This window comes from Pseudomonas sp. MCal1, from assembly GCF_026341415.1.
Lineage (GTDB): Bacteria > Pseudomonadota > Gammaproteobacteria > Pseudomonadales > Pseudomonadaceae > Aquipseudomonas.
This window is the reverse complement of the sequence record NZ_JAKUMP010000003.1, coordinates 340796-451616: the sequence shown is the minus strand read 5'-3', so window position 1 is coordinate 451616 and position 110821 is coordinate 340796. Positions and strand designations below refer to the sequence as shown.

Below are 110821 nucleotides of genomic sequence, written 5' to 3'. Positions count from 1 at the left end.
AATCATTACCGGCTCGACGAGCTGGAAGGGTTTACCCACCTGTTGGGCATGATCTGCCAGGAAGCCGAAGCCAGCGACCCGTTGCTGCGGGTGCAGGAGCATTACGCGCAGATCGTCGGCAGCAAACTGATTTCGCTGATGAACACCAACGTCAGCCGTGAATGCCTGAGTTCGCCGAGCGTCAGTTTCGAGCGGATCCTCGACTACATCGAACGCAACCTGAAGCGGGATCTGCCCGCCGAACACCTGGCGGCCCAGGCGAACATGAGCCCGCGTTCCCTGTACGCGCTGTTCGAACGCCAGCTCGGCGTGACCCCGATGCAATACATCCGCCAGCGCAAGCTGGCACGCATTCATGCCTGCCTAAGCGACCCGAGCTGTCCGGTGCGCAACCTCACCGAACTGGCGCTGGACTACGGCTTCCTGCACCTCGGCCGGTTCTCCGAAAGCTATCGCCAACAGTTCGGCGAATTGCCGTCCGTGACCTTCAAACGCCGTCACTGAATCCCCGCCCCGAAACAATCTGAAGCACCTGCCGCGCCGTCCTGCACAAAACGGATAGCGCTCTGCAGGATTCGGATATTGCCGCCCGCGTTGCCTCCCTAATCTGGCCTGGCCTGAACAATAACAATGGAGGCCCCGGCCATGTCCCTGGGAATCGACTACCTCAATGCCATGCTTGAAGAGGACCCCGAGAAGGGTGCCTACCGCTGCAAACGGGAAATGTTCACCGATCCGCGGCTGTTTGAACTGGAGATGGCGCACATCTTCGAAGGCAACTGGATCTACCTCGCCCACGAAAGCCAGATCCCCAACGCCAACGATTTTCTGACCACCACCATGGGTCGCCAACCCGTGTTCATCGCCCGCAACAAGGCCGGTGAGCTGAATGCCTTTCTCAATGCGTGCAGCCATCGCGGCGCTATGTTGTGCCGGCACAAGTCCGGCAACCGTTCCAGCTATACCTGCCCGTTCCACGGCTGGACGTTCAACAACAGCGGCAAACTGCTCAAGGTCAAGGACCCAAGCGAAGCCGGCTATCCCGAAGGCTTCAACTGCGAAGGCTCTCACGACCTGACCAAAGTCGCACGTTTCGAATCCTATCGCGGCTTTTTGTTCGGCAGCCTGAATGCCAATGTGAAGTCGCTTGCCGAGCATCTGGGCGAGTCGGCCAAGATCATCGACATGATCGTCGATCAGTCCCCCGAGGGCCTGGAAGTGCTGCGCGGTTCCAGTTCCTACATCTACGAAGGCAACTGGAAACTCACCGCCGAAAATGGCGCCGATGGCTATCACGTCAGCTCCGTGCACTGGAACTACGCCGCTACTCAGAACCAGCGTCAGCAGCGCGACGCCGGTGAAGAAATCAAGACCATGAGCGCCGGCAGCTGGGCGAAGAGGGGCGGCGGTTTCTACTCGTTCGACCACGGCCATCTGCTGCTCTGGACCCGCTGGGCCAACCCCGAAGACCGTCCGGCCTACGAGCGCCGTGATGAGCTGGCGCGGGACTTCGGCCAGGCCCGTGCCGACTGGATGATCGAGAACTCGCGCAACCTGTGCCTGTACCCCAACGTGTACCTGATGGATCAGTTCAGCTCGCAGATCCGCATCGCCCGGCCGATCTCTGTCGACAAGACCGAGATCACAATCTACTGCATCGCCCCCAAAGGCGAGAGCGCAGAGGCCCGAGCCAAACGCATCCGCCAGTACGAAGACTTCTTCAACGTCAGCGGCATGGCCACCCCGGATGACCTCGAAGAGTTCCGCTCGTGTCAGACCGGCTACGGCGCCGGGCGCGGCTGGAACGATATGTCCCGTGGTGCGACGCATTGGGTCGAAGGCGCGGACGCGGCGGCCGAGGAAATCGACCTCAAGCCCTTGCTGTCCGGCATGCGCACCGAGGACGAAGGCCTGTTCGTGCTGCAACACAAGTACTGGCAGGAAACCATGCTCAAGGCTGCTTCGACCGAGCCGGATCTGATTCCCGTGGAGGCTGTGTGATGAGCAATCTCTACGACACCGTGCGCGATTTCCTCTACCGCGAGGCGCGCTATCTGGACGACGGCCAGTGGGACCAGTGGCTGGAACTCTACGCCGCCGACGCCAGTTTCTGGATGCCGGCCTGGGACGACCACGACACCCTGACCGAAGACCCGCAAAGCGAAATCTCGCTGATCTGGTACGGCAACCGTGGCGGCCTCGAAGACCGGGTATTCCGGATCAAGACCGAGCGCTCCAGCGCAACGATTCCCGACACCCGCACCTCGCACAACCTCAGCAACATCGAGATCGTCGAGCAGGGCGAAGGCCAATGTCAGGTGCGCTTCAACTGGCACACCCTGAGCTTTCGCTATCAGGTCACCGACAGTTACTTCGGCACCAGCTTCTACACCCTCGACCTGCGCGGCGAACAGCCGTTGATCAAGGCCAAGAAAGTCGTGCTGAAGAACGATTACGTCCGTCAGGTCATCGACATCTATCACATCTGATCGAGACGGCGGCGAGCCGGGCTCGACGCTGTGAGCGAGGTGCACCATGAGTTTCCAGATCGCACTGAATTTCGAAGACGGGATCACCCGTTTCATCGAGGCCACGGGCCACGAAACCGTTGCCGACGCGGCCTACCGCCAGGGCATCAACATTCCGCTGGACTGCCGCGACGGCGCCTGCGGCACCTGCAAGTGTTTCGCCGAGGCCGGGCGATACGACATGGGCGACAACTTCATCGAAGACGCCTTGAGTGAAGACGAACTGGCCCAGGGTTACGTCCTGACTTGCCAGATGCGCGCCGAAAGCGATTGCGTGGTGCGGGTGCCGGTGGGCTCGCAGGTCTGCAAGACCGGGCAGGCGAGTTATCAGGCGGCGATCAGCGATGTTCGTCAGCTCTCCGAAAGCACCATCGCGCTGTCGCTCAAGGGTGAGTCCCTGAGCAAACTGGCATTCCTGCCGGGGCAATACGTCAACCTGCAAGTGCCGGGCAGTGAGCAATCGCGCGCCTATTCCTTCAGCTCGTTGCAGAAGAACGGCGAGGTCAGTTTCCTGATCCGCAATGTCCCCGGCGGCTTGATGAGCAGTTTCCTGACCGGGCTGGCCAAGGCTGGCGACAGCCTGAATCTGGCCGGGCCGCTGGGCAGTTTCTACCTGCGCGAGATCAAGCGGCCGCTGTTGCTGTTGGCCGGCGGCACCGGGCTGGCGCCATTCACGGCGATGTTGGAGAAGATCGCCGAGCAGGGCAGCGAGCACCCGGTTCACCTGATCTACGGCGTGACCAACGATTTCGATCTGGTGGAACTCGACCGCCTCGAAGCCTTCGCTGCGCGGATTCCGAATTTCAGCTTCGGCGCCTGCGTGGCCAATCCGCAGAGCCAGCACCCGCTCAAGGGCTACGTCACCCAGCACATCGAGCCGCGCCACCTCAACGAAGGCGATGTCGACGTGTACCTGTGCGGCCCGCCGCCCATGGTCGAGGCGGTCAGCCAGTACATCCGCGAGCAGGGCATCACGCCGGCGAACTTCTACTACGAGAAATTCGCGGCAGCCTGAGTCTTCTTTCTGAATTGCGAGGTTGTCATGAACAACAGATTCGCCAACAAGGTCGCGCTGGTCACCGGCGCGGCGCAGGGCATCGGTCGCCGGGTGTGCGAGCGCTTGCTGGAGGAGGGCGCGCAGGTCATCGCCGTCGACCGCTCCGGGCTGGTTCACGAACTGCAGGGCGAGGGCGTGCTGTCGCTGACCGCCGATCTTGAGCAATACGCCGATTGCGCCCGGGTGATGAACGCCGCCATCGATGCGTTCGGGCGTCTGGATGTGCTGGTCAATAACGTCGGCGGCACCATTTGGGCCAAGCCGTTCGAGCATTACGAAGTCGAGCAGATCGAGGCCGAAGTGCGCCGCTCGTTGTTCCCGACGCTGTGGTGCTGCCACGCCGCGTTGCCATACATGCTCAAGCAGGGACGCGGCGCGATCGTCAATGTGTCGTCGATTGCTACCCGCAGCCTGAACCGCGTTCCGTATGGCGCGGCCAAAGGTGGGATCAATGCACTGACTGCCTGCCTGGCCTTTGAAAACGCCGAGCGCGGGATCCGGGTCAACGCCACCGCGCCCGGCGGCACCGAAGCGCCGCCCCGGCGCATTCCGCGCAACACCGCCGAACAGTCCGCGCAGGAACAGGCCTGGTACCAGGAAATCGTCGCGCAAACCCTCGATAGCAGCCTGATGAAACGCTACGGAACCATTGATGAACAGGTCGGCGCGATCCTGTTTCTCGCCTCGGACGACGCCTCCTACATCACCGGCGTGACCCTGCCGGTCGGCGGCGGTGACCTTGGTTGATCACGCTTGATTGGACACTGAAATGAACCGGATCCTGATTGAAAACCTGTCGGCGATCATCGTCGACCTGCCAACCATCCGCCCGCACAAACTGGCGATGCACACGATGCAGAACCAGACGCTGGTGATCCTGCGCCTGCGTTGCAGCGACGGTATCGAAGGCATCGGCGAGGCCACCACCATCGGCGGCCTGGCCTACGGCTACGAAAGCCCGGAAAGCATCAAGGCCAACATCGACGCGCACCTGGCGCCGGCGCTGATCGGCATGGACGCAGACAACATCAACGCCGCGATGCAGAAACTCGACAAGATCGCCAAGGGCAACACCTTCGCCAAGTCCGGCATCGAGAGCGCTTTGCTCGACGCCCAAGGCAAACGCCTCGGCCTGCCCGTAAGCGAACTGCTCGGTGGCCGGGTCCGCGACAGCCTCGAAGTGGCCTGGACCCTGGCCAGCGGCGACACCGTCCGCGATATCGCCGAAGCCGAACAAATGCTGGAAGCGCGGCGGCACCGGATCTTCAAGTTGAAGATCGGCGCCAACCCGCTGGAGCAGGATCTCAAACACGTCGTGGCGATCAAAAAAGCCCTGGGCGAACGCGCCAGTGTGCGGGTCGACGTCAACCAGTACTGGGACGAGTCGCAGGCGATTCGTGGCTGTCAGATGCTCGGCGACAACGGCATCGACCTGATCGAACAGCCGATCTCGCGGGTCAACCGCTCCGGGCAGATTCGCCTGAACCAGCGCAGCCCGGCGCCGATCATGGCCGACGAATCGATTGAAAGCGTCGAGGACGCGTTCAGCCTCGCCGCCGACGGCGCCGCCAGCGTATTCGCCCTGAAAATTGCCAAGAACGGTGGCCCGGGCGCCGTGTTGCGCACCGCGCAAATCGCCGAAGCCGCCGGCATCGCTTTGTACGGCGGCACGATGCTTGAGGGTTCCGTCGGCACTTTGGCCTCGGCCCACGCTTTCCTCACCCTCAGGCAACTGACCTGGGACACCGAGCTGTTCGGCCCGCTGTTGCTGACCGAAGACATCGTCACCGAGCGCCCGCAATACCGCGACTTCCACCTGCACATTCCACGCACCCCGGGCCTGGGCCTCGCGCTGGATGAAGAGCGTCTGGCGCGTTTTCGCCGGCATTGATTCCCCAAGGAGAACGCCATGCTGTTCCACGTAAAAATGACCGTGAAGTTGCCCGCCGACATGGACCCGGCCGTTGCCACCCGGCTCAAGGCCGACGAGAAGGAACTCGCCCAGCGCCTGCAACGCGAAGGCCAGTGGCGCCACCTCTGGCGCATCGCCGGGCACTACGCCAATTACAGCGTGTTCGACGTTCCGAGCGTCGAAGCCTTGCACAACACCCTGATGCTGCTGCCGCTGTTTCCCTACATGGAAATCGAAATCGACGGCCTCTGCCGCCATCCCTCGTCGATCCACGCCGACGACCGCTGAGCCCAAAAAATGAATCCACCGCTGAAACCTGTGGTTGATCCGAGAGAGCTGAGTAAACACAACAACAAGATGAGGTGAACACCATGACCGTGAAGATTGCCCACACTGCCGAACTGCAAAAGTTCTTCGAACAAGCCGCCGGTTTTGCCAACGATGGCGGCAGCTCACGCTTGAAAACCATCGTCCTGCGGGTGTTGCAGGACACCGCCCGGATCATCGAAGACCTCGAGATCAACGAAGACGAATTCTGGAAAGCCGTCGACTACCTCAACCGTCTGGGTGGCCGCTCGGAGGCCGGGCTGCTGGTGGCCGGCCTCGGTCTGGAGCATTTCCTCGACCTGCTGCAGGACGCCAAGGATGCGCAGATCGGCTTGACCGGCGGCACGCCGCGCACCATCGAAGGCCCGTTGTACGTGGCCGGCGCGCCACTCTACGAAGGTGAATGCCGGATGGACGACGGCCGCGAAGAGGGCGTCGCCACGCTGATGTTGCTCGAAGGCCAGGTGTTCGACCCGCAGGGTCAGCCGCTCGTCGGCGCCACGGTCGACCTGTGGCACGCCAACACCAGGGGCACCTATTCGTTCTTCGATCAGAGCCAGTCCGAGTACAACCTGCGTCGGCGGATCATCACCGACGCCGAAGGCCGCTATCGCGCCCGCAGCATCGTGCCATCCGGTTACGGCTGCGACCCGCAAGGCCCGACCCAGGAATGCCTGAACCTGCTCGGCCGCCACGGCCAGCGCCCGGCTCACATTCACTTCTTCATTTCTGCACCGGGGCATCGACACCTGACGACGCAGATCAATCTGTCGGGGGACAAATACCTGTGGGATGACTTCGCGTACGCGACCCGGGAAGGGTTGGTCGGGGAGGTCGAGTTTCTGGAGGATGCAGCGGGACGCCGAGCCGAACTGAAATTCGACTTCCAGTTGCAGCAGGCGCCTGATGCGCTGGCTGAACAGCGCAGCCAGCGCCCGAGGGCATTGCAGGACGTCTGAAGGCAGGAAAGGGAGCCCATGGCTCCCTCTCTTCTGAAAAACGTAATGCTAAATCGGCAGGTGCTGCGCTTATGGAATAAGTTCGAAAGCTCAGATCTGCACGGGCTTGAAGGTGTTTCTCAGGCAAAAAAGGCGCGTGAGTTTTTGGCTCACGCGCCTTTGGGTTCATTTGCTGGCGTTCAACACAATCCGGTATCGCGCCTTGCCGCTGCGCAGATGGTCAACAGCTTCATTGACCTTGCTCATCGGAAATTCCTCGACCTGCGGCAGGATCTGATGCCGCGCGCAGAACTCAAGCATGGTCGCTGCGGTGGCGGGCGAGCCGACCGGGGAGGCTGACAGGGATTTCTGTTGAGGGATGAGGTTGAACACATGCACAGGAATCGCGTCGGGCACGATGCCGACGAAGTGCAGCCGCCCCTTGCCGCGCAGGGTGGCGAGCATGGCCGTCCAGTCAAGGTTGGCGTTGGCGGTGATCAGCAGAAAGTCCAGGGTGCCGGCAATCGCTTTCAGCGCCTCGCTGTCGGTGGAAGCGACGACCTTGTGGGCGCCGAGGCGTTTGGCTTCGTCCTGTTTGCTCAGGGAAGAGGTGAACGCGGTGACATCGCAACCCCAGGCATTGAGAAATCGCAGTGCCAGATGGCCGAGGCCGCCGATGCCCACCACGCCGACCCGGTCGGTCGGCTTGATGTCGAATTCCACCAGCGGATTGAAGACCGTGGAGCCGGCGCAGAACAGCGGACCGGCGAGTGCCGGGTCGAGGTTGTCCGGCAGTTTCAGCGCCCAGGCCCAATGCGTGCGCAGCCGATCGGCGAAACCGCCGTGGCTGCCGATAATCGTCGGTTTTGCGGTGGCGCACAGGTGATGGGAACCACCGATGCAGGACGAGCAATGCATGCAGCTGCCCTTGTACCAGCCGATTCCCACGCGCTGACCGATTTCCAGACCGCGCACCTGCGGGCCGGTGCGCACGATGCGGCCGACCACTTCATGGCCGGGAATGAAGGGGTATTGGCTGATGCCCCAGTCGTTGTCGATCAGCGACTGGTCGGAATGGCAGACGCCGCAATATTCCACGGCGACTTCGACTTCTTCGTCCCCCAGCGGGCCGGGGTCGTAACTGAAGCGCTCCAGCGGCGCGCCGGCCGAGGTGGCGGCCCAGCCGGTGAATGTCGTGGGTTCGGTGTTATTGCTCATGGGACACCTCCAGGTCTGGCGCTGCGGGCGCAGCCTGAAGAGTCTAGCGTGTCATCGAGCGGGCGCTAGCCAGGTGTTCAGCACGCGCCGGTCCAGCTCTTCCCAGTCCGCCATGCCCAGCACTCGGGTGGTATTGAGGCCGCGCAGATAACCGCGCAACTGATTGGCCACGGCTTGTACCGACTCTGAATTGTCCGCTGACTGGCTCAGTACGGTTTCGTATTCGACCAGGTATTCGGCCACCCGGTCGCGGAACTCGGGCAGGACGGCATCGCGGATCAGGTCAAAGGTTCGCACGGGTAATCCTCATCTGTTTTCGTTGTGATTGAGTGTGGCGCAGTCTGCATGCGGTTCAACTATTGCTTCAAGTAATAGTGACCATCAAGAAACGCAAGTTCTGCTTTGGCGCCGATGGGCGGAAAATCGCCTCCATCGAACACGCCGCTGAAGGAATTTGCGCGATGAAGACTTTGACCCGACTGGCTGTAGTCGCCCTGCTGATGGGCGGGGTGGCCGCTACCGTAGCCCCGGCTTATGCAGATGATGCCCAGTCGTGCCATTTTCTGCCCGTCGCCGCCAGCAGCGCCGCGCTGCAGCACTCGCAAACCGTCGGTGTGCTGTACAGCGAAAACACTCTGGACAACCTGCAATACCTCGAGCGTTACCACGATGTGGCGGTGAACGGCGCCAAGGATGCGCTCGATGCGCGGATTCGTGACGCCTTCGTCGACAGCTCCGATCCGGAGCTGGCCATCGACTGGCTGATGAGTTCGCTGCAACAGCAATTTCTCTCGGTAACCGTCTATGACAGCCTCGATGCGCTGGTGCAGGCCCATCCGGACGTAGTGGTGATGCTCGACACTCACAACCGCTTGCTGACCCAACGCAACAGTCAGGTCGAAGCGCGGTTCGCCGCACGCTTCTACGACGCCAACCTGCAATACATCGGCAAGGCTGAAGGCGCGGTGGAGAAGCAACTGCCGTCGGTGTGGGTACACAACAAGGCAGCGCCTGAAATCGCTGCCGGGATCGAACAGCAGCGCGACCTGCAACTGAGCGCCTTGAAACAGTTCGATGACTCGCTCAAGGCCCTGGTGAGTGCAGGCTGAACCCCTTGATCAAAAACGGCAACGTCAGTGCCCGTGACACTGAACGTTGCCGAAGAACCGAACCTTTTATTTTCAGGATTTTTTCCATGCGTACCTTTGTTATCCCTGTCATGGCCTGCGCCACTTTGTTGCTGACCGCTTGCGCCTCCGCGCCGAACGACCCGACGTTGACCCTGCAGACGCACAAGACGCCTGCCCAGTACGCCGAATGCGTGGTGCCGAAACTGCAGGGCAGCGCGCTGAACCCGACGGTGTCGCAGACCCAGCGCAGCTACCGGATCGTGGTGCCGAGCAAGGTGGCGGCGGACAACGTGCTGGAAGCCTACAAGGCACAGGACGGCGGCAAAGTGTTTTTGTATGAGCGCCACTTGCTGGCGTCGAGTTTCCTGCCGTCGAGTTTTGAACGGGCTGCCCAGGAGTGCCTGTAACGCCTGTCGGTTAACGCTTTTGAAGATGCTCCTTTGGTTGGCCGCAACCAACCAATTCTTTGCCCCGCACCTTGCGGGGCATTTTTTTTGCCCAAAAAAAATCGCCGCTTTCATCAGCTCTGCAAACGAAACGCGAGGGCTGATGAAAGCGGCGATTTATTGATTGTTCGGGCGTGAAGAAATACGCCAGGTGCACATGCAAACAGGAAAGGATCGATAACGAAAAAACGAGAGGGAACTGGAGAGGGTGAAACGAGGAAAAAATGGCAGGGGCGGCTGGATTCGAACCAACGCATGGCAGGATCAAAACCTGCTGCCTTACCGCTTGGCGACGCCCCTGTAGCTATTGGTTTCAGTCCCGGGAGGACCTCTGCAACAGTGGGCGGCACTTTACCAGCGCTCTTTCGATCTGTGAACCCCTGAAACAGATAAATTTCATGGAAAACAGCTACTTATTTCCCGGACGGCATCGCCGCTCAGGTTTTTCGGGCTTTTCAGCGAGCGCCATCAAAACTGGCGCGAGCGCTGTAGCCCGAAAACCTGGCGAAAACCTGCCTCGACGAACCGATCAGTTGCCGTCCGCAACCTTGCGTTCGATTTCGTCGACCTTGCGTTGCAACTCCTCCGCGTCCTGCTCCTTGGTGCGGGTCGATGAGGGCGTGATGACCTCATCCACGCCGCGGGTGGCGTCGTCCCGATCCTCAAGATCGCGTTTCACCACATTGACCGGTTTGCCGGACGTATCAGTGGGTGGGGCTTTGCTGTCGTTGTTCATGGCGCTGACCTCCGTTGGCTTAAATGTTGGATACAGCGCCACCGGGCGAGTTCGAGATTTTTAGCGGCAACCGGGCGAACGGCAGCCGCTGCCGTCTCAGCTCACCGAACTCGGCATTCCCGCCAGCAAACCGGTCAGCGTCTTCATGATCGCCTGCTGACGCGCCCGGTCGGTCAGGTGCCGGGCCTCGGCGGCGGCGACATCGGCATGGCAGTGCGGGCAGATCGATTCGTGCGGGTGGATGTATTGCAGGCAGTCGCGGCACAGGGCCAGTTGCGTCGGCAGGCGTCCTTCCTCGGGGGAGGACTGGCCCTGATTGATCCAGGCGAGCTTGATCACTTGCCCGCTGTCGCTGACGCTGCTGACTTTTTCGCCGGTGTCGATGCGTTCGGTGATCAGGTCAAAACGTCCGACCGCAAACGAGCGCTGGGCGGCGTCTTCGACTTTGACGATGCGCTCGCGCAAACCCTGCTTTTGCAATTCCAGGGTTCGGTAATGGCAGTAAGGATTGTTGCCGGGTTTGCCCAGCAGCGAATGCGACGTCCAGGTGCAGCCGCCCCGGCAGACGTCGTTGTAATAGCAGCTTCGGCAGTAACCCCACAGGTCATCGACCGAACGCAGGCGGCCGAAGTGCATGCCTTCGCTGTAGTGCCAGATGTCGTGCAGGCTCATGTTGCGCACGTTGCCGCCGGAAAACCCGACGGTCGCCAGTGACGGGCAACCTTTAACCGTGCCGTCCGCTTCCAGCGCCAGCACGGTCTGGCCGGCCGCGCAGCCGCTCCAGTGAACGCGTTCGTCGCCGAAGCCGCGCCACAGATGTTCGTAAGGGCCGTAATAACCGATGTTGTTGCCGACGTTCATCAGCAGGCCGCGATCCAGTCCTTCGCGGTACAACCGGGCGAGTAGCGGCATCACTTCCAGCAGCTTGTACGGCTGGAGCAACAACTCAGGATGGTCGACGGCGTTGCCCATGGCCACCGTGATCTGGATCTGCCAATGGGTGGCGCCGAGCTCGATGATGGTGTCCATCAGTTCCGGCAGATCCGGCAACGTGGCCGCGCCGATCTGGGTGTTGACGCTGACGGCCAGCCCTGACGCCTTGGCCCGGCGCAGGGTATCGACAGCCTTGTCGAACGAGCCGGGTACGTTGCGCACCTTGTCGTGCAGCGGCGCGAGTCCGTCCAGGGAAATGCCGACCCCGTTGAGCCCCGCTTCGACCGCTGCCTGCATCTTCGCCGGGGTCAGATTGCGTCCACCGGTCTGGATCGCGCAGTACATGCCGTGGTCGTGGATGGCGCGGATCAGTTGCGTCCAGTCCTTGCGCAGATAGGCTTCGCCGCCGATCAGGGTGATCTCGCGGGTGCCCAGGGCGGCGAGGGAATCGATCACGTCGAGGCATTCGCGGGTGTTGAGTTCATCGGGGCGCCGATGCCCCGCGCGGGAGCCGCAATGCAGACACTTGAGGTCGCAGGCGAGGGTGATTTCCCAGACCACGTGCACCGGCACGTAGCGTTTGAGATCGGTGTCGCTGAGGTAGCGGGCAGGGCGGTTGTCTGTCATGGGAGATCCTTGCGCACGGGCCTGTGCGCGGCACGATTGGACTGACCTCGATTGGCTGGAAGACCGGGGGCGGTCACCCGTGACCGCCCCCGGGCCGTACGACTTAGCGCGCTTCCAGTCGCGCGATTTCCGCATTCAGCTGTTCAAGGGCACTGCGCAAGGCACCCTCGTGGGCCAGCTGTTGTTCGCCTTGCTGCACCGCGACTTTCAACTGCGCCAGATCACCGCTTTCCTTCGCCGTTTGCACGGCCACGGCGTACAGCGGCTGGACATGATGCTCGGGCGGAAGAGGCTCGACGCTCGGTGCCTGATGCACGGCGACGTGCCGCACGTCCTGCCACTGGCCGCCGTCGTTGTAGCGGTAATCGATAAAACCGCTGGTCCAGTCGTTCAGGATGCCCTTGAGGTGGAAGGTCTGGGCAATCTGACTCAGCGGGCCGCTCGGGCTGCCATCAAGTGTGAGAATGATGTAGGTCTCGGTGGATGGCGTCAGCCTGGCCTCGGAGTAGTCGCCCCAGACCCGGGCATGGAAATTCACCGGTGGCCAGGTGCTCTGGAACACGCTCGCGGTTCCGCTGACTTTTTTGCGAACGGTATCGACCACGATATCGAGGGTCAGAACCGGGGCGCCCAGCAGTGAGTTACTGGCGATGAGGCGGGTGTGAAAAAGTCCGATCGACATGATGCTGCTCCTTGTGAAAGTAATGGTTCCATTAGCCGATCAGCGACTTTGCACGCGGCTGATTTCTTTGTTGGCGTCGTCCACCGCTTTGCGCAACAGCGGCAGTTGCTCCAGCTGCTGCCTGGCCTGCGCGGACAGGCTTTTCATCTGCGCCAGATCTCCGCTGGCGATGGCGCCCTGAATCGGCGCGGCATACAGCGGCAGAACCGGTTTGTGCGGCTCGATCACCGGGCCGGGATTGAACGGCTGAAGCACTTTCGAAGGCACCTCCACCAGATGCGCCGGCACGTTGTTCAGTTCGTGCCAGCGCTGGCCGTCGAAGTACTCATAGTTGGCCACGCCTTCGCGCCAGTCGGTGCCAACCACCAGGTGGATCTTGAAGTTGATGATCGAGTTGGAGCCGGGTCCGCCATGGTTGCCCTGGGCGGTGATCAGGATCTTGCTGACACCGGGCTTCATCACCGTCATGTAGGTGTATTCGCCCCAGACGTCCGAGTCGATATCGAGCGGCGGATTGGTCGCCTGAGTCACGGCGGCGTTGCCGGTGACATGCTGCTGCGGCGTGGACACCAGCAGGTTCAGCGCAAGGCTCTGCGCCCCTGGCTGACCCGTACCGATCCGGTAGCTCACCGGGAACAAGCCGACATTTTGCTGAGTAGCTGACATGTTGATTGCCTCCATTGCAATGTGGGAAATGGCCTTAGGGTTTTTCCAGTCTGGAAACTTCTTTGGCCAGGTTTTCGTACGCGGTTTGTAGCTCCTTCGCTTCCGGCTTCGTTGAATCGCGCTGCTTCAACAAAGTCTTCATCTTCTGCAGATCGCCGCCGGTGATCGCGCTCTGGATGGCGACGCCGTAGGGCGGGATGTTGTGATTTGAACCAGTCATATCGAGGCCTTCCTCGTGGGTGTTTGCCGCTCGACCCCTTGCGCAGAAGGGGCGCCTTTCCTGACAGGCAGGCGAACGACATCGGCCGCAATCACCGGCAACCGGGATTCTCGGGGACGTGACAGCCTGATCCGTCGGGATCTGATCAATCCGTAAACAGGGTTCGCGCAGGGACGGCGCCGCAACGCCGGCCCAGATCGTCAGCCAAAACCGTCAGGCCTGGCTTCGGGCGTCAATGAAGGGGGTTGCCGGTGGGGCAATCGGGGGAATCTCGCCTGTACGTTGGTCATCTTTCTGTCCTTGATAGAAAGCAACGAAACACAGGGATAGGTCGTTCACTCTTCAAGAGTGCAATACCCGCGCAAGCACAAAAACCATCCCTGATTTTTCTTCCAGTGCTGCTGATGGCGCTCGTCGAGCGACGTTTGCCAAATGGCCAGCATTTTGCCAGCCACGCAACCCTAGACCCGTTTTTGCAGGGCTGCCAGAAAAAGCGCCGAACGGTCATTTCTGTTCAACGCAGGAATTCTGGCGCAGGCTCGGTCGGCCTTTCGGCGGCGCTTTCAAGCGATTGAAACAAGATCGACATGGGCGCTGAAGCGCGTTCGGAAATGAAAAATGTACGCCGATGTACATTGCGTGTACGGCGCGTGTAAAGTCCGGTCAAAGTCTCAAAGACAGGTGCATTGCAATGACGCAGGCAGGACGGACAAAAAACAAGGCTCAGGATTCAGGATGGCGCGGTTCCGTGGACGTCTGGCTGGACGCCGCGTATGAGGCTTTGAAGGAATCCGGAGTCGACGCAGTCAGGGTGATGCCGCTGGCCAAGCGCCTGAACCTGTCGCGCACCAGCTTCTACTGGTTCTACGAAGATCGAGAGCAACTGCTCGCGGCGCTGCTGGCCCGTTGGCGGGACAAGAACACGGGTGGGCTGGTGGGGCAGTGCGAGCGTTATGCCGAAAGCGTGTCCGAGGCGATCCTCAATGTTTTCGAGTGCTGGCTGAACCCCGCGTTGTTCGATTCGCAGTTTGAATTCGCAGTGCGCAGCTGGGCGTTGCAATCGGATGAAGTCGCCGCGCAAATCGCGCTGGCCGACGACGCGCGGATCAATGCGCTGGCCGCGATGTTTCGCCGTTTCGGTTACGAGCCAGGGGCGGCCGATGCCCGCGCCCGGACGATCTATCTGACGCAGATCGGCTACATCTCGATGAAAACCACCGAAGACGTGATCGTGCGATTCCGGCGAATCCCGCAGTACGTCACCGTGTTCACCGGAAAGTCCCCAAAACGACGCGAACTGGATCGGTTTTTCGGTCAGTTCGGCTATGCCGAGACGGAGCCGGGGGTGTTTGTCCCTCTGGTGGAAACCTTCGAAGAGGCGCTGCCCGATGACCAATAGAACGCTGGGAATCATCGGCGGCACGGGCTGGCTGGGAAAGGCGATTGCCGAGTCGTTGCTGGCTCCGGGGTTCATCAGGCCGAGCGAGCTGCTGATCTCTAACCGTTCGGGCAGTGCTGATGTTGCGCCGGGAGTGCGCGTGTTGAGTGACAACCAGTCTCTGGTCGACCGCAGCGATATCGTCATGCTGTCTGTGCGGCCCGAGCAGTTTCGCGAGTTGCAGATCGATGCGCGGGGCAAACCGGTGGTATCGCTGATGGCTGGCATTTCAGCGTCCGCCCTCAGTGCCGCGACAGGCGCGCGAGTGGTGGTGCGGGCCATGCCGAACGCGGCGGTGGATATCCGCCAATCCTATACACCGTGGTTCGTGGCCGGCTCCCTGGCCGACGAGGAGCGCGACTGGTTGCAGCGATTGTTCGAGTGCGTGGGCACGGCGGACGAGGTGCCCGATGAAGACTGCATCGATTATCTGAGCGCGTTGTCCGGCACCGGGCCGGCGTTTCCGGCGCTGCTGTGCGCTGCGCTCGCCAGTCAGGCCGAAGCGGCCGGCATTCCCGCACGGATTGCGCAGCGGGCGGCACGGGCGGTGGTGGTGGGCGGCGGTCAACTATTGGCCGAGCGGGAACCGCAAGCTCTGCTGGATGCCTTGATGGCTTATCGCGGCGTCACGGCGGCAGCGTTGCAGTCGATGACCGTTCAGAACATCGAAGACATTGTGGGACGAGCCATACAGGCCGGCGCCCAGGTTGCCCGGCGCGGCCTGTAGTTGGTCGATACGGCAACTTCCCTCCCGCAACAGGAGGGAAGGCCGGTTTCAAAGGTCTTTCATCAGCCGTAACGCGTCGTAAATGGCCGCATGGGTGTTGCGTGCGGCCACGGCGTCACCAATCCTGAACAGCTGAAAACGTCCCTGCGGGTGAGTGACGATGTCCTGAGCCTTGCCGGCAATCAGGTTGTGTTGTTCCACCGCGCCGCCGTTGCTCGAATGCGCGCGCAGGTCGAAATACAGATCATCCAGCGGAATCGTGCCGTGATTGACCACCACCTGATCCACCACCCGCTGCTTGTGCACCGTACCGTAATCACTGCCGAGCGTTGCCACCAGGCGCCCGTCGCGGCGCTCGACCGAATCGACGCGATAAGTGACGGTAAAGGTGACATCCAGATCCTGCAGGCTGCGCATGTAAGGCACCAGATTCATCGCCATGACTTCCGGAGCAAAACTGCGATCGGGGGTGACGATTTCGACACTCGCACCGCTGGCGGCGATGACCTCGGCAGCCTGTAGCGCAGCGTGGTCGCCGGCATCGTCATAGATCAAGACATGCCGGCCCGGTTTGATGTCACCGGCGATGATGTCCCAGGTTGAAACCACCAGGTCGTTGCCGGCACTCAGCACGTCCGTGTGGGGCAGACCGCCGGTGGCGACAATCACCAGATCCGGTTCATGCTGCAGCACCGTGTCGGCTTCGGCCCAGGTGTTGAAGTGAAACTTCACGCCCAGACGTTCGCACTGCGCCATGCGCCAGTCGATGATGCTGATCATCTCCCGCCGCCGTTCGCTGAGGGCGGACAGACGGATCTGCCCGCCGGGGCGATCCGCCGCTTCCAGCACCGTAACGTCATGACCGCGTTCACCCGCGACCCGCGCGGCTTCAAGTCCCGCAGGGCCGGTGCCGATCACCAGCACCTTGCGTTTGCGTGCGGCCTTGGGAATTTCGTGGGGCATGGTGGTTTCCCGGCCGGTCGCCGGGTTGTGGATGCAGTAAGCGGCGCCGCCCTGGTAGATGCGGTCCAGGCAATAGTTGGCGCCGACGCAGGGACGGATATCGTCCTCACGTTTTTCGATGATCTTGCGCACGATATGCGGATCGGTCATGTGCGCCCGGGTCATGCCAACCATATCGACCTTGCCTGAGGCGATGGCATGGCGAGCGGTGGCGACGTCAGGGATTTTCGCCGCATGGAAGGTCGGGAAACCGGTGGCCGCGCGGATTTCACCGGCAAAATCCAGGTGCGGCGAATTGCGCATGCCCTGGATCGGAATGACATCGGTCAGGCCCGCATCGGTGTCGATGTGGCCGCGTACGACATTGAGAAAATCCACCAGCCCGCTGTCTTTCAGCAGGTGAGAAATCTGCAAACCCTCGCTGGCATCGAAGCCACCGGGCAAGCCTTCATCGCCGGTGTAGCGCACGCCCAGCAGGAAGTCCTCGCCGACCCGCTGACGAATCCCGCGCAGAATATCGAAGGTGAAGCGCATGCGGTTTTCCAGCGAGCCGCCGTACGGCCCGTCGAGTTCGTTGGTCAAGGGTGACCAGAACTGGTCCATCAGATGCCCGTAGGCTTGCAACTCCAGACCGTCCATGCCGGCAGCATGCATCCGCTCGGCGGCGTCCACATAGTCCTTGATGATGCGTTGGATATCCCAGTCTTCCATTTTCTTCGGGAAGGAACGGTGCGCCGCTTCGCGATGGTGCGACGGCGAAACCACTGGCAACCAGTCGGCCTTGTCCCAGCGGGTGCGGCGGCCCAGATGCGTCAACTGGATCATCACCGCCGCGCCATGCTCGTGGCATTCGTCGGTCAGGTCTTTGAGCCACTTCACCACCTCATCCTGGTAGGCGAGCACGTTGTTGAACACCGGCGGGCTGTCCCTGGAAACGGCGGCGGAACCGGCCGTCATGGTCAGCGCGACACCAGCCTTGGCACGTTCGACGTGGTAGGCGCGATACAAATCCTTGGGCATGCCGTCTACCGGGTAGGCCGGTTCGTGAGCGGTGGTAATGATCCGGTTTCTGAGCGTCAGGTTCTTGATTTTGTAAGGCTGCAACAGGGGATCGCTGGACATGGTAATGCGCTCCGGGGTGGGCTTGATCAGGCTCGGCGACTTGAAATTAGGTCAACTGTACAGGCGTGTCAATCATGGTTGACACATGTGTACATTTTGCTTGCGCGGTGCTTCGGCCAGGCATAGGATTGCGCCAGACGCCTCAACCGCAAGGCCGTCCAGATTGAGACATACCTGCCGATCCCACCTCCACAGGAAGACGCTTGATGAACGCTCATTCGCCTTATCGAAATACGCTTTTCGCCCTGATTCTGGCCACGTTCGCTGCACAGGCCCAGGCCGCCGAACCTGCACCCGTGCGCATTGGCTGGGTCAACTGGTCGGACACCGAAATCACTGTCAAACTCGCCAGCGCCGCGCTTCAGGATCACCTCAAACAACCGGTGAAACTGGTGATGGCCGATATCGGCATTCAGTTTCAGGCCTTGGCCAACGGCAATATCGACCTGATCCCGATGGTCTGGTTGCCGAGTACCCACAAGGCGTTCTACGACAAATACAAAGATCGCCTCGAAGACCTCGGCGTGCTGTATGAAGGGCGGATCGGCATGGCCGTCCCGACCTCGGTGCCGATCAGTGAAGTGGCCAGTGTCGAGGATCTGAACAAGCCGCAAGTAAAGGAAAAACTCGAAGGCAAGATCCTCACCTCGGAGGTGGGCAACGGCCAGTACAAGCTCACGGTCAAGGCGATCGAGGAGTACAAGCTAGATGGCTACAAACTGGTGGCGTCTTCGGAAAGCGGCATGCTCAATGAGCTGGATCGCAACCTGAAGCGGGACAAATGGTCACTGGTCAATGCCTGGAGCCCGCACTGGATGTTCTCCAAATGGTCGTTGCGCTACCTGGATGATCCGAAGCAGATTTTCGGTGGTGCCGAGCAGATCCATGCGATGGCGCGCAAGGGGTTCAGCCAGGAATATCCGCAGGTGGCGTACTTTTTCGCTCACTACTCGATCCCGCAGGCAGATCTGGAAACCTTGATGATGCAGGCACGCCAGACCTCATCGGACCAGGCGGTCGCGGCCTATTACGCGGCTAACAAATCGCGGTTCGAAGCAATGTTCGAGCCGGGCACGCAAACCGCCAGTACTCGACAACCCTGATCACGGCGCCGGGGCTCAGCCCACGCCGGGCCCCGGCTGGCGAGGCGTTGATTCGATGTTATCCTTCGCAAAATGTGCGACAAACAGCGAGGGCGACCGGCCTATGAACACGAATCGTGACCAGTTTCCCCTGCCAGAAGACCTCAGGGTCTTCCTTACCGTCATCCGCAAGAACGGCTTTGCCAGCGCCGCCGATGAGTTGGGCTTCTCACCGGCCTATGTCAGCAAACGCATCTCGGTGTTGGAAACCACGCTGGCGAGCAAACTGCTGCACCGCACCACCCGGCGCATCGCGCTGACCGACGACGGTGAGCGGGTGCGGATTTGGGCCGAGAAACTGCTGGGAGATTTCGATCAGTTCCTCGGCGAGATTTCCCAGGCCCGGCATCAACCGGCGGGGTCGCTGCACATTTGCAGCAGCTTCGGTTTCGGCCGTAATCATGTGGCGCCCGCGATCAGCCAGTTGTCTCGAACGTGCCCGAAACTCGATATCCGGCTGGACGTATTCGACCGCGTGGTCGATCTGGTGGGCGAGGGCTTTGATCTTGAAATCCTCGTCGGGGACGACGTGCCGGGTCAGCACATCGCACGCAAACTGGTCAGTAACCGGCGCGTGCTGTGCGCCACGCCCGAATACCTTGAACGCCGGGGCACGCCGCAATCCCTTGAAGACCTGAAAGACCACGATTGTCTGGTACTCAAGGAACGTAACAACGCGTTCGGTATCTGGGCCCTGAGCAAGGACGGGCAAGAGGAGACGGTGCGCGTCAATGGCCCGCTGTCCTCCAACAGCGGCGAAATCGTGCTGGAGTGGGCCTTGAGCGGCGGCGGGATTCTGTTGCGCTCGATGTGGGACGTCAAACCGATGCTCGAGCAAGGGCGGCTGGTGCAGGTGCTGGAGGAGTACACCCAAAGCGCCAACGTCTGGGCGGTCTATCCGGTGCGGCTCAGTGAGTCGGCGAAATTGCGGGTGTGCGTGGAATTTCTGGAAGAGTACTTCCGCGATTTGTCTGTGGAATGAAAACGGGCGACTCAAGTGAGTCGCCCGTTTTTTGTGTTCAGCGCAGCCAGGGATTGTCCGCCAGATGCCGCGCTTCAAAGGCGCGGATCTGCTCGGTGCGTTGCAGCGTGGTGCCGATGGCGTCCAGTCCCAGCAGCAGTGATTGCTTGCGCAACTGATCGATCTCGAACGTGACCTCTGTGCCGTCTGCCAGCCGGATCGTCTGTCGGGGCAAGTCCACGCTGATCTGTGCGGTCGCCGGGTCGCTGATGACATCGGCAAGTCGCTTGAATCGAGCCTCGTCGAGCTGAATCGCCAACACGCCATTACGCTGGCAGTTGTCGTAGAAAATTCCGGCGAACGAGGTGCCGATCAAGGCCCGGATGCCGACTTGCTTCAAGCCCCACACCGCATGTTCGCGGCTGGAACCGCAGCCGAAGTTGGGGCCGGTCACCAGAAACGCCGCGTCTTGCCAGGCCGGTTGGTTGAGCACGAATTCAGGGTTGGGTTCGCCGGAAGCGAGAAAGCGCAGATCGAAGAACAACCCGCGATCCAGCCCCCGACGATCGATGCCCTTGAGAAACTGCTTGGGCATGATCACGTCGGTGTCGATGTTGGACGCAAGAAACGGCGCGGCGCTGCCGCTGACAGTGTCGAAAGGTTGCATGGTTCAAGCCTCCAGCGCGACGCTGCGCACGTCAGTCAAATGACCGGTGATGGCCGCCGCTGCGACCATTGCCGGGCTCATCAGGTGGGTGCGCGCACCGGCGCCCTGACGGCCTTCGAAGTTGCGATTGGTGCTCGACGCACAGCGATCACCCGGCGCGAGCACGTCATCGTTCATCGCCAGGCACATCGAGCAGCCTGATTGCCGCCATTCGAAACCGGCGTCGAGAAAGATCTGCGCCAGGCCCTCGTCCTCGGCCTGATTGCGCACCAGCGTCGAGCCGGGAACGATCATCGCCCGCACGTGGGCCGCCACACGCTTGCCGCGCACCACGCGGGCAACGTCACGCAAGTCTTCGATCCGCGCATTGGTGCAGGAGCCGATGAAGGCATGGCTGATCGTCACTTCGTTCAGCGGCATGCCGGGTTTCAGTCCCATGTAGTCGAGGGCGCGCTGCAGGCCCTGACGCAGGATCGGATCGGGCTGCGAGGCCGGGTCCGGCACGTGTCCGCTGACCGGTGAGGCCTGATCGGGGCTGGTGCCCCAGGTCACCATCGGCTCCAGCGCGGCGACGTCGAGGCTGACTTCACGATCAAACACCGCGCCATGATCGCTGTGCAGGGTTTTCCAGCGCTCGACGGCCTGTTCCCAGATCTTGCCCTTGGGCGCACGCGGCTTCAGTTGCAGATACGCGAACACCTTGTCATCGGGCGCCATGAATGCACCTCGGGCGCCGGCTTCGACGGCCATGTTGCAGATGGTCATGCGCGCCTCGACGCTGAGGGCGCTGATGGTCGGGCCGGTGAATTCGATGGCGTAACCGGTGGCGCCGGACGCGCCGATCTTTTCGATCAGCGCCATGATGATGTCCTTGGACGTGACGCCTTCGGCCAGCTCACCGTTGACCATCACCCGCAGGGTTTTCAGGCGTTTGTAAACCAGAGTCTGTGTCGCCAGCAGGTGCTCGATTTCCGAAGTACCGATACCAAAACCGAACGCGCCCAGTGCGCCGTAAGTGGTGGTGTGGCTGTCACCGGCCGCGACCACCATGCCCGGCAAAATGAAGCCTTGTTCCGGCGCCACCACGTGTTCGATGCCCTGGCGTTTGTCCAGTACATCGAACAGTTCGATGCCGAAGTCGCGGCAGTTTTCTTCGAAGTACGACACCTGCCGCGCGCCCCCGGCGTCAGGCATGGTCGCGATGCGTTTCGGTGCGGTGGGATTCACATGATCGACCACCGCCAGTGTCGCAGCAGGTCGCCAGACATCGCGCCCGGACTCGCGCAATCCGCTGAAGGCTTGCGGGCTGGTGTATTCGTTGGCGACCTGGCGGTCGATGTAAAGCAGCACGTGGCCCTGATCGTCGAGGGTGCAGACGGTGTGACTGTCGATGTGCTTCTGATACAGGGTTCTGGGGCTGGGCATGGCGTTGGCTCTTTTCTGTCAGTGCAAAAACAACGTACGGACAGAGTCATTGATCGCCGAAACGGCATCAAGAGCGCTTTGGTGAAGCCATAGACCACGAAATGTGAGCAATCAAAAGCGATGGGGCGCTACTCGGTAGCCTCGAACGCCTCGTGATATTTCACCACGCCCACCGGCAACTCCCCGCCAAACGCCAACGCCTGAAAGTACTCCGCCGGAATCCCCGGCAACTCCAGACCGGCATGGGCCTTGAAGCCAAAACGTCCGTAATAGCCCGGATCACCCAGTACCACGCAGCCAACGCCGCCAATACGCTGCAACTCCGCCAGCGAAGCTTTCATCAGCGCCGAACCGATGCCTTGCTGCTGGCGGGTCGGGCACACGGAGATTGGGCCCAGGCCATACCAGCCTTGAGTGCCGGAGGAAATCGTCACCGGTGAAATGGCCACATGGCCGACCACCGTGTCGTTCTCCACTGCCACCAGCGAAACGCTGAGCTGGCCGGCGTGGCGCAAGGCGTTGACGATGAATTGTTCGGTGTGGCTGGAGTGTTCTTCGTGCTGGAACGCGGCCTCGGTGATTCGGGCGATGGCGTCGATGTCTTCGGGGTGTTCGTTGCGGATTGTGATGTTTGTGTTCATGCGCTCTCGGGTATCGCGGTCGATCAGGGTTCGAAGGGTTTCGAACAGCGGATCGGCATTGGTGTATTGCTTGCCGTAGGCCAGGTTGAAGCCATAGTCGAAGTCTGGCGGATTCTTCCCTTGCGTGTGTTGTAAAAGTGTTTCCAGCTTGTCGAGGGCCTTCACGGCTTTGGCTTCGGGAGAACGGGCGTTTTCGTAGTCGTCCCAGAGCGCGAGGATTTCGTTTCTCAACGCGTCGTCCAGAGAGCGGGTGAGCAGCAGCAAGTCGTTGCGCTCCTGTTCGCCCTTGTCGGGAAAACCGGCTTGATCGACCGCCGGAATGTCACCGTTGATGGCTTCGCCGAGGTCGTGGATGACGCACATCTTCAGGACTTTCAGCACGTCGAGCCCGGCCAGGTCGTTGGCGAACACGATCGCCATCAGGCACAGGCGCCAGCTGTGTTCGGCGGTGCTTTCGCTGCGTCCGGAAGAAGTGTGGGCGCTTCTGAGGACGTCCTTGAGCCGTTCCGCTTCGCGCAGGAAGTCGAGGCGTCCCTTGATTTTTTCGAGGTTCATACGGTGGCCGGGATAAAGAGAGCAGGGCTCAAAGCCTAGGCCCGGCCTCGTTTATCGTCCACGCATAAAATATGCGGCGGATGGCCTACAGCGTTTCCACCAGCCGTGCGGCGGTGCCGTCGGAGAGGGCGATCCGCGTCCAGCGGCAGAGGCCCGGCTGGATCGGTACGAGGGCGGAGTCATTGCTGCCCGTCAGAAATTCCAGAGCCGGCGGCGCCTGGACTTCTCGCCAACCGGCGTCATCCAGCAAGGATTCCTTGTGCCGGATTTCCACTGTCGCAAAACGCCACAGCGACTGCCCCAGCAGATCGCTCAGCGGGCTGGCGAACTGTGCGGCGCGAGCCGGCGAACAGGCCAGCAGGCGATGGGTCAGGTCGCAGACGAGGTGAACCGGGCGCGCGTTGTCCGTGACCAGTCGCGCGAGGGCCTGATCGGCGGCGCTGTCGAGTCGCGCCGCGAGCAGCCTTTCGAGCTGAAGATGGGCGTCCGGGTCCATCGCCTGCACGCCGCTTTCCCAGCGAGAAATGGTCGACTGAGTGACCTTGAACAACTCGGCGGCATGGCCCTGCTTGACGCGGTGCAGCACGCGCCAGCGGCGTAGGGCGATGCCGGGCAGGCTGGGCTTCAACAAGATGTCGGGCATGGCGATGGATCGCAGAAGGAATGCGGGCCGACAGTCTGAAGACTGTCGGCCCGTGCTGCAAATCGATGCGATATCAGGTCATTCCGGCAGTTTGGCAATCACCTTGATCTCGAATTGAAACCCGTATAGCCACGTCACGCCGACCGCTGTGATGGTCGGATGCGGCGCTTCACCCCAGAACTCCGGCACCACTTCCCAGATGGTTTCAAACGTGGATTGCGGGTCGACCATGAACACCGTCACGTCGACCACGTCGTCGAAACTGCCGCCAGCCGCGCCCAGAATGGCGTTGAGGTTGGTGAAGGCCAGTCGCACCTGTTGCTTGAGATCAGGTTCCGGCGAACCGTCCTCAAGGCTGCCGACCTGGCCGGAAACGAACAGAAATCCGTTGGAACGAACCGCCGGCGAATAGCGATTGCGTTCGTACAGGGCATGGCGTCCAGGTGGGAAAACCACGTCGCGTTTTGGTTGGGCACGGGTCATGAGGTGTCTCCTTCAATGGGTTGAAAACCTGCGATGGAGAAACTTTAGGGGCTTGCGCTGACACGATAAACGCGCAACCTTGGCGTTCACTGTTTGCAAATCCCAAACAATCGAACCGCTATCAGAGGTGGGGTATGGACCGTTTTGATGCGATGCAAGCCTTCGCCCGTGTCGTGGAGGCGGGCAGTTTCACCAAGGCCGCCGAAACCCTGCACATGAGCAAGACCACCGTGACTCAGCTCGTCCAGCAACTGGAGGCGCGGCTGCGGGTCAAGTTGCTCAACCGCACTACGCGCAAGGTCAACGTTACCGCTGACGGTGCTATTTACTACGAGCGGGTTGTCAGATTGCTGGCGGACCTGGACGATGCTGAAACCGGTCTTAACCAGGCTTCTGTGGCGCCCCGCGGGCGGTTGCGGGTGGATGTGCCGAGCCCGCTGGCGCGCCTGATCCTGATACCGGCGTTGCCGGACTTTCACCGGCGTTATCCGGACATTCAGATCGACATGGGTGTCAGTGATCGCATCGTCGACATCATCGATGAAAACGTGGACTGCGTGGTGCGCGGCGGCGAGTTGCTGGATCAGTCGCTGATGGCCCGTCGGGTTGCCGATCTGCAACTGGGGGTATTTGCGGCGCCGAGCTATCTGGCGCGCGCCGGCACTCCTGCGCATCCGGCGGAGCTGGAAGACACGCAGCATCGGGTGGTGGGATTTCTCTGGGCGCGCACCGGCAAACCGGTGCCTTACGCCTTGCGCAACGCCAACGAGTCTCTCCTGATCAAGGGCCGGCATGTGCTGGCGGTCGATGATGGCAACGCCTATCTGGCGGCCGGCCTTGCCGGTCTGGGTGTGCTTTGGCTGCCTCGCTACATGTCGGCTGAACATGAGGCACGGGGTGAGCTGGTGGCGCTGTTCGAAGATTGGGATCTTGAGCCGATGCCGCTGTACGTCGCGTATCCGCCGAACCGGCATATCAGCCAAAAGCTGCGGGTATTTATCGATTGGATCGTGGAGTTGATGGCCGAGCATGCCAATGGCCCGGAACTTGCTCGCTGCGCTCCCGGACTGTCAAATAAATAGCGAATAACGGCAATCACAACAGTCGACAGTCTGGATGCACCGCTATTCACACATGGAGCGTCACCCGCAATGAACATGTACATCGATATTGTCGGCGCGTGCAATTTGAGCTGCCCTTCGTGTCCGATGGGGAACTCGGAAAACGTCAACTTCAAAAAAGCCATGCAAGTTGACATGTTCAGGAAGATTGTCGAGAAGGCTCGAGGCGAAGGAGTCGAGTCGATCTTTCTGTATAACTGGACCGAGCCGTTGATCCATCCGCGAATCGGTGAGTTTGTCGAAATCATCAACGCGGCCGGTTTGCGCAGCGGTATCAGTTCCAATTTGAATCTGGCAAAAAACATGGAGACGGCGATGCTCGCCAATCCATGGTTTTTCCGCATCTCGCTGTCCGGGTTTTATCAGCAGACGTACGAACAAGGGCATGTGGGCGGTGATATCGAAGTCGTCAAGGCCAATATGATCAAACTGCATGAACTCAAGCAGCAACATGGCTTGAACACGCGGATCGAGGTCTATTACCACCGCTACCTGGACAACATGGAAGAAGAAGGGCTGATGCGCGAATTCAGCCAGCGTCTGGGCTTCGAGTTCTCGACAGGTTATTCCGTGATGATGCCGCTGGAGAAAACGCTGGCGCTGATCGAGCGTGACCCGTCGGTAACCGACACCGATCGCGAAACCTTGCAGCGGCTCGCGCTGCCGCCCTACGACGATCTGGTCAATCTGGTCCGCCATTACCCGCAGCAGGCCTGCACGCTCAAGGATGACTGGCTGGTGCTCGACTGCAATGGCAACACCATCCTGTGTTGTTCCATTTTCAATCAGACCGAATATCAGGTCGGCAAATATCTCGACATGCCGCTGGCGCAATTGACCGAACGCAAGTCCACTCAGTCGAACTGCATCGACATGTGCAATCGCTGCGCGAACAACGGATTGCACATCTACTCGGCGCACTCCAATCGGGGGCCTCTGGAGAGTCACGCCGTCAACCGGATCATCGACTTCCAGCGGCACACGATCATGGGCGTGCCGGTCGACAGCCACAAACTTGGTCGCAATGGCGAAGTCAGTGCCGAGAACTTCGACGAAGCGCAATACCTGCATATGAACCAGGACGTCAAAAACGCGATTTCCACCGGGGCATTCACCAGCGGTTATCAGCACTACGTTCTGTTCGGTCGGCTGGAAGGCCGGCTCGGCGCAGGTCATTTCACGACGGTCTGAGCCTGCAGGTCGGGTTCTGCCAGTCGAGTTGACAGCCATTGACTGAAACTTCGCGCCATAGGGTCATTCTCGCTGTCGCGATGGGTCAGCATCGCCCAGTTCGGGCCGCGTATGGTGTCGTCCACCAAGGGCTGCAACAGCCCGTCGGCCCGGGCCTTACGGCTGAGCAACTGACTGACCAGCGCAATCCCCAGACCTGAGCAAGCCGCATCCAGCAACAGGCCCGGATCAGAGAAATTCAAACCCTGATCCTGCTGGCCGACATCGATTCCCGATTCCACCGCCCAATGGCTCCAGTCCATTTCCCGCTCGCCGTGCAGCGTTGTCCGCTGCGCGCCCGGTACGCCCAGCAGGCTCGGATGACACGCCGGATAGAGCCGATCAGCGTGCAGCACCTTGAAGCTGCATTCAGCCTGGGAACTGATGTCGTCGCGCACGGCGATGTCGATGGTTTGTGTCGCCATGTCCGGCACTTCGTCGGTGCTGAAGATCCATAGATCGACCTGCGGGTGCTGTTGTCGGAAATCCGCCAGACGCGGCAGCAACCAGTGCCGGGCAAACGCCGGCGTGGTGTTGAGCACCAGTTGATTGGGCTTCTGGTATTGCCCCAGCCGCCGAATGCCCACCGACAGTTGCTGCAACATCGCCTGAGTGGTGCTGAGCAGGTCGTGGCCGGCGTCGGTCAGGGCGACGCTGCGCCCGCGGCGGAAAAACAGCGGCTGCTCCAAGTACGCCTCAAGGCTGCGGATCTGCTGGCTGATGGCCGACTGCGTGAGGCTCAGTTCCTCGGCGGCCTTGTGAAAGCTGCCCAATCTTGCAGCGGCTTCGAAGCCGCGCAATGAACTGAGGGGTGGCCAGTGTTTCAGCATGATCGATAAGTTCCTCTAATCAGTTTTCCGCTAAATCCATCGTTTGTTTGCCCTTCAGGCCGCCATTAGCATGCACGTCAACGCCGCCAAGGCTGTTTTCATTGAACACAATGGCTTAACTCAGAGGGCTTTTTACCATGCAGCAGAACAAAAACAACAACAGCGGTTGGATGATGCCGGCAGAGTGGGTGACGCACGCCGCGACCTGGATGGTCTGGCCCCACAACAAGGCCCTGTGGGAGTCGGGCTGGCGCGTGACCCTGCCATTGGTGCAGGAAGATTTCGCCCGCGTTGCCAATGCTATCGCCCGGTTCGAACCGGTAAAAATGGTCGTCGATCCGTCGGCCATCGCCAGCGCTCAAGCCTTGTGCGGGCCGAACATCGAACTGATCCCGCTGGCGGTCAACGACAGCTGGTGCCGCGACTCCGGTCCGAGCTTCGTCATTCATCCTGAGCAAGGTCTGGCCGGGGTGAGCTGGCGCTTCAACGCCTGGGGTGGCAAGTCGGCCCACGAGCTGGACGAAAGTCTGGCCCGTCGCGTGCTCAATCACCTGGGCGGCGAGTGCTTCGGTACGGCGCTGAGCAACGAGGGCGGCGCGATCCACGTGGACGGCGAGGGTACCTTGATCACCACCGAATCGGTGCTGCTCAATCCCAACCGCAACCCCGGCGTGAGCAAGGCCGAGATGGAGGAAATCTTCAGCCGCCTGCTCGGTGTGAAGAAAACCATCTGGCTGCCGGGCGATCCGGATTACGTTACCGGCGACATGACCGATGGCCACGTCGATGGCGTCTGCGCCTTCGCCCGTCCCGGTGTGTTGCTGGTGGACGCGACTCACGATCGCAGCTCGGTGTACGCCGAAGTCGTGCGGGAAAACCGCCGTGCACTGGAACTGGCGACCGACGCTCAGGGCCGCCAATTCGAGTTGATCGAGCTGTACGAAGCCACCGACGCGGTGGATACCGAAGCCGAAGTGTTCTGCGCCTCGTACACCAATTTCTACATTGCCAACGGCGCGATCATCATGCCGGCGTACGGCATCGAGGCCGACCATGTCGCGGCAGAAACCCTGGCCAAGGCGTTCCCTGGCCGCGAAGTGGTGCCGGTGCAGATCAATCACCTGGCCCATGGCGGCGGCGGTGTGCACTGCATCACCCAACAGCAGCCTGCCTGGCCGGTGGAGGGGTGATCGATGACGATGCTCAAAGTCGCCACCACCCAGATGCCGTGCACCTGGGATCTTAAAAGCAACCTCGACCGCGCCGAGCAACTGGTGCGTGAAGCGGCGGCGCAGGGCGCGCAAGTGATCCTGTTGCAGGAGCTGTTCGCCACGCCGTATTTCTGCATCGAGCAGAGCCACCACCATATGGCGCTGGCCGAGGAGTACCGCGACAGTCAGGTGCTGTCGCGTTTCGCCGCGCTGGCCCGTGAACTGGGCGTGGTGCTGCCGCTGAGCTGGTACGAGAAGGCCGGCAATGCCTACTTCAATTCCCTGAGCGTGGCCGATGCCGACGGGCGCCTGTTGGGCGTGTACCGCAAGACCCACATCCCCAACGCCATCGGCTATCAGGAGAAGGAGTATTTCAGCCCCGGCGACACCGGTTTCAAAGTCTGGGACACCGCGTTCGGCCGCCTCGGCGTGGGCATCTGCTGGGATCAGTGGTTCCCGGAAACCGCCCGCAGCCTGGCGTTGATGGGCGCTGAAGTGCTGCTGTTTCCGACCGCCATCGGCTCGGAACCGGGCTGCGCGGATCTGGATTCGCGCGACCACTGGCAGATGACCATGCGTGGCCACGCCGCCGCAAACCTGTTGCCGGTGATCGCCTCCAACCGTGTTGGCCGCGAAGTGGCGGGTACCGATGCGGCGCTGCAAATGAATTTCTACGGCTCGTCGTTCATCTGCAACCACAAGGGAAAAATGCTCGCCGAAGCCGACCGCGCCAGCACCGGCGTGCTGGTGCAAAGCCTGGATCTGTCGGCCATGCGCGAAGAGCGTCTGAGCTGGGGTATCTATCGCGACCGGCGTCCGGAAATGTACGGCGCGTTGTTGAGCCAGGACGGCCGTCACCTTCACGCTCGCTGGAATCCTCAAGGAGTCTGATATGCACACCTCACACAAGTGGTTGCTGGGCGCTCTGGGTCTGGTGCTGGCCGGTTTGATGCCGGCCGTGCACGCCGAAGACAAGACATTGCGGCTGTACAACTGGGCGGATTATTTCGCCGAAGACACGCTGACAAAGTTCACCGCCGAAACCGGGATCAAGGTGATCTACGACGTGATGGACGGCAGCGAAACCCTGGAAGCCAAGATGCTCTCCGGTGGCAGCGGCTACGACCTGATCTTCCCCGGTGACACCGTGGCTGAACGCCTGATGCGCGCCGGCAGCCTGTTACCGCTGGATCCTTCGAAAGTCGCGGCGATCAACGACATCGAACCGGGCCTGCAAAAACTGCGCAGCCATTACGAGCATTCAAACAAGGTTACGGTGCCCTACACCTGGGGCACCATCGGCCTGACCTACAACGCCGAGCAGATCAAGCAGCGCATGGCCGATGCGCCGGTCAACAGCCTCGACATGCTGTTCAAACCGGAGTTGGCGGCCAGGTTCGCCGATTGCGGAATCTCGATGATCGACTCGCCGGACGAAGTGCTGGCCGTGGTGCTCAATTATCTGGGGCGCGATCCGCGCAGCGCCAAGCCGGCGGATCTGGCAGCGGCCAGTGACTTGCTGATGAAGCTAAGGCCGTACATTCGCAAGTTCCAGTCGCAACCGGTGACCGATCTGGTCAACGGCAACCTGTGCCTGTCCCTCGGCTACAGCGGCGACATGACCCAGGCCCTCCGCACCTCGGACAGCGCCGGCAAGCAGACCCGCTTCCAGTACCGCGTTCCCCGCGAGGGCACCACGGTATGGATGGACACCATGGCCATTCCGGTCGATGCCAGACATCCGGAATACGCTTACGCGTTCATCAACTTCGTGATGCGTCCGGAGAACATGGCTGCGATCAGCAATTTCACCGGTTACCCGACCTCCAACGCCAAGGCCCGGCCAAGCGTGGATGAGGCGATGCGCAACAACCCGGACATCTACCTCGACGATGCGACCTATGCTCGTCTGATACCGGGCAAGGATATTCCCCAGGCTGACATGCGCGCCCGCATGCGCACCTGGACCAAGTTCAAGACCGCCACTGCCAAGTGATTTTTCCGGGCCGCTTCGGTGGCCCCCTTACACATCAGGAACGTACACATGCCGACTCGTCGCGAGTTCATCAAACAGGTTTCAGTCGCCGCCGGCGTAGGCGCTGCCGTCATGGGCCTCGGCCTGTCACCGGCACGCGTGCTGGCGGCCAGCGAAGGTCGCTGGTTCATGCCCGACGAGGGCGACAAGCACGAACGCGCCTACATGGCCTTCGGCGCGCAGGACGCAATCTGGGAAGACTTCACCGAAGACGTCCAGGAAGCGCTGGGCCGGATCGCCCGTGCCATCGCTCGCTACGAACCGCTGACCATCTACTGCCGCAGCAGCGAACGCAGCCTGGCGGAAGAGATTTGCGGCACGTCCAACATCACTTACCAGATCGCCAACCTCGACGACATCTGGATGCGCGACATCAGCGCCAATTTTGTCATCGACGACAAGAACGGCCTGGGCGCAGTGGACTTCAACTTCAGCGGCTGGGGCAACAAGCAGCAGCACTCGAAGGACGCGAAGATCGCCAAACGTGTAGCGCAAGACGCGCAAGCAACCTACATTCGCAGCGAACTGGTGGGCGAGGGCGGCGGCATTGAAGTCGACGGCCACGGCACCGCGATCATGACCGAAAGCTGCTGGGTCAACGAAAACCGCAACCCCGGCTGGAGCAAGGCTGATGTCGAGGCGGAACTGAAAGCGCGCCTCGGTTTGCGCAAGATCATCTGGCTGCCGGGCATCAAGGGCAAGGACATCACCGATGCCCACGTCGATTTCTACGCGCGCTTCGTCACGCCCGGCGTGGTGATCGCCAACCTCGACACCGACCCGCGCTCCTACGACAACAAGGTCACCCTGGCGCACCTGGAAATCCTGAAGAAGGCCACCGACGCTGATGGCCGCCCGTTGCAGATCCACACCGTATCGCCACCGCTGAAACCGCGCAGCACCAAATTCAACAAGGACAACGACGACTTCGCGGCCGGTTACATCAACTACTTCGTGATCAACGGCGCGGTGATCGCCCCGGAGTTTGGCGACAAGGACGCCGACAAGAAAGCCTTCGACCTGCTGAAAAAACTCTACCCGAACCGCGACGTGTTGCAGATCAACATCGACGCCATCGCGGCCGGCGGAGGCGGCATTCACTGCGTGACCAGTCACCAGCCGGCGTGAGGCCGTTCCTCAGCGAAACCGTTGGGGAAGCGCTTCAGCAAAGGGATAGAAGTCAAACCAGGGTCTGGCTTCGTCGATCACCTGGCTGAAAGACGGGCGCTGTACCAGTCGCTCGAAATAGGCGCCGAGGCGAGGGCGGTCGGCGCCAAACGGCACCAGCGTACTGGCGTAGAACAGCGCCGGGCTGGCCGAGCAATCGGCCATGCTGTAGTCCGGGCTGGCGATCCATTGATGGGTCGCCAACTGGTTTTCCAGCATGTCGTAGGCGGTGTTCAGCAAGGTGCGCTGGCTGCTCAGGTCGGCGTTTCTGCTGTGGATGCGGTCGGCGACGATCTGCGACATCGGCGTCATCACGTAGTTGTCGAAGAAACGGTCCCAGAGTCGAACCTGCAGCGCGGTGTCCCAATCGTCGGGGATCAAGCGGCCTGCTCCGGCGTGATAGCGGTCCACGTATTCGATGATCACGCTCGACTCCGGCACGTTGCGCTGGCGGGCGCGGTCCTGCAGCACCGGGAACTTGACCAATGGCCACAGCGCCCGCAACTCGGCCCGCTCGGCTTCGCTGGACAGGTCGATCAGGCGTTTTTCGAAGGCGATGCCGTGTTCGTACAGGGCAATCAGGGCTTTGTGGCAGTAGGACGACAACGGATGGTAGTAGAGGGTCAAGTCCATGGTTCAACGCCTCGCGGAGATAGTGAAAAACACTACACAGGTATAGCCCGCCTGCGCACTGCCACACATTTGATTTCCACCAGCAGCCCCGGATGGGCCAGTTCGCTGACGCCGATGCAGGTCCAGGCGCAGAAGCCTTTGGGGAACACGCGGTTCTTCACTTCACGAAACACCGGCATGTGCAGGCCCATATCCACGTGATAAGTGGTCATCTCCACCACGTCTTCGAAGGTGCAACCGCCGGCCTTCAACACTTCATCGAGGTTTTCCCAGGCGCGAACGAATTGCTGCTCGGGGTCTTCGATGACTTTCAGATCTGCCGTGCGGCCTACCTGACCGGCGCAGTAAAGCGTATCGCCGACCAGCACCGCCGGGGCGTAACCGGCGCGTTCGACGATGGGTTTCATGGATTCGGGGATGATGATTTTGCGATCGGGCATGCTGTTCTCCTTCAGTGACAGATCTCAGCGACCATGGGCGGCCGCTGCCAACTGCTCGGTATCGACCCGAACAAACACCGAATCACCCACCGCCGTCAGCACATCCCCGGCGTAGACCTCGCAGATAACCCGGCTCTTGCGCCCGACTTCGCCTTCGACTTTTGCCTTCAATGTCAGCGGTACGCCCATGGGCGTCGGCTTGATGAATTTGATGCCAAGGTTGCCGGTGACGCAGTTGATGCGCGGCAGGCTTTCGGCTTCACGGCCTTCGGCGCGGTAGTGGTAAGCCATCGCGGTCCAGTTGGAATGGCAGTCCACCAGCATCGCGATCAAACCGCCGTAGACCAGCTCCGGCCAGCCGCAGTATTTGGCCTCGGGCACATGCTCGGCCATGACGTGCACGCCATCCTCGTGCCAGAAACTCTTGATGTGCAAGCCGTGCGGATTGCTGCTGCCGCAGCCGAAACAGACGCCGTCGGGGGCGGCGGTGTCTTGCAGGGAGGTGTCGAGGAGGGACATGCCGGGATCATCCTTAAACTGGTTAGCCGAACCCGGGGGATTCTAAACCTGAATCAAGAACAAGGCGTTGTCTCAAATGACGCCTTCTGCTGTTGGCGTCGATCCTCGCACGATGCTAATTGCGCTGCGCCAGGTTGCGTTGAAATTCTTCGAAGCTGCAAGGCAGGCTCGTGGCTTTGCGTTTTTTCGACTTGTCGTGCTCGTCTGGCAATTGATCGCTCAACTCCCAGACCTCAAGCATTTTCGCGTACTCGAAGGCGTGGCGCGGACTGCTCTGAATCCAGTGCTGGAACGCCTGGCGTTCGTCAGGTGTGCAGGTTTCGTCTTGCAGACGCAGGCACCAGTGCGCTGCCTGATTGAGGATTTCATCGTCGGCGTCTTGAGGGCTTTGGAGGTTCATTGACTGCTTCCAGGATGGCCGGAGAGGGCACTTTAACCTGCCTCTTGCAAAAAAAACGTCAAAGTTCGACAGGGATTTAGCCTGCCTGACGGACAGAACGCGCGCCCACCGGACAGATCGCGCCGCCATTTACGCTTTTCGAGGTTTTGCCATATTCAGTCACATTTCGTTATAGATAGTGGGCAGCCCAACCGGTTTCCAATGAGGCTGCATCGTGTTTCCACGTCTTCTGTGTTCGCTGTCCGTGTTGAGTCTGTCCATTGCCGCCGCCCACGCGGCCACCCTTGATACCCCGCGCCTGCAGGGCATCGACAACTTCCGCGATGTCGCCGGTATCACCACGGCCTACTCCACGACCCATGACGGCACGATGCGCGCCGGTGTGTTCTACCGCTCCAACGCGCTGACGCCGACGGCCTCGGATCTGACAGCCCTCAACGGTCTGGGGATCAAGGCCGTTTTTGACTTGCGCACACCCAGCGAAATCGCGGCCACGCCGGACACCATGATCAGCGGCGCGACTTACCAGAACATCGACATCATCGGCGCCACCACCTCGGGCGCGAACATCACCACGGTCTCGTTCAAGAGCGCAGCCGATGCGATCGCGATGATGCAGGAGACCAACCGCGCCTTTGTCAGCGACGCCGGCATGCGCGGTCAGTTGGGCGTGCTGTTCAATGAACTGGCGGGCGTCGACGGTGCCGCGCTGTTCCATTGCACCGCCGGCAAGGACCGCACCGGCTGGACGGCCGCCGTGTTGCAAAGCATCGCCGGGGTGGACAACACGACGATCATGAGCAACTACCTGGCGACCAACGACTACACCGCCGCCCGCGTGGCCAAGACCCTGGCGATGATGCCGCCGAGCATGGCCGCGATCTACGCGCCGCTGCTGGGCGTGGAAGCCAGTTATCTGCAAGCGGGCCTGGATCAGGTGACCGCGCAATACGGCAGCATGGACAACTACCTCAAGCAGGGCCTGGGTCTGTCCCAGGAAACCATTTACGTGCTGCGCGGCAAAATGGTCGAGTACAACAGCCTGCCGGGTCAGGCCGGCCTGATCGGCAACGCCGCTGCCGGCGCGCAACTGTTGCAGGAGTTGCAGAACAGCAAACTGTCGGGCACCTACAGCGCCTACAACTATTACCTGCAATCGGCTATCGACGCAGGCACGCTTGGCGGTGTCGAGTCCACGGTCGGCGGTCAGGTACACGCCGATGCGGCGAGTTACCTGTTGCGTCAGAACGCGATGATCGAGCAGGCCGCCGCGCCATTCGCCAGCGGTACCGACCTCAAGACCGGCCAATACCGTTTGTGGAGCACCGCGCTCGCCGGTTACCTGGGCACCGACGGCTCGGCCCATGCGCAAAGCAGCAACGAACACAGTCAGGGCCTGATGGTTGGCGTTACTCAGCGCTTCTCCGAACAGCTCAGCGCGCGCGGCGGGATCGGTTACAGCAAAGGTTCGGTGGGGGGCGCAGGTGGCGAGGCCGATACCGATTTCACTTTCCTCGACATCGGTGCGCGTTATGGCTTCACCAGCCTTGAGCGTGGCCTGTTTGCCGATGCCAACCTCAGCGCCGGTTACGTCGATTACGACAGCAAACGCGACCTCGGCGGCGGTCTTGGCTCGGCGAAGGGCGACACTCACGGCAACCTCAGCGGCGCCACGCTGGCGCTGGGTTATCGCCTGCCGATGAACGATGTGGTTCTGGAGCCGAGCCTCGGCGTGCGGGTCAGCCGTCTGGACCTGTCGGGCTTCCAGGAAAAGGGCAGCGAACTGGCCCTCGACGTCGACAGTCTCCAGCAAACCCGCCGCAGCGCAATGGCCAATCTCGACGTCTCGTTCGCCCCGATGCCCATGGGCGCGTGGCAACTGGTGCCGGGTGTGCGGGTCGGTTACGAGCGTGTGCTGGGCGATTATCAGGTCGACAGCGAAGGCCATTTGTTGGGGCTGGATATCGAACAGCGCGCGGCGTTCGAAAACCGCGATCAGTTCAGCGGCGGCGTCAACCTGATGGCCAACCTCGGAGCCCTGAGCCTGGGTGCCGAAATCGGCGCCAGTGGTGGAGGCGACAGCCACGGTTTCAGCGGCGGGCTCAAGGCCAGCTATCAGTTCTGATCAACCACAGGTGAAGAAAAGGACTGCCTCAGCGCAGTCCTTTTCGCATTTCTGCGGGGCTCACACCGTAGGCATCCTGAAAGTACTGGCAGAACCGGCCGACGTTGCTGAATCCGTATTGCAGGGCCACGTCGGTTACGGATGACGATTGGTCTTGCTTCAACATTTCGCAGGCACGCTCCAGCCTGACCTGGCGTTGGTAAGCGACAATCGAGGTGCCGACAAAGCGCCGGAAACCTTCCTGCAAGGCCCGCAGGCTGACGTTCACCAGCCCCGCCAGATCCGTCCCGCTGACCAGTTGTTCGGGATGCGCCTGAATGTACTCGATGGCCTGTTTAACATGCCGAGGGGCAATCTGCGCCTCGGGTCGGCGCAAAGCCTCACTGAAATTGTGCGGCCAGGCTTCCAGCACGGCGTCCACCAGCATTTCCCGCAGGCGCGACGGCATCAGCGAACCGGCGTTCAACAACAGGTCGAATTCAGTGCCGGTGGCCAGGTCGATCAATGCGCGAATGCCCTGAAACGCCGGGCTGTTCAGATCCACCCTCGGCTCGAAATGCAGCTTGTGCACGATCGGTCGTCCCAACAGCGACGACAGCCGTTCAGTGAGCGCCGCACGGCTGATCGACATGCCGTGCTGGGCATGATTGTCGACGAAGCGCATCGAGCGCAGATCCGCCTTGTCGATGGCCAGCCCGATGTGCGGCAGGCCCAGGGATTCGGCGGAGTCGTTGAAGATGATCCGGCCGGCGGTGGGAATCACGAAGGTGATTTCGTCGTAGGGCTCGGGGAACGCCACCGTGAAATCGCCCCGGTAATGCATGCGCCGGAAACTGACCCCGTCGTGCCGGCCGTACACGCCGCCGATGATGATGTCCTTGGGCGGCGGCGGTGTGTCGCCGTAACGATTGCCGAACATACGGGAGAACAACGCGCCGAAGTCGTCGCAGGACATATCGGCGGATCTGAGGATGATGGTCTGGCGCGTCGGGCTTGAGGACACCGGGAAGGTCACCTTGGCAGTCGGAGCAAAGAGGCGCGAGGACGTTAGCAACCAACAATGACGCCGATGTGACAACGCTCGATGCTGTGCGTGGCGCTATGCACAGCATCGAGCGGAGTCGGGTCAGGTGTGATGAATCTCCCGATCCTTGGTCTCCGGCAAGAAGAAGATGCCGAGAATCGCCGTCATCACCGCGATGACAATCGGGTACCACAAGCCGTAGTAGATATCCCCGGTGGCCGCGACCATCGCGAACGCCACGGTCGGCAGGAACCCGCCAAACCAGCCGTTGCCGATGTGGTAGGGCAGCGACATCGAGGTGTAGCGGATGCGCGCCGGGAACAGCTCGACCAGCCAGGCCGCAATCGGGCCGTAGACCATGGTCACGTAGATCACGAGGATGGTCAGCAGGAGCAAGACCATCGGGTAATTGGTCTTGGCCGGATCAGCCTTTTCCGGATACCCGGCTTCTTTCAGCGCGGTGCCGAGGCTGGCGGTGAAGGCATCATTGCGGGTCTTGAAGTCGGCGGCCGGCAGGGCCGTGCCTTCGAAACTTTCGATGACTTTATCGCCGATGCGCACCTGAGCCACGGTACCCGGTTCCGCCACTACGTTTTCGTAAGGGATCGCCCGTTTGGCCAGGATGGTCTTGGCCAGATCGCAGGAACTGGTGAATTTGGCCTTGCCCACCGGATCGAACTGGAACGAGCACTGGTCAGGGTTGGCGATCACTTTGACCGGGTTCTTCTCCTGGGCGACGAACACGTCGGGGTTACCGTACTGGGTCAGCGCGTGGAAGATCGGGAAGTAGGTCACCGCCGCCAGAATGCACCCGGCCATGATGATGCCCTTGCGCCCGATGCGGTCGGACAGGCTGCCGAAAATCACGAAGAACGGCGTGCCGATTAACAGCGAGCCGGCAATCAGCAGGTTGGCGGTCTGCGGGTCGATCTTCAGGGTTTGCAGCAGGAAAAACAGCGCGTAGAACTGCCCGGTGTACCAGACGACCGCTTGGCCGGCGGTACCGCCGAGCAGGGCCATGATCACGATTTTCAGGTTGTCCCAACGGGCGAAAGATTCGGTCAGCGGCGCCTTGGAGTGTTTACCTTCTTCCTTCATTTTCTTGAACACCGGTGATTCGTTCAGCTGCAAACGGATGTACACCGACACTGCCAGCAGCAGGATCGACAGCAGGAACGGAATCCGCCAGCCCCAAGCCTCGAATGCCTCGGTGCCCAGCGCAGTGCGGCAGGCCAGAATCACCAGCAGCGAGAGAAACAGCCCCAGCGTCGCGGTGGTCTGAATCCACGACGTGAAATACCCGCGTTTGCCCTTCGGTGCATGCTCGGCCACATAAGTCGCCGCACCGCCGTATTCACCGCCCAGCGCCAGACCTTGCAGCAGCCGCAGGGTAATCAGAATGATCGGCGCCGCGACCCCGATGGTCGCGTAACCCGGCAGGAAACCCACAATCGCCGTCGACACGCCCATGATCACAATCGTGATCAGAAACGTGTGCTTGCGCCCGATCATGTCCCCCAATCGCCCGAACACCACCGCACCAAACGGCCGCACTGCAAAACCGGCGGCGAAGGCGAGCAGGGCGAAGATGAACGCCGTGGTCTCGTTGACCCCGGCGAAGAAGTGCTTGGCGATGATCGCGGCGAGCGAGCCGTAGAGATAGAAGTCGTACCACTCGAATACGGTGCCTAAGGATGAAGCGAAGATGACCTTGCGTTCCTCTCGGCTGACGCTGTGGTGCGGGGCACTGCCGGTGGACATGCTGTCGAGTACGGCCATGGGGGTTCTCCGTCGTGCTTGTTTTTGTAGGCCGGAGCACTTCATCAACGTCGCGTACCCGAGGCCTGTGGCGGATGCCGGATCAGGTGTTTCGTGGAGCGTGCACAGAATCACCACCCCGCGGGAGGGCGGGGTTTCTTTGAGCATAATTGGGATTGTGGGGATATCCAGTGGGGGCGGTGGATGGAGAGGGGGGACGGTTTAGTGGCGGAATGAGCTTGATGAATTTGCATTCTTGTTTTCTTATGTTTTTTCATGACTTCGATTGTTCCGAATTGGTATTAAAAACTGTTATTTCTGTCAGGTGTTGTGGCGGCTATTGTTGGAGATACTTTGTTTGCCGGGGGGGCAGAAAATTGTCCCTTTTGTTTCTGTTAAAAATGGAGGTGCAAAATTTTGCAAAAAACTAATATAGATTCGTCTCCCGATATACCGGGAAAATTGCAGGATTTAGGAGGTAAAAAATATCTAACTGTATATGATGTGGATGGACAGGTTTATGAAGGTAATAGTCCATCACTGGATTGGCGGTCTAATCACATGACAGGGAGTTTCGTTCTTACAATTAACCTGTTGTCTGGAGGTGTTAAGGTTTTTAATGATGCAGTAGCTGAGGTTCAAGCTATTACCAGGCATACTTGATTCAATTTTAATCAAAGGGGACAAATCAAAGGGGACAGATTTATTTTAGGTCAAATCAAAGGGGACCAATCAAAGGGGACAGATTTATTTTAGGTTATTTCTATCAGGTGAGATTGCGGCTATTTGTGTTGATGCTTTGCTTGTGGGGGCGCAGAAATAAATCTGTCCCCTTTGATTTTCGTCCCCTTTGATTTTCAGGCAGTAGGCATAAACTTTTATACCCAAGGCTTCCTTGAGCTCACGCAGGTCAGAAAGATAGCGTTCGTAATCGGCCGGTTCGGCGAACACAACCTGCCTGTTGTGGCCGCGCTGCACGATGTGGTGTGGGTAGTGGGGTAGCACGATGCGTCCCGTTCTGGGCATGAGTCTTCCTACGTCCTTGTTTTGACGGATGAAGTTTAGAAGGTGGCGAGGCTGAGGCAGGTTGGATGTGTCAGAGAATGTATCTGCCGAAGCTAAGCGAATGAATTAAATAAGCCAGAATTCGCGGCCTCTTATAATCGCTCAGGGTTTTGGTTGTTCTGAATCAGTATTAAAAACTGTTATTTCTATCAGGTGTGTTTGTGGGTTTTCGTGTTGATACTTTGATTGTGGGTGCGCAGAAAATAAATCTGTCCCCTTTAATGCATTAATGGATGACTTGATGGAGCAAGATAATGGGACAACAACAAGGAATCACCAGTCCAGGCACTCTGGATCCAGCTTTCAATAAAACCGGCATTCTTGAATTTCCTATTCCTGAAATTTCTGGTATCGAACCGAGCGCTGTATTGGCTCTGCCTCAAGGGAAACTGCTCACTGTCATCCCGTTGAGTGGAATCAATGCTGGCTACGCGGTGGCGCGTCTGAACGCGGACGGATCGCTGGATAAGGAGTTTGGTGCAAATAAACACGGTTTTGTGCTTGTGCCGCTCGATACCGTTCAGGATCTGAGCGTTTTCGGTATCAGCCCGGCGGTCAATGGCGGATGCCTGATTGTTGGTCAAGCTATCACAGACACCTCAGGCGGCCTGTTGATCATGCGCCATCTCCCGGATGGTCGATTGGACACGTCCTTGAATGAAACCGGCATTCTCTACATTCCCTACGAGGATTTCGGCAGCTCCGGGTACAAAGGAGTAATGGCGAAGGGGACTCCTCGCGATAATAAAGAGGCAGATGATGCCGAGCAGTCTTCTTTTGCCAGTTCAACTTCAGCGAGCGTACAGGCTGATGGCAAGATCCTGCTGCTCGGCAATGCCATAGATGAATTCGGAATACCGAAAGGCATCGTTCTGCGGCGTCACCCGGACGGCTCTCCCGATGAGACGTTCAACGGCACAGGCGCTGCGCTCATTGAACTTGAAGGCTTTGCATTCGAGTATAGTTCTAGCGATGGCATCGAATTACAGGCGGACGGGCGGATACTGGTTTGTGGGAGTTTCTATTCCAATGACGGTCAAACTGCCTATGTGACCCGTCTCACTGCCACTGGCAGGGTCGATCCCGACTTTAATGGGGGGCTTGCTGTCACCGTTTTCAGTCCGTCTTTGATTAGGTTGAGGGCTATGACGGTCCGGGAAAGTGATGGCAGAGTTATTGCGGTAGGCTCAGCAAAAATGGCGAGAGGTGAGCCTTGGAAAGGCCTGATAGTCGCTCTGAACTCTACGGGGTCCTACAACCTCCCATTTAATAACGGAAAGCCGCTATTTGCCGATTTTGTATCGGCGGGGCTCAGTTGGGAGCATTGCGTGACACAGGCCAATGGATCAATCGTCGTCTCCGGCTTTACCGGCAACGGTTTTGTCACAAAAGAGTTAAGTATCCTAACCGCGCGTTATCTTTCTGACGGTTCTCCGGATACTACGTTCAACGGTACAGGTTTTGCCGTGTTTGATGACGATTTGTTCATAGAATCTATCAGCGGCATGTCGATGAAAGGAACAGATCGTATTTTTGTGTGCGGTGCATTGTGGACGGACGCCGAATCTTGGCCATACATCAGTGGTGGTGTGCTGTTGTGTTACCGCGCCTGACGCCTTGAAGTGAATCCCGCCGTCGTTTTGCCTGAAGGCTGAAGTTGAATCAAAAGGGGACAGATTTATTTAATCGTCCCCTTTTGATGTTGTGTGATAGCAAAGAGCATCTTCGCCGCTGCGACTTACTCCGTTGGCACAACGTTATCCAACACCTGATTCACCGCCAGTTCCGCAAGCATCACGATCTGCGCGATGCCCTGTGCGGTCTTGCGGTGGGGGCCTTCGAGGAGGTCGACGAAGTTGTTGAGCATGACGTTGGCCGAACCCAGCGTTTCGACGGCGTCGGCGAGCAGGGATTCGTTGTTGCTGGCCGGGTTGGCCTGGTAGAGGCGGTTGGGGTAGTAGGGCGCGGCCATCATTTGGGCTGATATCGGGCCTAGGTGATAGTCGAGGGCGCGGTTGGCGGCTTCGTTGAATTTCTTGGAGTCAGGGCATTCGTAGGGGGAAGTCGGGTCGGTGATGCTGGCCGGTTCGGTGACCGGAGGATTTGGCGTTACTTTAAACATGGTGATGTGCCTCATTGAGGATGCAACCGTCTCGCTGCTAAACGGAAGGTGGCAGCTGTGCGCAAGTTAGCAGACCGGTCATCACCAAACCCGGCGCACCCGAAGGTGCCATGCGCACAGCCACCGCAAAATGCAGGCGAAAACCTGACAAGGTGAGATGTGCAACCGTGGTAGATGAGCCGGGCTGCTAAACCCGATCACTGCGAATCAGTGACCCGATCCAAGTTACCGGCCGACCCCAAGGCGCACAAGCCGGCGGATTCTGGCGTAGCCGTAGGCTCTGGCGCAAGGATTTGTGGGCAATTGCGCGTAACTCCAGGTGTCTTTAAACACACGCATCGAAACGTGTTTGGCGGCCCACAAAACACACTGAAACATCCGTCAGAACCCACCCCGAAAACCGCCATGGCTTCAAACCCGCCGCCGTGTCTGTAAACTGGCCGCCCGAAACGGCGCGCGATGGCGCCGCCCTCACTGCCAGCGAAGGACTTTCCCATGGCCAACCAAGACATCACCTACACCCCGGACCCGGATGCAGACTCGATCTCTTCGGACGTGACCGAATTCAACGGCATCCTGATGTCGACCCAGATTCCGACCCGCGCCGACGGCAGCCTGGAACTGGGCGACGTCACCGCGCAGAGCGAATGCACGTTGCAGGCGCTGAAAGTCGCACTGGAAAAGGCCGGGAGTTCGATGGACCGCGTGCTGCACCTGACCATCTACCTGACCGACATGGCTGATCGCGCAGCCTTCAACGAGGTGTACAAGCGCTACTTCGCCAGGCCATGGCCGGTGCGCGCAGCGGTTGGCGTGGCGGCGCTGGCGGTTGAAGGGATGAAGGTGGAAGTCACCGCGATGGCCGCCAAGGCCTGAGTTTGCGGTTCGGTAGGGCAGCTCTGCCGTGAGCAGGGCTGCCACCCGGCAGCACAGGCGTGCCGGCCACGCGTTTCGCGGCTACAATGCGCGCCTCGACCGTGACAGCCTGACTAAAAACTATATGTCCTTGCCCAAACATCACCTGGAACTGCTCAGCCCCGCCCGTGACGTGGCCATCGCCCGTGAGGCCATCCTGCATGGCGCCGACGCGGTGTACATCGGCGGCCCGAGCTTCGGGGCGCGCCACAACGCGTGCAACGAGGTGAGCGAAATCGCCGAACTGGTGGAATTTGCCCGTCGCTATCACGCGCGCATCTTCACCACCCTCAACACCATCCTGCACGACAACGAACTGGAGCCGGCGCGCAAGCTGATCCATCAGTTGTACGACGCCGGCGTCGATGCGCTGATCGTCCAGGATCTGGGCGTGATGGAACTGGACATTCCGCCCATCGAGCTGCACGCCAGCACCCAGACCGACATCCGCACCCTTGAGCGGGCGAAGTTCCTCGATCAGGCCGGTTTCTCGCAGCTGGTACTGGCCCGTGAACTGAACCTCAAGGAAATCCGCGCAATTGCCGATGAAACCGATGCCGCCATCGAGTTCTTCATTCACGGCGCGTTGTGCGTGGCGTTCTCCGGTCAGTGCAACATTTCCCATGCGCAGACCGGGCGCAGTGCCAACCGTGGCGACTGCTCCCAGGCCTGCCGTCTGCCGTACACCCTGAAAGACGAAAAGGGTGGCGTGATCGCCTACGAAAAACATCTGCTGTCGATGAAGGACAACAACCAGAGCGCCAACATCCGCGCGCTGGTCGAGGCCGGTGTGCGTTCGTTCAAGATCGAAGGTCGCTACAAGGACATGGGCTATGTGAAGAACATCACCGCCTATTACCGCCAGCGCCTCGACGACGTGCTCAACGACCGTCCGGATCTGGCCCGTGCTTCCAGCGGCCGCACCGCACATTTCTTCCTGCCGGACCCGGAAAAGACCTTCCACCGTGGCAGCACCGACTACTTTGTCAGCGAGCGCAAGATCGACATCGGCGCGTTCGATTCGCCGACCTTCACCGGTCTGGCGGTGGGCACGGTCGAGAAAGTCGGCAAGCGTGACATGCAGGTCATCACCCACGAGCCGCTGTCCAACGGCGACGGTCTCAATGTGCTGGTCAAGCGCGAAGTGGTGGGTTTCCGCGCCAACATCGCCGAAGCCAAGGGCGAGTTCGAGGAAGAAGGCGAGAAGCGCTACCGCTACCGCGTCGAGCCGAACGAAATGCCGGAAGGCCTGTACAAGCTGCGCCCGAACCACCCGCTGAACCGCAACCTCGATCACAACTGGCAGCAGGCCTTGCTCAAGACCTCCGCCGAGCGTCGTATCGGCGTCAGCTGGCTGGCGAAGCTGCGTGAAGAGCGTCTGGAACTGACCGTGACCAGCGAAGAGGGCATCAGCGCCAGCGTCGCGCTGGACGGCCCGTTCGGCGTCGCCAACAAACCGGAACAGGCGCTGGAGACCTTGCACGATCTGCTCGGCCAGCTCGGCACCACCGAGTACCACGCGACCTCGATCAAACTGGATGCGCCGCAAGCGTTCTTCATCCCGAACTCGCAGCTCAAGTCGTTGCGCCGTGAAGTGATCGAAGCGCTGACCGCCGCCCGCGTTGCCGCCCATCCGCGCGGTTCGCGCAAGGCCGAGACCACGCCACCACCGGTGTACCCGGAGGCGCATCTGTCGTTCCTGGCCAACGTCTACAACCAGAAGGCTCGCGACTTCTACCACCGTCACGGCGTGAAGCTGATCGACGCGGCATACGAGGCCCACGAAGAGGCGGGCGAAGTGCCGGTGATGATCACCAAGCACTGCCTGCGGTTCTCCTTCAACCTGTGCCCGAAACAGGCCAAAGGCGTGACCGGCGTGAAAACCAAAGTCGCGCCAATGCAGCTGATTCATGGCGATGAAGTGCTGACCCTGAAGTTCGACTGCAAACCGTGCGAGATGCACGTGATCGGCAAGATGAAGGGCCACATCCTGAACATGCCGCAGCCGGGCAGTGTGGTGGGACATATCAGCCCTGAGGACCTGATGAAGACCATTCCTCGGGCTCCGCACTGATTAGCTGGCAATAAAAAACCGGTGACGAAAGTCACCGGTTTTTTTATGCCTGCCAGAAACTCAACTGGCTTCGTAGCGCGATCCCGTTGGCGGCGCTGCTTCGCCACTCAACGCATCGACCATCGGCGGATGGTCCTGTGCCGCTTGACGCAAGTCTTCGGTCACCCGCAGCTCGGCGCCAGTTGGCGAGAACGTTGCTGCCGCCGCAAACGGCGCCGGGTTGGCCGGCACCGGACGCTTGCCACGGCGCCAGAAGAAGAACGTCACCATGGCCAGGTTGACCAGCGCAAAGGCCCAGAACAGCCCGGTTTCGCCGTGGGCGTTCATCGCTGGCGAGATCAGCAGCGGGCTCATCGCCGAGCCCAGCGAGTTGATCAGCAGCATGCCCTGAATCATCGGCACCAACGTTTCGACCGGCGCGCGGTCGGCCGCGTGACTGACCGCAACCGGGTACAACGCGAACACGCCGCCACCCAGCAGGAACAACATTGCCGCAAGCAGGGCCGAGGACAGCGGCACCAGCACGATCACCAACGACAGCACGGTACACGCGGCACACAGCACGGTCAGCACTTGCAGGCGATCCTTGCGGTCGGACCAGCGCCCGACCGGGTATTGCAGCAGCATCGCGCCGAGGATCGTCCAGGCCATCATGCTGCCGACTTCGCCGACGTTCAGGCCGATGCGTTGCAAGTACAGCGGCAGCAGAGTGTAGATAGCCGCGATGGTCACACCGGAGCCGAAGCAGCCGACCAGACCGGTTGGCGATACGCCCAGCAGTGCCCGTGGCTTGAGCGGTTCGACCTGTTCCAGCAACGGAGAAACGCGCGGCAGGATCACGATCGGCAACACCGACAAGGTCGCCAGCATGCCGGCGACCATGAACGGCGCGGTATCGCCCAGACCGGTGATTTTCCCCAAAAACGCCTGCCCCAGCACCCCGGCGCCGTAGAGGACGATCATGTACAGCGCCAGCAGACGGCCGCGAATCTTCGCGTCACCGGCCAGCAGCAGCCAGCTCTCGATCACCAGAAACACGCCGACCGTGGCCCAGCCGTTGATCAGACGCAGGACGACCCAGCCCCAGGTGTCATAAAACAGCCCTTGCAGCAGGATGGTCGCGGCGATCAGCGAGGCGAAGCTGCTGTAGGCGCGGATGTGGCCGATGCGCAGGATCAGGCGGTCGTTGAAGATCGCGCCGAGGGTCAGGCCGATGAAATAGGCCGAGGACACGATGCCGATCATCGTCGCCGATTCGCCGGCCGCGCCCAGGCGCAGGGTGGTCAAGGAAGACAGAAAGCCGTTGCCCAAAGCAACAATGAATAGCCCGAGCAGGGGCGCCAGCGCCATGGCCAGCAAACGCGGTGTCATAAAAACCTCAAGTGATCGAACAGCGGAACGTGCGCCTCTGCGCATGCGAGTGCCAAGCCGAAGTGTGTTGAAGACAAACGACCGCCGAACGGGCAGGACGATTGAGCCTGGCGCACTTCGTGAAAGTGGCCGGCTGTTCAAACCTGAGGGTTGTCATGGCTGCGGGCAGGCGCCGGTCGGGCGACTGCAAGAGGAGGCGCGATTTTAAGCGTTGTCTGGCGTTTGCCAAGATGCTGGCCCTGCGACGTTGGGACGCAGCCCGGCAGGGCTGGGTGATGATCGTTCCCACGCTCCGCGTGGGAATGCAGCCCGGGACGCTCCGCGTCCCTTCCAACGGCGGACGCAGAGCGTCCATGGAGGCATTCCCACGCGGAGCGTGGGAACGATCTACCTTGTGGTGCTTGCGTCGTTTGCGAGTAATTTGCTGCGGCGCCAGTTAGCATGGCGCTACAACAATGAAACCGATGGGCCACACCTTGATCGAACGACGCCAATTCAGCGGTGGCATGAAGGGCAAGAACCTTCGCTACCTGAACGAGCCCGCCAGCGGGCCGGGACACATGACCCGCACCGGGTTCGTGTTGCTGGAGCATTTTTCCCTGCCGGCCTTCACTCAGGCGCTGGACACCCTTGTCACCGCCAATCTGCTGCGCCCCGGTCTGTTTTCCACGCGCACCTTCGGCCTGAACGACGGCGAAGTGATCAGTGATCTGGGGCTGGTGATCCGCCCTGACGCGCGTCTGGAAACCAGCGTGTTGCAGGAACTGGATCTGCTGGTGATCTGCGGCGGTTACCGCACGGAATTGAAGGCGAGCGACGAGTTCATCAACCTGCTGAAAATGGCCGCCGAGGCCGGCGTGATGCTGGCCGGGTTGTGGAACGGCGCGTGGTTCCTGGGCCGGGCTGGGGTGCTGGAAGGTTATCGCTGTGCGATTCACCCGGAGCATCGGCCGGCATTGGCGGAGATTTCCAAGGCGACCCAGGTCAGCAGCGAACCTTACGTGATCGACCGCGACCGGTTGACCGCATCCAGTCCGTCCGGCGCGTTCCACATGGCCCTGGACTGGATCAAGGGCCTGCACGACAAGGCGCTGGTCGAAGGCATCGAAGACATTCTGGCGTTCGAGGAATCGCGTTACCGGCGGATCAAACCGACCGAAAACATCAGTGTCAGCGCGCCGCTGCGTGAAGTGGTGAAGCTGATGGACGCCAATCTCGAAGAACCGCTGGAGCTGGAGCAACTGGCGGTGTACGCCGGACGCTCCCGGCGTCAGTTGGAGCGCTTGTTCAAGGAACAACTGGGCACCACGCCGCAGCGTTATTACATGGAACTGCGTATCACCGAGGCCCGGCGTCTGTTGCAACACACCGAGCTTTCCCAGGTGGACGTGCTGGTGGCCTGCGGATTCGTGTCACCGAGTCATTTCAGCAAGTGCTACAGCGCTTACTTCGGTTATCGCCCGTCCAAAGAAAAACGGCTCGTCAAATGACGAGCCGTTCGGCGTGCCGCTTCAGAGGTGATCGGCGTCGATGATCGCCTGAGCGAAGGCTTTCGGGTCTTCCTGCGGCAGGTTGTGACCGATGCCGCCGTTGATCAGGCGGAACTGATATTTGCCGGTGAAGCGTTTGGCATAGTCCTCGGGGGCCGGGTGCGGCGCGCCGTTGGCATCGCCTTCTAGGGCGATGGTCGGCACGCTGATCGACGGTGCGGTGGCGAGTTTCTGTTCCAGCGCATCGTACTGGCTTTCACCCTGCACCAGGCCCAGGCGCCAACGGTAGTTGAACACGGTGATCGCGACGTGATCCGGGTTCCGCAAGGCCTTGGCGCTGCGGTCGAAGGTGGCGTCGTCGAACGCCCATTTCGGTGACGCCAGTTGCCAGATCAGCTTGGCGAAATCATGGGTGTTCTTGGCGTAGCCTGCTTCACCGCGATCAGTGGCGAAGTAGAACTGATACCACCATTGCAGTTCGGCCTTGGGCGGCAGCGGGTTCTTGCCGGCGGCCTGGTTGCCGATCAGGTAACCGCTGACCGAGACCAGCGCTTTCACCCGCTCAGGCCACAGCGCCGAAACGATGTCCGCCGAACGCGCGCCCCAGTCGTAGCCGCCGAGCACGGCTTGTTTGATTTTCAGGGCATCCATGAAATCGATCACGTCACTGGCCAGCGCCGCCGGCTGACCGTTGCGCACGGTCTTGTCGGACAGGAAATGCGTGTCGCCATAACCCCGGGCGTACGGCATCAACACCCGATAACCCTTGGCCGCCAGCAGCGGCGCCACGTCATCGTAGCTGTGGATGTCATACGGCCAGCCGTGCAGCAGAATCACCACCGGGCCATTGGCCGGGCCGGTTTCGGCGTAGGCCACGTCCAGCAGGCCGGCCTTTACATGTTTCAGCGGGCCGAAGGGCAGGTCGGCCTTGACGCTGGCGGCTTCGGTCTTGACCGGCTCGGGCGCTGCGGTTTGTGCCTGGGCGAGCGCGCCGAACTGCAGCAGCGCGGTGGCGAGCATCGACAGGCCCAGCAGGCGGCGACGGTTTTTCCCGGTGGTGACGGTGGCGAGTGGTGCGTGCTTCATGGCAAGTCTCCTTATGATCGGCGAGGGCCGGGTTCTGGCTGAACCCTTCGAATCTGGAGTCCATTAAAGGCTGGTCGCGTATCCGGGCTGTTTCCGTTTTTGTTGGCTGATGCGCGGGCATGTATCCGGGAGGCGTTCGTACACACTGCGATACAAACCCGTGGCCAACAAAAAGCCCCGAATGTTCGGGGCTCTTGCTTGCCTTGGGCTTCAGGCCTGAGTGACGTGCTTGGGTCCGGCCAGCGCCCAGGCGATCAGCCCGAACAGTGGCACAAACACGATCAATACGATCCAGACACCTTTGTTGCTGGCTTTCCCCTCACTCTTGCGCACCCTGTTGATCGCCCACAATTCGATGAGCAAAAGAACGACGGCCAGTACGATCCACGTGGTTTCAAGTTGCATGGGCTACCTCCTGATGGTCATTGGCTTAGGCGGGGCATACCACTCAGGGTTCATTAAATTTGCTTGATGGTCTGCCTGGCGCACGTGCACAAATGTTCTAAACCCACCGGCAAAGTCGCGGTAACGTAGACGCCTTTGACGAACAACCACTGCTTTCGGAGCCTGGCGTGGACAAACGCAACTGGATCGAACTGTCTCAGGATGCCGACACCGGTATCGAGTCGATTCGTGCCCATTTCCAGGGCCATGCCTACGATCCGCACTGGCATGACAGCTTTCTGGTGGGCGTCACCGAGCAGGGCGTGCAGCAGTTTCATTGCCGGCGCGTGCGGCATCTGAGTACGCCGGGCAAGATTTTCATGCTGGAACCGGGGGAGATCCACGACGGGCATGCGCCGACGGAGGAGGGTTTCACCTATTCCATGCTCTACCTCGATCCACATTGGCTGGAGCGCGAATTGCGCGTGCTGTTCGAGCATGCGCCCGACAACAGCCAGCTCGGGTTCACCGACACTCTGAGTCAGGATCCGCGCCTGTCCACCGCCATCAACCAGGCCTTCAACGCCCTGCATCAGGGCGATTTGCGCATCGTGCGCCAGACCGCCATCGACACCTTGCTCGGTTCGCTGACGTCCCACCTCGACTGGCGAAAGCACCAGCCTTTCGATCCGCGCCTGCCACGAGTGGCCCAAGTGGCGCGGGACTATCTGCATGCGCACGCCTTTGAGGACATCGGGCTGGACGACGTGGCCCAGGCCTGCGGGATTGATCGCTTTCGACTGACCCGTGCGTTCAAGGCTGCTTTCGGGTTGGCGCCACATGCCTATCTGATTCAGTTGCGCCTGGCCCGCGCCCGCCAGTTGCTGGCGCGCGGCGAAACACCCGCCAGCGTCGCCAGCGCCCTCGGTTTCGCCGATCAGAGCCATCTGGGGCGCTGGTTTCGCCGTGCCTATCACCTGACGCCGGCGGATTACCGCAAGCGCTGCTCAAACCTTCCAGACTGAACCCCGCGCAACCGCGACCATGATTTCCTGTTCTGATTCGGGAGTCCTGTCATGGAATCGTTGTTGCCTTTTCTGATGTTTTCCTTCGTCGCCTCGATCACCCCGGGGCCGACCAATATTCTGGTGATGAGCCACAGCTCGCGGCGCGGTCTGACGGCCACCGTGCCGATCATCTTCGGCGCATGTGTGTCGGCGGCGCTGGTGGTATTGGTGGTCGGCCTCGGCGTGGGGGAAACCTTGCTGCGCTATCCCCGTGTGCAGCAGGCGATGGCCTGGGCCGGCGTGTTGTGGTTGAGCTGGCTGGCGTGGCAGATCTTTCGCAGCACGCCGCCGTCGCTGGACTCGGCGACAACGGGTGATGGCGGCTTCAGCGTGTTCGGCGCCGCCGGCCTGCAACTGATCAACCCCAAGGTGTGGATGATGGCCGTGGCGGTGGTGAGCGTGTTTGCCGGTGGCAGCGAGGACAGCGCCCGGATGGTGCTGTTGTCGCTGGCGTTTCTGCTGGTCAGTCTGCCATGCATGACGGCGTGGGCGCTGCTGGGTGTGGGCAGCGCACGGTTCTTTGGCTCGCCACGGGCATTCAGGCGCATGAACGCCGGGCTGGCGTTTTTGTTGTTGCTGTCGGCTTGGTTGACGGTGTTGGTGTAGCCGTCGCGATTGGTCACATAAATTTGAATTGCCAGCCGTTGCCCCCCAGAATCGCGCCCCGATCCGGCCACCAGTGCCGGGCGTTCAGAGTGAAAGGGGTTGCGGTTGAACGAACAGACATTGTCCATGCGCCTGGAGCAGGTGGCGGCACACGTGCCCGCTGGTGCGCGGCTGGCCGATATCGGCTCGGATCACGGTTACTTGCCGGTGGCCCTGATGCGCCGTGGTGCGATCGCGGCGGCGGTGGCGGGCGAGATGGCCGAGACGCCGTTCCGTTCGGCGCAACGCACCGTGCGCGAAAACGACCTTGAGCAGCAGATCACCGTTCGCCTGGCCAATGGCTTGATGGCTGTCGAGCCGGTCGACGGGATCACGGCGATCACCGTGTGCGGCATGGGTGGCGAGACCATCCGCGACATTCTCGAAGCCGGCAAGGCGCGCCTGAGCGGCCGCGAGCGCCTGATCCTGCAACCCAACGGCGGCGAACAACCGCTGCGACAATGGCTGATGGACAACGGCTACCGAATCCTCTTCGAGGAAATCCTGCGGGAGAACCGCTTCGACTACGAAATCATCGTGGCCGAGCGGGGCGGGCCGGTGAGCTACACCGCCGAGGAGTTGTTCTTCGGGCCATTGCAATTGCAGGCGCGCAGTCCGGCGTTTGTCAGCAAATGGCAGCACCGGCTGCGGCACAAGCAGCAGACGCTGGCTCATTTCGGGCGGGCACGGCATGGGGTGTGCGAGCGCAAGGTGCAGGATCTGAAGCAGCAAGTGCGCTGGATTACTGGCGTGCTGGCGTGAAGGGGTGATCAGTGCTGCGCGCTGCTTCGGGTCTCTGCGAGAATCCGCGTCGCATCCCGCGAGGGCGGCAAGCCGAACACCCGTGCGTAATCGCGGCTGAATTGCGTAGCGCTTTCATAACCGACTTCGAACGCTGCGCGGGTGACGCTGCTGGCATTGGCCACCATCAGCGTCCGGGCCTGAAGCAGGCGAACACGCTTCTGATACTGCAACGGGCTCAGCGCCGTAACGGCTTTGAAATGTCGATGAAAGGCTGACACGCTCATCGACGCAAGCTGCGCCAATGCGTCCACGCGAATCGGTTCGGCAAAGTCCTGACGAATGTGCTGAATGGCCAGGTTGACGCGGGCCATGGCGCTGTCGGGGGCCGCAATGTCGCGCAGCATCCAGCCGTGGGGGCCTTGCAGGACGCGATACAGAATTTCCCGTTCGTAGACCGGCGCGAGGGCCGCGATCTCCTCCGGCCTCCCCATAAGGCGCAACATGCGCACCCACGCATCCATCAACTCAGGCGTGACAGCAGCGACCGAAAACCCGCTGTCCTGTTCATGTTGCCCGAGCGGTTTGGGCAAGTCGGCCAGCAGGGTCGTCAGCACCACCGGATCCAGCGTCAGGCTGACCGCCAGGTAAGGCTCGCCGCTCGCTGAGGGGTGAACCTGTCCCACTGCCGGCAGATCGATGGACATCACGAAGTAGGTCGCCGGGTCGTAGTGAAGCGTGCGGTCGGCGATGGTCATGGATTTGCTGCCCTGCAGAATCAGGTTGATCATCGGTTCGTAAACGGCGGCCAGCATGTGCTCGGGGATTTCACCCTGAACCATGGCTACGCGCGGGATACCCGTCTCCGTGCGGCGGTTTTCGGCGTGTTGCGCCAGGGCGCGAAGTTCTGTCAGTTGATTATTCATGCCCGGCATCTGAACCTACGCGATCACTCCCGCGCAAGCAAAAAGCAGAAACAGGCAGGTTTCGAAGAGGAACGGCTGCGCTCACCTCGAAGCCGATGGCTACTGTGGTCACTCACCACAGAGACATTGGAGCAACGCATGAGCGTTATCGTGATTACCGGTGGCAGTCGTGGCATTGGCGCAAGTACCGCCGAACACTGTGCCCGCATCGGGATGGGCGTCATCCTGACCTACAAGAGCAATGCCGATGCGGCCGCTGCTGTTGTGCAACGGATTCAGACGTCGGGCGGCACAGCCGTGGCGCTTGAGCTGGACGTTGCGGATGTCAGTCAATTCGACCGTTTCCGTGAGGCCGTGCGACATAACCTCGACAGCCTCTGGGGCGTGGCTACGCTGGCTGGACTGGTCAACAACGCGGGCCATGGCTTGTTCAATCCGCTGGCAGCCGTCACCGAGGCGCAGTTCGACGGTTTGTTGAACGTTCATCTCAAAGGCCCGTTTTTCCTCACGCAAACCTTGTTGCCGCTGATGGGCGAGGGCGCCAGCATCGTCAACCTGACCAGCGCCACCACCCGGGTCGCTACCGCCGGGGTTGCGCCGTATGCAGCGTTCAAGGGCGGGCTGGAGGTGTTGACCCGCTACATGGCCAAGGAGTTCGCGGACCGGCGCATACGGGCCAACGCTGTTTCGCCGGGAGCGATCCGAACCGAGCTGGGCGGTGGTTTGAACGACGAATTCGAGGCATTGCTCGCCTCGCAAACGGCTCTGGGCCGGGTTGGCGAACCGCAGGATGTTGCGCGCGTCATCGCCATGTTGCTGTCCGAGGAGGGCGGCTGGATCAACGCCCAATCCATTGAAGTCGCGGGCGGCTATTTCATTTGAAGGCGAGGTAACTCCATGCTTGATCACATCTTTCTGTCAGTCAGCGACATTGAGCGCTCCATTGATTTCTACACCGCCGCGCTGACCCCGCTGGGCATTACCGCCAGGCTTGATTACGACGGCAAGGACGGCCCACCCGGCCATCCGGATCTGAAAGGTTTCGGTGCCCATGGCCGGATGTTTTTCTGGTTGCGCGAAGGCGTGGTGGAAGGGCGGGCGGTGCACGTCGGGTTTGTCGCCAACAGCAAGGCCGAAGTTGACGCAGCTTACGCGGCGGCGATCAACAGTGGTGCTGTCGATAACGGCGCTCCAGGCGCACGTCTGCATTACGACCCCGATTACTACGCTGCCAATGTCCTCGATCCGGACGGTTACAGCCTCGAATTTGTCTTCAAAAAATGGCAGCACGGCCAATGAGCACACTGATGATCTACGGCGCGACCGGGTACACCGGGCGCATGGCAGCCGAACATGCCAAGGCACTGGGGCTGGACCTGGTCATCGCTGGGCGCACGGCCGAAACGCTCGAGTTGCTCGCTGCGCAACTGGATGTTCCTTTTCGGGTGTTCAAGCCCAATGAACTGACAGCTCAATCATTGGAGGGTATCGCGGTACTGCTGAATTTCGCGGGTCCGTTCGCCCAGACGGCAGACGCCTTGATGCAGGCGTGCATCCAGGCCGGTGTCGACTATCTGGACATCACGGCGGAAATCAATGTCTATCGGCGTGCCGAGCAGTTGGGTGCTCAAGCAGCCAGTGCGAACGTGATGTTGTTGCCCGGCGTCGGCTGGGATGTGGTGCCGACCGATTGTCTGGCGATGCGTGTTGCTCAACGGGTGCCACAACCGCGTTCATTGAAAATCGCCTTGCAGGTCGCGGGCTCGATGTCGCGCGGCTCGGCCCTGAGTGTCGGCGAAATCATTGGTGCAGGCCTGTTGGCTCGGGTCGATGGACAACTGGTCGCAGCGCCTGACGCGCAGCCCCGTCACTTCGATTTTGGTGACGGGCCGGTGCTCTGTGCGCCCCTGTCATTCGGTGATCTGGTGACCGGCTGGCATTCCACCGGTATTCCCGATATCGCCATGTTCGTGCACATCAGCGGTGACGCGTTTCCGGAAGGCGATCTGGCGCAACTGCCAGACGGCCCAAGCGTCGAACAGCGCGAGGCACATCGCGCCCGAGCGGTGGCTGAAGTCAGCGGCGCCAACGGCAGCGTTGCATGCTCGGTGATCGAGACCGTCAACGGCTACACCTACACGCCGCTCGCAGCTGTCGAAGCCGCGCGTCGTGTGTTGAGCGGGGAGCGACGGCCGGGTTTTGAAACGCCGGCCCGGGTGTTCGGCATCGGGTTTGCCGAAAGTATCGCAGGCACAACCGTTACTGATTTCTGAAACGCGAGTCCGCTTCGGCCTAGCGCCTGGCGAAATCCTCAAGCTCACTTCACCTAAGGCTTCAAGTATGTCATCCACACAGTTGCAGGACACCGCAGACAAACTTGCGGTGGTTGAAACGCTGTACCGGTTTGCCGCTGGAATCGATCTGCGCGACGAAGCATTACTGGCGTCGGCGTTTACCGAGGATGCGATTTCCGACTTCCGGCCCGCCGCTGCAAAGGCCGGGTTCGAATACCCTGTTCTGGAGGGGCGTCAGACCATCTTGGCGTCGCTTTCAGGTTCACTTGCCGGTATCGATACAACGCACTCTGTCAGCAATCCGCGAGTCAGCGTCGTTGGCGATCGGGCGCAGGTTGATGCACTCGTGGAAGCCCAGCACGTGCCGCAAAGTGATCACTCACGGCACTACCTCATGAAAAACCGTTACGACGTAAAACTGGTGCGGGCAGGCGACGCCTGGCTGATTCAAAGCGTCACGGTTGACAATGTGTGGCGCACGGGCGACCCCGGGGTGCTCTCCGGCGTTTAACCGGATTTGCGAGCCGGTTAGCGTGAAGGCTTGATTGAGCGTGAGGTTTCGCCTGCCTCTGCGCCGGCTGATTCAGCTGTTATCATTCAAGCCTTTACAGCCGGGTAGATGACCATGAATCGCCAGAAAAAACTGCAGCAACTTTTCAAGGAAAAATCCAGAAAGGCCAACGCCAAACTGGCCCCCAAGAGCAACAAGCCGAAGTACATCAGCAAGGCGGATCGGCTGAAACTGGCGGCGGAAACGGCGCCGGAGTCGACTGACACCACTGAGGCCTGATCGAGCAGGCGCGCAGCGGTATAAGCCCCCATCAGGTTTCCCCCTCAGGTACTCGGCGGCTTCGCCAGCTCAATCCCCGCCGCCCCCAGCCGCTTGAGAATCTCGAACAACAGATCACTCTTGGTCGTGCCGACAATCCTCGGGCTCGCCACGTAACCGGTTACCGTCAACGTAATCCCGTCCGGCGTGAGTTTGCTGAAGCGCACGAATGGAGCCGGTTTTTCGAGGATGGTTTCGTGCTCGGTGTAGGTGTCGAGCAGCAGGCTTTTGACCTGTTCGGGGTCGATATCCAGCGGGAACATCAGCTCCAGCGTCGCCACGCCCTGGGCGCTGCCGCCGAGGGTGACGTTGCGCAGGTTCTGCGAGATCAGCTGCGAGTTGGGCACGATCACGATCGAACGGTCGCTGAGCTGGATTTCGGTGGCGCGCACGTTGATCCGGCGGATGTCGCCCTCGACGCCGCTGATGCTGATCAGGTCGCCGACCTTGACCGGGCGTTCGGTGAGCAGGATCAGCCCGGAGACAAAGTTCTTCACGATCTCCTGCAAGCCGAAGCCGATGCCCACCGACAGGGCGCTGACGATCCACGCCAGATTGGTCCATTGCACGCCCAGCGATGACAGGGTCAGCAGGATCACCACTGCATAACCGATGTTGGAAAACAGCGTGCTGAGCGAAGCGCACATGCCCGGGTCCATGTCGGTCTTGGGCAGAAACTCGTTGTCGAGCCAGCGGCGCAGGGCGCGGATCAGGTAGATGCCGATCAGCAGCGCAAGCACGGCGTTGAGCAAGTGGCCGGGGACGATGTTCAGCTTGCGCAGGCCGGCGCCGCCGAGGATCGTGCCGATGTTGTTGGCCAGTTGGCCCAGGGTGGTGCCGATCCCGCCGACAAACAGCGTGATCACCGCCAACAGCAACAGTGCAGCCCGACCAAAACCGGCCAGCAGGGTCGAGGCCTGTTCGAGACGCCGATCACCGACACCCAGCAGCTGTTTCAGCGCCTTGCCGCTGGAATGGCGGGGAGAAAAGAAGTACTCGCAGCTGTCCTTGAGCAACTGCATCAGCAGGTAAAACCCGGAAAACACGATAAACGCCCACACCAGTTCGTAGGTGATGAACCGCGCGAACGACACATACCCGGTCAGCAGGGTGCCGAACGACAGCACCATTGCCAGGGTGGCCACGGTGTAAATCACCCCGGCAAACGTGTTGCCCGTTACCTGCGTATCGCCAGCCGCCGCCAACACTTTGCGCACCCTGCCGACGCGCATCAGCAACGTCGTGACGATGACCAGCACCACCAGCGCAATGATGCCTCGGCCTGCGAGCACGATCTGGCTGCTCATGCCAGAGGCGTTACTGACCTGCACCGACGTCACCAGCACCAGCAGCGTCGCGGCGAGGATCGGCGCGAATGGCTGCAGCGTGTCTGCGATCTCGTCGGCCACCGCCGGCAACCGCCATGACGGGTGCTCGGTGGACAGCAAGGCGCGGCTGAGCCCTGTGATCAACACGCAGGCGTAAACGACTTTCTCGAACTCATCGGAAAACGTCGCCAGCATCGGCGGCAACGGCACGTGACGGGTGCACGCGTAGTACAACAATTCCAGGGCGATGGCGGTGGTCGCAAGTGTTGCCAGCGCCGAGGCAAACGCCAGCGAACTGCGACGCAGCCGACCCTCCGGCATGCGGTGAATGCACACCCAGGCCATCCAGCGGTCAGCGAGCCGCCGTCCAAACGTCCAGACGATAAACGCCAATATCACCAGCAACGCGGTGTAAAAGCGCTGGCCGGGTCGCCACGCCTCGGCGCCGGTCTGTTGTACCTGTTCGACGAAAACCCGCAGGCGCTGGCGGTCATCTGGCGAAGGATTGAAAAGAGGCGTCCAGAAGCCTGGATTCAGAATGCTGTGGGTGCTCAGCATCAGTTCGCTTTCGAGCAGCGTGCGGCGGATTCCGGCGATCTGCGTGATCAGATCCGTGGCGCTTTGCTTGAGGGTGGCGAGGTTTTTCAGCGCCGTATCGACTTTGGTTTTCTGCTCGATCAACGTTGCCCGTTGCGCGGCGATATCAGCTTGTTCGGCGGCCACCGCTTCGGTCGGGGCTGCACCCAGCACGCCCAATTGCACGGTCAGTTGCGCCTGCTGCGGCAACAGCGAGGCTGACAGCCGATCGATGTCCAGAATGAACGTCTGCACCCGATCCTGCGGGCCTTCGAGCTGGTTGTAATTGTTGGCGGACGAGATCTGCTGCTTGAGGCCGTCGAGGCGCAGTTGCAGGGCTTGCAGATCGCTTTGCGAGACGCCGGGGAGCGGGGCGCCGGTACTGACATCGGGTGTGCCGGGCAAGTCGGCGGCCGCCACCGCCACGAACCCTGAACCGAGCACGATCAAGGCGATGAACATCAATGACTTCAATGCATTACGCATGGGACTGGGCGATTCCGGTTGATCACACAAGCATTGAGGTTAGGTGATCGGGCGCCTGCTGCATCATTTTCTGCTGCTAATCCTGGCTTAATGCGTGTTCGGTGAGATCGCCGGGCAGCCGATTGTAGGCGCCCGTTTTCACGACTAGACTCCCGGCCATGAAACGCTATCTGCGGTTTTGTCTCGTTTTCCTGATCAGCCTGGCGCTTCCCCTCAGCGGGATGGCGGGCGTGCAGGCACCGACAGAACCGTGCCCGATGCAAACCATGGGCATGGCGATGATGGACGGCATGAACATGGATTGCTGCAAGGACATGAAGAGTCCTGCCGACCATGGCTCTCCCTGCAAACCCGGCCAGGAGTGCAAGACCGGCGGCCTGCTGCAAGTCGCGATCCTCAAGCCGCCCGTTACCGTTTTCAGCCCTGTCACGCATTCGTTCTTCAGTGACTCCCTGCCGCTAGCGGCCCCGTCCGGGGTCTGGCGACCGCCCCGCACCTGATTCCTGTCCCCCCCTCGAAGCTCATTCCGCCCAGGCGGAGTGATTTGGCTGTGCGCGTGTTTTACGCCGCGCGCAGTGGACGATCACAGGAATCGTAAACATGACATTCAAGTGCAATTGCGCGGGTTGGCCTCTGGTGGCCGGCCTTGCGGCAAGCGTGCTCGCGTGGCCGGGTTTCGCCGCCGCGCTGACACTCGATCAAGCGCTGCGGCTGGCCGAAAACAATGCGCCGTCGCTGACCGCACAAGATCAGAAAATCCAGGCCGCCAGCAGCGCGGCCATTCCGGCGGGCGAGTTGCCCGATCCCAAGCTGTTGCTCGGTTTGCAGAACTACCCCGTGGGCGGCCCGGATCGCTGGAGCGTCGATCAGGACTTCATGACCATGCAGATGGTCGGTTACCGGCAGGAGATGCCCAACGCAGACAAACGCAAGGCGCGCATCGAAGTTGCCGACGCCGCTATTGAGCGCGCGGCGGCCGAGCGCAGGGTCGAGCGTTTGAAGGTGCGTCAGGCGACAGCGCTGGCGTGGATCAGCGGCTATTCGGTCGAGCGTAAGGAAGCGCTGTTCCGGGATCTCTTCAAGGAAAATCGCCTGCTGAGTGAGACCGTCCGGGCGCAGATCGCCGGTGGCCGCGCGCAACCTGCCGACGCGGTGACGCCGAAGCAAGAAGCGGCCCGACTCGCCGAGCAACAGGACAGCCTGACCCTCGAGCGTACTCTGGCCCGAGCCGCGCTCAAACGCTGGATCGGCAGCGCCGCCAACGACAAGCCCGAGGGCGGTTTGCCCGTGTGGCCGGTCGATGCCTCGACCTTCAATCATCAACTGCAACACCATCCCGAACTCGCTGCTTTCGCCCCCATGACCCGCGAAGCCCAGGCCAGGGTGCAAGAGGCGGTGTCCGAGAAAAAGTCCGACTGGAGCTGGGAGGTGGATTACCAGCACCGGGGGCGCGAGTTTGGCGACATGGTCAGCGTGCAGTTTTCCTGGGATCTGCCGCTGTTTCCCGAGACGCGGCAGAACCCGAAAATCGCCGCCAGACAGGCCGAGGTCAGCCAACTGCAAGCCGAGCGCGAGGCCCTGTCCCGCGAGCACACCGAACAACTGGAAAACCAGTTGGCCGATTACCAGCGCCTCGATCGGGCCGTACGCCGCACCGAAGAAAGCCTGGTGCCGCTGGCCAGAGAGAAAGTCGATCTGAGCCTGGCCAGTTATCGCGCCGGCCAGGGCGATTTGAGCGCGGTGGTCAACGCCCGCCGCGAACTCATCGAGGCCCGCCTCAAACAGATCGACATGGAAGAACAGCGCGCACTGACCGCTGCGCGTCTGCATTTCGCTTATGGGGAGACCAGCCTGTGAACCGTAAACAATGGAACGGCGTGTGGCTGGCCGGCCTCGCGCTGGCGGTGGGCGTGGGTGGCGGTTACGGATTGGCCTATCAGCGAATGAACGGAGTAGCGGCTTCAGCCCCTGCGCCGAGCACTGAGCCCAAGGCCTTGTACTGGTATGACCCGATGTACCCGCAGCAGAAGTTCGACAAACCGGGCAAGTCACCCTTCATGGACATGCAACTGGTGCCCCGATACGCCAGCGGCGAGGAGGGCAGTGCGACCGTCAGCATTGATCCGGGGCTGAGTCAGAACCTCGGTCTGCGTGTGGCGCCGGTCAGTCGCGGCGCCTTCACCTCAAGCCTCGATGTGAGCGGTGTGCTGGGGTTCAACGAGCGCGATGTCGCGGTGATCCAGGCGCGCACCAATGGGTTTGTCGAGCGGGTTTACGCCCGTGCGCCGGGGGACGTGCTCACGGCTGGCACGGCGTTGGCAGACATTCTCTTGCCGGAATGGACGGCGGCCCAGAGCGAGTTTCTGGCGCTCAGGCGTAGCGGCGATGCTGACCTCATCGCGGCGGCGCGCCAGCGCTTGCGGCTGACCGGGATGCCAGCAAGCTTGATTGCTCAAGTGGAGCGCAGCGGCAAGGTGCAGTCCGAACTGACGGTCACCAGCCCTTTGGGCGGTGTGCTGCAAGCACTCGATGTGCGGGCGGGCATGACCGTGGCGAGCGGTGAAACCCTGGCGCGGGTCAACGGGCTGAACAGTGTCTGGCTCGCTGTGGCGGTGCCGGAATCGCAGACCGGCTCGGTTGCCGTGGGGCAGGCCGTCGAAGCACGCCTGCCGGCCTTTCCCGGCAGAGTATTCAACGGAACGGTCAGCGCGATTCTGCCGGACACCAACCCGGACAGCCGAACCCTGCGCGTCAGGGTTGAGCTGACCAATGCCGACGGCCGATTGCGGCCGGGGATGACGGCGCAAGTGCGGTTGAACCGATCGACCGGGCAAGACAGTTTGTCGGTGCCCAGCGAGGCAGTTATTCGCACCGGCAAGCGGGCATTGGTCATGCTCGCCGAAGACGCGGGGCACTATCGCCCGGTGGAGGTGCGCCTCGGTCAGGAAAGCGACGGCAGAACGGTGATCCTCGAGGGCCTGGCAGAAGGGCAGAGCGTCGTGACGTCCGGCCAGTTCCTGCTCGATTCGGAGGCAAGTCTCAAGGGCATCGTCGCCGAGCCGCTTGAATCGGGCGGGAACGTTTCGGGGAGCCAGCCATGATCGCCGCGCTGATTCGCTGGTCCGTCGCCAATCGTTTTCTGGTGCTGCTGGCGACGCTGTTCGTCACGGGTTGGGGCGTGTGGTCGGTGCAGAACACACCGATCGATGCGCTGCCGGATCTGTCCGATGTGCAGGTGATCATCCGCACGCCGTACCCCGGACAGGCGCCGCAGATTGTCGAGAATCAGGTGACCTATCCGCTGACCACCACCATGCTCTCGGTGCCGGGGGCGAAAACCGTACGCGGTTATTCGTTCTTCGGTGACAGCTTCGTTTACGTGCTGTTCGAAGACGGCACCGATCAATACTGGGCGCGCTCGCGAGTGCTGGAGTACCTGAGCCAGATCCAGAGTCGCCTGCCTGCCGGCGTCAAACCGGGATTGGGTCCGGATGCGACCGGCGTCGGCTGGATCTATCAGTACGCGCTGGTGGATCGCAGCGGCGGGCATGATCTGGCGCAGCTTCGGGCGTTACAGGACTGGTTCCTCAAGTTCGAGCTCAAGACCCTGCCCGACGTCGCCGAGGTCGCTACCGTTGGCGGCATGGTCAAGCAGTATCAGGTGCAGCCCGATCCGGTGCGGCTGGCCAGTTTGGGTATCACTCTGGCGCAGGTGCGCGAAGCCATCGGCAAGGCCAATCAGGAAACCGGTGGCGCGGTGCTGGATATGGCCGAAACCGAATTCATCGTGCGCGCTTCCGGCTACCTGAAGACGCTTGATGATTTTCGGGCTATCCCGTTAAAGCTCGGTGCTGGCGGGGTGCCGGTAACTCTCGGCGATGTCGTAACGGTTCAGACCGGGCCGGACATGCGTCGGGGCATCACCGAGCTAGACGGCCAGGGCGAAACCGTCGGCGGCGTGGTAATCCTGCGCAGCGGCAAGAACGCCCGCGAGACCATCGCGGCGGTCAAGGCCAAACTCGATGACATGAAAAGCAGCCTGCCGCCCGGCGTCGAGATCGTCACCACCTACGATCGCAGCAAACTGATCGATCGCGCCGTGGAAAATCTCAGCCACAAACTGCTCGAAGAGTTCATCGTCGTCGCGCTGGTGTGCGGGATCTTCCTCTGGCATTTGCGCTCTTCGCTGGTGGCGATTATTTCGTTGCCGATGGGCGTGCTGATCGCCTTCATCGTGATGCGTTATCAGGGCTTGAACGCCAACATCATGTCGTTGGGCGGGATCGCCATCGCCATTGGTGCGATGGTCGATGCGGCGGTGGTGATGATCGAGAACGCCCACAAGAAAATCGAAGCGTGGCACGCAGCCCATCCGGGGCAGGCGCTCAAGGGCGAGCGCCATTGGCAGGTGATGACCGACGCGGCAGCGGAGGTGGGGCCGGCGCTGTTTTTCTGTTTGCTGATCATCACGCTATCGTTCATTCCGGTGTTCACCTTGCAGGCCCAGGAAGGGCGGCTGTTCGGTCCGCTGGCGTTCACCAAGACCTACGCCATGGCGGCAGCAGCGGGACTTTCTGTGACGCTGGTACCGGTGCTGATGGGCTACTGGATTCGCGGGCGGATTCCGGATGAACGCTACAATCCGCTCAACCGCTGGTTGATCCGGATCTATCAGCCGGCGCTGGATGCGGTGTTGCGGCGGCCGAAACTCACTCTGCTGGTGGCATTGCTGGTATTCGTCAGCGCGGCCTGGCCGATTTCGCGGCTTGGTGGCGAATTCCTCCCGCCGCTGGACGAGGGCGATCTGCTGTACATGCCTTCGGCCTTGCCGGGTTTGTCGGCGCAAAAAGCCGCGCAACTGTTGCAGCAGACCGATCGGCTGATCAAGTCAGTGCCCGAGGTCGAGCATGTATTCGGCAAGGCTGGTCGTGCGGAAACCGCTACCGACCCGGCACCGCTGGAGATGTTCGAGACCACTATCCAATTCAAGCCCCACGATCAATGGCGTCCGGGCATGACCCCGGAAAAACTCGTGGAAGAACTGGATCGCGTGGTGCGAGTGCCGGGCCTGACCAACATCTGGATTCCACCTATCCGCAATCGCATCGACATGCTCGCCACCGGGATCAAAAGTCCCATCGGCGTGAAAGTCGCCGGCAACGATCTGGCCCAGATCGACGCCGCGACCCAGGCCGTCGAGCGGGTGGCCAAAGGTGTGCCCGGCGTCAGTTCGGCACTGGCCGAGCGCCTGACCGGTGGCCGCTACATCGATGTGGATATCGACCGCAACGCCGCCGGCCGCTACGGGCTGAACATCAGCGATGTGCAATCCATCGTCTCCGGTGCCATTGGCGGGGAAAACATCGGGGAAACCATCGAGGGGCTGGCGCGGTTTCCGATCAACATCCGTTATCCACGAGAGTGGCGTGATTCGCCCGGCGCGCTGGAGCAATTGCCGATCTACACGCCTTCCGGCAGCCAGATCACCCTCGGCATGCTGGCGAAGATCAAGGTCACGGACGGCCCACCAATGCTCAAGAGCGAGAACGCCCGGCCGTCCGGTTGGGTGTACATCGACGTGCGCGGGCGGGACATCGCTTCGGTAGTGGCCGATCTGCGTCGCGCCGTCAATGAACAGGCGAAATTGCAGCCCGGTATGAGCCTGAGCTATTCCGGGCAGTTCGAGTTTCTGGAGCGGGCCAATGCGCGGCTGAAACTGGTAGTGCCTGCCACGCTGCTGATCATCTTCGTGCTGCTCTACCTGACCTTCGCTCGCTTCGATGAGGCGCTACTGATCATGGCCACGTTGCCGTTCGCATTGAGCGGCGGTGCGTGGTTCCTGTATTTGCTGGGCTACAACTTGTCGGTCGCGACCGGGGTTGGCTTTATTGCACTGGCCGGGGTTTCGGCCGAGTTCGGCGTGATCATGCTGCTCTACCTGAAAAACGCCTGGGCCGAGCGCGAAGGCCTCGGCGACCACTCTGAACGTGGACTGGTCGCGGCGATTCGCGAAGGCGCTGTGCAACGCGTGCGCCCCAAGGCGATGACCGTGGCCGTGATCATCGCCGGCCTGTTGCCGATTCTGCTGGGCAGCGGCACCGGCAGCGAAGTCATGAGCCGCATCGCCGCGCCCATGGTCGGCGGTATGGTCACGGCGCCGCTGTTGTCCCTGTTTGTCATACCGGCGGCGTATCGCCTGATGCGCCGTCGACGGTTGCCCGCTGAAAACAAGTCACCTCAAAGCGACGATGCTTCCATCCAGCCGTAACCCGGCGACGAAAAAAAAACCGGTGCGAACGTTCGCACCGGTTTTTTATTGTGAGGTCTGGTCATCAGATCGACCGCTGATTGACCCGCTGCATCAACTCTTCTGCCGATTCCTTGCGCTCCGAGTAGCGATCCACCAGATCCGGGCGATCTCGCAGCAACAGCGTGAATTTCACCAACTCTTCCATCACGTCCACCACCCGGTCGTACAGCGCCGAAGGCTTCATGCGGTTGCCTTCATCGAATTCCAGATAAGCCTTGGGCACCGACGATTGATTGGGGATGGTGAACATGCGCATCCAGCGGCCCAGCACGCGCAGTTGATTGACCACGTTGAAGGATTGCGAACCGCCGCAGACCTGCATCACCGCCAGGGTCTTTCCTTGGGTCGGACGCACCGCGCCAAGTGCCAGCGGCACCCAGTCGATCTGCGCCTTGAACACCGCCGACATGGCGCCGTGACGTTCCGGCGAGCACCAGACCTGGCCTTCCGACCATTGCATCAGTTCGAGCAGTTCCTGGACTTTCGGGTGATCGCCCGGCGCATCGTCCGGCAGCGGCAGGCCCGAAGGGTTGAAGATTCGCGTCTCGGCACCGAAGTGCTCCAGCAGGCGGGCGGCTTCTTCGACCAGCAAACGGCTGAAGGAGCGCGGGCGAGTCGAGCCGTACAGCAACAGGATGCGCGGCTTGTGGGCGCCTTCGTCACGAGTGGTTTTCTGAACCAGTGAGGGATCGAGGTTGGGCAGGTCGGTCATGTCGGCTCCGGTTACAGCGTGCTGATGCGGTCGAGCTCGCGCTTGAGGGCATCACGGTCAAGTTGGGCGAAGGGCAGGGCGAGGAAGGCCCGGCAGCGGGTTTCGATTCGGGCGAGGGTGGCGCGGAAAGCAGCGTCGATGGTGCGCTCATCACCGCGCACGTCCGACGGATCTTCCAGCCCCCAATGGGCTTTCAGGGCCGGGCCGAAGTACACCGGACAGGCTTCACCGGCGGCCTTGTCGCAGACGGTGATGACGATGTCCGGCGGATTGTCTTCGAAGGCCTCGTTGCCCTTGCTGCTCAACCCGGCGATGGAAATGCCGGCTGCCTGCAACGTAGTCAGACTGCGCGGCAGCACCTGGCCCTTGGGGAAACTGCCGGCACTGACCGCTTCGAAACCGGCCGGCGCCAGGTGGTTGAACATTGCCTCCGACAGAATGCTGCGGCAGCTGTTGGCGGTGCACATGAATAGAACGCGCATGATTGATCCTCAGCAGCAGGCGGATGTATTGAGCGGGCGATCGCCCATGGCAGCCAGCCGCGCACTGTTTTCTTCCAGCCAGGCGGTGTTGGCGGCGAGCGTGGTTTCAAGCAGCGTGCGAATCCATGTCGGCAGGTCGGGGTTGAGCCGGTAGTAAACCCACTGGCCCTGACGGCGATCCAGCAACAAACCGCAGGTGCGCAGTTGTGCGAGATGGCGGGAGATTTTCGGCTGACTGTCGTCCAGCGCGCAGACCAGTTCGCAGACACACAACTCACCTTCTCGGGTGATCAGCAGCGTGGCCCGGGCGCGGGTTTCGTCGGCGAGGCATTTGAAAACGGAGGCGGGGTTGAGCATGGCGACGCCTTGAGTACATATGGTTGGCCGAATATACGGATATCCATATGTGATGGGCAAGCCTTGATTTTGGTGTAGTGGCAGGTCTCGACCGAAGGTTTGTTTAGCGTGGGCACTTCAACGCTTGCTGAACGCCAACCGCGCGGCAAACAACACGAAAATCACCCCGGTGGTGCGATCCATCCAGCGAATCACTTTTTCACGGCGCAGAAACCCGGACAGCGGCTGCGTCGCGCCAATCAACACCTGCGACCAGATCAGCCCGAGCACCACATGAATGCTCACCAGCCCGAACGTCCACGGTACCAGCGGCTGACCTTGCGCAATGAACTGTGGCAGAAACGACACGTAGAAAATCCCGATCTTCGGATTCAGCACATTCCCCAGCATGCCCTTGAAAAACCAGTTCGCCCCCGGCTTGCCGTCGGCCTCGGCCGGTGCCAGCGAACGGCGAGGGCGCAGCAGCATGTTCAACCCCAGCCACGCCAGATACGCTGCGCCGCAATACTTCAACAGGTTGTAGGCCAGCTCCGACACCGCAATCAACGCCCCCAACCCAAACGCCACCGCCGCGCCCCACAACAGGCAACCGGCGTTGATACCCAACGCTGCGCGCAAGGCCTGTTGCTTGCCTTCGACGGTGGCGGTGCGCAGCACCAGCGCGGTGTCGAGGCCGGGTGTCAGCGTCAGCAGCGTGGCGGCGAGGGTGAAGGCGAGGAGGTTGTCGGCGATGGACATTGCGCTTGGGTTCCTTGTTCCGGATGGGGAACGGTAACGGTTTCAGGCGGGGGATCCAGCCGAAAAGTCAGGCGCGGATGGATGCGGCCGGTTGCATCTTAGCAATATGAACGGTGCGCATGGCTTACCTCAATGCCGGGCTTTTGCTTTGGAAACGCCTGGCACATCCATATTTATCTTGCGCCAACACGCTTCAGAGAAACTGTAAACCGAGAAGGCAATCAGCCCCAGGGCCATCACCATCAAGACGAGCCATCCTGCGGGTAGATTCTGGAGTGCGTCCAGCGCTTCCTTCATGCCAGGTGGGTCCATGGCTTGATAAGCGGAACCGCTCACTGCCAGCAGCAAAGCAATTTCCATAAACACGACTCCGCGGGCGATCAGGCCGAATTGTGACACCGGACGGACATAGCGCATGACCTCTTCGTCGGCCTCAAAATACTTCTCGAACGAGGCCTTCCATCCCTTGATGATGTGAGCAACGCCAACGCCCAGTGGTATGAGAGCGATCAGATACAACAATAAATTCGAGTGTTCCCACGACAGAAGGTGCGCCAGCCAATCTTTGGTCTGCTCGCCTGAATGGCTCGAATTTCGGGTGCCGCTCACGAGCAGGCCCAACGCAAAAAACGCTAGAGCACCGTTGACCAAACCTCCTGCAAACAGGCCTGCACGAATCACCAGACCCTTGAATTGCGTGCCGTGATGATCGACATCGCGTACGGCTTGCAGGACACGCCAGGCCGAAAATGCAAGCAGACCCGCCACCACAACGCCCACCAGAAAATAGCCGAACGGTTGGCTCAGCAAAGCCTCAAGGCTCTTGTGACTGTCTTTCGGTTTTGTTGAGTCATGGGCTGCCATTAACGCGAATATACCGATGATCAAATAGAGCACTCCGCGAGAGGCGTATCCACCCCGGGCGAGTATTACCAGATTGCGCTGCGCGGACATTGGAGTTCCTTGCGAGAGGTCATGAAAGAGCAGACCGTCCTTTCTGGAGGGGGTTCTATTACACGTCGTAGATCACCGGGCAACCTGTGGTCCCAAGGGCAATGTGTGCTGTTGTTGCGGGTTGAGCGATCCTGACCCATCATTTGGGTTTCATCGGTTATCGGCGTCGTTTATTGGATGTCGAATTAAAGGTATTTGGGTGGGGATGTGGAAGGCGTAGTGTTGGGCGAGAAGATTCAGCGTGAAGCGGATCGACTGCTGGCGCAGATTGTCCGGGCAGATTCGATGATCATTGCTGTCAAGGCTGGGGCGCGGGCGGATGGATTCGTGCTGGGACTGGAAACCGGCGGAGCTTTGCGTGTCGGCGATGCCGAGAGGTTGTACATCATTTTCGAGGCCGCTCTGGTGGAGCGTCTGAAGTCCTTGTCGCGAGGCTGATCAGAACAGGTGACTGGATCGAAATTCATGAACCGCATTTACTTGAACTATAAGCTGACCACTCAGTCAGGATAGGTGCCGATTACTATTCTGAGGGAGTCATCCATGCGCAATTACACGATCACGTACCTGTTCAACGACCAGCCCCGTACCCATCAGCTTGAACTGAAGCAGCCTGAATTACCCATTCAGGACGCGGCCATGCACTTGTTGCAGTTACATTTCGGGGATGGCGAGAACAGCCTGATCATGCCTGATGCAGACTCCACACCCGACGAGATAATCGAGCAGGCGGGTCTGGTCGGAATCACTCGAATCGACGTGGTGGGTGCCCAAGGCGAGTAGGGCGATCTGCGCCGGCTGAGCCGATGTTCATACCGACGCCGAACACAGCGTCCTGCCATCGAGCGTCTGGAAATTGGATCTGGCCACCATCGGCGACGTGTACTCTGGCCGATCGCTGCCACAGCAGCTTCGGTCAGCGTTGACTACGTCAACTCACTGCGGGCCCAAGCTTCACAACTCAATCGCCCACGTCTGGCTCACCAAATCCTTGCCGAAGCTGTGAATCGGCTCTTCCTCGACCAGCTCAAACCCCGCCCGCTGATACAACCGGCGGGCATCCACCAGATTGCTGGTGGTCCACAGAATCATCTTTTTGTAGCCGACATCCCGGGCGAACCGCAGGCATTCCTCGACCAGGCGATTACCGATCCCCAAACCCCGCGCACTGGCATCCACGTAGAGCATGCGCAGTTTCGCGGTGGTTTGGTCGTGGCGGATGACGAATACCGAACCCACCACCTTGCCGTCCTTCTCCGCGATCCAGCAGCGCTCGACCGTGGGGTCGAATTCGCGCAGGTACTTGGCGACGACCTCTGACACCAGCGCTTCGAACTCCGAATTCCAGCCGTATTCACGGCTGTAGATCGCGGTTTGCTGATGCACCACCAGCCCCATGTCACCGGGTTGCGGATCGCGCAGCAGGTAGGTCGTTGACTGGCCGCCCTCGAGTAGCGTCTGGATCTGCTTCATCGATGCGATCAGTTGCAGTTGCTGCGGTTCGGACAGGCGTTCGAGCAGAGTAATGACTTCTTGCCGCGAGGCTTGCTCCAGCGGCGCGAGGATCTCGCGGCCGAGGTCGGTGATGTGTAACTGACTGGCGCGGGCGTCGGTGGCGGAGGGGGCCTTCTGGATCAGGCCTTTTTTGTCAAAACCGCTGATGAGCCGGCTCATGTAGCCCGCGTCGAGGCCGAGCATCTGGCGCAGGTCGGTGCTGGTCAGATCGCCCTGGGACGCGAGTTCGTAGAGGATGCGCAACTCGGTGAGCGAGTACTCGCTTTGCAGCAAGTGTTCCTGCAACACGCCGATCTGGTGGGTGTAGAAGCGGTTGAACTGCCGGACGATGTCGGCGCGGTCGTTGATCGTGGACATGGTGGACGCTCATTTGTTTGCCTGAGGCAACTATATAGTTGCCTCAGGCAATCAAGTCAAATGAATGATCCCGCAATCGCGAACGCAAAGTCCGTCGGATCGAGCCGCTCAGACGTGTCCATTCGTATGTTTCTGAGGTTCACCGTTTCCAGGTGTGTGGCGTAGAGCGATTCGGAAAAAAAGGTGATCAACAGGGTACGACGGCGTGCGCCACTGGAGTTCAGGCTGCCGGCGTGGATCAGGTCGGCATCGAAGATCAGGATATCGCCCGCGCTGCCCGTCAGTTGTACGGATCGGGATTCGTCCGTGAAGTTGAACGGAAGGTCGCTGAGGGCAGGGCGGTGGCTGCCGGGGACGATGCGGGTTGCACCGTTTTCCGGGCCGTAAGCGTCGAGGTACACCAGCGCATTGATCGTGTCGCCGGGGCGTTGCGCCGACAAGTCGCGGTGCAGCTGCTGGTGGCCGCCATGGATAAGCGGTTCGCGGCCCTCGACCTGAGAGAGGAAGAAGCGCTCGCCGATCAACTCGCCGACCACCGCCAGCAAGGGTGGCAATCGGCACACGGCCTGAACGGTGGCGTCAGTGTCCAGCTGCGAATGGCGCCAGTCGATGCCACGGGGCACGGGCCATTCACCGGAAGGTTTCACGCCTGCATCGAAGACTGCACGCAGAGTGTCCAGCCATGCTGGCGCAATTGCCTGGCGCAGCAGCACGTAACCGTTTCGATGGAGTTGCTCGCGGTCAGCCACAGATGTCCTCGGTTTGGTTGGCTAACGCAGAGCGTAGACAAAAGCCTCAATCAATGAAGGCTATTCGATGGCGAATTTTCTCCCGGCAGTGCCACGGCGTCGGATTTGCCCAAGGATATGAAGCTGAAATCTGCCCCCCTTCGGCTGAAAGTCGTCCCAGAACCCCGATGACAGGGCCGTCTCAGCATGCCTGTAAAAAAACTGACTAGAATCCACAGACACCCGTCCATTCAAGGAACGACCGATGTCCGGTTTACGCACATTGATTGCGACCACGACCTGTATTGCAGTGCTGAGCAGTTCGCTGACAGCGCTGGCCGATCCTGGCAACGGAAAGGGGCAGGGCAAAGGCAATCCGCATAACAGCCAGGATCATGGCAATCAGGGGAAAAAAGGCGGGGGCGGCTATCAGGGGCATGGACCGAGTATCGACCACGCCGGGGTGATCGGCATCGTGGACGGCTATCGCGGCTACTGGACGCCGGGCCCGGCGTTGCCGCCCGGCATCCAGAAAAACCTGGCCCGGGGCAAACCGCTGCCGCCCGGTATTGCGAAGAAGCTTGATGGTCGACTGGTCGGCAGGCTGCCGCACTACGACGGCTACGAATGGCAGCAGGTCGGCACCGATCTGATCCTGGTCGCACTGGCCACCGGGCTGATTTATGAGGTGCTCAATGGCGCCTTCGATTGAGTCATCAGCGCAGCGGGCGACTCGATGAACTGATCACTTGAAAGCACTGCGCAGTTCTTCAATCACCTCCTCAACAGAGCACCCCTGAATCGCCGGCGGTGTGGGATTCTCACCAAATTCTCGCCAAACGAACAGCGTCAGTTCTGCGCCATCGGTCGATGACAGGGGATTTTCGGCATAGGCGAAAGATTCGAGCACGCGGTACCGGGAGTCTTTCCAGAACAGGTCTTCGACCCAGTCATAGACCGGTATGAAATGGAAGTGGAGGGGCAGACCGGGTTCATGACCGAAGCGGCCGATATAAAGACGCTTGGGCTTCAGATGATGCTCGATGATCTGCTGGGTTCTTGCGATCAGCCCTCCAAGCTCCGCCAATGCCTCGGTCGACAGCTCGGCCAGTGAGTTGGTTTGGATTTTGGTCCCCAGCATCAAATAGCCGGGAAGTGCACTGGCCAGATGGTGGTTGACGATCCAGTGCTCGGTTTCATGAAGAATGAAGTGCGGGTCAATTTCCATGTGCCATAGGTCCTTGGGCAAGCGGCGCGCCAGCGTAGCAAAAGTGCAGACCTTTATGCCGGAGGAACTGTGCCGTAACGTCCGACGTAGAGTTGACCGTTCGCGTTTCCCTGTCGCAGCATGCATTCACTTGAAAAGCCCTATCCGGAAAACCTATGCCCACGCCTGTCGATCTTGATGAATTGTTAGCGCTTGTCAGAGATGAGGAGTCGTTCATTCGATTTGTCGAGGCGCTGGGGGCTGATTTTGCCAGTGAGCGCTTGTTGGAACATAACGCTCCCTCATCGATAGATCGATCAGATAGCCAGGAATGGGAAAACGGAACAGTTGATGCGTTTCTCGATGCGGCAGCTGCATGGGCGCATGCCAGCAACCGATCTCCTTTGGCCGATAGTGCTCAATCGAATGTATGGCAGCGCTGTGCAGCGATTCTGTTCGCTGGAAAGTTTTATGAATGAAGTAAGCGTGAACCCTGAACCCGGTCGAACTCCGAAATGAGCAGATTTTTAAGCAGCGCGGAGCTGCATGGCGTATTGGGCGATTTGGTCAAAGATCCCGAGATGGACTTGAACGGTATATGCGTTCGCTTGCAGCTCGATTTGCGCGATCTTCTGAATCAGCTCGCCCTGGCGATGGCCAGGTTTTTCAGTGAAGGCGCGTGGGACTTTCATGACTGCGATCACGTCATGAATATTCTATTCAGCGATATCGTTGATTTGTCTATGCATGCCGACATGCCTGAGCCAGCCTTTTCCATCTACCTTGCATTTGATGCCGGAGAATACTGGCATCGCGGCGATACAAAAGACGAGTGCCCGTGGGAGAAGTGGACGAGACCGGACATCGAACGGATCTTGCGTGAAGTTGGCTCCTCGGCGGCGGCGACAGCTATCCATCAGGCATGAAAAAGCCCGGCGGATAAGACCGGGCTTTTGTCGAGTACTGCGGTAAAACCCCGCATTCAGACGTTACGACGTTCGATCAGACGGTCAGAACCACCTTCGGCAACCGCATCACTGAACAGCGGATCTGTTTCAGTCGCGGCAACGGCGTCACTAAACAGCGGATCGGTCTGAGTCGCTGAGGCAACCGCATCGCTGAACAGCGGGTCGGTTTCAGTCGCTGCAAAAGCATTCAGGGCGAAGAGCGAGAAGGCGATACCAAGGAGGGTCTGGCGTTTCATGGTTCTGTACTCGGTGTGCAGTGGGTTGGTGTGGAGCAGATCCTACGCTTTGGACTCGATATGAGAACTTCATTGAATTAATGGTTGTTATTGATGCGTTCAATGATCGGTCTCGGTCGCCCGAAGTGCTTTGAACTGCTGCGCCAAATCCAGGGCCACACGACCGCTGTGCACCGTGGGCAGCAGATGAGTGAAGGGAATGTCGATCATCCTTTTCTCGCGTACCGCCCGCAGGGTCGACAACACCGGATCCTGCCCGAGCAAGTGACGCTTGCGACTGGCCGGCGACCATTGCGCGTCGGCCAGCAGGATCACGTCCGGATCACTGGCGAGCAGGGTTTCGCGGCTCACGGTTACCCGGTACTGGTTGATATCGGCGAACAGATTTCGCGCGCCGGCAGCAGCCAGCAGCGGGGTGACGAAACCCCGTCGACCCTCGCTGTCGAGGCCGTTGACCTCACTGTCCAGATAGAACACCGAGAGCGGTTTGTCCGAGCCGGCCAGTGCTCTCGCACGGTTCAGATCGGCGTCCAGCTTATCGCTCAGCTCGCGCGCACGCGGCTGCTTGTGCAGCAGCGCGCCAAGGGTCAAGAGGTCGTTGCGGATGTGTTCGAAGTAGTCCAGCGAATGCCCGTTGCACGCTGACTCCAGCAGATAGGACGCCACACCGTTGCGCCCCAGCCCGCTGCGTGACGTCACGCCGTTGCCGAAGGCCGAGGCGAACCCGCCGATCACCAGATCCGGCTTCTGCGCGTACAACACTTCGCTCGACGGGTAGCGGGGCGCAATGACCGGCACGCCGAAATATTCGGACTGCGGTGCGCCGGTGTCGTCCAGATAGGCGACGCCCGCCAGCGCCGGGCCTGCACCCAATGCCAGCACCAGATCGGCGGCGTGCTGATTGAGGGCGACGATCCGCGACGGTGGCGCGGCCGGCGCGTTCCAGGTCTCGCCGCAGTTGCGGTAACTGTCGCCCCAGACCGGGCACGCGCAGAGCAGGGCGCCCAAAAAAACGAGTCTTCTCATGAGCGCGCCCTGATCAACAAATCCTCGACCACTTCACCGCCCACCAGATGCCCCTCGACCAGTCGTTGGGCATCCGCGTGACTGCGCACGCCGTACCAGCACATCTCCGGATACACCGTCACAATCGGCCCCAGATTGCACGGGAACTGACAATGGGTGCGGGTCAGCAGAACGCCGCCCGGCGTTTCTATGCGGTCATGCGCCAGCAGGTGCCGGCGCAGGGTTTTCCATAACTGCAAGGCGCCGCGCTGGGTGCAGCGCGGGCCGGTGCAAAGGAACACGTGGCGCGCATGCTCGGGCACCTGCGACCAGTCCGGATGCGAGTCAACGCCGTCGGTAGTGATCATGTCAGTCATCAGAAGCGGTACGTGTAGCGGACTTCGGAGGTGAACGGCCGCCCGAGGTTGTCGACGTTGTTCGAGCGACTGGTGACGTAGTCGCGGTCGAACAGGTTCTCCACCAACAGACTCAGGCGATGCTGATGGGCGCCGTCGAGGTAGCGATAAGCATCGGCGTCCACCACCGAATAATGGCCGTATTCGATCTGTTTCGAGCTGATCACGTCGCGGATATAGCGGATCGCACCGCCGGCGCCCCACATCCGGTCGACCGACTCGTAGCCAATGCGTGAGCGGGCGAAAAAGCTTGGCACATCGTTCAGCGTTACTCCCGAGCGCGACTCGGTGAGGTTGCGGGTCATGTCGGCCTGCAGGCTCCATTGCTCGTTGAGCGCCAGTCTGGCGTCCGCTTCGAAACCGCGCATCTGCACCCGGCCCTGGCCGTTGACCCACTGGATGTCGTCGAGGGTGATCAGGTCGTCGATCTTGCGTTTGAACAGGGTGACGCTGGCGCTGAACTCGCGGTCGAGCAGCAGGCCTTTGTAATCCAGACCGAGTTCGGCGTTGCGGCTTTTCTCCGGTTTCAGATTACGGTTGCCCAACTCATCACCGGGCTCGTTGACGAACAATTGCTCGGCGTTCGGCAGTTTGTAGGCCGTACCGTACTGGCCGCGCAGGGCCCAGTTTTCGTTCAGGTCATACAGCGAAGTGAGCATGCCGACCGTGGCGCTGTCGCCACCGCCCATGGCTTCGTGACGAATGCCGATGCTCGGGTGCCAGTCGGGCAGGGCGTCAATCTGCGGGCGCAATTGGGTATACAGCGCATGGGCTTCGGCCTTGTCGTTGTCGATGATCAGCACATCGTCCTGACCTTTGAACCACTGGTTGTCCGTGCCGAACACCAGTACGTGCCCGCCGGGCAATTGCGCCTTGCCTTCGGCCTGCACGCCCCAGTCGGTGAAGCCCCAGTAGTCGTTGTGATTGATGGTTCGGGTGCCGCCATTGGCGGTGTTGTTGATGCGCGTGTAGCGGGTGTCCCAGTCGTTGATATGACCTTTGACGAAGTAGCTCAGGCGCTCGTTGAGGGTCTGTTCGAAGGTCGCCGTGGCGATCTGCTGGACGCGGTCGTTGGTGGTCTTGTGGTTGTCCACCGGGCGGGCGAAATCGAGGTTGGCGTCGGCGTATTGGTAGAACAGCTCCAGTCGTTTGTCATCGCCGAAGGACTGAATCGCCTTGCCGCCGAACGTTGTGACTTCATAGGCGCGTTTCTTTTCGGAGACGTTTTTCAGGTCGCGATTACGAAACGGCTGATAGCCGTCCGAGACGTTATGGCTGACATAGGCCAGCAAGCCCAGATCGCCAAAACCGTTGCTGAAAATGTTCTCGGCCCGCGCATCACCGGTGGTGCCGCCGAAGGTGTCCAGGCCCATGTTCACTTCACCGGAGGCTTTGCGACTGTGCGGGCTGCGGGTGACGATGTTGATCACGCCCGACACCGCTTGCGTACCGAACAACAGGCTTTGCCCACCCTTCAGCACTTCGATGCGTTCGATGGCATTGGCCGGCAAAGTGTCGAGGTACAAACCGCCGTACAGGCGATTGTTCAGACGCACGCCGTCGAGCAGGATCAGCGTGTCGTCGTTGCGCCCGCCCAGCAGGGAATAAGTGCCGTAGTCGAACGGGCCGTTTTTCGGCGCGACGTACAGACCGGGAATGAACATCTGCATCACGCGGCTGACATCGGCGCTGGGGCCCGCGCGCTCAATCTGCTCACGGGTGACAATCTCGACCTTGCTGCCGAACTGCGCCATGTCGGCCACCGTGGTGGACTCCACGGACGGCGCGGAAACGATTTGCTGATGGAGTTCGAGCGGCGTGTCATCCGCCAGCAACAGGGGGCTGAACAGACAGCCGAACAACAGGGATGGAGCCGGAGTGTTGAAAGGTTTGATCATCGTCTTCTCGAAAGGATCTTCGCAGAAGAGCATGCAGGAGAAGGCATCGCGCACACGCCGACACCGGCCCATGCCCGCCCACCGCAGGAGTTTGCCAAAAGCATTTCAGGCCGGTCTCCGGGCTCGCGCGTCTGGACGCTTTCACCTTCCCATGGCCGACTGGCCACAGTGGTGTGTCGAAAGCATCACGCGCCTACCGTTGCGGGGGCAGCACCGGACTTGTTCGAAAAGAACGTACCGGTTTCCCGTTTCACCCCATGCACGGCGGCATGGGACACCTGAAACAGGGCGGCATCTGAACATTCGGGTGGGCGTGCGTCAACCTGGACGGTCGATGGATGACGTTGAAGGCGGTTTTGCAGGCTTGATCCGATTCATACGAAATCCAGCAACAGTGTTTGTCCAACCCGCCGATATTTCCTCGCCACCCCAACCCTTAGCATCGTCTCCAACCCGTGAACAAACACGGTCCTCAACGAGACGGTGAACATCATGAGCTTCAAGAAAATCGCGCTGGTTTTAATGCTTGGCAGTTTCGGTGCACACGCTTACGCCGATAACACGGACGCGGCGAATATCCCGGTCGAGACCTACAGTTCTTCGACAAATCTGGATATCGAGCACGTCATCTCCATTACCGAACCGGCCAACGAATGCGCCCCGGTGCCGGTGCAGATGACCTACGAAGATTCCCATGGCGAGCGCCACGTTCTGCAATATCAGGTGATGGGCACTGGCTGTTCCAGTTGAGTCAGGTGCAGAGGATGGAGGGTCGACACTCCATACTTGCCACGCTCAAACCGCTTTCGCTCCAACCACGTCTTCATCCGATGCCAGTAACTGCGGGATCGACTGCTTCAGAAACTCAACCCAGGTCTTGATCTTCGCATCGACGAACTTGCGCGACGGATAGATCGCAAACAGGTTCAACTCCTCCAGCCGGTATTCCGGCAGCACCCGCACCAGTGTTCCCGCCCTCAGGCCATCCACGGCCGATGCGATCGGCTGAATGCCGATGCCCATGCCTTTTCCGATCGCGATGGTCATGCCGTCGGCGGTGTTGATGTGAAAGGGCGACACGGGAATGGTGATGGTTTCCATGCCTTCGGGCCCTTCGAAAGTCCAGTTCTCCACCGGCATTACCGTGTTGACGATGCGCAGACACTCGTGCTCGCAAAGCTCACCCGGTGTTTGCGGCAATCCGCGTTTTGCCACGTAGGCGGGCGAGGCGCAGAGGATGCTGTAGGTGATGCCCAGACGTTGCGCGACGAAGCCGGAATCCGGCAGGTCGCGGGCCAGCACGATGGACATGTCGAAGCCTTCTTCGAGCAGGTCCGGGACGCGGTTGGTCAGGGTCAGGTCGAACATCACCGTGGGGTGAATTTCCCGATAGCGGGCGATGGCGTCGATTACGTAATGGTTGCCGATGGCCGACATGGTGTGAATTTTCAAGCGGCCAACGGGCAAGGTCTGGGCGGTGCCGGCTTCTTCGTCGGCTTCGCGCACGTCATCGAGGATTTTTTCGCAGCGCTCCAGATAACGCATGCCGGCCTCGGTCAGGGCCAGACGCCGGGTGGTGCGGTTGATAAGCCGGGTGTGCAGACGCGCTTCGAGGGCGGAGATGGCTTTGGAGACGTTGGTGGTGTTGGTGTCCAGCAACTCGGCCGCGGCAGTGAAGCTGCCGCTTTGGGCGACGGCGATGAAGAAACGCATGCTCTGGAAAACGTCCATCGGTGTCGTCTCAACAGTCAGGTGGAAAGAATATAGGGGCGACCTCACAGTAGACCGCCCCTTCGCCATGGTCACTTTTTGCGGGGAATGAAACCGGGTACGCCCGTCTCGACCACCGAGTTGAAGCGGATTCGCGTCGTGATCTCTTCCCTGATCTCGCGCATCGCCCGGTGCGGCAACGTCGCGATATCGAAGTTTTCCTGAATCCGGCTCGGGTTCGCCGAGGTCGTCAGGAACGCCGTTCCCCGCTGCACCGCCCAGGCCAGGGCCACTTGCGCCGGGGTTTTCTGTACGTGCCGGGCGATCCCGGTGAGCACCGAATCCTCAAGCACATTCGGCTCCATGCCATGGCCCAGCGGGGCGAAGGCGAGCAGGATGATGCCGTGTTCCTTGCAGAACTCCAGCATCTCCCACTCGGGCAGGTACGGATGGGATTCGATCTGCACCACCGCCGGTTTGATTCGTGCGGCGGCGACGATGTCCTTCAGCGCGTCGAGGTTGATGTCGGAAAGCCCGATGGACTTGCAGCGACCGTCATCCACCAGCGCTTCGAGGGCACGCCAAGTGTCGATCAAACGCGTTTCGCCATCGTAGATCACGTGCCCGAACACATCCCGTGGGTCCTGATCGTCGCCGGGCTGGAAGGCGAACGGCGTGTGGATCAGGTAGCAGTCGAGATAGTTGACCTGCAGCCGCTGGCAACTGGCTTCGAACGCCGGTTTGACCCGCTCGGGGCGGTGGTTGGTGTTCCACAGTTTGGTGGTGACAAACACGTCTTCGCGACGGATCTGGCCCGCCGCAAACACCTGCGCAAAGGCTTCGCCAATCTGCGTCTCGTTGCGATAGCGCTCGGCGCAGTCGAAGTGGCGAAAGCCCACTTCCAGCGCGCATTTGACTGCTTCGGTGGTGGTGCTCAAGTCGCGAAACAGCGTGCCAAACCCCACGGCCGGCATCGAACCAGCGCCGTTGTTCAACGCTATGCGGGTGTCGCGAAGTTCATCGTGAAAGGCTTCGTAAGTCATGTCGTGTCTCCGGTATCTGCCGTTATAGAAGGGATGAGGTCTTGCGTGCGGCGAGCTTCTGGTCAAGCACACCCACCGAGTTGCCACCCAGCGCCACGAACAGGCGCACCGAGTCGAGATAACGCGCGGTCTTCACTTGAATCTGTCCGAGCAAGGCTTGCTGATAGGCGCGTTCGGCTTCCAGCACCTGCAGCAGGCTGTTTTCGCCCTGGGCGTAGGCCTGGCGATTGAGGCGCAGGCTGGCGTCGGCGGCGCGCAGGGCATCGTCCTGCGCCAGGTTTTGCTCGGCGCCGTGGTTGAGCGCCTGCAAGGTGTCCGCAACCTGGCCGAAGGACTGAATCACCGTTTGTTGATAGCGGGCGAGCGACGCGTTGTAGCCTTCGACGGCGCCTTCGCGCTCAGCCTTGAGCGTGCCGCCGTTGAAGACCGGCGCCGTGAGCCCGGCGGCAAATCCCCAGAGCGCGGCGCCGCCATTGCCTGACGCGGCTTGCATCAGCGAGGCCGACAGCTCGACATGCGGGTACAGATTGGCCGTCGCGACACCCACCGCCGCGCTGGCGAAGTGCAGTTCGGATTCGGCTTGCAGGATGTCCGGCCGGGTGCGGGCCATGGTCGACGGCAGGCTGACCGGAATGTTCGACGGCAGGGCGAACTCGTCGAGACTGAAGTCCGGCGCAATCCAGTCCGCCGGACCTTTGCCGGCCAGAATCGACAACGCATGACGCGCTGCATCGCGCTGCTGGGCGAGGGGCGGCAGCAACGTGCGATCCTGAGCAAGGCGGGTTTCGGCCAGCGACACGTCGATTTGCGTGGTGCTGCCGCTTGCCTGGGCTCGGCGCACCAGATCGAGGTTTTTCGCGTCGTTGGCCAGCAGGATTTCCACGGCCTTGATCTGCGCGTTGGCCGAGGCCAGCAGCAAAGCCTGGCTGGCGACATCACCGGTCAACGTCAGCCAGGCTGCTTCGTAACGATGCTTTTGCAGATCGGTCAGCGCTTGCTGCTGTTCGATCGTGCGTTTGTTGCCGCCAAAAACGTCCAGATCGAACACGACCCGTGGCCCGATCCCGTAGAAATTGGAAACCACCGGTTGCGGCCCGTTGTGCGTACGCTGGCGACCGGCAGAGGCGCCGAAATCGACCTGCGGATAAAGCACACCTTCCGCCGCCGCGACCGAAGCAGCGGCCTGGCGAATAGTCGCGTCAGCGGCGGCCAGTTCGAGATTGCCGTCGATGGCGCGACGCACAACCTGATCGAGTTTCGGTGAACGAAACGCCGACCACCAATCGCCGTCGAGTCGCTGGCCCATCGCGAAATGCTGTTCGGCAGCTTGATCGTAATGCAGCGACGGGCTCTCGGCAGGCCGTTGAAAATCTGGGCCGACGGTGCAAGCGGACAACATCACCAGCATCGCCAGCGGTGTGAGGCGCATAGAAGCTTTCATGGTTCAGACTCCACGTCATCAGTTGGCCGCAACGGGCTTGCGCAGGAACATCACCAGCGGACTCACCACGAGCATCGCCAGCATCAGAATCTTGAATTGGCCCATCACCGCGACGAACGCCGCCTGATGGGTGACCAGATGGTTGAGGCCTTCGAGCGCCGGCAACGACGTCGGCATGGCCAGGCGATAAGGCGTGAGCTGACTGACCAGCGCCGAGTGCATCGCCTGGGTGTTGTTGAAGAAAAAGATCTGCACCACGGCCACGCCGAGGGTGCTGCCGTAGACCCGCATCAGGTTGAAGAAACCGGTGGCTTCCGGGCGCAGCTTGGGGTCAATGGTGCTGAACGCGGTCTTGCTGAGTGCCGGCATCAGAATGCCCAGCCCCACGCCCTGGATGAACCCGGTGACGGCCACCGGCGTCCAGTCCATCAGCGGCGAATAACCGAGCATCAGCCAGTTGGCGTACACCACAAGCGCGATGCCGGCGGCGACAAACAGTCGCGCGTCAATCCATGCCGGCGCTCGCATCATCAACAGAAACGCACCCACCAGCCCGATGCCACGGGGAACGGTCAGCAACCCGGTGGTGTCCGGCGGATAGCCGAGGATTTCATCGAGCATCGGCGAGGTCAGCGCCATGGTCGACAGCAACACGAAACCCAGGGCGAAGAACATCACGGTCGACAACATGAAGTTGCGGTCGCCGAACAAACCCTTGCTGAGAAAGTGGGTCTTGCGGGTCAGCGCATGGACGACGAACAGGTACAGGCCGAGGGCGCTGGCGAGCGCTTCGATCCAGATTTCCGGCGAGTCGAACCAGTCCAGCCGTTCGCCGCGATCGAGCAGCATCTGCAGGCCGATCATGCCGACCGTGAAGCTGGCGAAACCGAAGAAATCAAACGCTGGGCGCGAGTCTGCTTTCTTCTCGGCGAGCAGCAACGACACCACAATCAGGATGTACGCGGTCAGCGGCAGGCTGAGGTAGAACATCGGGCGCCAGTCGAAATACTCGCAGATCACGCCGCCGATGCTCGGGCCGCTGACGATGCCGAACAGCACCAGCGCGGTCCATTTCGGGCCGAACGCCGGGCGGTGTTCAGCAGGCAGTGACTCCATAGCGATAGCCATCGACAACGGCGCAATCACGCCGCTGGCCAGGCCTTGCAGAATGCGTGCGGCGATGAACTCCAGCGGCGCGCCGGCCAGCGTGCCGAGCCACAGACCGAGGGCGAACAGCACCAGCGCCGTCTGGTAAACCCGCTTCAATCCAAAGCGTCCGGCGAGCCATTGCGCCACGGGCATCGTAATGGCGCTCGCCGCGAGATAAGCGGTGAAAATCCATCCGGCCTGATCGTCGGTCATCGACAGACTGCCCTGAATCAACCGCAGCGCGGCGTTCGGCAACGGCAGGTTGGCTGACTGCATATAGGTGGCGAGCAGGGCGACAAACCGCAGTGCCCGCGCATCGGCTGTTGAGCTGTTCATCACGAATTACCCGCAGACAACAACGACTTGAGCGGATGCCACCATGGCGTGCGGTGCCCGGTATCGACCTTGACCGTGGCGCTGGTGCCGGAGAACAGCGGCAAGGCAGGATCGGCCTCGTCCAGTTCCAGACGAACCGGTACCCGCTGCACGACCTTGACCCAGTTGCCGGTGGCGTTCTCCGGCGGCAATAGCGCGAAGTCGGCACCGGCACCGGGGCTCATGCTGATCACGTGTGCCTTGAACGGGCGATCCGGGTAGGTATCGAGGGTGATGGTCGCGGTCTGGCCGGGGCGCATGTGCGTCACCTGGGTCTCGCGGAAATTCGCCTCGATCCAGATTTCCCGGTCGGAAATCAGCGCGAACGCCGGTGCGCCGTTGTTGACGTAATTGCCCACCTGCAAATCATCGACCTTGGCGACGATGCCGTCGTCCGGCGCGGTGACCGTGGCGTAGGACAGATACAACTGCGCTTCGTCGAGTTGCGCCCTGGCCTCGCGCACGGTGGGGTGATCGTCGAGGGCAATGTCCGGGTTGCCGTTCAACGCGACGACGGTGCTGGCGATCTGTTGCTCGATGGACGCGATGCGCTGGCGCGAGACTTTCAGGTCGGTTTCGGCGCGCTCGTAAAGGGCCTTCGACACGAACTCGGTGGCGATCAAGGCTTTCTTGCGGGCGAACTCCTTCTGGTCGTAATCCGTCGAAGCTTTCGCCGATTGCAGCTCGGCTTGCTGCTGGCGATAGCTGGCCTTGAGGCCGTCGATGCGCAAGCGAGCATTGGCCAGTTGTGCTTCGGCCCGGTCGACGGCGATCTGCAACGGCTTGGGATCGATGCGAAACAGCACCTGGCCTTTGCGCACGGGCTGGTTGTCGTCGACCGCGATCTCGACCACTTGCCCGGAAATCCGCGCATTTATCGAGGCCTTGGCCACGCGGGCATAGGCGTTGTCGGTGGAAACGAAGGGCTCGTTGGCAACGTACTGGCCGTAGCCAATCGCGGCGAAAAGCGCCGGAACGCCGAACATCAATACGGGGCGCAGATGCTGCTTGAGCGGCTTCTTCGGCGGCGCGTCGACGGGGTGAGCGCGGGCTTGTTCTGCGGTGAGATCTAATGGCTGATTCATGAACGGCTCTCTCCAAAGTGCTGGGCGGCGTTGAATGCGGTGCGTCATCAAGTCAGTGCGCGGTGCAGGAGGGGTGCTCTGTTGCCGCTGTTTCGTCGTCGCCAGCCTCGGTTCGAGCGCTGTTACAACAAACCTGCCGATCAAGGAATTTCTGATTCCTTAATTTTGTGCGATGGTGTAAGAATATGAGCGACTTCATTTCCCCGCAAGGAATTTGTACGACATGGCACAAAATAAACCGACAGAAGGAAAAGGCCGTGGCCGTCCACGGGCCTATGACCCGCAAACCGCTCTGCAACAGGCACTTGGCGTGTTCTGGAACACAGGCTATTCCGGCGCGTCACTGGACAGCATCGCCAGCGCCGCCGGCATGAACCGCCCCAGCCTGTACGCCGCGTTCGGTGACAAACACGCGCTTTACATCAAGGCCCTCGATCAGTATTGGGACACCGCCCACGCCGCCATGCAGGCCGCGCTGAACGACAGCAGCCTGACCCTGGAACAGGCCCTGACCGGTTTTTACGAAGGGCAACTGGCGATCTATTTTTCCGGCGACGGCCAGCCACGCGGCTGTTTCGCCATCGGCACCGCGACCACCGAAGCGGTCGAGGATCCGGAAATCCGCAACGTGCTGTCCCAGCGCTTGAGCCAGCTCGATGCCGATCTTGAAGCCCGCCTGCAACGGGCGATTGAATCCGGCGAACTGACCGGCGATGTGGATGCCGCCGCACGAGCCATGCTCGCGTCATCGCTGCTGCACAGCATCTCGATCCGCGCCCGCGCCGGTAAATCCCGCGAAGAACTGGCGGGGCAGGCGCGCGATGCGGTGAAGGTGATCTGCGGTTGAACGGGCTTGAGGACATCCTCACTCAAGGTTTGTCCGTGGTGTTCTGCGGAATCAATCCGGGGTTAGTGGCCGCAGAGCAGGGCCATCACTTCGCCGGCCGCAGCAACCGCTTCTGGCGCACGTTGCACCTGGCCGGTTTCACACCCCATGAAGTGCGTTCGGAAGACGACCGCTCGATTCTGCACTTTGATTGCGGCCTGACCGCCGTGGTCGATCGGCCGACAGCGAGTGCGGATCAACTGTCTGCCGAGGAATTCACCGCAGCCGCTACCAGCTTCGAACGCAAGATCGCCCGCTACGCGCCACGCTTCGTGGCGTTTCTCGGCAAGGCGGCGTACGCCGGTTTATCCGGCAGGAAGTCGATTGAATGGGGGCTGCAAGAGGACACGTTCGGCGGCGCTAGAGTCTGGATTCTGCCCAATCCCAGCGGCCGCAACCTGGCGTTCAATCAAGCGCAACTGTTGGCGGCGTATCAGCAGCTTCGACGGGCTTCGAGTGTCAGCACATAAGCGCTGAACATGTCCGCCATTCCCTCGGCGGAGAAAAGGGGACAGATTTATTTTCTGAAAAAATAAATCTGTCCCCATTTCCATTTTCACTGAGTCCCCGTTTTTTCCTAGATTCGAGGTCGTTGCAGCTTGACCCACTCTTGTACTGTCGGGCGCTGCCATTGGCGCTGCGCGTAATCCTCCAGTTGAGCCGGCACAGTGTCCCCGTTGAGTATCAACCGGTTCAGCATCAATGCCAGATCAACATCGGCGATCGACCACTCACCAAAAAGGTAATCCGGATTGTCGGTCAGCAGCCATTGAGCGACATCAACCAACTTTTGCCTGGCAGCCTCAGCCGACGCTGACAACGGGCCGTATTTGACGCCGTAGAACACGACAAGCGTAGAGCGCTCCTGTCGGATCGGTAGAAGATCACTCCGAAGCCACGCTTGAACTTGTCTCGCCGCTGCGCGTTTCTGTGGGGCCTCAGGGTAAACAGGTATTTGGGGAAACACGTCTTCCAGGTATTCCGTAATCGCCGATGACTCCGACAACGCAAAGTCGCCCCGCACGAGGGTGGGCACCCGTTGAGTCAGCGAAAGACGGGCGTAATCGCTGGCCTGGTTCTCCAGTTTGTCCAGATCCAGGGTACTCATTTCGAACTCGATTCCCTTTTCTCGAAGGGCCACAAAGCACGACATTGCGTAGGGACTGGTGAATTGAGCATCGACGTAAAGGCGCAGGCTTGAATCATTCATAGCGTCATCTCCATATGCGGAGTGGCCACGCTAAAAGATTGGGCGGCCTAAATAAAATTCATGTTTTTTATGGGGGCATTCCTGTCAGGAATGCAGTTCCGTCACAACCCGACGAGCATCGCGCCGCACCGCTTGCGGAGGCACGCCGAAGCCTCGGATGAAGGCTTCACGCATATGCCGGCGATCACGAAAACCCGATTCGCTGGCGATGACATCGAGGGAATGCCGGCTCTGTTCAATCATCAAACGAGCGGCCTCCAATCGCAGGCCTTCGATGGCCTTGGCGGGCGACTGACCGGTTTCCGCGCTAAAAATACGGGTGAATTGGCGCGGGCTCAGGTGTGCTACGCCGGCCAGTTCTTCGACACTGAGCGCGCGATTCAAATGTTTTCGCGCATAGTTCAGAGCGCTCTGGATACGGTCGGACTTGGGCGCGAGGTCGAGCATTTCCGAGTGCTGCGACTGCCCGCCGGACCGGTGCTGGTGCATCACCAGTTTGTGTGCCACCGAGCGGGCGACCTCGGCCCCCAGATCCTTTTCCACCATGCCGACCGCAAGGTCCAGGCCTGCGGTCATGCCCGCTGACGTCCAGAAAGGGCCATCGACGATATAGATGCGATCGACTTCGACGCTGATTTCGGGATGGCGCTTCTGCAAGGTCTGGGCGTAGGCCCAGTGGGTTGTCGCACGTCGGCTGCTCAACAAACCTGCCTCGGCGAGGATGAAACCGCCCGTGCAGATACCGACGGTGCGCCTGGCTTGCGTGCCAGCCTTGCGTACGAAATCGAGCACTGCCGTGGGCGTTTCGTTTTTCACGGGGTCGTTGACCCCGACAACGATCCACGTATCGGCCAGCCCGGGCGCCTGAAGCGGACGCGTTTCCAGGGCCAGCCCCAGCGAGGATCGCACCATGCCGCCGTCCGGCGAGAAATTCTCGACGCTGTAGAAGGGCTCCTCGGCGACCTGATTGGCGAACTCGAAAACTGCCTGGGTTGCCAGCGAGAGCACCTGAAAGCCGTCAGTGAGCAAATAGCCGATGCGATGCATGGTTTTATCTCGAATGTCCTGAATCACTACCTTATACGTCATTTGAGATATCGCCTAGCCGTCGCATGCTGTCGTCCAGTGCTTCCCACCACCCTGGAGACTCGACATGACTCAATCCCGCCTCGGTACTGCCCTCATCACCGGCGCCTCGTCCGGCATCGGTGCCGTTTATGCCGAACGCCTGGCCCGACGTGGCCACGACCTGATCCTGGTCGCGCGAAATCGCGAACGCCTCAATGCCCTCGCCAAACGACTGAGTGACGAAACCGGTCGCAACATAGAAGTCTTGGCCGCTGACCTGTCCGACCGTGCCGATCTGGCACGGGTCGAGGAGCGGCTGAAGACCGATGCCAGCATTTCTCTGCTGGTAAACAACGCCGGGATTGGCGCGACTCAGCCCCTGCTGGAATCGAACGTCGACACACTCGAAGACTTGCTCACGCTCAACGTGAACGTGCTGATGCGACTGACCTACGCGGCTGTTCCGGGGTTTGTCACCCGTGGCGACGGCACACTGATCAACATCGCCTCGATCGTGGGCATTGCTCCGGAGTTGTTGAACGGCGTTTACGGCGGCTCCAAGGCCTTCGTTCTGGCGTTCAGCCAATCCTTGCGTCATGAACTGGCGGACAAGAATGTGCGCGTTCAGGCAGTCCTGCCCGGCGCGACGGCCACCGAGTTCTGGGGCGCGGCCGGCACACCGCTGGAGCATCTGCCGGAAGCCATCGTGATGCGCGCGGAAGACATGGTGGACGCGGCACTGTCCGGCCTCGATCAGGGCGAGTTCGTCACCATTCCGGCGCTTCCGGACATTGCCGATCTGGATGCCTATGAGGCTGCGCGTCAGAAGCTCATGCCCAATTTGTCGTTGAGTAAGGCGGCTGCACGTTATCGCACTGAAGACTGAGGCAGGCATTAACGCAAAAAATGAGGCAGACCTTTTATCCCGCTACCGGATAACGGATCTGCCTCATTTCATTGGCGATTTTGAGGCCGGCACGATATCCCGTGCCGGCCTCAGTCGCACTTGTTCCAGTCACAATACGGACCGCGATGATTCGCTGTAGAAGTAGCCAAGGACTGCTCCTGCAGCCATCGTGAGATTACGCGGCCTCGACGTGATCCAGCGCCTGATTCACCGCCAGCTCGGCAATCATCACGACCTGCGCAATACCGATCGCCATCTTGCGATGCGACGGATCGAGCGTTGCCGCGAAATTGCTCAGCATCTCACTGGCCGCCCCAAGGTTTTCGCTGGCGTTGGCCAGCAAGCATTCGGTGTTGTACTTCGGATTGGCCAGGTACATCCGCTCGGGTTCGTTGCAGGACGACATGATCCCGGCGGCGGGGCAGAGGTAGTGATCCAGCGCGCGCTCTGCGGCGTCGTGGAGTTTTTTGGAGTTGGGGGATTCGTAGGGAGAGGTGGTGTCGGTTTCGGGTGGGTTGGGTGTTGGTTTGATCATGGTGAAACTCCTACATCGTCAAATGGGAGCCGACACTCTCGCTACCAAACGATGGGTGGCGGCCATGCTCAGGTTGGTAGACCGGGACGTAGGAACCGGCGCGCCCGAAGACGCCCTGTGCATGACCACCATGACGCGGAGTCTTTCAGACACTGCACATCATGATGCTTATGCAACCTACGATAATCCGGGGCTACCAAACCCCATCACTGTTTTCAGTGACCGGGAAACGATAAGACCCGCGTCGTAGACGCACAAGCCGGCGGATTCTGGCGTAGTCGTAGGCAATGACGCAAGGCGTTGTAGCCTCGAGGAAGTTACGGCGGGTTGCTTTAAACGAACCTGTTTAAGCGCTCAAAGGTGAGGGCTCATTTTCTGATAAACAGTCCGGTCACTTATTGGCTGAAAGGGAAAGGGCGAAGTTATTTGCAGGTCGGAGGAGGCGGGGGCGTGCGAGTAGTTCGCAGCAGAGAGAAACGCTTGGCACGGAACCAAGCACTCAGGGTAGGGCGGGGCACTTGTGGCCCCACCCTGACGTTTCAGCCTTTATTGGCTGCGTTCAGCTTGCGCAGTTCTTCGTAGGTCGCCGACTGGACGAACCAGAAGCCGGAAATGATGCACCAGCACAGGGTGCCGGCCACGAAGATACCCAGCGCCGGCAAGAACCCGCTGGTGAAAATCGCGACGATAGCGACCAGCCAGATGAATGCCAGGGAGAGATAGAGGACGGTGTTGTTGACGCTGATGACGAAGTCTTTCACGGGGCATATTCCTTGCGGGATGTAGAAAAAATCCCCCTCTCCGGGGGGAGGCGCAAGCATGCTATCACAATGCCTTCACTGTCCAAGGAAGGTGAACTCGTCATCGGAAAATCAATGGGTCCTCTATTTTCTTCGCGAATGTCCGCTATCGGCCAGAAGCGGACATTCGGAAGCCGACCGCTACCGGCCATAGGCTGCTATTAAATCCTTATGCAGTCAGAAAAGTTCGAAAGGATCTACATGACTCGGATCAATCATGTGCTATTGTCTGTAAAACAAACAAGGATGTGCAAATGTATAGCCACTATAAGCCTTTGCGTAACTTTGTGAGAGAATTAGATCGAAACACTGCTTTTTTGCAACTGTTTCAATTTTTCCAGAATATCCAATATGACAAACCCTTGCCTAACCAATTTGCGCGATTGAATCCAAAAGGTTTAAACTCAATTAAAGGGGTCGTATTTCAATGGGAACTCGACATTCTTGTTCGCGAGGTTATATTGCACTCCGGAAGCAAGAGCTCTAAGAACTTATTTATAATTAAAGATTTTGTTACAGTGATCGCCCTGATTCGAAAAATTCAAGATCGGCAAATAGGTGATCGACTTCCAAAAATGATTTATCAAGAATTGCATCGCCTATTTCAGCAGCAATTTCCCTGGCAGACTAAAAGCGTCGAGCTTAGGCTGAGTCGCTATCTGAGAATATACAGATTCCCAGAGGTTGAGGCTCTTCTGGTGGAAAGAACAGGGTTGACTGTCAGAAAATTTTTCTTGTTGGGAGGCGCTATGACTGGCGCGTTCCTTTCGAATAGTTGGTACGACCTTAATACCAACTTTACTCAGTTCGGCATTAGTAATGAACAGCGAGATGCGTTCTTTGGGTTGGTCACCATTGATTTCGAGAGCTTGAAGGAGAGGACGCAGAAAGTACAGGAGTATAATGAAAACTGGTCTTATACAATTAATCCTCTGCGAAGAACGCCACTAATAAGGATTAGCTCCAACGCCCCAAATGTTGTGATCTGTCCAATACCTGAATTTATGTTATTGAGAATATCAGAAGGGCTTTTTTTTGATTTGTGTGAAGCTAAGGGATTTGAGAACCCTTATGGCGCTGCTTTTGAGCACTATTTCGGAGAGATCAGCATAGAGCTAATTACCTCTAAAGCGATCCAGATTGAAGCGGGGCGAGAATATTCAGTAAAGAAAAACAGAAAGAAAGGGGTGGACTGGTTAGTTTTCGATAAGGACGCGGCGATGCTGATTGAATGCAAGTCCAAAGGATTGAGGCTTGATGCACGATACCAACTTGAAGAAGCTGCTTTATTTAAGGAAATCGATCTACTTGCCAAGTTTATATTTCAAAACTATAAGAATCTTCTTGATATAACTGCTGGATATACTCAGTGGCAGCCAGGGGGAAGAGTCCTTTATCCTGTGGTGGTCACGCTTTCAAACTGGTACTTGTCTAGCCCCTCAGTTTTCAAAAGACTAGAAGAAAGGGTGTTATTTCTAATCGATGAATCTAATCTCGATAGAAAAATAATCGAAAATTATCCATATATCATTATGTCCATGGAAGAGTACGAGCTGGCAGTACAGATTGTCGCTCAGGTTGGTTTGAGTAATTTTTTCGATAGCTTTATAAATAATGACTACAAGGGCTGGATGGTTTCAGCTTTTATGCAAACAAGATACGTCGAAGAATTATCTAATTGCCGGTTAGACTATCTACGGTCGGAGACAAATTCTATTATTAAGTACATGGAGGGAATGCTCTGATATTTTAATATCTAGACAGAAGAGGTGCCTTGAGTTGCAGCTCGAAGGCATAGCTCCGAGCAGATCATCACAACCGCAAGATAAACGAATGGGGGGGTTACCTACCAAGGAGCTACACCTGTCTGTGCCAGCAGATGAGCTTCGACCGCAATCTCACAGCGATCAACGATCTGGCTTACATGGTTCAGATAGCGTGAACCAGTATTCTTATCGACCGGTTTAGCATCCCGAATTCGGTGAGCAATATTACCTCGAATGGTAATATATTTATCAAGTCTCGCAGTTGCCTGAACTGAAGGCATCTTTCGCCACTTCCAATGACCACTTAAGCTACTTAACCCAAGCATCTCCTGATACAGGCCATCGACCTGCTCGGACTTAGGTGTGTTGAACTTTCCGAGCCACTTATCGTATACATCTTGCTTGTGATTCAGTAGAATCGCCCGCCAGCCATTATCAGCTAGTCCCCACAGTGTGAGAGGATTTTGATGACCGTTAATGTCTTTCACCGCAAGACTCTTGACCTTGTTTGGAATGCTTACTGCACTGGTGGCGTTGGCAAGTAGAAAGTCGAAAGCCTCCACGGCTAAGTCCTCTATGTAAGATTCCCAACAAGCTGTCACAAAGATAATTGCGGATCGGTTCAGCACCTCAACGCCACGTTTTCGCCCTCGACCTTCGCCCGCGTAATCTTGGTGAATCTGCCACAACTGCTCGATGTCAGCTTTATTGGTCTCGAACGTTTGTTTTGATTTGGAAGGCATCCTTGCACCACATAGCGATTATAGGAAGCTGAGTATACCTCAAGCCGCCAAAACATTACTTCCTGTTCGTTCGTGGTATTAAAAAATGGAGAATTTCCTGTAAGACTGATTGTCCGCTTTTGGCCGACAGCGGACGCTCCAGAACGTCGGTTTTTGGCCGGAAGAAAGCCTCGGCAAATATTTGTTTTACCCGACTTCAAACACCATCCAACCTAAGCCTTAACCCACCGCCCCCGACCCCAACCACTCAACCAATCCACCCCCCACACCAAAACCAGCATAGCCAAAATCACCGTCCCCGCCTGCGCCTCCTGAAACAAACTCAAGCTCACATACAACATCTGCCCCAGCCCCCCAGCGCCGACAAACCCCAGCACGCTGGCCATCCGGATGTTGTTCTCCCACCGATACAAACAGTACGCCAGCAACTGCGGCGCCAGGTTCGGCAGCGTGCCGTAGCAGAACGCCGTCACCGGACTCCCCCCTTGCAACCGAATCGCATCCGCCGGTTCCGGTGGCGTGTTTTCCAGCGCTTCAGCAAACAACCGCCCCAGCACGCCCGTGGTGTGCAGGGCCAGGGCCAGTGTCCCGGCATTCGGCCCGAGCCCAGCCGCAAGCACCATCAACGCAGCCCACACCAGTTCGGGAATCGCGCGCAGTGCGTTCAGCAGCAGGCGGGCGACGCTTTGCAATGGCCAACCAAACCGGCCAGCAGCGGGGAGCGCCAATAGCAGGCCCAGCACGGCGGCGAGCAGGGTGCCAAGCGCAGACATGGCCAGGGTTTCCATCGACCCGCGCAAGATGGCAGTCAGGTAGCCGGGGCTGAGGTCGGGGCTCAGGAAGCGGGCGATGTAGGAGCCCATGTGTTTCAGGCCGGTCGGGCTGCCGAGTTCTTTGAGGTCGAGGCCCAGGTAGGTGAACGAGGCAATGACGGCGGAGACGATGGCGAGGATCAGCGCCGTGTTGATCAGGCGTTTCATGTCAGCCTCCAGCGCAGCAGGCGGCTGAGTTGGTCGGCGCCGAGCACCAGCAGGAGGAAGGTCAGGAGCATGCTCGCGACTTCGCCGCCGGCGAACATGCGGATCGACAGGTCGATCTGTTGGCCGAGGCCGCCGGCGCCGACGAAGCCCATGACCACCGAGGCGCGGATGGCGCATTCCCAGCGGTAGACGGTGTAGGAGAGCAGTTCCGCCGCGACGTTGGGCAGTACGCCGTAGGCGAAACTGGCGAGGCGGCCGCTGCCGGCCTGGAGCAGGGCGTGGGCCGGGCGTTGGTCGGCGGATTCGTAGATTTCGGCGTAGACCTTGCCGAGCATGCCGCTGTAGGTGATGGCGATGGCCAGCACGCCCGCCGCCGGGCCGAGGCCGACGGCGCGCACGAACAGCAGCGCCCAGACGATTTCCGGCACGCTGCGCAGGAAGATCAGCAGCCCGCGCACCGGCCAGCGCAGCAGGCGGCCCAACAGGCTCGGGCGGCCGCTGCGGGAGGCGGCGGTCAGCGACAAAGCGCGGCTGGCGAGCAGGCTGGCCGGCACTGCCAACAACAGAGCCAGGGCCATGCCGGCGGTGGCGATGGCCAGGGTTTGCAGGGTGGCTTTGAGCAGTATCTGCAGGAACGCTTCGTCGTGTGCCGGCGGCCAGAACATCGACACGAAGCGGCCCATTTCACTCTGGCTGTCAGCATGAAACAGCACGCCCAGATCCAGTTCGCTGAGCTGGATGCCGGGCCACAGCAAGGCAATCGCCAGCACGGTCAGCAGCACCCGTGGCAGCGCGGCGGGGTCGCGGGTGTCGGCGCTCAGCATCGCGGAATCTGCACAATCAGTGGGGTGACGGCAGGCGCCGGCGATTGCAACTGTTCATTGGCGTAGAGGGTGTCGAGCATGTCGCGGCTGACCTGCGCGGACGGGCAGTCGAACAGGATCTGCCCCTCGCGCAGACCGACGACGCGCGGGAAGTGCGACAGCGCCAGCTCCACTGCGTGCAGGCTCGCCACCAGCGTCACGTTATGTTCCTGGGCATGGCGCGACAGAATCGACAGCGTGTGTCCGGCCAGCACCGGGTCCATCGCCGAGACCGGTTCGTCGGCCAGCAACACCTCCGGCGCCTGATACAAAACGCGAGCAATGCCGACCCGCTGCAATTGCCCGCCGGACAGTTGCTGGCACTGGCTGAAGAGTTTGTCGGCCAGATCCAGCCGCGCCAGTGCGGCGCGGGCACCGGGCACGTCGAGCGGGTGGAGCAGATTGATCAGGCTTTTGCCCAGGCTCCATTGGCCGAGTTTGCCGGCCAGCACCGCCGTCACCACCCGTTGCCGGGGCGGCAGGGGCGGCGCCTGATGCACCAGGCCGATGCGGGCGCGCAGGCGTTGCCGCCCACGGGCGGACAAATGCCAGGCGCGTTCGCCCAGCACTTCGATGTCGCCGCTGCTGGGCCGAATGGCGGTCGCCAGCAGATTCAGCAGGCTGGATTTGCCGGCGCCGGACGGGCCGATGATCGCCACCTGCTCGCCGGCATCAATTTGCAGATCCACACCGCGCAGCGCTGCGACGCCATTGGTGTGGTGCAAAAAAGCTTGTTTGAGACGCAGCGTCATTTCAGCAAGTCGGCGGCGCGGGCGGCTTCCTCGATGCCTTTGTAGTTGTCCGGGCTGGTTTCAATGAAACGGCTGGCGGCTTGCAGGTCGAGGATTTTCTTGTGCTCGGGGTTGGCCGGGTCGAGGTCGAGGAAGGCTTTTTTGATCTTCGCCGCCAACGCCGGGTCGAGGGTGCCGCGCACGGTCCAGTTGTAATCGAAGTAGGCCGGGGTGGTGGCGAAGACCTTGACCTTGTTGGTGTCGACCTTGCCGGCGTCCACCAGTTTTTGCCAGACGCTGGCGTTCAGCACACCAGCGTCGACCTTGCCGGCCTGCACCCAGGCGACGGTGGCGTCGTGGGCGCCGGAGTAGCCGACGCGGCTGAAATAGCTTTCCGGTTTGATGCCGTCCTTGAGCATGAAGTAGCGCGGCATCAGGCTGCCGGAGGTGGACGACACGGAGCCGAAGGCGAAGGTCTTGCCCTTGAGGTCGGCGAGGCTTTTGACGTTCGGGTCGGCGGTGATGAATTTGCTGGTGAACTGCGCGTCCTGTTCGCGCTGCACCAACGGAATCACTTTAGGATCACTTTTCAGTTGCGCCTGGACGAAGGTGAAACCGCCGAGCCACGCCATGTCGAGGCGGTTGGTGGCCAGGGCTTCGACCACTGCCGGGTAGTCGGCCACCGGCACAAACTCGACGTCCATCCCCAGTTTCTGCTTGAGATAAGCACCCAGCGGTTCGAACTTGCGCAGCAGTTCGGTCGGGGCTTCATCGGGGATTGCGCTGACCTTCAACACGTCGGCGGCTTGCGCCAGCACGGCGGTAAAGGACAGGGCCAGACCTGCGGTCAGTGCCAGGGTTCGCTTGAGCATGGAATTCTCCGTTTCGTGGGCTTCAGGAACGATGCGCCGACTGGGGCAAAGGTCATCGTGTGCACCGTCAGGTTAGCCGAAACGGGGGACTTGTTGGGGATGTCCATGAGTGTGCAGTGTTTGAACCATCGCCTTCGCGAGCAGGCTCGGTCCCACAGGAGTACGCGTTTAAGTGTAGGACCGAGCCTGCTCACGATGACGTCAGCCCGGGCAAACCCCGACCAGTGTCGGGCCCGGAACCGGCAATCACTTCAACCGTTCAACAAGCGTCTTGCCGACACCCAGTGCAGACGCCGGGTTTTGCCCGGTTATCAGTTCACGATCAACCACCACATGACTGGCCCACGCCGAAGTGTTGCTGCTGAATACACCGCCGGCTTTTTCCAGCGCGGTCTGCGGGTAGAACTTCATCGTGCCGCCGTTCAGCAGTCCTTTGGCGATCTCTTCTTCCTGATTGCTGATGACCGTGAACTTATAGCCGGCATACGTCCAGTCGTTCGCCGTTTTGGCTTTGCCGGTTTCCAGTTGCCGGGTGAATGCGGTCGGATCCGTCAGGGTCGACAGCAGCGCAATCGGGCCGTGGCAAACCAGCGCTGTGGTTTTGCCTTTTTGATGGAAGTCGTTCAGCAGTTTGCCCAGCGCCTGGCTGTGCAACAGATCCTGCATCGGTGCGTGGCCACCCGGAATGTAGACGGCATCGAAATGGTCGTAGCCGACTTGCTCGACCCGCGAGAGGCTGATGACCGGCGACTCGCCGGGCGAGGTGATCTTCAGTTGATCCAGCAGCGTTTTGTGGGTCTGCAGGGCCGCGACGTCATTGTTGAAATACATCTTGTCGTCGGAGGACCGGTCCAGCGTCGGCGCCTTGCCGGTCGGGGTGGCGAAGGTCACGGTGTGGCCCGCATCGAGCAGCAGCTTGACCGGTTGCATCAGTTCGTTGAGGTAGAAACCGGTGCTGAATACCTTGCCGTCTTTCAGATCGAGATGGTCGGAATCCGACAGCACCACCAGCACATTGGCGGCTTGGGCGTTCAACGCGGCAACGGAGAGAGACAAGGCGAAAGCAAGACGAGTGAATGAGCGCATGGCGATTCCAGAACGTGAAGGAAAGTGCGGCTCACTGTATTGATGCTCATGGCGGCGATAAACTCTCGCCACAGCAAAGCATTTGTTCTCTGGGGATCAAGATGAGCCGCCGATTCGATTATCTGGCTGACGTCGAAGTGTTCGTTACGGTGGTGGAAAAGGGTTCGCTTAGCGCCGGTGCGGTGTTTCTCGCAACCACGCCGTCGGTGGTCAGCCGGGCGATTTCGCGACTTGAAGCGCGTCTGGGCGTGCAGTTGCTGCGGCGCACTACGCGGCGCTTGAGCCTGACCGATGCCGGTGTGTTGTATCTGGAACAATCGCGAGCCGCATTCGGCCTGATCGATGATGCGGAGCGCACGATCCAGGGGCAGGACGGTGAACTCAGTGGCCGTGTGCGCCTGAGCGTGCCGACCACTTACGGACACTATCGGTTGCCGGCCATGCTTGCCCGATTCACCCGGCAATATCCGCAAGTGCGTGTTGAGTTGAGTATCAGCAATCGCAACGTCGATCTGGTGGCCGAAGGGTACGACCTGGCTATTCGGTTGGGCGCGCTGCCGGACAGCGGATTGATCGGGCGCAAGCTGGAAGATGCGCGTTTGTGTGTGGTTGCCGCGCCGGATTATCTGCAACGGGCCGGGACGCCGCAAAGTGTCGACGATCTGCAGCGGCATGCGTGCCTGCCGTTCGTGATGCCCAGCACCGGCCGCGTCGGGCCGTGGCTGTTTCGTGAACAGGACGAAGATCGCGAATGGCTGCCCAGCGCCAATATCCAGGTGTCCGACGATGTATTGGGGATCGTGTCGCTGGCGGAACAGGGGCTGGGCATCTGCCAGACCTACGACTTCATCGTTCGCGAGCGGATCGAAAGCGGGCGGCTGGTGCGATTGCTTGAACAGTCGGGCGGGCGCTCCCGACCGTTCTCGGTGATCTACCCGCCACATCGGCAGCTGTCGGCATCGGCGCGGGCGCTGATTGATTGTCTGACCCGGGAGGTCAGTCAAGGCGCAAGGGAAGGCCTCGACTGACGCGCTTCAAACGGCGGGCAGGCGCGCCACCCATTTCCCGCCGCCGGCGCCGTCCTTCAAGGCGCGCAGGGCCTGGGGCAGTTCGCGGAAGTCGAACGTTTGCAGCGCCGGGCCGATCAGGCTGCCGTCGAGCAGGGCTTGCAGCAGCTGTTCGCCGTTGCGGCGCAGCGTCTGGCGATCCTGCAGGCTGGCGTGGGTGTGGTAGCTGTTCAACGCCACTTCGTGCAGCGAAATCGCAGAGCTGAACGCCGGAACCGGCGCGGTTTCCTGGCGATCCTGAATGCACACCAGATGACCGTTGTAGCCCAGCATGCTGGCCATTTCTGCTGCGTGAGCGCCGCTGACCGTGTCGAACACGGCGTGCAAACGGCGTTCGCCGAGGCTGGCGGTGAGTGTGGTTTTCCAGTCCGGTTCGCGGTAATCGAATACGCTCACCGCCCCCAAGGATTTGAGCTTTGCATGATGCGCGCCGGACGCGGTCGCCCAGACCCGCCAGCCGCGTTGCACCGCCAGCTGCACCAGCAGCAGACCAACCGCACCGCCGGCGCCGATCACCAGCACATCAGCGGCCTCGCCGGCAGGGACTTTCTCCACGGCTTGCCATGCGGTCAAACCGGGGCAGGGCAGCGATGCGGCAGTTGCATCATCAAGCGCGGCGGGCACCGACAGTACGGTGGCGGCGTCCAGCAGGCAGTACTCGGCGAAGCTGCCATCGCTCGCCAATGATTGGTGATACGCCACGCGACTGCCGGGTTGCAGCGTCACGCCGGCGCCGGCCGCGACCACCACGCCCATGCCGTCGACACCCGGCACACGCCCGGTGCTCCATGCGGGATGGCCCCACTCGATGATTTTCCAGTCCACCGGGTTCAGGGCGATGGCGCGATTGGCCACCAGCACTTGGCCGGGGCCGGGTTGCACGAGGGGTTTGCGGGTCAGTGTCAGGCCATCCAGCCCTTGGCCGGACGTCCAGGCCCAGGCTGCGTAATCGGTTTGCATTGTGCGGTTCCCATGATTTCGATGGCCGTCAGTATCCCGGTCTGCGGACATGAGAAGAACCGGCCCTGGGTCAAAGGTGTTTTGCGTAAAAATCAGCAATGCCCCGCAACGCCTTAATCAACCTGCGCAAATCGCTCCACCAGCCAATCGATAAACACCCGCACCCGATTGCTCAAATGCCGGTTCGGCGGGTAGAGCACATGAAACGGATACGCCGACGGCCGCCAATCCTCAAGGATCGGCACCAGTTCGCCACGCTCGATCGCCGTCCTCACCGTGTAGCTGAAGGTGTGGATGATCCCAAGTCCGGCGAGGCCGGCCGCCAGGTGCGCGTTGCTCTCGTTGACGCTGATCAGGCCTTTGCCTTCGATTTGATGGCGTTCGCCGTTGCGCTGGAAGTTCGACGGCAGGATGCGCCCGGTGGAGGCCGAGCGGTAGGCGATCAATTGATGGCTGGCCAGTTCGAGCGGGTGACTCGGGGTGCCGTGGCGTTGCAAATAATCGGGCGTGGCGCAGGTGGTCCAGGACACTTCGCCGAGGCGGCGCACGGCCAGGGTTTGTTCGGTCAGAGGGCCGCCGCGAATCACGCAGTCGACGCGTTCGCTGATCAGGTCCACCGGGCGATCGCTGACACCCAGATCAATCTGGATGTCCGGATAGCGTTCGAAGAATTTCGGCAGTTCGGGGATCACCAGCATCGTCGCGGTCGAGCCACCGATGTCCACGCGAATCTTGCCGCGCGGCAGGCCTTGCGCCTGGCTGAAACCCTGATCGATGTCGTCCAGTTGATGCAGCAGTTGTTGGGTCAGTTGGTAATAGGAAGCGCCGTCGGCCGTGACGGTGAGGCGGCGGGTGGTGCGTTGCAGCAGGCGCACGCCGAGGTGGTTTTCCAGTTGGCCGATCAGTTTGCTGACCGTGGTTTTCGGCAGGTTCAGCGAGTCGGCGGCTTTGGTGAACGAACCGCTTTCCACGACGCGGGCGAAGGTGCGGATCGCCATTAACTGATTCATCGGTTCGGGCTCAGTGGTGTAGATGCGCTGAGTATTGTGCATGTCTGTGTACAAACAAAACTGATTTGGCGGATTTTTCAATTCAATCGATCAGCCTAAAGTCGCTTTCAACGGCTCACCTAAGACCCGTCACCTACCTCGAAACGGTTACTGGAGATTCATCATGAGCAACAGACTTGAAGGCAAAATCGCACTGATCACTGGCGGCACCACCGGCATCGGCCTGGCGTCGGCGCAGGAATTCGTCGCCCAGGGCGCCACGGTATTCATCACCGGCCGTCGTCAGGCCGAGCTGGACAAAGCGGTCGCCGCCATCGGCCCACGGGCCATCGGCATTCAGGGCGATGTGGCAAAACTGGAGGATCTGGACCGCATCTACAGCGAGATCGCCGCGAAGGCCGGACACCTCGACATCCTGTTCGCCAACGCCGGCGGCGGAGACATGCTGCCGCTGGGCTCGATCACTGAAGAGCACTTCGACCGGATTTTCGGCGCCAATGTGAAGGGCACGCTGTTTACTGTGCAGAAAGCACTGCCGCTGCTGCGCGATGGCGCTTCGATTCTGCTGACCTCATCGACCACTTCGGTGCAGGGCACGGAAAATTTCAGCGTCTACAGCGCGAGCAAAGCGGCGGTGCGCAATTTCGCCCGGTCGTGGCTGCTGGACCTGAAACCACGGCGCATCCGCGTCAACGCCATCAGCCCTGGCCCGGTGCGCACCCCAGGTCTGGCAGGGCTGGTGCCGGCGGAACACACGCAAGGGTTGTTTGATCAACTGGCGTCGATCGTGCCGATCGGGCGTCTGGGCGAGCCGAGCGAGATTGCCAAGGCTGCGTTGTTCCTGGCCTCGGATGACAGCAGCTTCGTCAATGGCATCGAGTTGTTCGTCGACGGCGGCACCGCGCAGATCTGATCAGATCTGAGTCAAGTCGCTTGATGCCCCGGCACTTGTTCAGTCGAGTGCCGGGGTTCTTCCGTTTCTTCGTCCGGCGCGTTGTCCCAGATCAAACGCGGATCGAAGCTCATCGCCGAGAGCATGGTGAACACCACCACCAGGCCGAAGAACAGAATCCCTACGCGCGGTTCGATATCCCCCAGTGCCTGGAATTTCACCAGCGCCGCCACCAGCGCAACCACCAGCACATCGAGCATCGACCAATAGCCGATCAGCTCGACGAAGCGGTACAGCTTCGAACGCTCCTTGCGCGCCCAATGGCTGTCCCGTTGCACGGTCACCAGCAGCAAAGTCAACGCGACGAATTTCACTCCCGGCACCGCGATGCTGGCGATGAAGATAATCAGGGCGATGTCCCACGCGCCGTGATCCCAGAACTCCAGCACGCCGCTCATGATGGTGCTGTCGGCGCCGTTGCCGAGCAGGGTGGTGTTCATCACCGGCAGCAGATTGGCCGGCACGTAGAACGCCAGCGCGGCGAACATGTAGGCCCAGGTGCGCGCCAGCGAATTGGTCTTGCGCCGATGCAGCGGTGCGTCGCAACGCGGGCATTGGTGCGGTTCGCCGGTCATGTCGCAGGCCAGCCCGCAGCTGTGGCACAGGCACAGGTTGAGTTCGGTTGCCGTCGGTGGTCGTTTCACAGGATGTCCCACAGTTCACGTACGTCGCGCCCGGCGATGCGGATCAGCAACAGGCTGAGCACGGCCAGCGCAAACAGGCCGATGCCGGGAATCACGTCGAGCATCCCCGCCAGTTTGAACACCGCCACCATCGCGCCGAGCAGGCACACTTCGAGCATGCTCCACGGCCGCAGCGTTTCCAGCCAGCGCATGCACAGCTTGAACCCCGGCGAACGGCGCGAGGCGAGGGCGAAGCTCAAGACCCAAATCAACAGAACCAACTGAAAGGCCGGGGCGATGATGATCGAGATCGCCGCAACCATCGCCATGAAGGTGATCGGCCCCTGACTCAGGGCCAACACTGAATCCCACAGAGTCGCGCTGTTTTTCAGGCCCTTCATGCTGATGCTCATTACCGGGTAGAAATTGGCGAACAGCCACAGCATCGCCGCCGTGAAACTCAGGGCCAGACGTTGCTCCACGCTCAGGCCGTTGTAGCGCTGGAGCACGCCGCCGCAGCGCACGCAGAGAGTCTTCTGGTGCTTGGCCAGCGTGACTTTTTCGTACACGCAGTCGCAATGCTCACAGATGATCGGTAGATCGGTGCTGGCCATGGGGTGCTCGATGGAGGAGGGCTTGAACCTTTTCACTATAGAAGCGCCGGGGCATTCGGCAACCGGGGCGCCATTCGTCCAAAACGGGGCACTAACCATCACGCGCTTGTTTCACACGTTCAGGTACGCATATCCCGTAGCAGAAAGGAGAGCCCCATGGAAATCGATGAAGATGCACCCGGCAACCGCTCGCAACAGGCCGTGACCCGCACCACCGACAATGAAACCGGCCATGATCCCCGCAAGGATGAATCGCCAGTCCCATTGCCGCCGGACGATGAAGCGCCATTGGAAGAAGACATGAGCGATGTGGCCGCCACCGATTCAGTGACGGTTGAACATCCACACGACGGCAACCGCTCAGCAAGCGCCAACGCCGACCCGCAGAGCCCCGCCAAGGATGATGAAGACAGAGAAGCGCGTGGCCTGCCGGCGAGCGACCCGGAGTCGGGCGCCTGACTGCGCGACGGAGGTCGGCAAGGTACTGCAGAATCTCCGGGCCAACGGTCAGCACCTCACCGTTGTCCAGCATCAGCGCGGCCAGATAGCCCTTCGGATTGACCTGGCGAAGATCGTGGCGTTCAGAAGCTGGCTTTCACAGGTGCTGGCCCAACCCTTTGTATGACCGTGTATCCATCTCGCCGCCATACACAATCGGGTAACAAACCCCGTCCTCAGGACACATGCCGCGTACATGCCTCGCCCAAAGTAGGTGCCAACACATCACTACTTCCAAGAGGGCAACACCATGCGCCGTACACTTCTGATGACCGCTGCCGCCGTACTTGTTTCGATGACCGGCCTTGTCCACGCGGCTGACACCCATTCCGCCGCCCCGGCGAAAAGCTGGCAGCAGGGCCTGAGCCGTACCGATCTGGTGCATCAGGACCTGGGCGCTGCGGATCGCGAGGTGATTCAGGCTCGCGTTGATTTCGAACCGGGCGTCACTTCGCCCAACCATGCGCATCCGGGTGTGGAAGTGGCTTATGTGATCAGTGGCACGTTCGAGTACCGGCTCGAAGGGCAGGCGCCGGTGACGCTCAAGGCGGGGGATTCGCTGTTCATTCCGGCGGGTGTGGCGCATATCGCCAGGAATGTCGGCAACGAGAAGGGTTCGGAGCTGGCGACGTATATCGTCAAGAAGGGCGAGCCCTTGTTGATTCTCAAGCAGTAACGGTCGCTTAAACGAAAAGGCCTGCCGATCTGGCAGGCCTTTTTGCGTCCGCCGTTCAGCGTATCAGTGGGCGTGCACCGGGTAGTCGGTATAGCCACGCTGATCACCGCCAAAGAACGTGCTCGGGTCCGGTGTGTTGAGCGCCAGGCCTTCGCGGATTCGCCGAGGCAGATCGGGGTTGGCCAGGAACGGTCGGCCGAACGCGATGATGTCGGCGCGACCGTCGGCCAGGGCCTGTTCCGCCGACTCGGGGTCGTAGCCGCCGGCGATCATCAACACGCCACCCCACGCATCACGCAACTGAGCGATGATCGCGTCCCAGCGCGGGTCGAAATTCTCGTCCTTGACGGTGCCGACCACGGCCGGCTCGACCAGATGCAGATAGGCCAGTTTCCAGCGGTTCAACGAGCGCACGATGTAGCCGAATGTGGCTTGCGGCGATTCATCGCCCATGCCCATGAAACGGCCCATGGGCGTCAGGCGCACGCCGACACGGTCAGCGCCGACTTCGTCGACCACCGCCGCCACGACTTCCAGCAACAGACGCGCGCGGTTTTCCAGGGTGCCGCCATAACCGTCAGTGCGCTGGTTGCTGTTGCTGTTGATGAACTGGTCCAGCAGATAGCCGTTGCCGGCGTGAATTTCCACGCCATCCATCCCGGCGTTCAGCGCATTGCGTGCGGCGCGGCGGTAGTCGTTGATGATGTCGGCGATTTCCGAAACCTGCAGTGCGCGCGGCACTGGCACGTCACCCCAGACACCATTGCCCTCGGCATCGACGATGAAAGTCTTGCCCGGTACGGGCAATGCGCTGGGGGCCACCGGCAGTGCATTGTCCGGTTGAAAGCTTGGGTGCGATACCCGGCCCACATGCCACAGTTGCATGAAGATCAACCCGTCGGCCTCGTGTACCTGACGGCTGACTTCACGCCAGGCTTGCACCTGTTCATTGCTGTAGATGCCAGGCGTCCACGCATAACCCTGACCCTGACGGGAAATCTGCGTCGCCTCGGTAATGATCAGCGCGGCACTTGCTCGCTGGCGGTAGTACTCGGCGTTCATGGCTGTCGGGATATCGCCCGGCTGGCCGGCACGGGAGCGCGTCAACGGCGCCATCGCCACCCGGTGGGGAAGTGTGTAGGGGCCGAGGGCGATGGGGCGGAACAGATGCTGCGTCATGGGTGTTCTCCAGTCTTCGAAATGGGTCGGCAGGGCGGTGTCGGACATTGGCTCCGGCACCGGATGGCCCTACGTTAAGCGGCTGTCCGGCGCTTGATAATCCACCCGCGACGCCACGCTGCATTGCGTGAAATGCAACAGGGCGCGACTCAGGAAGGCTGTTGCGAGCGGGTCAGAGGGAGGTTCAACCAGCGTCGTCCGGTGGCGTTCGCCACGGCGTTGCCGATGGCTGCCGCCATGGGGCCCTGAACGATTTCGGCGGCCCCCAGAAACGGTTGTCCCGGCTGGTCGAGCAGGTGAACGTCGACCTTCCTGGGGACTTGCGAGAAGCGCAGGATCGGGTAGCCGCTCCAGTCGTAGCTGCGGATGCCGCCGGCGTCATAGGCGACCTTTTCATACAGCGTCCAACTGGTGGACTGAACGATCCCGCCCTCGACCTGGTTGCGCAGGCCATCGGGACTGACGATCTGCCCCACGTCCACCGCTGTGACGACGTGATCGATCTGCACTTCGCCGGTCTGCGGATGCACTTGCAGGCGCACGGCGATGGCGCAGTAGCCCATGATGTTTTTGTAGCGCGCGAACGCAAAGCCAATGCCCGCGCCGGGTTCGCTGCTTTTTTGTGGCCAGCCGACGGCATCGCGAACTTGCTCGACAACGGCCCTTGCCCGGGGATCGGTCAGGTGCGCCAGACGCAGGGCAACCGGATCAATTCCTGCCTTGGCGGCCATCTCGTCGATACAGGCTTCGATGGCGAAGACGTTGATGTGCGCCCCCAGCGAGCGCATGGCAGAAGTGCGGAACGGCATCTCGGTAACGAAGTTCATGTCGATCCGCGAAGAGGCCACGGTGTACAGCGGCACGGCGTTGCGATCGCCATCGCCTTCGGGCTGAGCGATCGGCACCGAGGGTGCGGAGGTGAACGGCCGGGCCAGCAGGCGTGCGGGCAGCAAGCGCCCGGCGTTGACGATGCGTTCGTTGTGCGGCGTGGTCCACAGCTCATAGTTCCAATCTTGCAGACGACCCTGGGCGTCGAGGCTGGCTTGCACTTCGGTGACCATCGCCGAGCTGTAGGGCTCCCAGAGGTTTTCCTGCTCGCGCATCCATTGCACCCGCACCGGCGTGCCCGGCACGCGCATCGCAATCAACGCGGCATCGGCCGCTGCATCGTCTGCGCCGTTGTGGCCGTAACAGCCGGAACCTTCGGTGTGGATGCAGCGCACGCGCTCGGGTGGCAGCCGCAGCATTTCGGCAATCCCGGCACGTAGCGGATACACGCCCTGGGTGTGGGTCCAGACGGTGAGGGCACCGTCCTTGAACCAGGCCACGGCGCAGGACGGTCCGATGGAGCCATGCATCAGATATTGCTTGGTCACGCGGGCGCGATATTCGATGTCGGTCGCGCCCTGGGACGTACCTTCATGGCTGATCGGATAACGCCGTGATGGCAGGCGTTTGAGCAAGGTGTGGATGTCCCGCGATTCGGGGATCGCCTGTCCGCCGCTCCAGCGTGCTGAAGCGTATCCGTGGCGCATGGCTTTGATCGCTTGCCATTCGTCCCGCGCCACCACGGCCAGGTAATTGCCGTCGCGAATCACCTGCACCACGCCGGACAGCGCCTGGATCGATTCAATATCGATGGTTTCCAGCGTGCTGCCGGGACGCGGCGGGCGGATGACCCGGGCGTGGAGCATGCCCGGCAGGCGAATGTCCTGCACGAACGCGGCGCCGCCGCTGACTTTGCCCGGAATATCCAGGCGGGGCAGCGAATGGCCGATGAGCTTGAATGAGCTCGGCGGCATCGAGGGCGATTCGGATTTTGCATAGCGGTGCAGATCGACATGCTGGACCGCATCGGCGTAGGACATGCGCTGCCCGGTCGGACCGAGAATGAAACCGTCCCGAGTCGTCAGCAGTGCCGGCGCAACGTTCCAGCTGCGCCCGGCCGATTCCAGCAGCATCTCGCGCACCTGTGCCGCCGCGTTGAACAACGCGGTGCCACTGTCGAAAATCGTGTGGCTGCCGGCGGTGTAGCCTTCGTTCGGTGTCAGTGCGGTGTCGGCGGTGAGCAGGTTGATTGCTGTCGGCGAGACCTCCAGGCGTTCAGCGGCAATTTGCAGCAACGCGGTTTTGACTCCGGTGCCCAGTTCGACCTTGCCGGTGTAGACGGTGATGCCGTCAGCGCCGACGCGAATCCAGGCATCGAGCCAAGGGTTGGTGCGCAGGCTGCCGGGCAGGTCCGGCGCCAGCACGACTGTGCCCAGGGTATCGACTTCGGTGTCGGCCAGGGCGCGGCGCGCGACCGGCACCAGAGCAAACGCCACCAGCAGAGCGCCCCCGCGCAGGAACGCACGGCGACTGTGATCGACCTCGTTGATTGTCGTCATTGCGCGCTCCCGTTCTGCCGGGCGACAAGGCTGATCGCCTCTATGATGCGCAAGTGTGTGCCGCAGCGGCACAGGTTGCCTGCCATGTGTTCGCGAATGGTCTGCTCGTCGGGATGCGGATTGCTTTCGAGCAGTGACTGCGCACGCATCAACATGCCGGCGATGCAGTAACCGCATTGAGCGGCCTGTTTATCGATGAACGCTTGTTGCAGAGAACCGGGGCGTTCGGCGGTTCCCAGGCTTTCGACCGTCCGAACCTTTTTGCCCTCGAGACCGGCGCAGGGTGTCAGGCAGGAAAACACCGGTTTGTCATCGACGATGACGGTGCAGGCGCCGCATTGGCCCAGGCCACACCCATACTTGGCGCCGTTCAGGCCCAGGTGATTGCGCAACGCATAGAGCAGCGGCATGTCGGGTTCCAGCTCGAGAGCCTGGGAGGATCCGTTGACGTTGAGGGTGATCTGAGTCATTTCGTCTCCTGACGTAGTGCTTGGAGGGTGGCAGGAAGGTCGGTCCAGGGTTGCTCGGCGTTGGCTTGATGGCGCAGCCAGGTCGCCAGAACAGTGAGTTGAGCGTTGTCGAGACTGGCGGCGAACGAGGGCATCACCGGGCCCGGATGGCCGGGTTCTGCCGGGATGCCTTCGAGTACGGTTTTCAAAAAGTTGCGCGGGCTGGCGGCTTGCAACGCCGAGGTTCGATCCAGTGCCGGACGACCGTCGATTTCACGCATCGGCGCGCCTTGGGCATGGCAGCCGGCGCAGGCGCTGGCGAACAGCAGCGCGCCAGAGGAGCGATCCGCAGGTTCCGTGCTGGCGCTGACGTTCGGAATCTCGTTGATTGCAGTTTTCGCCGGCAGACTCAGCAAGTATTCGGCAATCGCCTGGGCATCTTCCGCGGGCAGGCGCGCCAGACCGAGGCTGACCGGGCGCATCGGGCCCGCCGCCGTGCCGTGTCCGTCGACCACGTCGCCCCGCAGGTAACTCACCAGTTGCTCGCTGCTCCACGGGTTTGCCCGGTGCGCCATGCCCAGCAGTGACGGCGCGTCCCAGCCATCCACGCTGCCGCCCGCCAGGCTTTCGCCGGACTTCTCGGCACCGATCATATTCAACGGCGAATGACAGCCCGCGCAGTGACCCGGACCTTCGACCAGGTAACGCCCGCGATTCCACGCCTGCGATTGCTGCGCTACCGGCGGCAATGGCTTCGCGTGCAGGAACAGCAGGTTCCAGAACGACACCAATGGCCGGATGTTCATCGGGAAGTTCATGCGGTTCTGTTGTGGCGGCGAGTCCACGGCGGGGCCGCTCATCAGGTACGCATAGGCGTCGGCGATGTCGTCCTGGCTCATGCGCCGGTAATGAACGTAAGGGAAGGCCGGGTACAGGAAGTGGCCGTCGCGCGAGATGCCTTCACGCATCGCCCGCTCAAAGGCCGGCAACGACCACTGGCCGATGCCGGTCTGTGGATCCGAGGTGATGTTGGTGCTGTAGAGGGTACCGAACGGTGTCACCAGCGGCAGTCCGCCGGCCAGGTATTGGCCGCCGGGCCGCGTATGACACACCGCGCAGTCGCCCGCCTCGACGACGCGCGCGCCGCGTTGCAGTTGGGCGGAGTCGAAGGTTTGCGGACGCTCGACCGGCGCGATTGCCGGACGCCACATCAGCGCCAAAGCCGCGATTGCACCGATCGACGCGAGGGCTGCCGCGCTGATCCACAGCGCTCTGGATCTCATGAAGTGGCCGTTCATGAGCATTTGCCCAAGAGGCACGCGGTAGGCGTGAAGGACGGATTCGGCATCTCGACAACTCCTTGAAAGAGCGGGAAAGGGCGCCGATGCAAAGCCCTGCGCCAAGTGCCCAAGGGTAGAGAAGGTGCATCCGTCCGAGTATTGCCAGACCGCGCAATAGCACGTTGCGCCAAGTGCAACGCCCGGAGATCGTTGCACTTGGCGCATCACTCAATTGCCCGGCAGATGGATACTCGAAGGCCGGCGCAGCCCCTAGCCTTGGCGTCACTTTCCAAACTCATCGAGGTGTCATCATGCTTACGGGCAATCCGGCAGCGGCGGCCAAGGCCGAACAATCCGCTTCTCTTTCCGGCCTGATGGTCGCGTTCCTGGCATTCTGCTGCGGCGCGGTCGTGGCCAACCTTTATTACGCTCAGCCGATCGTCGAACTGATCGCGCCGCAAATCGGCCTGTCCAGTGCCAATGCCAGTCTGATCGTTTCACTCACGCAGTTCGGTTATGCATTGGGCCTGCTGTTGCTGGTGCCGCTGGCCGATCTGATGGAAAACCGTCGGTTGGTGGTGGGCTTCACCCTCGCGGCGAGTGTGACGCTGTTGTGCGCCGGTCTGACGCATTCGCCGTCGATGTTCCTTGTCCTGTCGTTGCTGATCGGCCTCACTTCGGTGGCGGTACAGATCCTGGTGCCGCTGGCCGCGCATCTGGCGCCCGAGGCGAGCCGCGGGCGGGTGGTGGGCAACATCATGAGCGGCCTGTTGCTGGGCATTCTGCTGTCGCGGCCACTGTCGAGTCTGTTGGTGGAAGTGTTCGGCTGGCGCGGGGTGTTTTTCAGCGCAGCGGCACTGATGGCCGTCATCGCCCTGGTCACGGCGATTGCCTTGCCGCGCCGCGTCCCGACTCATCAGGCGACGTATGTGGCGCTGATCGGTTCGGTGTTTGCGCTGGCCCGTCGGCACGCGGTCCTGCGTCAGCGTTCGCTGTATCAGGGCTTGCTGTTCGCCAGCTTCAGCCTGTTCTGGACCCTCGCACCGATCGAGCTGATGCGGCACCACGGTTTCAGTCAGGCACAGGTGGCGATTTTTGCACTGGTCGGCGCCGTCGGCGCGGTTGCAGCGCCGATTGCCGGGCGGTTGGCCGATGCCGGGCACGGTCGGCGCGGGACGCTCGTTGCACTGTTGTTGGCGCCAGCCTCCTTGCTGATCGCCGCGCTGCCGGGTAGCAGTTATGTCTGGCTGGTGGTTTGCGCGGTGCTGCTGGACTTCGCCGTGCAACTGAACATGGTTCTGGGTCAGCGCGAGGTGTACGCCATTGATCCGCACAGCCGGGCCCGCCTGAATGCCGTGTACATGACCAGCATCTTCGTCGGCGGCGCGCTGGGGTCGCTGGTCGCAAGTCCGCTCTACGAGCATTTCGGCTGGAACCTGTCCGCCGTGACCGTGGCGTTGCTCCCGGCGCTGGCCCTGGCGATGTTTCTGAGCCGCAAGACCGATGCCTGAGCCTCAGACACCGGTAAGTCCGATCAAGCACGGTCTTACAAGACGATTGGCGAACGGTGATGCACAATCATCACCGTTTCCTTTCGATCGGGCTCCACTTATGGACAAGTTGCTGGCACTGAAGATGTTCGTTGAAACCGTCCGTTGCGGTGGTTATTCCTCGGCGGCGCGCAAACTCGGCATCTCCACCTCTTCGGTGACACGCCAGGTGGCGGGGCTGGAAAACGAGCTGGGCGCCAGCCTGCTCAATCGCACGACACGCAACACCAGCGTGACGGTCGCCGGCCAAACCTATTTCGAGAAAGCGGTGGCCATTCTCGATGCCATCGACGAGGCCGACGCGGTTGTCGCCGACCGTGGCAGCGAGGCGCAGGGCCGGCTGCGCATCAGCGTGCCGGTCGAGTTCGGTCGCCAGATCATTGCACCGCAACTGGGGGTTTTGCTCGACCGCCATCCGGGGCTGGAAGTCAGTGTGTCGTTGAGCGATCAGGTCAGCGATCTGCTGAGCGAGCAGATCGATGTCTCGGTGCGACTGGGATCGTCGGTGGTTAGTGACGATATCGTCAGCAAGCGCGTGGGCGGCTTCCAGCGCTGGGTGGTGGCGAGTCCGGATTACCTGACTCATCACGCTGCGCCTTTGCATCCGCGCGATTTGCTTGAGCATCAATGCCTGCGCTTCGACTACGGTGGTTCGCACCAGCACTGGACATTCCAGGGCGACGAGGAAACCATCCAGCTCAATGTGCACGGCCGCCTGCAAAGCAACAACGCCGACATCCTGCGCGAAGCAGCGGTGGCGGGGCGCGGGGTGACCCTGCTGGCCGACTGGCTGGTGCGCGCCGATGTCGAGGCGGGTCGGTTGACGCGGCTGCTGGCAGGGTATGAGGTCAACCCCGGTAATGCGAGCTGCTGCATCAATGCGTTGTACCTGCCCAATCATCGGGGCTCCAGTCGTATCAATGTGTTCATCGACTTTCTGGAAGAGATTCTGGCGGCGCAGCCATCGAGTCAGCGCTAGATTGCCGTTTACTGTCGCTGCGTTGCCGGTGGGTCAGGTTTGTCGCGCCGGTCGTGGTCCATTCCCTTAACACCTTCGTTTGATTGCCGCGCGTCGGTTTTACTGCAAAGATTTTCGTTGGTTTTTCTCCCTGCCTTTCCCTCAGCTACGGTTAGCAAAGGGTGCCAAACGGCATACAGGTAACGGTGCCCCATGATCCAGCGATTACCAACGGCTGCGACGGCGATGAATGAAGGCATGCAGATGCTGTGGGACGACGCAGAACGCATTCTCCTGCGGGGCAGACGTGCTTCTGGCGGTCATGAGGTTGATGTCCTGATCGCCTCGCTCGCTACGGAGCAACCTTCGGGCGCCAGCGTCGAGCGGCTTGCCCATGAGTTTTCCCTGAAAGACCAGTTGGAGAGCGACTGGGCTGCCCGTCCCCTTGAGTTGTTGCATGACGAGGGCCGCCTGCAGCTGGTGCTCGAAGACCCGGGCGGCGTGCCGCTGGCCCGTTTGCTGACGGCACCCCTGGACGTTGCGACGTTTCTGCCGCTGGCCATCAGCGTGGCGGTTGCACTGGGCAAGTTGCATCGACGTGGCCTGATTCACAAAGACATCAAGCCCGCTCACCTTCTGGTGAACTGCCCCGATGGGCACGCCCGACTCACCGGCTTCGGCCTCGCATCGCGTCTGCCCCGGGAACGGCAGCCCGCGGAACCGCCAGAAACGTTGTCCGGGACTCTGGCCTATATGGCCCCGGAACAGACGGGCCGGATGAACCGCTTGGTGGATTCGCGCAGCGACCTCTATGCCTTCGGCGTCACGCTCTATCAAATGCTCACCGGGTCGCTGCCGTTCAGCGCTGCCGATCCGATGGAATGGCTGCATTGCCATATCGCGCGTACGCCGATGTCGCCGAATGCGCGCGTGGCGACGGTGCCCGAGATGCTGTCGCGAATCGTCATGAAGCTGCTGGCCAAGACCGCCGAGGAGCGCTATCAGTCTGCGCTTGGCGTCGAGCAGGATCTGCGCCGTTGTCTGGCAGGCTGGCACCAGCAGAATATGGATGAGTTTGCGCTGGACGAGCAGGGGACGTGCGATCGTTTGCTGATCCCCGAAAAGCTCTACGGCCGAGAGCCCGAAGTCCAGACGCTGATTGCCGCGTTCGAACGGATTGCCGTCAGCCACCGACCGGAGCTGGTGCTGGTTTGCGGCTATTCGGGCATCGGTAAATCCTCGGTGGTCCACGAGCTGCATCAAACCCTGGTGCCGGTGCGCGGGTTGTTCGCCAGCGGAAAGTTCGACCAGTACAAACGCGACGTTCCTTACTCGACTCTGGCCCAGGCGTTCCAAGGGCTGGTGCGCACGCTTCTGGGCCAGAGCGATTCGCAAATGGCCGAGTG

At 60.8% G+C, this 110821-nt stretch carries 115 protein-coding genes, 1 tRNA gene, 4 pseudogenes and 1 riboswitch (2 of these 121 cut by a window edge); of the genes and pseudogenes, 55 read left to right on the top strand and 65 right to left on the bottom strand.

The window, feature by feature from the left end; genetic code table 11:
- The 8 genes from MKZ87_RS08110 to catA all read left to right on the top strand — a co-directional run.
- Window positions 1–504: the 3' portion of an AraC family transcriptional regulator gene (locus MKZ87_RS08110; protein WP_085700348.1), read on the top strand. 453 nt of this gene lie to the left of the window's left edge; only the last 504 of its 957 coding nucleotides appear in the window; its start codon lies beyond the left edge, outside the window; it ends in the stop codon at window positions 502–504.
- A 141-nt stretch (window positions 505–645) separates the two neighbouring features.
- Window positions 646–2001 carry a benzoate 1,2-dioxygenase large subunit gene (gene benA, locus MKZ87_RS08105; protein WP_085703717.1) on the top strand — a complete coding sequence of 452 codons (1356 nt, stop codon included), beginning with the start codon at window positions 646–648 and terminating at the stop codon, window positions 1999–2001.
- Window positions 2001–2489 carry a benzoate 1,2-dioxygenase small subunit gene (benB, locus tag MKZ87_RS08100; protein ID WP_011333747.1) on the top strand — a complete coding sequence of 163 codons (489 nt, stop codon included), beginning with the start codon at window positions 2001–2003 and terminating at the stop codon, window positions 2487–2489. The genes benA and benB overlap by 1 nt, the downstream gene beginning before the upstream one ends.
- A gap of 46 nt (window positions 2490–2535) precedes the next feature.
- Entirely contained in the window at window positions 2536–3543 is a 1008-nt protein-coding gene (gene benC / locus MKZ87_RS08095; protein WP_266200574.1) for a benzoate 1,2-dioxygenase electron transfer component BenC, read from the top strand.
- A gap of 27 nt (window positions 3544–3570) precedes the next feature.
- The gene (locus MKZ87_RS08090; RefSeq protein ID WP_266200573.1) at window positions 3571–4332 is read left to right on the top strand and encodes a 1,6-dihydroxycyclohexa-2,4-diene-1-carboxylate dehydrogenase; all 762 of its coding nucleotides are present in this window, start codon (window positions 3571–3573) and stop codon (window positions 4330–4332) included.
- Window positions 4333–4354: 22 nt separating this feature from the next.
- Window positions 4355–5476 (top strand): muconate cycloisomerase family protein, encoded by a 1122-nt coding sequence (locus tag MKZ87_RS08085; RefSeq protein ID WP_266200572.1) that lies wholly within the window; start codon window positions 4355–4357, stop codon window positions 5474–5476.
- Between the two features lie 18 nt (window positions 5477–5494).
- Entirely contained in the window at window positions 5495–5785 is a 291-nt protein-coding gene (gene catC / locus MKZ87_RS08080) for a muconolactone Delta-isomerase (protein WP_085700343.1), read from the top strand.
- 83 nt (window positions 5786–5868) lie between these two features.
- Entirely contained in the window at window positions 5869–6783 is a 915-nt protein-coding gene (catA, locus tag MKZ87_RS08075) for a catechol 1,2-dioxygenase (RefSeq protein WP_085703721.1), read from the top strand.
- Between the two features lie 165 nt (window positions 6784–6948).
- Here catA and ahr read toward each other — a convergent pair whose 3' ends face one another.
- The gene (gene ahr / locus MKZ87_RS08070; RefSeq protein WP_085703722.1) at window positions 6949–7980 is read right to left on the bottom strand and encodes an NADPH-dependent aldehyde reductase Ahr; all 1032 of its coding nucleotides are present in this window, start codon (window positions 7978–7980) and stop codon (window positions 6949–6951) included.
- 51 nt (window positions 7981–8031) lie between these two features.
- Entirely contained in the window at window positions 8032–8277 is a 246-nt protein-coding gene (locus MKZ87_RS08065) for a hypothetical protein (RefSeq protein ID WP_085700340.1), read from the bottom strand.
- Window positions 8278–8441: 164 nt separating this feature from the next.
- Here MKZ87_RS08065 and MKZ87_RS08060 point away from each other — a divergent pair, with 164 nt between their 5' ends.
- Window positions 8442–9089, top strand: a complete 648-nt coding sequence (locus tag MKZ87_RS08060; protein ID WP_085700339.1) for an ATPase — start codon at window positions 8442–8444, stop codon at window positions 9087–9089.
- An 86-nt stretch (window positions 9090–9175) separates the two neighbouring features.
- A complete protein-coding gene (locus MKZ87_RS08055) occupies window positions 9176–9517 on the top strand; it encodes a hypothetical protein (protein WP_085700338.1) in 342 nt (113 codons plus the stop codon).
- A 264-nt stretch (window positions 9518–9781) separates the two neighbouring features.
- Here MKZ87_RS08055 and MKZ87_RS08050 read toward each other — a convergent pair.
- The 6 genes from MKZ87_RS08050 to MKZ87_RS08025 form a co-directional block, all read right to left on the bottom strand.
- Window positions 9782–9856 (bottom strand) — tRNA-Gln (locus MKZ87_RS08050).
- Between the two features lie 229 nt (window positions 9857–10085).
- Window positions 10086–10292, bottom strand: a complete 207-nt coding sequence (locus MKZ87_RS08045) for a hypothetical protein (protein ID WP_085700337.1) — start codon at window positions 10290–10292, stop codon at window positions 10086–10088.
- Window positions 10293–10388: 96 nt separating this feature from the next.
- A complete protein-coding gene (locus MKZ87_RS08040) occupies window positions 10389–11852 on the bottom strand; it encodes a GDL motif peptide-associated radical SAM/SPASM maturase (RefSeq protein WP_085703723.1) in 1464 nt (487 codons plus the stop codon).
- A gap of 103 nt (window positions 11853–11955) precedes the next feature.
- Window positions 11956–12534 (bottom strand): DUF1842 domain-containing protein, encoded by a 579-nt coding sequence (locus tag MKZ87_RS08035; RefSeq protein ID WP_085700335.1) that lies wholly within the window; start codon window positions 12532–12534, stop codon window positions 11956–11958.
- Between the two features lie 39 nt (window positions 12535–12573).
- A complete protein-coding gene (locus MKZ87_RS08030; RefSeq protein ID WP_085703724.1) occupies window positions 12574–13200 on the bottom strand; it encodes a DUF1842 domain-containing protein in 627 nt (208 codons plus the stop codon).
- A gap of 34 nt (window positions 13201–13234) precedes the next feature.
- Window positions 13235–13420 carry a DUF1843 domain-containing protein gene (locus MKZ87_RS08025; RefSeq protein WP_085700334.1) on the bottom strand — a complete coding sequence of 62 codons (186 nt, stop codon included), beginning with the start codon at window positions 13418–13420 and terminating at the stop codon, window positions 13235–13237.
- Window positions 13421–13665: 245 nt separating this feature from the next.
- Here MKZ87_RS08025 and MKZ87_RS08020 point away from each other — a divergent pair, with 245 nt between their 5' ends.
- From MKZ87_RS08020 to MKZ87_RS08010, 3 genes are all read left to right on the top strand, one after another.
- Window positions 13666–13995 (top strand): hypothetical protein, encoded by a 330-nt coding sequence (locus MKZ87_RS08020; RefSeq protein ID WP_139834858.1) that lies wholly within the window; start codon window positions 13666–13668, stop codon window positions 13993–13995.
- Between the two features lie 116 nt (window positions 13996–14111).
- Complete coding sequence (locus tag MKZ87_RS08015; protein ID WP_085700333.1) at window positions 14112–14819, top strand: TetR/AcrR family transcriptional regulator; 708 nt, start codon at window positions 14112–14114, stop codon at window positions 14817–14819.
- On the top strand, window positions 14809–15585 hold the full coding sequence (locus MKZ87_RS08010; RefSeq protein WP_085703725.1) for a pyrroline-5-carboxylate reductase family protein: 777 nt from the start codon (window positions 14809–14811) through the stop codon (window positions 15583–15585). Before MKZ87_RS08015 ends, MKZ87_RS08010 begins: the two co-directional genes overlap by 11 nt.
- Before the next feature lie 48 nt (window positions 15586–15633).
- On the opposite strand, the gene MKZ87_RS08005 is transcribed toward MKZ87_RS08010, so the two are convergent.
- On the bottom strand, window positions 15634–17670 hold the full coding sequence (locus MKZ87_RS08005) for an NADH:flavin oxidoreductase (RefSeq protein ID WP_085700331.1): 2037 nt from the start codon (window positions 17668–17670) through the stop codon (window positions 15634–15636).
- A 206-nt stretch (window positions 17671–17876) separates the two neighbouring features.
- On the opposite strand from MKZ87_RS08005, the gene MKZ87_RS08000 reads away from it, so the two are divergent.
- Window positions 17877–18773, top strand: coding sequence for a glycine betaine ABC transporter substrate-binding protein (locus MKZ87_RS08000; protein WP_085703726.1), 897 nt, complete (start codon window positions 17877–17879; stop codon window positions 18771–18773).
- A gap of 103 nt (window positions 18774–18876) precedes the next feature.
- Window positions 18877–19794: a LysR substrate-binding domain-containing protein gene (locus MKZ87_RS07995; protein ID WP_085703727.1), complete on the top strand. Its 918-nt coding sequence runs from the start codon at window positions 18877–18879 to the stop codon at window positions 19792–19794.
- A gap of 37 nt (window positions 19795–19831) precedes the next feature.
- On the opposite strand, the gene leuD is transcribed toward MKZ87_RS07995, so the two are convergent.
- The 6 genes and pseudogenes from leuD to MKZ87_RS07965 all read right to left on the bottom strand — a co-directional run bounded on the left by leuD (window position 19832) and on the right by MKZ87_RS07965 (window position 24187).
- Window positions 19832–20440 carry a 3-isopropylmalate dehydratase small subunit gene (leuD, locus tag MKZ87_RS07990; protein ID WP_085703728.1) on the bottom strand — a complete coding sequence of 203 codons (609 nt, stop codon included), beginning with the start codon at window positions 20438–20440 and terminating at the stop codon, window positions 19832–19834.
- Window positions 20441–20443: 3 nt separating this feature from the next.
- A complete protein-coding gene (gene leuC / locus MKZ87_RS07985) occupies window positions 20444–21865 on the bottom strand; it encodes a 3-isopropylmalate dehydratase large subunit (protein ID WP_234204950.1) in 1422 nt (473 codons plus the stop codon).
- A 128-nt stretch (window positions 21866–21993) separates the two neighbouring features.
- Window positions 21994–22506, bottom strand: a complete 513-nt coding sequence (locus MKZ87_RS07980) for a GNAT family N-acetyltransferase (protein WP_256574772.1) — start codon at window positions 22504–22506, stop codon at window positions 21994–21996.
- A pseudogene (locus MKZ87_RS07975) lies at window positions 22504–23061 on the bottom strand (HD domain-containing protein); the annotation flags it as partial. The gene MKZ87_RS07980 and the pseudogene MKZ87_RS07975, both read right to left, overlap by 3 nt.
- An 85-nt stretch (window positions 23062–23146) precedes the next feature.
- Complete coding sequence (locus tag MKZ87_RS07970; protein ID WP_266200571.1) at window positions 23147–23704, bottom strand: helix-turn-helix domain-containing protein; 558 nt, start codon at window positions 23702–23704, stop codon at window positions 23147–23149.
- Between the two features lie 78 nt (window positions 23705–23782).
- Entirely contained in the window at window positions 23783–24187 is a 405-nt protein-coding gene (locus MKZ87_RS07965; RefSeq protein WP_085700324.1) for a RidA family protein, read from the bottom strand.
- Between the two features lie 134 nt (window positions 24188–24321).
- On the opposite strand from MKZ87_RS07965, the gene MKZ87_RS07960 reads away from it, so the two are divergent.
- Window positions 24322–25269 (top strand): LysR family transcriptional regulator, encoded by a 948-nt coding sequence (locus tag MKZ87_RS07960; RefSeq protein WP_266200570.1) that lies wholly within the window; start codon window positions 24322–24324, stop codon window positions 25267–25269.
- A 174-nt stretch (window positions 25270–25443) separates the two neighbouring features.
- A complete protein-coding gene (locus MKZ87_RS07955; RefSeq protein ID WP_256579470.1) occupies window positions 25444–26499 on the top strand; it encodes a radical SAM protein in 1056 nt (351 codons plus the stop codon).
- On the opposite strand, the gene MKZ87_RS07950 is transcribed toward MKZ87_RS07955, so the two are convergent.
- Window positions 26481–27368 carry a LysR substrate-binding domain-containing protein gene (locus MKZ87_RS07950; RefSeq protein WP_085700321.1) on the bottom strand — a complete coding sequence of 296 codons (888 nt, stop codon included), beginning with the start codon at window positions 27366–27368 and terminating at the stop codon, window positions 26481–26483. The genes MKZ87_RS07955 and MKZ87_RS07950 overlap by 19 nt on opposite strands.
- A gap of 137 nt (window positions 27369–27505) precedes the next feature.
- Here MKZ87_RS07950 and MKZ87_RS07945 point away from each other — a divergent pair, with 137 nt between their 5' ends.
- Genes MKZ87_RS07945 through MKZ87_RS07930 form a run of 4 tightly spaced genes read left to right on the top strand, consistent with a single transcriptional unit; the run spans window position 27506 to window position 31742 of the window.
- Window positions 27506–28558, top strand: a complete 1053-nt coding sequence (locus MKZ87_RS07945) for an agmatine deiminase family protein (protein WP_234204955.1) — start codon at window positions 27506–27508, stop codon at window positions 28556–28558.
- Window positions 28559–28561: 3 nt separating this feature from the next.
- Complete coding sequence (gene aguB / locus MKZ87_RS07940) at window positions 28562–29470, top strand: N-carbamoylputrescine amidase (protein ID WP_266200569.1); 909 nt, start codon at window positions 28562–28564, stop codon at window positions 29468–29470.
- Between the two features lies 1 nt (window position 29471).
- Window positions 29472–30575: an extracellular solute-binding protein gene (locus tag MKZ87_RS07935; protein WP_266200568.1), complete on the top strand. Its 1104-nt coding sequence runs from the start codon at window positions 29472–29474 to the stop codon at window positions 30573–30575.
- Between the two features lie 48 nt (window positions 30576–30623).
- Window positions 30624–31742: an agmatine deiminase family protein gene (locus MKZ87_RS07930; protein ID WP_266200567.1), complete on the top strand. Its 1119-nt coding sequence runs from the start codon at window positions 30624–30626 to the stop codon at window positions 31740–31742.
- 9 nt (window positions 31743–31751) lie between these two features.
- On the opposite strand, the gene MKZ87_RS07925 is transcribed toward MKZ87_RS07930, so the two are convergent.
- From MKZ87_RS07925 to MKZ87_RS07910, 4 genes are all read right to left on the bottom strand, one after another.
- The gene (locus MKZ87_RS07925; RefSeq protein ID WP_085700316.1) at window positions 31752–32414 is read right to left on the bottom strand and encodes a glutathione S-transferase family protein; all 663 of its coding nucleotides are present in this window, start codon (window positions 32412–32414) and stop codon (window positions 31752–31754) included.
- 32 nt (window positions 32415–32446) lie between these two features.
- Window positions 32447–32854, bottom strand: coding sequence for a RidA family protein (locus MKZ87_RS07920; protein ID WP_227235348.1), 408 nt, complete (start codon window positions 32852–32854; stop codon window positions 32447–32449).
- A 24-nt stretch (window positions 32855–32878) separates the two neighbouring features.
- Complete coding sequence (locus MKZ87_RS07915) at window positions 32879–33373, bottom strand: PaaI family thioesterase (protein ID WP_266200566.1); 495 nt, start codon at window positions 33371–33373, stop codon at window positions 32879–32881.
- Window positions 33374–33488: 115 nt separating this feature from the next.
- Window positions 33489–33773 carry a FecR/PupR family sigma factor regulator gene (locus tag MKZ87_RS07910; protein ID WP_085700313.1) on the bottom strand — a complete coding sequence of 95 codons (285 nt, stop codon included), beginning with the start codon at window positions 33771–33773 and terminating at the stop codon, window positions 33489–33491.
- Window positions 33774–33987: 214 nt separating this feature from the next.
- Between MKZ87_RS07910 and MKZ87_RS07905 the strand changes: the two genes are divergently transcribed.
- On the top strand, window positions 33988–35898 hold the full coding sequence (locus tag MKZ87_RS07905; protein ID WP_266200565.1) for a tyrosine-protein phosphatase: 1911 nt from the start codon (window positions 33988–33990) through the stop codon (window positions 35896–35898).
- A gap of 28 nt (window positions 35899–35926) precedes the next feature.
- On the opposite strand, the gene MKZ87_RS07900 is transcribed toward MKZ87_RS07905, so the two are convergent.
- The 3 genes and pseudogenes from MKZ87_RS07900 to MKZ87_RS07890 all read right to left on the bottom strand — a co-directional run.
- Window positions 35927–36853, bottom strand: coding sequence for a helix-turn-helix transcriptional regulator (locus MKZ87_RS07900; RefSeq protein WP_234206596.1), 927 nt, complete (start codon window positions 36851–36853; stop codon window positions 35927–35929).
- A 171-nt stretch (window positions 36854–37024) separates the two neighbouring features.
- On the bottom strand, window positions 37025–38701 hold the full coding sequence (locus MKZ87_RS07895; RefSeq protein ID WP_085703740.1) for an MFS transporter: 1677 nt from the start codon (window positions 38699–38701) through the stop codon (window positions 37025–37027).
- An 837-nt stretch (window positions 38702–39538) separates the two neighbouring features.
- Window positions 39539–39706: pseudogene (locus MKZ87_RS07890) on the bottom strand (transposase); the annotation flags it as partial.
- A gap of 293 nt (window positions 39707–39999) precedes the next feature.
- On the opposite strand from MKZ87_RS07890, the gene MKZ87_RS07885 reads away from it, so the two are divergent.
- Window positions 40000–41358, top strand: coding sequence for a hypothetical protein (locus MKZ87_RS07885; protein ID WP_085700308.1), 1359 nt, complete (start codon window positions 40000–40002; stop codon window positions 41356–41358).
- A 125-nt stretch (window positions 41359–41483) separates the two neighbouring features.
- Here MKZ87_RS07885 and MKZ87_RS07880 read toward each other — a convergent pair whose 3' ends face one another.
- A complete protein-coding gene (locus tag MKZ87_RS07880) occupies window positions 41484–41867 on the bottom strand; it encodes a DUF6124 family protein (RefSeq protein WP_227235352.1) in 384 nt (127 codons plus the stop codon).
- A 495-nt stretch (window positions 41868–42362) separates the two neighbouring features.
- On the opposite strand from MKZ87_RS07880, the gene MKZ87_RS07875 reads away from it, so the two are divergent.
- Window positions 42363–42743 carry a RidA family protein gene (locus tag MKZ87_RS07875; RefSeq protein WP_085703741.1) on the top strand — a complete coding sequence of 127 codons (381 nt, stop codon included), beginning with the start codon at window positions 42363–42365 and terminating at the stop codon, window positions 42741–42743.
- A gap of 124 nt (window positions 42744–42867) precedes the next feature.
- Entirely contained in the window at window positions 42868–44856 is a 1989-nt protein-coding gene (locus MKZ87_RS07870) for a peptidase U32 family protein (protein ID WP_085700417.1), read from the top strand.
- 60 nt (window positions 44857–44916) lie between these two features.
- Here the strand turns inward: MKZ87_RS07870 and MKZ87_RS07865 are convergent, their stop codons facing one another.
- Window positions 44917–46227 (bottom strand): MFS transporter, encoded by a 1311-nt coding sequence (locus MKZ87_RS07865; protein ID WP_234204968.1) that lies wholly within the window; start codon window positions 46225–46227, stop codon window positions 44917–44919.
- A 464-nt stretch (window positions 46228–46691) separates the two neighbouring features.
- Here MKZ87_RS07865 and MKZ87_RS07860 point away from each other — a divergent pair, with 464 nt between their 5' ends.
- A complete protein-coding gene (locus MKZ87_RS07860; protein WP_266200589.1) occupies window positions 46692–47717 on the top strand; it encodes a GlxA family transcriptional regulator in 1026 nt (341 codons plus the stop codon).
- A 21-nt stretch (window positions 47718–47738) separates the two neighbouring features.
- On the opposite strand, the gene MKZ87_RS07855 is transcribed toward MKZ87_RS07860, so the two are convergent.
- Together MKZ87_RS07855 and MKZ87_RS07850 are read right to left on the bottom strand one after the other, a co-directional pair.
- Window positions 47739–48803 (bottom strand): alpha/beta fold hydrolase, encoded by a 1065-nt coding sequence (locus tag MKZ87_RS07855; protein WP_085700304.1) that lies wholly within the window; start codon window positions 48801–48803, stop codon window positions 47739–47741.
- A 210-nt stretch (window positions 48804–49013) separates the two neighbouring features.
- On the bottom strand, window positions 49014–49208 hold the full coding sequence (locus tag MKZ87_RS07850; RefSeq protein WP_007955366.1) for a PLDc N-terminal domain-containing protein: 195 nt from the start codon (window positions 49206–49208) through the stop codon (window positions 49014–49016).
- Between the two features lie 167 nt (window positions 49209–49375).
- On the opposite strand from MKZ87_RS07850, the gene MKZ87_RS07845 reads away from it, so the two are divergent.
- The 3 genes from MKZ87_RS07845 (at window position 49376) to MKZ87_RS07835 (ending at window position 51661) form a co-directional block, all read left to right on the top strand.
- Window positions 49376–50212 (top strand): AraC family transcriptional regulator, encoded by an 837-nt coding sequence (locus tag MKZ87_RS07845; protein WP_234204970.1) that lies wholly within the window; start codon window positions 49376–49378, stop codon window positions 50210–50212.
- A gap of 51 nt (window positions 50213–50263) precedes the next feature.
- A complete protein-coding gene (locus tag MKZ87_RS07840; RefSeq protein ID WP_234204972.1) occupies window positions 50264–50860 on the top strand; it encodes a LysE family translocator in 597 nt (198 codons plus the stop codon).
- Window positions 50861–50965: 105 nt separating this feature from the next.
- Window positions 50966–51661 (top strand): tRNA (adenine(22)-N(1))-methyltransferase, encoded by a 696-nt coding sequence (locus MKZ87_RS07835; protein ID WP_085700301.1) that lies wholly within the window; start codon window positions 50966–50968, stop codon window positions 51659–51661.
- A gap of 8 nt (window positions 51662–51669) precedes the next feature.
- On the opposite strand, the gene MKZ87_RS07830 is transcribed toward MKZ87_RS07835, so the two are convergent.
- Entirely contained in the window at window positions 51670–52566 is an 897-nt protein-coding gene (locus tag MKZ87_RS07830) for an AraC family transcriptional regulator (protein WP_170929769.1), read from the bottom strand.
- A 138-nt stretch (window positions 52567–52704) separates the two neighbouring features.
- Here MKZ87_RS07830 and MKZ87_RS07825 point away from each other — a divergent pair, with 138 nt between their 5' ends.
- The 5 genes from MKZ87_RS07825 (at window position 52705) to MKZ87_RS07805 (ending at window position 55650) form a co-directional block, all read left to right on the top strand.
- Window positions 52705–53448 carry an SDR family NAD(P)-dependent oxidoreductase gene (locus MKZ87_RS07825; RefSeq protein WP_085700300.1) on the top strand — a complete coding sequence of 248 codons (744 nt, stop codon included), beginning with the start codon at window positions 52705–52707 and terminating at the stop codon, window positions 53446–53448.
- A 15-nt stretch (window positions 53449–53463) separates the two neighbouring features.
- The gene (locus MKZ87_RS07820; RefSeq protein WP_085700299.1) at window positions 53464–53865 is read left to right on the top strand and encodes a VOC family protein; all 402 of its coding nucleotides are present in this window, start codon (window positions 53464–53466) and stop codon (window positions 53863–53865) included.
- The gene (locus MKZ87_RS07815; protein WP_085700298.1) at window positions 53862–54839 is read left to right on the top strand and encodes a saccharopine dehydrogenase family protein; all 978 of its coding nucleotides are present in this window, start codon (window positions 53862–53864) and stop codon (window positions 54837–54839) included. The genes MKZ87_RS07820 and MKZ87_RS07815 overlap by 4 nt, the downstream gene beginning before the upstream one ends.
- A 67-nt stretch (window positions 54840–54906) precedes the next feature.
- The gene (locus MKZ87_RS07810; RefSeq protein ID WP_085700297.1) at window positions 54907–55371 is read left to right on the top strand and encodes a nuclear transport factor 2 family protein; all 465 of its coding nucleotides are present in this window, start codon (window positions 54907–54909) and stop codon (window positions 55369–55371) included.
- A gap of 114 nt (window positions 55372–55485) precedes the next feature.
- A complete protein-coding gene (locus tag MKZ87_RS07805) occupies window positions 55486–55650 on the top strand; it encodes a DUF2986 domain-containing protein (RefSeq protein ID WP_234204974.1) in 165 nt (54 codons plus the stop codon).
- Between the two features lie 44 nt (window positions 55651–55694).
- Here MKZ87_RS07805 and MKZ87_RS07800 read toward each other — a convergent pair whose 3' ends face one another.
- Window positions 55695–58079 (bottom strand): DUF3772 domain-containing protein, encoded by a 2385-nt coding sequence (locus tag MKZ87_RS07800; protein WP_234204977.1) that lies wholly within the window; start codon window positions 58077–58079, stop codon window positions 55695–55697.
- A 158-nt stretch (window positions 58080–58237) separates the two neighbouring features.
- Here MKZ87_RS07800 and MKZ87_RS07795 point away from each other — a divergent pair, with 158 nt between their 5' ends.
- The 4 genes from MKZ87_RS07795 to MKZ87_RS07780 all read left to right on the top strand — a co-directional run bounded on the left by MKZ87_RS07795 (window position 58238) and on the right by MKZ87_RS07780 (window position 64347).
- A complete protein-coding gene (locus tag MKZ87_RS07795) occupies window positions 58238–58579 on the top strand; it encodes a hypothetical protein (protein ID WP_085703749.1) in 342 nt (113 codons plus the stop codon).
- 100 nt (window positions 58580–58679) lie between these two features.
- Window positions 58680–59936 (top strand): TolC family protein, encoded by a 1257-nt coding sequence (locus MKZ87_RS07790; protein ID WP_266200564.1) that lies wholly within the window; start codon window positions 58680–58682, stop codon window positions 59934–59936.
- On the top strand, window positions 59933–61180 hold the full coding sequence (locus tag MKZ87_RS07785; RefSeq protein ID WP_234204981.1) for an efflux RND transporter periplasmic adaptor subunit: 1248 nt from the start codon (window positions 59933–59935) through the stop codon (window positions 61178–61180). Before MKZ87_RS07790 ends, MKZ87_RS07785 begins: the two co-directional genes overlap by 4 nt.
- The gene (locus MKZ87_RS07780) at window positions 61177–64347 is read left to right on the top strand and encodes an efflux RND transporter permease subunit (protein ID WP_234204983.1); all 3171 of its coding nucleotides are present in this window, start codon (window positions 61177–61179) and stop codon (window positions 64345–64347) included. Before MKZ87_RS07785 ends, MKZ87_RS07780 begins: the two co-directional genes overlap by 4 nt.
- A 64-nt stretch (window positions 64348–64411) precedes the next feature.
- Here MKZ87_RS07780 and arsH read toward each other — a convergent pair whose 3' ends face one another.
- The 5 genes from arsH to MKZ87_RS07755 all read right to left on the bottom strand — a co-directional run bounded on the left by arsH (window position 64412) and on the right by MKZ87_RS07755 (window position 67632).
- The gene (gene arsH / locus MKZ87_RS07775; protein ID WP_085703753.1) at window positions 64412–65101 is read right to left on the bottom strand and encodes an arsenical resistance protein ArsH; all 690 of its coding nucleotides are present in this window, start codon (window positions 65099–65101) and stop codon (window positions 64412–64414) included.
- Window positions 65102–65112: 11 nt separating this feature from the next.
- Window positions 65113–65583 carry an arsenate reductase ArsC gene (locus tag MKZ87_RS07770; RefSeq protein ID WP_085700293.1) on the bottom strand — a complete coding sequence of 157 codons (471 nt, stop codon included), beginning with the start codon at window positions 65581–65583 and terminating at the stop codon, window positions 65113–65115.
- A gap of 9 nt (window positions 65584–65592) precedes the next feature.
- Window positions 65593–65940 carry a metalloregulator ArsR/SmtB family transcription factor gene (locus MKZ87_RS07765; RefSeq protein ID WP_227235361.1) on the bottom strand — a complete coding sequence of 116 codons (348 nt, stop codon included), beginning with the start codon at window positions 65938–65940 and terminating at the stop codon, window positions 65593–65595.
- 117 nt (window positions 65941–66057) lie between these two features.
- Window positions 66058–66678, bottom strand: coding sequence for a LysE family translocator (locus MKZ87_RS07760; RefSeq protein WP_085703755.1), 621 nt, complete (start codon window positions 66676–66678; stop codon window positions 66058–66060).
- Window positions 66679–66807: 129 nt separating this feature from the next.
- Entirely contained in the window at window positions 66808–67632 is an 825-nt protein-coding gene (locus tag MKZ87_RS07755) for a DUF1206 domain-containing protein (protein WP_085700290.1), read from the bottom strand.
- Window positions 67633–67839: 207 nt separating this feature from the next.
- Between MKZ87_RS07755 and MKZ87_RS07750 the strand changes: the two genes are divergently transcribed.
- Together MKZ87_RS07750 and MKZ87_RS07745 are read left to right on the top strand one after the other, a co-directional pair.
- Window positions 67840–68070, top strand: a complete 231-nt coding sequence (locus MKZ87_RS07750) for a hypothetical protein (protein WP_085700289.1) — start codon at window positions 67840–67842, stop codon at window positions 68068–68070.
- Between the two features lie 105 nt (window positions 68071–68175).
- Window positions 68176–68415 (top strand): hypothetical protein, encoded by a 240-nt coding sequence (locus MKZ87_RS07745; RefSeq protein ID WP_085700288.1) that lies wholly within the window; start codon window positions 68176–68178, stop codon window positions 68413–68415.
- A 171-nt stretch (window positions 68416–68586) separates the two neighbouring features.
- Here MKZ87_RS07745 and MKZ87_RS07740 read toward each other — a convergent pair whose 3' ends face one another.
- Both MKZ87_RS07740 and MKZ87_RS07735 read right to left on the bottom strand, forming a co-directional pair.
- Complete coding sequence (locus MKZ87_RS07740) at window positions 68587–69504, bottom strand: bifunctional helix-turn-helix transcriptional regulator/GNAT family N-acetyltransferase (RefSeq protein WP_085703757.1); 918 nt, start codon at window positions 69502–69504, stop codon at window positions 68587–68589.
- A gap of 56 nt (window positions 69505–69560) precedes the next feature.
- Window positions 69561–70253: a phytanoyl-CoA dioxygenase family protein gene (locus MKZ87_RS07735; protein WP_085703758.1), complete on the bottom strand. Its 693-nt coding sequence runs from the start codon at window positions 70251–70253 to the stop codon at window positions 69561–69563.
- 244 nt (window positions 70254–70497) lie between these two features.
- Here MKZ87_RS07735 and MKZ87_RS07730 point away from each other — a divergent pair, with 244 nt between their 5' ends.
- A complete protein-coding gene (locus tag MKZ87_RS07730; protein WP_227235366.1) occupies window positions 70498–70944 on the top strand; it encodes an anti-virulence regulator CigR family protein in 447 nt (148 codons plus the stop codon).
- A 33-nt stretch (window positions 70945–70977) separates the two neighbouring features.
- Here MKZ87_RS07730 and MKZ87_RS07725 read toward each other — a convergent pair whose 3' ends face one another.
- Complete coding sequence (locus MKZ87_RS07725; protein WP_266200563.1) at window positions 70978–71460, bottom strand: HIT family protein; 483 nt, start codon at window positions 71458–71460, stop codon at window positions 70978–70980.
- A gap of 155 nt (window positions 71461–71615) precedes the next feature.
- On the opposite strand from MKZ87_RS07725, the gene MKZ87_RS07720 reads away from it, so the two are divergent.
- Together MKZ87_RS07720 and MKZ87_RS07715 are read left to right on the top strand one after the other, a co-directional pair.
- Window positions 71616–71918, top strand: a complete 303-nt coding sequence (locus MKZ87_RS07720) for a DUF7660 family protein (RefSeq protein WP_085700283.1) — start codon at window positions 71616–71618, stop codon at window positions 71916–71918.
- Between the two features lie 36 nt (window positions 71919–71954).
- Complete coding sequence (locus MKZ87_RS07715) at window positions 71955–72365, top strand: hypothetical protein (protein ID WP_266200562.1); 411 nt, start codon at window positions 71955–71957, stop codon at window positions 72363–72365.
- A 56-nt stretch (window positions 72366–72421) separates the two neighbouring features.
- On the opposite strand, the gene MKZ87_RS07710 is transcribed toward MKZ87_RS07715, so the two are convergent.
- From MKZ87_RS07710 to MKZ87_RS07695, 4 genes are all read right to left on the bottom strand, one after another.
- Window positions 72422–72643 carry a hypothetical protein gene (locus MKZ87_RS07710; protein ID WP_085700281.1) on the bottom strand — a complete coding sequence of 74 codons (222 nt, stop codon included), beginning with the start codon at window positions 72641–72643 and terminating at the stop codon, window positions 72422–72424.
- Window positions 72644–72742: 99 nt separating this feature from the next.
- Window positions 72743–73669 (bottom strand): ABC transporter substrate-binding protein, encoded by a 927-nt coding sequence (locus MKZ87_RS07705; protein WP_266200561.1) that lies wholly within the window; start codon window positions 73667–73669, stop codon window positions 72743–72745.
- Window positions 73666–74025, bottom strand: a complete 360-nt coding sequence (locus tag MKZ87_RS07700; protein ID WP_266200560.1) for a (2Fe-2S) ferredoxin domain-containing protein — start codon at window positions 74023–74025, stop codon at window positions 73666–73668. The genes MKZ87_RS07705 and MKZ87_RS07700 overlap by 4 nt, the downstream gene beginning before the upstream one ends.
- Window positions 74025–75962: a TonB-dependent receptor plug domain-containing protein gene (locus MKZ87_RS07695; RefSeq protein WP_266200559.1), complete on the bottom strand. Its 1938-nt coding sequence runs from the start codon at window positions 75960–75962 to the stop codon at window positions 74025–74027. Before MKZ87_RS07695 ends, MKZ87_RS07700 begins: the two co-directional genes overlap by 1 nt.
- A 90-nt stretch (window positions 75963–76052) precedes the next feature.
- Window positions 76053–76259: riboswitch (cobalamin riboswitch) on the bottom strand.
- Window positions 76260–76454: 195 nt separating this feature from the next.
- Here MKZ87_RS07695 and MKZ87_RS07690 point away from each other — a divergent pair.
- Entirely contained in the window at window positions 76455–76712 is a 258-nt protein-coding gene (locus MKZ87_RS07690) for a DUF2790 domain-containing protein (protein WP_085700278.1), read from the top strand.
- Between the two features lie 45 nt (window positions 76713–76757).
- Here the strand turns inward: MKZ87_RS07690 and MKZ87_RS07685 are convergent, their stop codons facing one another.
- The 5 genes from MKZ87_RS07685 to MKZ87_RS07665 all read right to left on the bottom strand — a co-directional run bounded on the left by MKZ87_RS07685 (window position 76758) and on the right by MKZ87_RS07665 (window position 82765).
- Window positions 76758–77693 carry a LysR family transcriptional regulator gene (locus MKZ87_RS07685; protein WP_085703764.1) on the bottom strand — a complete coding sequence of 312 codons (936 nt, stop codon included), beginning with the start codon at window positions 77691–77693 and terminating at the stop codon, window positions 76758–76760.
- Window positions 77694–77764: 71 nt separating this feature from the next.
- Window positions 77765–78715 (bottom strand): aldo/keto reductase, encoded by a 951-nt coding sequence (locus MKZ87_RS07680; protein WP_266200558.1) that lies wholly within the window; start codon window positions 78713–78715, stop codon window positions 77765–77767.
- Between the two features lie 22 nt (window positions 78716–78737).
- Window positions 78738–80156: an efflux transporter outer membrane subunit gene (locus MKZ87_RS07675; RefSeq protein WP_266200557.1), complete on the bottom strand. Its 1419-nt coding sequence runs from the start codon at window positions 80154–80156 to the stop codon at window positions 78738–78740.
- Between the two features lie 18 nt (window positions 80157–80174).
- Window positions 80175–81641 (bottom strand): DHA2 family efflux MFS transporter permease subunit, encoded by a 1467-nt coding sequence (locus tag MKZ87_RS07670; RefSeq protein ID WP_085703766.1) that lies wholly within the window; start codon window positions 81639–81641, stop codon window positions 80175–80177.
- A complete protein-coding gene (locus MKZ87_RS07665; protein ID WP_085703767.1) occupies window positions 81641–82765 on the bottom strand; it encodes an HlyD family secretion protein in 1125 nt (374 codons plus the stop codon). Before MKZ87_RS07665 ends, MKZ87_RS07670 begins: the two co-directional genes overlap by 1 nt.
- 223 nt (window positions 82766–82988) lie before the next feature.
- On the opposite strand from MKZ87_RS07665, the gene MKZ87_RS07660 reads away from it, so the two are divergent.
- Together MKZ87_RS07660 and mug are read left to right on the top strand one after the other, a co-directional pair.
- Window positions 82989–83612: a TetR/AcrR family transcriptional regulator gene (locus tag MKZ87_RS07660; RefSeq protein WP_085700272.1), complete on the top strand. Its 624-nt coding sequence runs from the start codon at window positions 82989–82991 to the stop codon at window positions 83610–83612.
- On the top strand, window positions 83609–84121 hold the full coding sequence (mug, locus tag MKZ87_RS07655; RefSeq protein ID WP_266200556.1) for a G/U mismatch-specific DNA glycosylase: 513 nt from the start codon (window positions 83609–83611) through the stop codon (window positions 84119–84121). Before MKZ87_RS07660 ends, mug begins: the two co-directional genes overlap by 4 nt.
- Window positions 84122–84228: 107 nt before the next feature.
- On the opposite strand, the gene yfcF is transcribed toward mug, so the two are convergent.
- Both yfcF and MKZ87_RS07645 read right to left on the bottom strand, forming a co-directional pair.
- Window positions 84229–84861: a glutathione transferase gene (gene yfcF / locus MKZ87_RS07650; RefSeq protein WP_085703769.1), complete on the bottom strand. Its 633-nt coding sequence runs from the start codon at window positions 84859–84861 to the stop codon at window positions 84229–84231.
- Window positions 84862–84945: 84 nt separating this feature from the next.
- On the bottom strand, window positions 84946–85908 hold the full coding sequence (locus MKZ87_RS07645) for a GlxA family transcriptional regulator (protein ID WP_085703770.1): 963 nt from the start codon (window positions 85906–85908) through the stop codon (window positions 84946–84948).
- 106 nt (window positions 85909–86014) lie between these two features.
- Between MKZ87_RS07645 and MKZ87_RS07640 the strand changes: the two genes are divergently transcribed.
- On the top strand, window positions 86015–86815 hold the full coding sequence (locus MKZ87_RS07640) for an SDR family NAD(P)-dependent oxidoreductase (protein ID WP_266200555.1): 801 nt from the start codon (window positions 86015–86017) through the stop codon (window positions 86813–86815).
- Between the two features lie 196 nt (window positions 86816–87011).
- Here MKZ87_RS07640 and MKZ87_RS07635 read toward each other — a convergent pair whose 3' ends face one another.
- Both MKZ87_RS07635 and MKZ87_RS07630 read right to left on the bottom strand, forming a co-directional pair.
- Window positions 87012–87371: a DUF6124 family protein gene (locus MKZ87_RS07635; protein WP_085700267.1), complete on the bottom strand. Its 360-nt coding sequence runs from the start codon at window positions 87369–87371 to the stop codon at window positions 87012–87014.
- Window positions 87372–87910: 539 nt separating this feature from the next.
- On the bottom strand, window positions 87911–88132 hold the full coding sequence (locus tag MKZ87_RS07630) for a hypothetical protein (protein ID WP_085690574.1): 222 nt from the start codon (window positions 88130–88132) through the stop codon (window positions 87911–87913).
- A 293-nt stretch (window positions 88133–88425) separates the two neighbouring features.
- Here MKZ87_RS07630 and MKZ87_RS07625 point away from each other — a divergent pair, with 293 nt between their 5' ends.
- Entirely contained in the window at window positions 88426–89916 is a 1491-nt protein-coding gene (locus tag MKZ87_RS07625) for a hypothetical protein (protein WP_266200554.1), read from the top strand.
- A 101-nt stretch (window positions 89917–90017) separates the two neighbouring features.
- Here the strand turns inward: MKZ87_RS07625 and MKZ87_RS07620 are convergent, their stop codons facing one another.
- The 6 genes from MKZ87_RS07620 to MKZ87_RS07595 form a co-directional block, all read right to left on the bottom strand.
- The gene (locus tag MKZ87_RS07620) at window positions 90018–90680 is read right to left on the bottom strand and encodes a HEPN domain-containing protein (RefSeq protein WP_266200553.1); all 663 of its coding nucleotides are present in this window, start codon (window positions 90678–90680) and stop codon (window positions 90018–90020) included.
- Window positions 90681–90892: 212 nt separating this feature from the next.
- Window positions 90893–91660, bottom strand: coding sequence for a phosphonate ABC transporter, permease protein PhnE (gene phnE, locus MKZ87_RS07615; RefSeq protein ID WP_266200552.1), 768 nt, complete (start codon window positions 91658–91660; stop codon window positions 90893–90895).
- Window positions 91657–92484: a PhnE/PtxC family ABC transporter permease gene (locus tag MKZ87_RS07610; protein ID WP_085703851.1), complete on the bottom strand. Its 828-nt coding sequence runs from the start codon at window positions 92482–92484 to the stop codon at window positions 91657–91659. The genes phnE and MKZ87_RS07610 overlap by 4 nt, the downstream gene beginning before the upstream one ends.
- Window positions 92478–93275: a phosphonate ABC transporter ATP-binding protein gene (locus tag MKZ87_RS07605; RefSeq protein ID WP_085703852.1), complete on the bottom strand. Its 798-nt coding sequence runs from the start codon at window positions 93273–93275 to the stop codon at window positions 92478–92480. Before MKZ87_RS07605 ends, MKZ87_RS07610 begins: the two co-directional genes overlap by 7 nt.
- Entirely contained in the window at window positions 93272–94126 is an 855-nt protein-coding gene (locus MKZ87_RS07600; RefSeq protein ID WP_085703853.1) for a putative selenate ABC transporter substrate-binding protein, read from the bottom strand. Before MKZ87_RS07600 ends, MKZ87_RS07605 begins: the two co-directional genes overlap by 4 nt.
- 246 nt (window positions 94127–94372) lie before the next feature.
- Complete coding sequence (locus tag MKZ87_RS07595; protein WP_085703854.1) at window positions 94373–95212, bottom strand: type 1 glutamine amidotransferase domain-containing protein; 840 nt, start codon at window positions 95210–95212, stop codon at window positions 94373–94375.
- 101 nt (window positions 95213–95313) lie between these two features.
- On the opposite strand from MKZ87_RS07595, the gene MKZ87_RS07590 reads away from it, so the two are divergent.
- A complete protein-coding gene (locus MKZ87_RS07590; RefSeq protein WP_085703855.1) occupies window positions 95314–96240 on the top strand; it encodes a LysR family transcriptional regulator in 927 nt (308 codons plus the stop codon).
- A 6-nt stretch (window positions 96241–96246) separates the two neighbouring features.
- Here the strand turns inward: MKZ87_RS07590 and MKZ87_RS07585 are convergent, their stop codons facing one another.
- Window positions 96247–97239 carry a zinc-binding dehydrogenase gene (locus MKZ87_RS07585; RefSeq protein WP_085703856.1) on the bottom strand — a complete coding sequence of 331 codons (993 nt, stop codon included), beginning with the start codon at window positions 97237–97239 and terminating at the stop codon, window positions 96247–96249.
- Between the two features lie 113 nt (window positions 97240–97352).
- On the bottom strand, window positions 97353–98249 hold the full coding sequence (locus tag MKZ87_RS07580; protein WP_085700813.1) for a LysR family transcriptional regulator: 897 nt from the start codon (window positions 98247–98249) through the stop codon (window positions 97353–97355).
- A 163-nt stretch (window positions 98250–98412) separates the two neighbouring features.
- Between MKZ87_RS07580 and MKZ87_RS07575 the strand changes: the two genes are divergently transcribed.
- The gene (locus MKZ87_RS07575) at window positions 98413–99162 is read left to right on the top strand and encodes an SDR family NAD(P)-dependent oxidoreductase (protein WP_085700797.1); all 750 of its coding nucleotides are present in this window, start codon (window positions 98413–98415) and stop codon (window positions 99160–99162) included.
- 11 nt (window positions 99163–99173) lie between these two features.
- Here MKZ87_RS07575 and MKZ87_RS07570 read toward each other — a convergent pair whose 3' ends face one another.
- The gene (locus MKZ87_RS07570) at window positions 99174–99845 is read right to left on the bottom strand and encodes a paraquat-inducible protein A (RefSeq protein WP_085703857.1); all 672 of its coding nucleotides are present in this window, start codon (window positions 99843–99845) and stop codon (window positions 99174–99176) included.
- Window positions 99842–100438: a paraquat-inducible protein A gene (locus tag MKZ87_RS07565; RefSeq protein ID WP_085703858.1), complete on the bottom strand. Its 597-nt coding sequence runs from the start codon at window positions 100436–100438 to the stop codon at window positions 99842–99844. The genes MKZ87_RS07570 and MKZ87_RS07565 overlap by 4 nt, the downstream gene beginning before the upstream one ends.
- Before the next feature lie 156 nt (window positions 100439–100594).
- Here MKZ87_RS07565 and MKZ87_RS28935 point away from each other — a divergent pair.
- Window positions 100595–100783 (top strand): annotated as a pseudogene (locus MKZ87_RS28935) (hypothetical protein); the annotation flags it as partial.
- An 82-nt stretch (window positions 100784–100865) separates the two neighbouring features.
- Here the strand turns inward: MKZ87_RS28935 and MKZ87_RS28985 are convergent.
- A pseudogene (locus MKZ87_RS28985) lies at window positions 100866–101012 on the bottom strand (glutathione transferase GstA); the annotation flags it as partial.
- 174 nt (window positions 101013–101186) lie between these two features.
- On the opposite strand from MKZ87_RS28985, the gene MKZ87_RS07550 reads away from it, so the two are divergent.
- Window positions 101187–101612, top strand: a complete 426-nt coding sequence (locus MKZ87_RS07550; protein WP_266200550.1) for a cupin domain-containing protein — start codon at window positions 101187–101189, stop codon at window positions 101610–101612.
- Between the two features lie 63 nt (window positions 101613–101675).
- On the opposite strand, the gene MKZ87_RS07545 is transcribed toward MKZ87_RS07550, so the two are convergent.
- The 4 genes from MKZ87_RS07545 to MKZ87_RS07530 all read right to left on the bottom strand — a co-directional run bounded on the left by MKZ87_RS07545 (window position 101676) and on the right by MKZ87_RS07530 (window position 106910).
- A complete protein-coding gene (locus tag MKZ87_RS07545) occupies window positions 101676–102791 on the bottom strand; it encodes an alkene reductase (protein ID WP_266200549.1) in 1116 nt (371 codons plus the stop codon).
- Window positions 102792–102940: 149 nt separating this feature from the next.
- Window positions 102941–105178, bottom strand: a complete 2238-nt coding sequence (locus MKZ87_RS07540) for a xanthine dehydrogenase family protein molybdopterin-binding subunit (RefSeq protein ID WP_085700791.1) — start codon at window positions 105176–105178, stop codon at window positions 102941–102943.
- On the bottom strand, window positions 105175–105648 hold the full coding sequence (locus MKZ87_RS07535) for a (2Fe-2S)-binding protein (protein ID WP_266200548.1): 474 nt from the start codon (window positions 105646–105648) through the stop codon (window positions 105175–105177). Before MKZ87_RS07535 ends, MKZ87_RS07540 begins: the two co-directional genes overlap by 4 nt.
- Complete coding sequence (locus tag MKZ87_RS07530; protein ID WP_266200547.1) at window positions 105645–106910, bottom strand: c-type cytochrome; 1266 nt, start codon at window positions 106908–106910, stop codon at window positions 105645–105647. Before MKZ87_RS07530 ends, MKZ87_RS07535 begins: the two co-directional genes overlap by 4 nt.
- 308 nt (window positions 106911–107218) lie before the next feature.
- Here MKZ87_RS07530 and MKZ87_RS07525 point away from each other — a divergent pair, with 308 nt between their 5' ends.
- From MKZ87_RS07525 to MKZ87_RS07515, 3 genes are all read left to right on the top strand, one after another.
- Window positions 107219–108418 carry an MFS transporter gene (locus MKZ87_RS07525; RefSeq protein WP_085700788.1) on the top strand — a complete coding sequence of 400 codons (1200 nt, stop codon included), beginning with the start codon at window positions 107219–107221 and terminating at the stop codon, window positions 108416–108418.
- Window positions 108419–108518: 100 nt separating this feature from the next.
- Window positions 108519–109436, top strand: a complete 918-nt coding sequence (locus tag MKZ87_RS07520; RefSeq protein ID WP_085700787.1) for a LysR family transcriptional regulator — start codon at window positions 108519–108521, stop codon at window positions 109434–109436.
- A 237-nt stretch (window positions 109437–109673) separates the two neighbouring features.
- Window positions 109674–110821, top strand: the start of a protein-coding gene (locus tag MKZ87_RS07515) for a trifunctional serine/threonine-protein kinase/ATP-binding protein/sensor histidine kinase (RefSeq protein ID WP_266200588.1). It continues 3979 nt past the right edge of the window; 1148 of the gene's 5127 nt are visible here — the first part of the coding sequence; its start codon is at window positions 109674–109676; its stop codon lies off the right edge, out of view.

Coding starts and splice junctions, on each gene's coding strand:
- benA (WP_085703717.1), top strand. CDS start 646: ATGTCCCTGGGAATCGACTACCTCAATGCCATGCTTGAAGAGGACCCC.
- benB (WP_011333747.1), top strand. CDS start 2,001: ATGAGCAATCTCTACGACACCGTGCGCGATTTCCTCTACCGCGAGGCG.
- benC (WP_266200574.1), top strand. CDS start 2,536: ATGAGTTTCCAGATCGCACTGAATTTCGAAGACGGGATCACCCGTTTC.
- MKZ87_RS08090 (WP_266200573.1), top strand. CDS start 3,571: ATGAACAACAGATTCGCCAACAAGGTCGCGCTGGTCACCGGCGCGGCG.
- MKZ87_RS08085 (WP_266200572.1), top strand. CDS start 4,355: ATGAACCGGATCCTGATTGAAAACCTGTCGGCGATCATCGTCGACCTG.
- catC (WP_085700343.1), top strand. CDS start 5,495: ATGCTGTTCCACGTAAAAATGACCGTGAAGTTGCCCGCCGACATGGAC.
- catA (WP_085703721.1), top strand. CDS start 5,869: ATGACCGTGAAGATTGCCCACACTGCCGAACTGCAAAAGTTCTTCGAA.
- ahr (WP_085703722.1), bottom strand. CDS start 7,980: ATGAGCAATAACACCGAACCCACGACATTCACCGGCTGGGCCGCCACC.
- MKZ87_RS08060 (WP_085700339.1), top strand. CDS start 8,442: ATGAAGACTTTGACCCGACTGGCTGTAGTCGCCCTGCTGATGGGCGGG.
- MKZ87_RS08055 (WP_085700338.1), top strand. CDS start 9,176: ATGCGTACCTTTGTTATCCCTGTCATGGCCTGCGCCACTTTGTTGCTG.
- MKZ87_RS08045 (WP_085700337.1), bottom strand. CDS start 10,292: ATGAACAACGACAGCAAAGCCCCACCCACTGATACGTCCGGCAAACCG.
- MKZ87_RS08040 (WP_085703723.1), bottom strand. CDS start 11,852: ATGACAGACAACCGCCCTGCCCGCTACCTCAGCGACACCGATCTCAAA.
- MKZ87_RS08035 (WP_085700335.1), bottom strand. CDS start 12,534: ATGTCGATCGGACTTTTTCACACCCGCCTCATCGCCAGTAACTCACTG.
- MKZ87_RS08030 (WP_085703724.1), bottom strand. CDS start 13,200: ATGTCAGCTACTCAGCAAAATGTCGGCTTGTTCCCGGTGAGCTACCGG.
- MKZ87_RS08025 (WP_085700334.1), bottom strand. CDS start 13,420: ATGACTGGTTCAAATCACAACATCCCGCCCTACGGCGTCGCCATCCAG.
- MKZ87_RS08015 (WP_085700333.1), top strand. CDS start 14,112: ATGACGCAGGCAGGACGGACAAAAAACAAGGCTCAGGATTCAGGATGG.
- MKZ87_RS08010 (WP_085703725.1), top strand. CDS start 14,809: ATGACCAATAGAACGCTGGGAATCATCGGCGGCACGGGCTGGCTGGGA.
- MKZ87_RS08005 (WP_085700331.1), bottom strand. CDS start 17,670: ATGTCCAGCGATCCCCTGTTGCAGCCTTACAAAATCAAGAACCTGACG.
- MKZ87_RS08000 (WP_085703726.1), top strand. CDS start 17,877: ATGAACGCTCATTCGCCTTATCGAAATACGCTTTTCGCCCTGATTCTG.
- MKZ87_RS07995 (WP_085703727.1), top strand. CDS start 18,877: ATGAACACGAATCGTGACCAGTTTCCCCTGCCAGAAGACCTCAGGGTC.
- leuD (WP_085703728.1), bottom strand. CDS start 20,440: ATGCAACCTTTCGACACTGTCAGCGGCAGCGCCGCGCCGTTTCTTGCG.
- leuC (WP_234204950.1), bottom strand. CDS start 21,865: ATGCCCAGCCCCAGAACCCTGTATCAGAAGCACATCGACAGTCACACC.
- MKZ87_RS07980 (WP_256574772.1), bottom strand. CDS start 22,506: ATGAACACAAACATCACAATCCGCAACGAACACCCCGAAGACATCGAC.
- MKZ87_RS07970 (WP_266200571.1), bottom strand. CDS start 23,704: ATGCCCGACATCTTGTTGAAGCCCAGCCTGCCCGGCATCGCCCTACGC.
- MKZ87_RS07965 (WP_085700324.1), bottom strand. CDS start 24,187: ATGACCCGTGCCCAACCAAAACGCGACGTGGTTTTCCCACCTGGACGC.
- MKZ87_RS07960 (WP_266200570.1), top strand. CDS start 24,322: ATGGACCGTTTTGATGCGATGCAAGCCTTCGCCCGTGTCGTGGAGGCG.
- MKZ87_RS07955 (WP_256579470.1), top strand. CDS start 25,444: ATGTTCAGGAAGATTGTCGAGAAGGCTCGAGGCGAAGGAGTCGAGTCG.
- MKZ87_RS07950 (WP_085700321.1), bottom strand. CDS start 27,368: ATGCTGAAACACTGGCCACCCCTCAGTTCATTGCGCGGCTTCGAAGCC.
- MKZ87_RS07945 (WP_234204955.1), top strand. CDS start 27,506: ATGCAGCAGAACAAAAACAACAACAGCGGTTGGATGATGCCGGCAGAG.
- aguB (WP_266200569.1), top strand. CDS start 28,562: ATGACGATGCTCAAAGTCGCCACCACCCAGATGCCGTGCACCTGGGAT.
- MKZ87_RS07935 (WP_266200568.1), top strand. CDS start 29,472: ATGCACACCTCACACAAGTGGTTGCTGGGCGCTCTGGGTCTGGTGCTG.
- MKZ87_RS07930 (WP_266200567.1), top strand. CDS start 30,624: ATGCCGACTCGTCGCGAGTTCATCAAACAGGTTTCAGTCGCCGCCGGC.
- MKZ87_RS07925 (WP_085700316.1), bottom strand. CDS start 32,414: ATGGACTTGACCCTCTACTACCATCCGTTGTCGTCCTACTGCCACAAA.
- MKZ87_RS07920 (WP_227235348.1), bottom strand. CDS start 32,854: ATGCCCGATCGCAAAATCATCATCCCCGAATCCATGAAACCCATCGTC.
- MKZ87_RS07915 (WP_266200566.1), bottom strand. CDS start 33,373: ATGTCCCTCCTCGACACCTCCCTGCAAGACACCGCCGCCCCCGACGGC.
- MKZ87_RS07910 (WP_085700313.1), bottom strand. CDS start 33,773: ATGAACCTCCAAAGCCCTCAAGACGCCGACGATGAAATCCTCAATCAG.
- MKZ87_RS07900 (WP_234206596.1), bottom strand. CDS start 36,853: ATGTCCTGCGACGACTTCGGCGCGTTGTTCTCCCGTATGTTCGGCAAT.
- MKZ87_RS07895 (WP_085703740.1), bottom strand. CDS start 38,701: ATGGCCGTACTCGACAGCATGTCCACCGGCAGTGCCCCGCACCACAGC.
- MKZ87_RS07885 (WP_085700308.1), top strand. CDS start 40,000: ATGGGACAACAACAAGGAATCACCAGTCCAGGCACTCTGGATCCAGCT.
- MKZ87_RS07880 (WP_227235352.1), bottom strand. CDS start 41,867: ATGTTTAAAGTAACGCCAAATCCTCCGGTCACCGAACCGGCCAGCATC.
- MKZ87_RS07875 (WP_085703741.1), top strand. CDS start 42,363: ATGGCCAACCAAGACATCACCTACACCCCGGACCCGGATGCAGACTCG.
- MKZ87_RS07870 (WP_085700417.1), top strand. CDS start 42,868: ATGTCCTTGCCCAAACATCACCTGGAACTGCTCAGCCCCGCCCGTGAC.
- MKZ87_RS07865 (WP_234204968.1), bottom strand. CDS start 46,227: ATGACACCGCGTTTGCTGGCCATGGCGCTGGCGCCCCTGCTCGGGCTA.
- MKZ87_RS07860 (WP_266200589.1), top strand. CDS start 46,692: ATGGGCCACACCTTGATCGAACGACGCCAATTCAGCGGTGGCATGAAG.
- MKZ87_RS07855 (WP_085700304.1), bottom strand. CDS start 48,803: ATGAAGCACGCACCACTCGCCACCGTCACCACCGGGAAAAACCGTCGC.
- MKZ87_RS07850 (WP_007955366.1), bottom strand. CDS start 49,208: ATGCAACTTGAAACCACGTGGATCGTACTGGCCGTCGTTCTTTTGCTC.
- MKZ87_RS07840 (WP_234204972.1), top strand. CDS start 50,264: ATGGAATCGTTGTTGCCTTTTCTGATGTTTTCCTTCGTCGCCTCGATC.
- MKZ87_RS07830 (WP_170929769.1), bottom strand. CDS start 52,566: ATGAATAATCAACTGACAGAACTTCGCGCCCTGGCGCAACACGCCGAA.
- MKZ87_RS07825 (WP_085700300.1), top strand. CDS start 52,705: ATGAGCGTTATCGTGATTACCGGTGGCAGTCGTGGCATTGGCGCAAGT.
- MKZ87_RS07820 (WP_085700299.1), top strand. CDS start 53,464: ATGCTTGATCACATCTTTCTGTCAGTCAGCGACATTGAGCGCTCCATT.
- MKZ87_RS07815 (WP_085700298.1), top strand. CDS start 53,862: ATGAGCACACTGATGATCTACGGCGCGACCGGGTACACCGGGCGCATG.
- MKZ87_RS07810 (WP_085700297.1), top strand. CDS start 54,907: ATGTCATCCACACAGTTGCAGGACACCGCAGACAAACTTGCGGTGGTT.
- MKZ87_RS07805 (WP_234204974.1), top strand. CDS start 55,486: ATGAATCGCCAGAAAAAACTGCAGCAACTTTTCAAGGAAAAATCCAGA.
- MKZ87_RS07800 (WP_234204977.1), bottom strand. CDS start 58,079: ATGCGTAATGCATTGAAGTCATTGATGTTCATCGCCTTGATCGTGCTC.
- MKZ87_RS07795 (WP_085703749.1), top strand. CDS start 58,238: ATGAAACGCTATCTGCGGTTTTGTCTCGTTTTCCTGATCAGCCTGGCG.
- MKZ87_RS07790 (WP_266200564.1), top strand. CDS start 58,680: ATGACATTCAAGTGCAATTGCGCGGGTTGGCCTCTGGTGGCCGGCCTT.
- MKZ87_RS07780 (WP_234204983.1), top strand. CDS start 61,177: ATGATCGCCGCGCTGATTCGCTGGTCCGTCGCCAATCGTTTTCTGGTG.
- arsH (WP_085703753.1), bottom strand. CDS start 65,101: ATGACCGACCTGCCCAACCTCGATCCCTCACTGGTTCAGAAAACCACT.
- MKZ87_RS07770 (WP_085700293.1), bottom strand. CDS start 65,583: ATGCGCGTTCTATTCATGTGCACCGCCAACAGCTGCCGCAGCATTCTG.
- MKZ87_RS07765 (WP_227235361.1), bottom strand. CDS start 65,940: ATGCTCAACCCCGCCTCCGTTTTCAAATGCCTCGCCGACGAAACCCGC.
- MKZ87_RS07760 (WP_085703755.1), bottom strand. CDS start 66,678: ATGTCCATCGCCGACAACCTCCTCGCCTTCACCCTCGCCGCCACGCTG.
- MKZ87_RS07755 (WP_085700290.1), bottom strand. CDS start 67,632: ATGTCCGCGCAGCGCAATCTGGTAATACTCGCCCGGGGTGGATACGCC.
- MKZ87_RS07745 (WP_085700288.1), top strand. CDS start 68,176: ATGCGCAATTACACGATCACGTACCTGTTCAACGACCAGCCCCGTACC.
- MKZ87_RS07740 (WP_085703757.1), bottom strand. CDS start 69,504: ATGTCCACGATCAACGACCGCGCCGACATCGTCCGGCAGTTCAACCGC.
- MKZ87_RS07730 (WP_227235366.1), top strand. CDS start 70,498: ATGTCCGGTTTACGCACATTGATTGCGACCACGACCTGTATTGCAGTG.
- MKZ87_RS07725 (WP_266200563.1), bottom strand. CDS start 71,460: ATGGAAATTGACCCGCACTTCATTCTTCATGAAACCGAGCACTGGATC.
- MKZ87_RS07720 (WP_085700283.1), top strand. CDS start 71,616: ATGCCCACGCCTGTCGATCTTGATGAATTGTTAGCGCTTGTCAGAGAT.
- MKZ87_RS07715 (WP_266200562.1), top strand. CDS start 71,955: ATGAGCAGATTTTTAAGCAGCGCGGAGCTGCATGGCGTATTGGGCGAT.
- MKZ87_RS07710 (WP_085700281.1), bottom strand. CDS start 72,643: ATGAAACGCCAGACCCTCCTTGGTATCGCCTTCTCGCTCTTCGCCCTG.
- MKZ87_RS07705 (WP_266200561.1), bottom strand. CDS start 73,669: ATGAGAAGACTCGTTTTTTTGGGCGCCCTGCTCTGCGCGTGCCCGGTC.
- MKZ87_RS07700 (WP_266200560.1), bottom strand. CDS start 74,025: ATGACTGACATGATCACTACCGACGGCGTTGACTCGCATCCGGACTGG.
- MKZ87_RS07695 (WP_266200559.1), bottom strand. CDS start 75,962: ATGATCAAACCTTTCAACACTCCGGCTCCATCCCTGTTGTTCGGCTGT.
- MKZ87_RS07690 (WP_085700278.1), top strand. CDS start 76,455: ATGAGCTTCAAGAAAATCGCGCTGGTTTTAATGCTTGGCAGTTTCGGT.
- MKZ87_RS07685 (WP_085703764.1), bottom strand. CDS start 77,693: ATGGACGTTTTCCAGAGCATGCGTTTCTTCATCGCCGTCGCCCAAAGC.
- MKZ87_RS07680 (WP_266200558.1), bottom strand. CDS start 78,715: ATGACTTACGAAGCCTTTCACGATGAACTTCGCGACACCCGCATAGCG.
- MKZ87_RS07675 (WP_266200557.1), bottom strand. CDS start 80,156: ATGAAAGCTTCTATGCGCCTCACACCGCTGGCGATGCTGGTGATGTTG.
- MKZ87_RS07670 (WP_085703766.1), bottom strand. CDS start 81,641: ATGAACAGCTCAACAGCCGATGCGCGGGCACTGCGGTTTGTCGCCCTG.
- MKZ87_RS07665 (WP_085703767.1), bottom strand. CDS start 82,765: ATGAATCAGCCATTAGATCTCACCGCAGAACAAGCCCGCGCTCACCCC.
- MKZ87_RS07660 (WP_085700272.1), top strand. CDS start 82,989: ATGGCACAAAATAAACCGACAGAAGGAAAAGGCCGTGGCCGTCCACGG.
- yfcF (WP_085703769.1), bottom strand. CDS start 84,861: ATGAATGATTCAAGCCTGCGCCTTTACGTCGATGCTCAATTCACCAGT.
- MKZ87_RS07645 (WP_085703770.1), bottom strand. CDS start 85,908: ATGCATCGCATCGGCTATTTGCTCACTGACGGCTTTCAGGTGCTCTCG.
- MKZ87_RS07640 (WP_266200555.1), top strand. CDS start 86,015: ATGACTCAATCCCGCCTCGGTACTGCCCTCATCACCGGCGCCTCGTCC.
- MKZ87_RS07635 (WP_085700267.1), bottom strand. CDS start 87,371: ATGATCAAACCAACACCCAACCCACCCGAAACCGACACCACCTCTCCC.
- MKZ87_RS07625 (WP_266200554.1), top strand. CDS start 88,426: ATGTATAGCCACTATAAGCCTTTGCGTAACTTTGTGAGAGAATTAGAT.
- MKZ87_RS07620 (WP_266200553.1), bottom strand. CDS start 90,680: ATGCCTTCCAAATCAAAACAAACGTTCGAGACCAATAAAGCTGACATC.
- phnE (WP_266200552.1), bottom strand. CDS start 91,660: ATGAAACGCCTGATCAACACGGCGCTGATCCTCGCCATCGTCTCCGCC.
- MKZ87_RS07610 (WP_085703851.1), bottom strand. CDS start 92,484: ATGCTGAGCGCCGACACCCGCGACCCCGCCGCGCTGCCACGGGTGCTG.
- MKZ87_RS07605 (WP_085703852.1), bottom strand. CDS start 93,275: ATGACGCTGCGTCTCAAACAAGCTTTTTTGCACCACACCAATGGCGTC.
- MKZ87_RS07600 (WP_085703853.1), bottom strand. CDS start 94,126: ATGCTCAAGCGAACCCTGGCACTGACCGCAGGTCTGGCCCTGTCCTTT.
- MKZ87_RS07595 (WP_085703854.1), bottom strand. CDS start 95,212: ATGCGCTCATTCACTCGTCTTGCTTTCGCCTTGTCTCTCTCCGTTGCC.
- MKZ87_RS07590 (WP_085703855.1), top strand. CDS start 95,314: ATGAGCCGCCGATTCGATTATCTGGCTGACGTCGAAGTGTTCGTTACG.
- MKZ87_RS07585 (WP_085703856.1), bottom strand. CDS start 97,239: ATGCAAACCGATTACGCAGCCTGGGCCTGGACGTCCGGCCAAGGGCTG.
- MKZ87_RS07580 (WP_085700813.1), bottom strand. CDS start 98,249: ATGAATCAGTTAATGGCGATCCGCACCTTCGCCCGCGTCGTGGAAAGC.
- MKZ87_RS07575 (WP_085700797.1), top strand. CDS start 98,413: ATGAGCAACAGACTTGAAGGCAAAATCGCACTGATCACTGGCGGCACC.
- MKZ87_RS07565 (WP_085703858.1), bottom strand. CDS start 100,438: ATGGCCAGCACCGATCTACCGATCATCTGTGAGCATTGCGACTGCGTG.
- MKZ87_RS07550 (WP_266200550.1), top strand. CDS start 101,187: ATGCGCCGTACACTTCTGATGACCGCTGCCGCCGTACTTGTTTCGATG.
- MKZ87_RS07545 (WP_266200549.1), bottom strand. CDS start 102,791: ATGACGCAGCATCTGTTCCGCCCCATCGCCCTCGGCCCCTACACACTT.
- MKZ87_RS07540 (WP_085700791.1), bottom strand. CDS start 105,178: ATGACGACAATCAACGAGGTCGATCACAGTCGCCGTGCGTTCCTGCGC.
- MKZ87_RS07535 (WP_266200548.1), bottom strand. CDS start 105,648: ATGACTCAGATCACCCTCAACGTCAACGGATCCTCCCAGGCTCTCGAG.
- MKZ87_RS07530 (WP_266200547.1), bottom strand. CDS start 106,910: ATGAGATCCAGAGCGCTGTGGATCAGCGCGGCAGCCCTCGCGTCGATC.
- MKZ87_RS07525 (WP_085700788.1), top strand. CDS start 107,219: ATGCTTACGGGCAATCCGGCAGCGGCGGCCAAGGCCGAACAATCCGCT.
- MKZ87_RS07520 (WP_085700787.1), top strand. CDS start 108,519: ATGGACAAGTTGCTGGCACTGAAGATGTTCGTTGAAACCGTCCGTTGC.